Source organism: Haloarcula sp. K1 (genome assembly GCF_001647155.1).
Taxonomy (GTDB): domain Archaea; phylum Halobacteriota; class Halobacteria; order Halobacteriales; family Haloarculaceae; genus Haloarcula; species Haloarcula hispanica.
Genome location: NZ_LRHL01000043.1, coordinates 169903 through 279844 on the forward strand (window position 1 = coordinate 169903; position 109942 = coordinate 279844).

Annotated in this window: 120 protein-coding genes and 3 tRNA genes (2 of these 123 running past the window's edge); 65 read left to right on the forward strand and 58 right to left on the reverse strand. The window is 65.1% G+C overall.

The genetic code is table 11. The annotated features are described in order from the left end of the window. A protein-coding gene (locus AV929_RS14285) for a hypothetical protein (RefSeq protein ID WP_064288580.1) crosses the window boundary here: on the forward strand, window positions 1–199 show its final stretch. The gene continues 464 nt to the left of window position 1, outside the view; the window shows 199 of its 663 coding nt (coding positions 465–663); its start codon lies off the left edge, out of view; the stop codon is at window positions 197–199. Window positions 200–229: 30 nt separating this feature from the next. On the opposite strand, the gene AV929_RS14290 is transcribed toward AV929_RS14285, so the two are convergent. Genes AV929_RS14290 through AV929_RS14300 form a run of 3 tightly spaced genes read right to left on the reverse strand, consistent with a single transcriptional unit; the run spans window position 230 to window position 1604 of the window. Continuing rightward, window positions 230–814: an L-threonylcarbamoyladenylate synthase gene (locus tag AV929_RS14290; protein WP_064288581.1), complete on the reverse strand. Its 585-nt coding sequence runs from the start codon at window positions 812–814 to the stop codon at window positions 230–232. Window positions 815–816: 2 nt separating this feature from the next. Further along, on the reverse strand, window positions 817–1326 hold the full coding sequence (locus AV929_RS14295; protein WP_014041629.1) for a redoxin domain-containing protein: 510 nt from the start codon (window positions 1324–1326) through the stop codon (window positions 817–819). Continuing rightward, on the reverse strand, window positions 1326–1604 hold the full coding sequence (locus AV929_RS14300) for a glutathione S-transferase N-terminal domain-containing protein (protein WP_014041628.1): 279 nt from the start codon (window positions 1602–1604) through the stop codon (window positions 1326–1328). The genes AV929_RS14295 and AV929_RS14300 overlap by 1 nt, the downstream gene beginning before the upstream one ends. A 98-nt stretch (window positions 1605–1702) precedes the next feature. On the opposite strand from AV929_RS14300, the gene AV929_RS14305 reads away from it, so the two are divergent. Further along, window positions 1703–3091: a hemolysin family protein gene (locus AV929_RS14305; RefSeq protein ID WP_014041627.1), complete on the forward strand. Its 1389-nt coding sequence runs from the start codon at window positions 1703–1705 to the stop codon at window positions 3089–3091. 50 nt (window positions 3092–3141) lie between these two features. After that, a complete protein-coding gene (locus AV929_RS14310) occupies window positions 3142–3513 on the forward strand; it encodes a cupin domain-containing protein (protein ID WP_050037234.1) in 372 nt (123 codons plus the stop codon). A gap of 28 nt (window positions 3514–3541) precedes the next feature. Here the strand turns inward: AV929_RS14310 and AV929_RS14315 are convergent, their stop codons facing one another. Further along, window positions 3542–3754, reverse strand: coding sequence for a hypothetical protein (locus tag AV929_RS14315; RefSeq protein WP_050037233.1), 213 nt, complete (start codon window positions 3752–3754; stop codon window positions 3542–3544). Window positions 3755–3874: 120 nt separating this feature from the next. Here AV929_RS14315 and AV929_RS14320 point away from each other — a divergent pair, with 120 nt between their 5' ends. From AV929_RS14320 to AV929_RS14330, 3 genes are all read left to right on the forward strand, one after another. Then, on the forward strand, window positions 3875–4189 hold the full coding sequence (locus tag AV929_RS14320) for a hypothetical protein (protein WP_050007754.1): 315 nt from the start codon (window positions 3875–3877) through the stop codon (window positions 4187–4189). Window positions 4190–4219: 30 nt separating this feature from the next. Beyond that, on the forward strand, window positions 4220–4633 hold the full coding sequence (locus AV929_RS14325) for a polyketide cyclase (protein WP_050007750.1): 414 nt from the start codon (window positions 4220–4222) through the stop codon (window positions 4631–4633). Window positions 4634–4732: 99 nt separating this feature from the next. Further along, window positions 4733–4939, forward strand: coding sequence for a hypothetical protein (locus AV929_RS14330; RefSeq protein WP_014041623.1), 207 nt, complete (start codon window positions 4733–4735; stop codon window positions 4937–4939). Here AV929_RS14330 and AV929_RS14335 read toward each other — a convergent pair. Further along, window positions 4936–6222 carry a GTP-binding protein gene (locus AV929_RS14335; protein ID WP_064288582.1) on the reverse strand — a complete coding sequence of 429 codons (1287 nt, stop codon included), beginning with the start codon at window positions 6220–6222 and terminating at the stop codon, window positions 4936–4938. The two genes, AV929_RS14330 and AV929_RS14335, sit on opposite strands and share 4 nt — an antisense overlap. Window positions 6223–6367: 145 nt before the next feature. Here AV929_RS14335 and AV929_RS14340 point away from each other — a divergent pair, with 145 nt between their 5' ends. The 3 genes from AV929_RS14340 (at window position 6368) to AV929_RS14350 (ending at window position 9678) form a co-directional block, all read left to right on the forward strand. Then, complete coding sequence (locus AV929_RS14340) at window positions 6368–6664, forward strand: hypothetical protein (protein WP_004959670.1); 297 nt, start codon at window positions 6368–6370, stop codon at window positions 6662–6664. After that, the gene (locus AV929_RS14345; RefSeq protein WP_064288583.1) at window positions 6664–7638 is read left to right on the forward strand and encodes a TRC40/GET3/ArsA family transport-energizing ATPase; all 975 of its coding nucleotides are present in this window, start codon (window positions 6664–6666) and stop codon (window positions 7636–7638) included. The genes AV929_RS14340 and AV929_RS14345 overlap by 1 nt, the downstream gene beginning before the upstream one ends. 174 nt (window positions 7639–7812) lie before the next feature. Further along, window positions 7813–9678 carry a carbon starvation protein A gene (locus tag AV929_RS14350; protein WP_064288584.1) on the forward strand — a complete coding sequence of 622 codons (1866 nt, stop codon included), beginning with the start codon at window positions 7813–7815 and terminating at the stop codon, window positions 9676–9678. Window positions 9679–9733: 55 nt separating this feature from the next. On the opposite strand, the gene AV929_RS14355 is transcribed toward AV929_RS14350, so the two are convergent. Beyond that, complete coding sequence (locus tag AV929_RS14355) at window positions 9734–10417, reverse strand: hypothetical protein (protein WP_064288925.1); 684 nt, start codon at window positions 10415–10417, stop codon at window positions 9734–9736. 176 nt (window positions 10418–10593) lie between these two features. On the opposite strand from AV929_RS14355, the gene AV929_RS14360 reads away from it, so the two are divergent. Next, the gene (locus AV929_RS14360) at window positions 10594–10809 is read left to right on the forward strand and encodes a hypothetical protein (RefSeq protein ID WP_050007752.1); all 216 of its coding nucleotides are present in this window, start codon (window positions 10594–10596) and stop codon (window positions 10807–10809) included. 5 nt (window positions 10810–10814) lie between these two features. Here AV929_RS14360 and AV929_RS14365 read toward each other — a convergent pair whose 3' ends face one another. Then, a complete protein-coding gene (locus tag AV929_RS14365; RefSeq protein WP_050037228.1) occupies window positions 10815–12014 on the reverse strand; it encodes an inorganic phosphate transporter in 1200 nt (399 codons plus the stop codon). 126 nt (window positions 12015–12140) lie between these two features. Here AV929_RS14365 and AV929_RS14370 point away from each other — a divergent pair, with 126 nt between their 5' ends. Further along, a complete protein-coding gene (locus AV929_RS14370) occupies window positions 12141–12422 on the forward strand; it encodes a hypothetical protein (RefSeq protein WP_014041616.1) in 282 nt (93 codons plus the stop codon). 80 nt (window positions 12423–12502) lie between these two features. On the opposite strand, the gene AV929_RS14375 is transcribed toward AV929_RS14370, so the two are convergent. Further along, the gene (locus AV929_RS14375) at window positions 12503–13201 is read right to left on the reverse strand and encodes a DUF5828 family protein (protein WP_064288585.1); all 699 of its coding nucleotides are present in this window, start codon (window positions 13199–13201) and stop codon (window positions 12503–12505) included. A 258-nt stretch (window positions 13202–13459) separates the two neighbouring features. Here AV929_RS14375 and AV929_RS14380 point away from each other — a divergent pair, with 258 nt between their 5' ends. The 7 genes from AV929_RS14380 to AV929_RS14410 all read left to right on the forward strand — a co-directional run bounded on the left by AV929_RS14380 (window position 13460) and on the right by AV929_RS14410 (window position 20809). Continuing rightward, entirely contained in the window at window positions 13460–14152 is a 693-nt protein-coding gene (locus AV929_RS14380; protein WP_014041614.1) for a type 1 glutamine amidotransferase domain-containing protein, read from the forward strand. 199 nt (window positions 14153–14351) lie between these two features. Next, window positions 14352–15392: a TAXI family TRAP transporter solute-binding subunit gene (locus AV929_RS14385; protein WP_064288586.1), complete on the forward strand. Its 1041-nt coding sequence runs from the start codon at window positions 14352–14354 to the stop codon at window positions 15390–15392. Window positions 15393–15450: 58 nt separating this feature from the next. Next, entirely contained in the window at window positions 15451–15939 is a 489-nt protein-coding gene (locus AV929_RS14390; protein ID WP_023843457.1) for a DUF1850 domain-containing protein, read from the forward strand. Continuing rightward, window positions 15936–18758: a TRAP transporter fused permease subunit gene (locus tag AV929_RS14395; RefSeq protein ID WP_064288587.1), complete on the forward strand. Its 2823-nt coding sequence runs from the start codon at window positions 15936–15938 to the stop codon at window positions 18756–18758. The genes AV929_RS14390 and AV929_RS14395 overlap by 4 nt, the downstream gene beginning before the upstream one ends. A gap of 40 nt (window positions 18759–18798) precedes the next feature. Then, on the forward strand, window positions 18799–19476 hold the full coding sequence (gene upp, locus AV929_RS14400) for a uracil phosphoribosyltransferase (RefSeq protein ID WP_014041610.1): 678 nt from the start codon (window positions 18799–18801) through the stop codon (window positions 19474–19476). A 264-nt stretch (window positions 19477–19740) separates the two neighbouring features. After that, window positions 19741–20178 carry a DUF2391 family protein gene (locus AV929_RS14405; RefSeq protein ID WP_014041609.1) on the forward strand — a complete coding sequence of 146 codons (438 nt, stop codon included), beginning with the start codon at window positions 19741–19743 and terminating at the stop codon, window positions 20176–20178. A gap of 46 nt (window positions 20179–20224) precedes the next feature. Then, a complete protein-coding gene (locus tag AV929_RS14410) occupies window positions 20225–20809 on the forward strand; it encodes a hypothetical protein (RefSeq protein ID WP_008307296.1) in 585 nt (194 codons plus the stop codon). A gap of 469 nt (window positions 20810–21278) precedes the next feature. Here the strand turns inward: AV929_RS14410 and glmM (AV929_RS14415) are convergent, their stop codons facing one another. Beyond that, window positions 21279–22595: a phosphoglucosamine mutase gene (glmM, locus tag AV929_RS14415; protein ID WP_064288588.1), complete on the reverse strand. Its 1317-nt coding sequence runs from the start codon at window positions 22593–22595 to the stop codon at window positions 21279–21281. 83 nt (window positions 22596–22678) lie between these two features. Further along, window positions 22679–22855: a hypothetical protein gene (locus AV929_RS14420; RefSeq protein WP_228841576.1), complete on the reverse strand. Its 177-nt coding sequence runs from the start codon at window positions 22853–22855 to the stop codon at window positions 22679–22681. 58 nt (window positions 22856–22913) lie between these two features. Between AV929_RS14420 and rpiA the strand changes: the two genes are divergently transcribed. After that, the gene (rpiA, locus tag AV929_RS14425) at window positions 22914–23600 is read left to right on the forward strand and encodes a ribose-5-phosphate isomerase RpiA (protein WP_064288589.1); all 687 of its coding nucleotides are present in this window, start codon (window positions 22914–22916) and stop codon (window positions 23598–23600) included. A 47-nt stretch (window positions 23601–23647) separates the two neighbouring features. Here rpiA and AV929_RS14430 read toward each other — a convergent pair whose 3' ends face one another. Then, the gene (locus tag AV929_RS14430; protein WP_004517708.1) at window positions 23648–23815 is read right to left on the reverse strand and encodes a hypothetical protein; all 168 of its coding nucleotides are present in this window, start codon (window positions 23813–23815) and stop codon (window positions 23648–23650) included. Between the two features lie 288 nt (window positions 23816–24103). On the opposite strand from AV929_RS14430, the gene larB reads away from it, so the two are divergent. From larB to AV929_RS14445, 3 genes are all read left to right on the forward strand, one after another. Then, window positions 24104–24868, forward strand: coding sequence for a nickel pincer cofactor biosynthesis protein LarB (gene larB / locus AV929_RS14435; RefSeq protein ID WP_064288590.1), 765 nt, complete (start codon window positions 24104–24106; stop codon window positions 24866–24868). A 279-nt stretch (window positions 24869–25147) separates the two neighbouring features. Next, complete coding sequence (locus AV929_RS14440) at window positions 25148–25432, forward strand: GIY-YIG nuclease family protein (protein WP_050007393.1); 285 nt, start codon at window positions 25148–25150, stop codon at window positions 25430–25432. A gap of 138 nt (window positions 25433–25570) precedes the next feature. Then, window positions 25571–26968, forward strand: a complete 1398-nt coding sequence (locus AV929_RS14445; RefSeq protein ID WP_064288591.1) for a phosphoglucomutase/phosphomannomutase family protein — start codon at window positions 25571–25573, stop codon at window positions 26966–26968. A 2-nt stretch (window positions 26969–26970) separates the two neighbouring features. Here AV929_RS14445 and AV929_RS14450 read toward each other — a convergent pair whose 3' ends face one another. The 3 genes from AV929_RS14450 to AV929_RS14460 all read right to left on the reverse strand — a co-directional run bounded on the left by AV929_RS14450 (window position 26971) and on the right by AV929_RS14460 (window position 28243). Then, a complete protein-coding gene (locus AV929_RS14450; RefSeq protein WP_008307307.1) occupies window positions 26971–27546 on the reverse strand; it encodes an RDD family protein in 576 nt (191 codons plus the stop codon). 85 nt (window positions 27547–27631) lie between these two features. Then, window positions 27632–28015, reverse strand: a complete 384-nt coding sequence (locus tag AV929_RS14455; RefSeq protein ID WP_064288592.1) for a GNAT family N-acetyltransferase — start codon at window positions 28013–28015, stop codon at window positions 27632–27634. 27 nt (window positions 28016–28042) lie between these two features. Beyond that, a complete protein-coding gene (locus AV929_RS14460) occupies window positions 28043–28243 on the reverse strand; it encodes a ubiquitin-like small modifier protein 2 (RefSeq protein WP_064288593.1) in 201 nt (66 codons plus the stop codon). Window positions 28244–28321: 78 nt separating this feature from the next. On the opposite strand from AV929_RS14460, the gene AV929_RS14465 reads away from it, so the two are divergent. The 4 genes from AV929_RS14465 (at window position 28322) to AV929_RS14480 (ending at window position 33490) form a co-directional block, all read left to right on the forward strand. After that, window positions 28322–29299 (forward strand): replication factor C small subunit, encoded by a 978-nt coding sequence (locus AV929_RS14465; protein ID WP_044952085.1) that lies wholly within the window; start codon window positions 28322–28324, stop codon window positions 29297–29299. 92 nt (window positions 29300–29391) lie between these two features. Next, the gene (locus AV929_RS14470; RefSeq protein WP_008307313.1) at window positions 29392–30021 is read left to right on the forward strand and encodes an archaellin/type IV pilin N-terminal domain-containing protein; all 630 of its coding nucleotides are present in this window, start codon (window positions 29392–29394) and stop codon (window positions 30019–30021) included. Between the two features lie 64 nt (window positions 30022–30085). After that, window positions 30086–32869, forward strand: coding sequence for an alanine--tRNA ligase (gene alaS, locus AV929_RS14475; protein ID WP_064288594.1), 2784 nt, complete (start codon window positions 30086–30088; stop codon window positions 32867–32869). Between the two features lie 429 nt (window positions 32870–33298). Beyond that, window positions 33299–33490 (forward strand): hypothetical protein, encoded by a 192-nt coding sequence (locus tag AV929_RS14480; protein ID WP_050037219.1) that lies wholly within the window; start codon window positions 33299–33301, stop codon window positions 33488–33490. Window positions 33491–33507: 17 nt separating this feature from the next. On the opposite strand, the gene AV929_RS14485 is transcribed toward AV929_RS14480, so the two are convergent. Beyond that, window positions 33508–35370 carry a cation:proton antiporter gene (locus AV929_RS14485; protein WP_014041597.1) on the reverse strand — a complete coding sequence of 621 codons (1863 nt, stop codon included), beginning with the start codon at window positions 35368–35370 and terminating at the stop codon, window positions 33508–33510. 82 nt (window positions 35371–35452) lie between these two features. On the opposite strand from AV929_RS14485, the gene AV929_RS14490 reads away from it, so the two are divergent. The 5 genes from AV929_RS14490 (at window position 35453) to AV929_RS14510 (ending at window position 38435) form a co-directional block, all read left to right on the forward strand. Next, on the forward strand, window positions 35453–36214 hold the full coding sequence (locus AV929_RS14490) for an alpha/beta fold hydrolase (RefSeq protein WP_014041596.1): 762 nt from the start codon (window positions 35453–35455) through the stop codon (window positions 36212–36214). Window positions 36215–36272: 58 nt separating this feature from the next. Further along, window positions 36273–36860, forward strand: a complete 588-nt coding sequence (gene hisB, locus AV929_RS14495; RefSeq protein WP_014041595.1) for an imidazoleglycerol-phosphate dehydratase HisB — start codon at window positions 36273–36275, stop codon at window positions 36858–36860. A 75-nt stretch (window positions 36861–36935) separates the two neighbouring features. After that, window positions 36936–37439 carry an ACT domain-containing protein gene (locus AV929_RS14500; protein ID WP_014041594.1) on the forward strand — a complete coding sequence of 168 codons (504 nt, stop codon included), beginning with the start codon at window positions 36936–36938 and terminating at the stop codon, window positions 37437–37439. Beyond that, the gene (locus tag AV929_RS14505) at window positions 37439–37774 is read left to right on the forward strand and encodes a 2Fe-2S iron-sulfur cluster binding domain-containing protein (RefSeq protein WP_014041593.1); all 336 of its coding nucleotides are present in this window, start codon (window positions 37439–37441) and stop codon (window positions 37772–37774) included. Before AV929_RS14500 ends, AV929_RS14505 begins: the two co-directional genes overlap by 1 nt. A gap of 58 nt (window positions 37775–37832) precedes the next feature. Beyond that, window positions 37833–38435, forward strand: a complete 603-nt coding sequence (locus tag AV929_RS14510) for a YigZ family protein (RefSeq protein ID WP_014041592.1) — start codon at window positions 37833–37835, stop codon at window positions 38433–38435. 6 nt (window positions 38436–38441) lie between these two features. Here AV929_RS14510 and AV929_RS14515 read toward each other — a convergent pair whose 3' ends face one another. From AV929_RS14515 to mutL, 3 genes are all read right to left on the reverse strand, one after another. Next, the gene (locus AV929_RS14515) at window positions 38442–39527 is read right to left on the reverse strand and encodes an aminomethyltransferase family protein (RefSeq protein WP_050037216.1); all 1086 of its coding nucleotides are present in this window, start codon (window positions 39525–39527) and stop codon (window positions 38442–38444) included. A gap of 220 nt (window positions 39528–39747) precedes the next feature. Continuing rightward, window positions 39748–40692, reverse strand: a complete 945-nt coding sequence (locus AV929_RS14520) for a sugar kinase (protein ID WP_064288595.1) — start codon at window positions 40690–40692, stop codon at window positions 39748–39750. Between the two features lie 80 nt (window positions 40693–40772). Continuing rightward, complete coding sequence (gene mutL / locus AV929_RS14525) at window positions 40773–42923, reverse strand: DNA mismatch repair endonuclease MutL (RefSeq protein WP_064288596.1); 2151 nt, start codon at window positions 42921–42923, stop codon at window positions 40773–40775. Window positions 42924–43057: 134 nt separating this feature from the next. Here mutL and AV929_RS22425 point away from each other — a divergent pair, with 134 nt between their 5' ends. The 4 genes from AV929_RS22425 (at window position 43058) to AV929_RS14540 (ending at window position 45437) form a co-directional block, all read left to right on the forward strand. After that, window positions 43058–43201 (forward strand): hypothetical protein, encoded by a 144-nt coding sequence (locus AV929_RS22425; protein WP_004590504.1) that lies wholly within the window; start codon window positions 43058–43060, stop codon window positions 43199–43201. Between the two features lie 107 nt (window positions 43202–43308). Then, window positions 43309–44577 (forward strand): HAD family hydrolase, encoded by a 1269-nt coding sequence (locus tag AV929_RS14530; RefSeq protein WP_080510090.1) that lies wholly within the window; start codon window positions 43309–43311, stop codon window positions 44575–44577. An 89-nt stretch (window positions 44578–44666) separates the two neighbouring features. Then, complete coding sequence (locus AV929_RS14535) at window positions 44667–45173, forward strand: hypothetical protein (RefSeq protein ID WP_014041586.1); 507 nt, start codon at window positions 44667–44669, stop codon at window positions 45171–45173. Window positions 45174–45236: 63 nt separating this feature from the next. Then, entirely contained in the window at window positions 45237–45437 is a 201-nt protein-coding gene (locus AV929_RS14540; RefSeq protein WP_008307333.1) for a hypothetical protein, read from the forward strand. Between the two features lie 14 nt (window positions 45438–45451). On the opposite strand, the gene AV929_RS14545 is transcribed toward AV929_RS14540, so the two are convergent. The 9 genes from AV929_RS14545 to mutS all read right to left on the reverse strand — a co-directional run bounded on the left by AV929_RS14545 (window position 45452) and on the right by mutS (window position 55976). Then, window positions 45452–45901: a hypothetical protein gene (locus AV929_RS14545; RefSeq protein ID WP_014041585.1), complete on the reverse strand. Its 450-nt coding sequence runs from the start codon at window positions 45899–45901 to the stop codon at window positions 45452–45454. Window positions 45902–45971: 70 nt separating this feature from the next. Further along, window positions 45972–46283 carry a hypothetical protein gene (locus AV929_RS14550; protein WP_050037211.1) on the reverse strand — a complete coding sequence of 104 codons (312 nt, stop codon included), beginning with the start codon at window positions 46281–46283 and terminating at the stop codon, window positions 45972–45974. Between the two features lies 1 nt (window position 46284). Continuing rightward, complete coding sequence (locus AV929_RS14555; RefSeq protein ID WP_044952077.1) at window positions 46285–46656, reverse strand: helix-turn-helix domain-containing protein; 372 nt, start codon at window positions 46654–46656, stop codon at window positions 46285–46287. A gap of 364 nt (window positions 46657–47020) precedes the next feature. Then, complete coding sequence (locus AV929_RS14560; RefSeq protein ID WP_014041583.1) at window positions 47021–48205, reverse strand: sigma-E factor regulatory protein RseB domain-containing protein; 1185 nt, start codon at window positions 48203–48205, stop codon at window positions 47021–47023. Between the two features lie 61 nt (window positions 48206–48266). Beyond that, window positions 48267–49073, reverse strand: coding sequence for an outer membrane lipoprotein carrier protein LolA (locus AV929_RS14565; RefSeq protein WP_225306729.1), 807 nt, complete (start codon window positions 49071–49073; stop codon window positions 48267–48269). 141 nt (window positions 49074–49214) lie between these two features. Further along, window positions 49215–50060 (reverse strand): ABC transporter permease, encoded by an 846-nt coding sequence (locus AV929_RS14570; protein ID WP_014041581.1) that lies wholly within the window; start codon window positions 50058–50060, stop codon window positions 49215–49217. A 19-nt stretch (window positions 50061–50079) separates the two neighbouring features. After that, window positions 50080–51096, reverse strand: coding sequence for an ABC transporter ATP-binding protein (locus AV929_RS14575; protein ID WP_050037208.1), 1017 nt, complete (start codon window positions 51094–51096; stop codon window positions 50080–50082). Window positions 51097–51195: 99 nt separating this feature from the next. Next, window positions 51196–53136 (reverse strand): ATP-binding protein, encoded by a 1941-nt coding sequence (locus tag AV929_RS14580; protein WP_064288598.1) that lies wholly within the window; start codon window positions 53134–53136, stop codon window positions 51196–51198. 74 nt (window positions 53137–53210) lie between these two features. Further along, window positions 53211–55976 carry a DNA mismatch repair protein MutS gene (gene mutS / locus AV929_RS14585; RefSeq protein WP_064288599.1) on the reverse strand — a complete coding sequence of 922 codons (2766 nt, stop codon included), beginning with the start codon at window positions 55974–55976 and terminating at the stop codon, window positions 53211–53213. Window positions 55977–56081: 105 nt separating this feature from the next. On the opposite strand from mutS, the gene AV929_RS14590 reads away from it, so the two are divergent. Beyond that, entirely contained in the window at window positions 56082–56474 is a 393-nt protein-coding gene (locus AV929_RS14590) for a nuclear transport factor 2 family protein (RefSeq protein ID WP_064288600.1), read from the forward strand. Window positions 56475–56481: 7 nt separating this feature from the next. On the opposite strand, the gene AV929_RS14595 is transcribed toward AV929_RS14590, so the two are convergent. Next, window positions 56482–57084 carry a class I SAM-dependent methyltransferase gene (locus AV929_RS14595; RefSeq protein WP_064288601.1) on the reverse strand — a complete coding sequence of 201 codons (603 nt, stop codon included), beginning with the start codon at window positions 57082–57084 and terminating at the stop codon, window positions 56482–56484. 165 nt (window positions 57085–57249) lie between these two features. Between AV929_RS14595 and AV929_RS14600 the strand changes: the two genes are divergently transcribed. Further along, window positions 57250–60960 carry a glycoside hydrolase family 97 catalytic domain-containing protein gene (locus tag AV929_RS14600; protein WP_064288602.1) on the forward strand — a complete coding sequence of 1237 codons (3711 nt, stop codon included), beginning with the start codon at window positions 57250–57252 and terminating at the stop codon, window positions 60958–60960. Here AV929_RS14600 and hisA read toward each other — a convergent pair. Further along, the gene (hisA, locus tag AV929_RS14605; RefSeq protein ID WP_014041574.1) at window positions 60957–61691 is read right to left on the reverse strand and encodes a 1-(5-phosphoribosyl)-5-[(5-phosphoribosylamino)methylideneamino]imidazole-4-carboxamide isomerase; all 735 of its coding nucleotides are present in this window, start codon (window positions 61689–61691) and stop codon (window positions 60957–60959) included. The two genes, AV929_RS14600 and hisA, sit on opposite strands and share 4 nt — an antisense overlap. A gap of 110 nt (window positions 61692–61801) precedes the next feature. Between hisA and AV929_RS14610 the strand changes: the two genes are divergently transcribed. The 6 genes from AV929_RS14610 to AV929_RS14635 all read left to right on the forward strand — a co-directional run bounded on the left by AV929_RS14610 (window position 61802) and on the right by AV929_RS14635 (window position 67204). Continuing rightward, window positions 61802–62722, forward strand: a complete 921-nt coding sequence (locus AV929_RS14610) for a hypothetical protein (RefSeq protein ID WP_014041573.1) — start codon at window positions 61802–61804, stop codon at window positions 62720–62722. A gap of 69 nt (window positions 62723–62791) precedes the next feature. Beyond that, the gene (locus AV929_RS14615; protein ID WP_014041572.1) at window positions 62792–64000 is read left to right on the forward strand and encodes an inorganic phosphate transporter; all 1209 of its coding nucleotides are present in this window, start codon (window positions 62792–62794) and stop codon (window positions 63998–64000) included. A gap of 125 nt (window positions 64001–64125) precedes the next feature. Beyond that, window positions 64126–64515, forward strand: a complete 390-nt coding sequence (gene fer1, locus AV929_RS14620) for a ferredoxin Fer1 (RefSeq protein ID WP_004590522.1) — start codon at window positions 64126–64128, stop codon at window positions 64513–64515. A 102-nt stretch (window positions 64516–64617) separates the two neighbouring features. Continuing rightward, window positions 64618–65643 (forward strand): A24 family peptidase, encoded by a 1026-nt coding sequence (locus tag AV929_RS14625; protein ID WP_050037203.1) that lies wholly within the window; start codon window positions 64618–64620, stop codon window positions 65641–65643. Window positions 65644–65690: 47 nt separating this feature from the next. After that, complete coding sequence (gene hisI, locus AV929_RS14630; protein ID WP_008307361.1) at window positions 65691–66053, forward strand: phosphoribosyl-AMP cyclohydrolase; 363 nt, start codon at window positions 65691–65693, stop codon at window positions 66051–66053. Continuing rightward, window positions 66053–67204 carry a hypothetical protein gene (locus AV929_RS14635; RefSeq protein WP_064288603.1) on the forward strand — a complete coding sequence of 384 codons (1152 nt, stop codon included), beginning with the start codon at window positions 66053–66055 and terminating at the stop codon, window positions 67202–67204. Before hisI ends, AV929_RS14635 begins: the two co-directional genes overlap by 1 nt. On the opposite strand, the gene glmM (AV929_RS14640) is transcribed toward AV929_RS14635, so the two are convergent. Continuing rightward, on the reverse strand, window positions 67189–68568 hold the full coding sequence (gene glmM, locus AV929_RS14640) for a phosphoglucosamine mutase (RefSeq protein ID WP_064288604.1): 1380 nt from the start codon (window positions 68566–68568) through the stop codon (window positions 67189–67191). The genes AV929_RS14635 and glmM (AV929_RS14640) overlap by 16 nt on opposite strands. An 86-nt stretch (window positions 68569–68654) precedes the next feature. On the opposite strand from glmM (AV929_RS14640), the gene pyrE reads away from it, so the two are divergent. Both pyrE and AV929_RS14650 read left to right on the forward strand, forming a co-directional pair. Then, entirely contained in the window at window positions 68655–69206 is a 552-nt protein-coding gene (gene pyrE / locus AV929_RS14645; protein ID WP_014041567.1) for an orotate phosphoribosyltransferase, read from the forward strand. 86 nt (window positions 69207–69292) lie between these two features. Further along, window positions 69293–69541: a glutathione S-transferase N-terminal domain-containing protein gene (locus AV929_RS14650; RefSeq protein ID WP_014041566.1), complete on the forward strand. Its 249-nt coding sequence runs from the start codon at window positions 69293–69295 to the stop codon at window positions 69539–69541. A gap of 58 nt (window positions 69542–69599) precedes the next feature. Here AV929_RS14650 and AV929_RS14655 read toward each other — a convergent pair whose 3' ends face one another. Beyond that, a complete protein-coding gene (locus tag AV929_RS14655; protein WP_050037199.1) occupies window positions 69600–70568 on the reverse strand; it encodes a transcriptional regulator in 969 nt (322 codons plus the stop codon). A gap of 128 nt (window positions 70569–70696) precedes the next feature. On the opposite strand from AV929_RS14655, the gene AV929_RS14660 reads away from it, so the two are divergent. The 3 genes from AV929_RS14660 to AV929_RS14670 all read left to right on the forward strand — a co-directional run bounded on the left by AV929_RS14660 (window position 70697) and on the right by AV929_RS14670 (window position 72688). Continuing rightward, window positions 70697–71962: a tRNA(Ile)(2)-agmatinylcytidine synthase gene (locus tag AV929_RS14660; RefSeq protein ID WP_050037198.1), complete on the forward strand. Its 1266-nt coding sequence runs from the start codon at window positions 70697–70699 to the stop codon at window positions 71960–71962. A gap of 259 nt (window positions 71963–72221) precedes the next feature. Next, window positions 72222–72428, forward strand: a complete 207-nt coding sequence (locus AV929_RS14665) for a hypothetical protein (RefSeq protein ID WP_050007381.1) — start codon at window positions 72222–72224, stop codon at window positions 72426–72428. A gap of 32 nt (window positions 72429–72460) precedes the next feature. After that, on the forward strand, window positions 72461–72688 hold the full coding sequence (locus AV929_RS14670; RefSeq protein ID WP_225306728.1) for a hypothetical protein: 228 nt from the start codon (window positions 72461–72463) through the stop codon (window positions 72686–72688). A 1-nt stretch (window position 72689) separates the two neighbouring features. Here AV929_RS14670 and AV929_RS14675 read toward each other — a convergent pair whose 3' ends face one another. Together AV929_RS14675 and AV929_RS14680 are read right to left on the reverse strand one after the other, a co-directional pair. Beyond that, window positions 72690–73754, reverse strand: a complete 1065-nt coding sequence (locus tag AV929_RS14675) for a pyridoxal-phosphate dependent enzyme (protein ID WP_064288605.1) — start codon at window positions 73752–73754, stop codon at window positions 72690–72692. Window positions 73755–74037: 283 nt separating this feature from the next. Continuing rightward, window positions 74038–74994 carry a succinylglutamate desuccinylase/aspartoacylase family protein gene (locus AV929_RS14680; protein WP_050037195.1) on the reverse strand — a complete coding sequence of 319 codons (957 nt, stop codon included), beginning with the start codon at window positions 74992–74994 and terminating at the stop codon, window positions 74038–74040. A gap of 135 nt (window positions 74995–75129) precedes the next feature. Between AV929_RS14680 and AV929_RS14685 the strand changes: the two genes are divergently transcribed. Further along, on the forward strand, window positions 75130–75345 hold the full coding sequence (locus AV929_RS14685; RefSeq protein ID WP_044952071.1) for a hypothetical protein: 216 nt from the start codon (window positions 75130–75132) through the stop codon (window positions 75343–75345). Between the two features lie 7 nt (window positions 75346–75352). Here the strand turns inward: AV929_RS14685 and AV929_RS14690 are convergent, their stop codons facing one another. Beyond that, a complete protein-coding gene (locus tag AV929_RS14690; protein WP_044952068.1) occupies window positions 75353–76576 on the reverse strand; it encodes a potassium channel family protein in 1224 nt (407 codons plus the stop codon). Window positions 76577–76809: 233 nt separating this feature from the next. Here AV929_RS14690 and citZ point away from each other — a divergent pair, with 233 nt between their 5' ends. Continuing rightward, window positions 76810–77955: a citrate synthase gene (gene citZ, locus AV929_RS14695; protein ID WP_014041557.1), complete on the forward strand. Its 1146-nt coding sequence runs from the start codon at window positions 76810–76812 to the stop codon at window positions 77953–77955. Between the two features lie 367 nt (window positions 77956–78322). Here citZ and AV929_RS14700 read toward each other — a convergent pair whose 3' ends face one another. Further along, window positions 78323–79957, reverse strand: a complete 1635-nt coding sequence (locus AV929_RS14700; protein ID WP_014041556.1) for a TrkA family potassium uptake protein — start codon at window positions 79955–79957, stop codon at window positions 78323–78325. 285 nt (window positions 79958–80242) lie between these two features. Between AV929_RS14700 and ilvA the strand changes: the two genes are divergently transcribed. The 4 genes from ilvA to AV929_RS14720 all read left to right on the forward strand — a co-directional run bounded on the left by ilvA (window position 80243) and on the right by AV929_RS14720 (window position 83510). Continuing rightward, complete coding sequence (gene ilvA / locus AV929_RS14705) at window positions 80243–81454, forward strand: threonine ammonia-lyase (protein WP_014041555.1); 1212 nt, start codon at window positions 80243–80245, stop codon at window positions 81452–81454. 151 nt (window positions 81455–81605) lie between these two features. Continuing rightward, complete coding sequence (locus AV929_RS14710; protein ID WP_014041554.1) at window positions 81606–81809, forward strand: hypothetical protein; 204 nt, start codon at window positions 81606–81608, stop codon at window positions 81807–81809. A gap of 29 nt (window positions 81810–81838) precedes the next feature. After that, window positions 81839–81920, forward strand: a tRNA-Ser gene (locus tag AV929_RS14715). 111 nt (window positions 81921–82031) lie between these two features. Next, on the forward strand, window positions 82032–83510 hold the full coding sequence (locus AV929_RS14720; RefSeq protein WP_064288606.1) for a hypothetical protein: 1479 nt from the start codon (window positions 82032–82034) through the stop codon (window positions 83508–83510). Between the two features lie 30 nt (window positions 83511–83540). Here the strand turns inward: AV929_RS14720 and AV929_RS14725 are convergent, their stop codons facing one another. Together AV929_RS14725 and AV929_RS14730 are read right to left on the reverse strand one after the other, a co-directional pair. Then, a complete protein-coding gene (locus AV929_RS14725) occupies window positions 83541–83912 on the reverse strand; it encodes a VOC family protein (protein ID WP_050007380.1) in 372 nt (123 codons plus the stop codon). Window positions 83913–83971: 59 nt separating this feature from the next. Then, entirely contained in the window at window positions 83972–84850 is an 879-nt protein-coding gene (locus tag AV929_RS14730; RefSeq protein ID WP_064288607.1) for a PhzF family phenazine biosynthesis protein, read from the reverse strand. Between AV929_RS14730 and AV929_RS14735 the strand changes: the two genes are divergently transcribed. After that, a complete protein-coding gene (locus tag AV929_RS14735; protein ID WP_080510098.1) occupies window positions 84842–85570 on the forward strand; it encodes a DJ-1/PfpI family protein in 729 nt (242 codons plus the stop codon). The genes AV929_RS14730 and AV929_RS14735 overlap by 9 nt on opposite strands. A 9-nt stretch (window positions 85571–85579) precedes the next feature. Here the strand turns inward: AV929_RS14735 and AV929_RS14740 are convergent, their stop codons facing one another. Beyond that, window positions 85580–86653 carry a Gfo/Idh/MocA family protein gene (locus AV929_RS14740; protein WP_064288609.1) on the reverse strand — a complete coding sequence of 358 codons (1074 nt, stop codon included), beginning with the start codon at window positions 86651–86653 and terminating at the stop codon, window positions 85580–85582. A gap of 42 nt (window positions 86654–86695) precedes the next feature. Beyond that, window positions 86696–87631 carry a ribonuclease Z gene (gene rnz, locus AV929_RS14745; RefSeq protein ID WP_044952062.1) on the reverse strand — a complete coding sequence of 312 codons (936 nt, stop codon included), beginning with the start codon at window positions 87629–87631 and terminating at the stop codon, window positions 86696–86698. A gap of 369 nt (window positions 87632–88000) precedes the next feature. Here rnz and AV929_RS14750 point away from each other — a divergent pair, with 369 nt between their 5' ends. The 3 genes from AV929_RS14750 to AV929_RS14760 all read left to right on the forward strand — a co-directional run bounded on the left by AV929_RS14750 (window position 88001) and on the right by AV929_RS14760 (window position 90760). Beyond that, window positions 88001–89179: a hypothetical protein gene (locus AV929_RS14750; RefSeq protein WP_064288610.1), complete on the forward strand. Its 1179-nt coding sequence runs from the start codon at window positions 88001–88003 to the stop codon at window positions 89177–89179. A 57-nt stretch (window positions 89180–89236) separates the two neighbouring features. Continuing rightward, window positions 89237–89902: a TrkA family potassium uptake protein gene (locus tag AV929_RS14755; protein WP_050007497.1), complete on the forward strand. Its 666-nt coding sequence runs from the start codon at window positions 89237–89239 to the stop codon at window positions 89900–89902. A 381-nt stretch (window positions 89903–90283) separates the two neighbouring features. Further along, window positions 90284–90760 (forward strand): hypothetical protein, encoded by a 477-nt coding sequence (locus AV929_RS14760; RefSeq protein ID WP_014041544.1) that lies wholly within the window; start codon window positions 90284–90286, stop codon window positions 90758–90760. Window positions 90761–90776: 16 nt separating this feature from the next. Here the strand turns inward: AV929_RS14760 and AV929_RS14765 are convergent, their stop codons facing one another. From AV929_RS14765 to AV929_RS14805, 10 genes are all read right to left on the reverse strand, one after another. Further along, window positions 90777–92480 carry a HAMP domain-containing methyl-accepting chemotaxis protein gene (locus AV929_RS14765; RefSeq protein ID WP_064288611.1) on the reverse strand — a complete coding sequence of 568 codons (1704 nt, stop codon included), beginning with the start codon at window positions 92478–92480 and terminating at the stop codon, window positions 90777–90779. Between the two features lie 131 nt (window positions 92481–92611). After that, window positions 92612–93409 (reverse strand): SDR family oxidoreductase, encoded by a 798-nt coding sequence (locus tag AV929_RS14770; RefSeq protein ID WP_014041542.1) that lies wholly within the window; start codon window positions 93407–93409, stop codon window positions 92612–92614. Further along, window positions 93399–93521: a hypothetical protein gene (locus tag AV929_RS22815; RefSeq protein WP_255355555.1), complete on the reverse strand. Its 123-nt coding sequence runs from the start codon at window positions 93519–93521 to the stop codon at window positions 93399–93401. The genes AV929_RS14770 and AV929_RS22815 overlap by 11 nt, the downstream gene beginning before the upstream one ends. Continuing rightward, window positions 93511–94182, reverse strand: a complete 672-nt coding sequence (locus tag AV929_RS14775) for a non-canonical purine NTP pyrophosphatase (RefSeq protein WP_064288612.1) — start codon at window positions 94180–94182, stop codon at window positions 93511–93513. Before AV929_RS14775 ends, AV929_RS22815 begins: the two co-directional genes overlap by 11 nt. Before the next feature lie 65 nt (window positions 94183–94247). Continuing rightward, entirely contained in the window at window positions 94248–94523 is a 276-nt protein-coding gene (locus AV929_RS14780) for a DUF5808 domain-containing protein (RefSeq protein WP_004590574.1), read from the reverse strand. A 267-nt stretch (window positions 94524–94790) separates the two neighbouring features. After that, a complete protein-coding gene (locus tag AV929_RS14785) occupies window positions 94791–96452 on the reverse strand; it encodes a bifunctional N(6)-L-threonylcarbamoyladenine synthase/serine/threonine protein kinase (RefSeq protein WP_064288613.1) in 1662 nt (553 codons plus the stop codon). Window positions 96453–96461: 9 nt separating this feature from the next. Next, complete coding sequence (locus AV929_RS14790; RefSeq protein ID WP_004590578.1) at window positions 96462–96596, reverse strand: 30S ribosomal protein S27ae; 135 nt, start codon at window positions 96594–96596, stop codon at window positions 96462–96464. After that, on the reverse strand, window positions 96597–96905 hold the full coding sequence (locus tag AV929_RS14795) for a 30S ribosomal protein S24e (RefSeq protein WP_004516108.1): 309 nt from the start codon (window positions 96903–96905) through the stop codon (window positions 96597–96599). 194 nt (window positions 96906–97099) lie between these two features. Next, window positions 97100–98107, reverse strand: coding sequence for an AAA family ATPase (locus AV929_RS14800; RefSeq protein ID WP_064288614.1), 1008 nt, complete (start codon window positions 98105–98107; stop codon window positions 97100–97102). 735 nt (window positions 98108–98842) lie between these two features. Then, window positions 98843–98913, reverse strand: a tRNA-Gly gene (locus AV929_RS14805). Window positions 98914–99187: 274 nt separating this feature from the next. On the opposite strand from AV929_RS14805, the gene AV929_RS14810 reads away from it, so the two are divergent. After that, complete coding sequence (locus AV929_RS14810) at window positions 99188–100021, forward strand: NAD+ synthase (RefSeq protein WP_050037185.1); 834 nt, start codon at window positions 99188–99190, stop codon at window positions 100019–100021. A gap of 23 nt (window positions 100022–100044) precedes the next feature. On the opposite strand, the gene AV929_RS14815 is transcribed toward AV929_RS14810, so the two are convergent. Both AV929_RS14815 and AV929_RS14820 read right to left on the reverse strand, forming a co-directional pair. Continuing rightward, the gene (locus AV929_RS14815; RefSeq protein ID WP_064288615.1) at window positions 100045–100815 is read right to left on the reverse strand and encodes a DUF3105 domain-containing protein; all 771 of its coding nucleotides are present in this window, start codon (window positions 100813–100815) and stop codon (window positions 100045–100047) included. Between the two features lie 38 nt (window positions 100816–100853). Beyond that, window positions 100854–101528: an enoyl-CoA hydratase/isomerase family protein gene (locus tag AV929_RS14820; RefSeq protein ID WP_064288616.1), complete on the reverse strand. Its 675-nt coding sequence runs from the start codon at window positions 101526–101528 to the stop codon at window positions 100854–100856. Between the two features lie 60 nt (window positions 101529–101588). On the opposite strand from AV929_RS14820, the gene AV929_RS14825 reads away from it, so the two are divergent. From AV929_RS14825 to AV929_RS14845, 5 genes are all read left to right on the forward strand, one after another. Further along, window positions 101589–102245 carry a hypothetical protein gene (locus AV929_RS14825; RefSeq protein WP_014041535.1) on the forward strand — a complete coding sequence of 219 codons (657 nt, stop codon included), beginning with the start codon at window positions 101589–101591 and terminating at the stop codon, window positions 102243–102245. A 67-nt stretch (window positions 102246–102312) separates the two neighbouring features. After that, a tRNA-Thr gene (locus tag AV929_RS14830) sits at window positions 102313–102384 on the forward strand. A 304-nt stretch (window positions 102385–102688) separates the two neighbouring features. Continuing rightward, a complete protein-coding gene (locus AV929_RS14835; protein WP_230458902.1) occupies window positions 102689–102928 on the forward strand; it encodes a hypothetical protein in 240 nt (79 codons plus the stop codon). 74 nt (window positions 102929–103002) lie between these two features. Further along, a complete protein-coding gene (locus tag AV929_RS14840; protein ID WP_023843445.1) occupies window positions 103003–103242 on the forward strand; it encodes a hypothetical protein in 240 nt (79 codons plus the stop codon). Further along, window positions 103239–103514 (forward strand): hypothetical protein, encoded by a 276-nt coding sequence (locus AV929_RS14845; RefSeq protein WP_014041532.1) that lies wholly within the window; start codon window positions 103239–103241, stop codon window positions 103512–103514. The genes AV929_RS14840 and AV929_RS14845 overlap by 4 nt, the downstream gene beginning before the upstream one ends. A 57-nt stretch (window positions 103515–103571) precedes the next feature. Here AV929_RS14845 and AV929_RS14850 read toward each other — a convergent pair whose 3' ends face one another. The 7 genes from AV929_RS14850 to AV929_RS14875 form a co-directional block, all read right to left on the reverse strand. Continuing rightward, window positions 103572–104012, reverse strand: coding sequence for an acyl-CoA thioesterase (locus AV929_RS14850; RefSeq protein ID WP_014041531.1), 441 nt, complete (start codon window positions 104010–104012; stop codon window positions 103572–103574). Window positions 104013–104139: 127 nt separating this feature from the next. Then, the gene (locus AV929_RS14855; protein WP_004590591.1) at window positions 104140–104688 is read right to left on the reverse strand and encodes a KH domain-containing protein; all 549 of its coding nucleotides are present in this window, start codon (window positions 104686–104688) and stop codon (window positions 104140–104142) included. A gap of 95 nt (window positions 104689–104783) precedes the next feature. After that, window positions 104784–105824 carry a PAS domain-containing sensor histidine kinase gene (locus AV929_RS14860; RefSeq protein ID WP_044952056.1) on the reverse strand — a complete coding sequence of 347 codons (1041 nt, stop codon included), beginning with the start codon at window positions 105822–105824 and terminating at the stop codon, window positions 104784–104786. Between the two features lie 209 nt (window positions 105825–106033). After that, the gene (gene rio1 / locus AV929_RS14865) at window positions 106034–106969 is read right to left on the reverse strand and encodes a serine/threonine-protein kinase Rio1 (protein ID WP_014041528.1); all 936 of its coding nucleotides are present in this window, start codon (window positions 106967–106969) and stop codon (window positions 106034–106036) included. Between the two features lie 41 nt (window positions 106970–107010). After that, window positions 107011–107298: a translation initiation factor eIF-1A gene (gene eif1A, locus AV929_RS14870; RefSeq protein WP_004516096.1), complete on the reverse strand. Its 288-nt coding sequence runs from the start codon at window positions 107296–107298 to the stop codon at window positions 107011–107013. 120 nt (window positions 107299–107418) lie between these two features. After that, window positions 107419–107547 carry a hypothetical protein gene (locus AV929_RS22820; RefSeq protein ID WP_023843444.1) on the reverse strand — a complete coding sequence of 43 codons (129 nt, stop codon included), beginning with the start codon at window positions 107545–107547 and terminating at the stop codon, window positions 107419–107421. Next, window positions 107540–109063 (reverse strand): aldehyde dehydrogenase family protein, encoded by a 1524-nt coding sequence (locus AV929_RS14875; protein ID WP_064288617.1) that lies wholly within the window; start codon window positions 109061–109063, stop codon window positions 107540–107542. The genes AV929_RS22820 and AV929_RS14875 overlap by 8 nt, the downstream gene beginning before the upstream one ends. Before the next feature lie 188 nt (window positions 109064–109251). Here AV929_RS14875 and AV929_RS14880 point away from each other — a divergent pair, with 188 nt between their 5' ends. Beyond that, a protein-coding gene (locus tag AV929_RS14880; protein WP_014041526.1) for a helix-turn-helix domain-containing protein crosses the window boundary here: on the forward strand, window positions 109252–109942 show its 5' portion. Its footprint extends 26 nt past the window's final position; the window shows 691 of its 717 coding nt (coding positions 1–691); the start codon lies at window positions 109252–109254; its stop codon lies off the right edge, out of view.

Genomic DNA, 109942 nt, shown 5'->3' on the forward strand with positions numbered 1-109942 from the left:
CGAGTATCCGGCATACGGCGTCATCCGGCGCATCGAGGTGAACGCACGGCGGGCCGGCGTCTACCGTCGGGCGGTTCGGACTGCCGACAGCATCGACGGCCCGCCCGGACGGGTACACAACGACGCGAAGTGCGAGCCCTGTGAGTTCAGCGACGACTGCGGGGTGAAGACGCGGTCGCTACGGTCGATGCTACGATAGGGCAGATAATCGCCCGGACAGCGGTGAGTGTCAGCCTTGGGCTTCGAGCCACGACTTGACGGCGTCAGCGTGTGCGCCGCGGCGGTGTATCGTTCCGGTGTCGACGTTCACCACCGTCGAGCCGGTCCCGCCGTCGGTTTCGCCGGCGTCGAGCACGACGGCGGCGCGCTCCCGGATGGCGTCGAGGTCGTCGACGGAGCGGGCGCTTGGGTTGCCGGAGATGTTGGCGCTGGTGGCGGTTAGCGGCCCGGTCTCGGCGAGCAGTTCGAGCGCGAGGTCGTGGTCGGGGACCCGAACCCCGACGCGGTCCCGGCCGGCGACCAGCACGTCCGGCACTGCGTCGCGGCGCTCGACGACGACGGTGACCGGGCCGGGGAGGAACTCGCGCATGAACGCCAGTTCGCGGTCGCTTGGGTGCGTGTACTCGCGGGCGGACTCGACATCGGGGACGGCCATCGACACCGGCTTGTCGCGCTCGCGACCTTTCGCCTCGAACACACGCTCGACGGCATTAGCATTGAGCGCGTCCGCGCCGAGGCCGTACACCGTCTCCGTGGGATAGACGACCAGCTCTCCGTCGCGGACCGCTGCCGCGGCGTCGTCGACTGTCGCCATCGTTAGAGCTGGGCTTCGACGTCGTCGTAGTCGGGGAAGTCGGGCCACTCCTCGGCGACCCACGCGTACTCGACGGTCCGGTCGCTATCGAGGACGAACACCGACGGGCGCGGTTCCTCGATTCCGGCCATCCCGTCGAGGTCCATGTCGATGCCGTACTGCTGTGCGACGCCGTTGGCCGGGTCCGAGAACAGCCGGTAGTCCCCCTCGATTTCCCGCTCTTCGAGCAGCTGCTTGTGCTCGTAGGGCGTCGAGATGGAGACGCCGACGACGGTGGCCTGCTCGTGCCACGCACGGTCGCGTATCTCGTTCCAGATGTACGTCGCCGGGAACGCGCCGTCCATCGCGTGGAACACGAGGACGACCCGGTCGCTGTCGGCACACAGCGACGAGAGCGACTCGTCCTCCCAGAACTCGTCGTTGACGAGCGGGCGTGTGAAATCCGGCGCGGTGTCGCCCTCGTCGGGATGGTCAACCGGGTCGAGGTCGACGACATCGAAGTCGAGGTCCATCAGGCCACACCCCCTGCGGTCTCCTCACCCTCGCCGTAGGTCCGCTCCAGATACGCGACGATGTTCGCGCTCTCGGACATCGTGACGCCGGTGTTCTCGTCGACGATGGCCGGGACGGTCCGCTTGCCGGACAGTCGCTTGACCACGTCACGGTCGGCGTGCATCGGCTCGACGAACCGCGACTGGTAGTCGAGGTCGTAGGCGTCCAGCTTCCGGACGACGCGCTCACAGAACGGACACGCCTGCAACCGGTACAGCGTGATATCGGACTCGCTCATACTCTGTGGAGTGATACGCGTGAAAGCCGGGTAAGGGCTTCGCTGACAACCCCTTCATGACAAGCCTTAATCCGCACCCATTACAACTTCGACCGTTGATGGCCCTGGATCCACCTGCGCCGTTTGAGCTGTCTACAGCGATGTTGCAGGGCGTCGAAATCGTCGGCGTCCCAATACCAAAAGACGCGGTGCTCGTCGCTGGTATTGTCACGCTCGTCGCACTGGTCGTCCTCTCGGCGTTCTTCTCGTCCTCAGAAATTGCGATGTTCTCGCTGCCTGCACACCGGACGGAAGCGCTCGTCGAGGACGCTGTCCCGGGTGCGAAGACGCTCAAACAACTCAAATCAGACCCCCACCGCCTGCTGGTAACGATTCTCGTCGGCAACAACCTCGTCAATATCGCGATGTCTTCCATCGCTACTGGACTCCTTGCGATGTACGTCGATAGTCAGGGGCTGGCTGTCGCCATCGCGACGTTTGGCGTTACCGCCGTCGTTTTGCTGTTCGGCGAGAGCGCGCCAAAGAGCTACGCGGTGGAGAACACCGAATCGTGGGCGCTGCGCATCTCCAAACCGCTCAAGGCTGCCGAGAAGGTGCTGCTCCCGCTTATCCTGCTGTTCGACTACCTCACGCGCGTCGTCAACAAAATCACCGGGGGCCGCTCCGCCATCGAGACCTCCTACGTCACCCGCGAGGAGATACAGGACATCATCGAGACGGGCGAGCGCGAGGGCGTCCTCGACGAGGACGAACGCGAGATGCTCCAGCGCACGCTGCGGTTCAACGACACCATCGCCAAGGAAGTGATGACGCCGCGGCTGGACATGACTGCGGTCGCCAAGGAGGCTTCTGCCGAGGAAGCCCTGGAGACGTGCATCCAGAGCGGCCACGCCCGCATCCCCGTCTACGAGGGGAGCCTGGACAACGTCATCGGCGTCATCCACATCCGGGACCTCGTTCGGGACCTCAACTACGGCGAGGCGGTGGCCCGCAACATGGACCTCGAAGACCTCATCGAGCCGACCCTGCACGTCCCCGAGTCGAAGAACGTCGACGACCTGCTGACCGAGATGCGGGCCGAACGCCTGCACATGGTCATCGTCATCGACGAGTTCGGGACCACTGAGGGGCTGGTGACGATGGAGGACCTGACCGAGGAGATTGTCGGCGAGATACTCGAAGGCGAGGAGGAGGAACCCATCGAGTACGTCGACGACGACACAGTCACGGTCAAAGGCGAGGTCAACATCGAGGAGGTCAACGAGGCGCTGGACCTGGACCTGCCCGAAGGCGAGGAGTTCGAGACCATCGCCGGCTTCATCTTCAACCGGGCTGGCCGACTGGTCGAAGAGGGTGAGACCATCACCTACGACGGCGTCGAGATCCGCGTCGAACAGGTCGAAAACACGCGTATCATGAAAGCTCGCGTTGTCCGCCTCGAAACCGACGAAACCGAGTCGGTCGACGCCGAAGAGGTCACGGACTGAGCACTTGCGGGAGCAGTCGTTTTACGTCGGTCGCTGTTGACAGGGATGACATGGGTTATCACCACCTCGCAGTCGACGATATCGAGCCGACACCGGACCGACCCAGTGTCCAGCGCTCCATCAGTGACGCGGCCGGCCTCGAAAACGCGGCCGTGAACGTCTACGAGGTCGCCCCCGGCGAGGACATCCCGCTCGCGTACCACTACCACGACGACCAGGAAGAGCTGTTCTACGTCCTCTCGGGCACGCTCGCCGTCGAGACGCCGGAGCAGACCTACGAGGTCAGCGAAGACGAGGTGTTCGTCGTCGAACCGGACAGCCCCCAGCGAGCGCACAACCCCGAATCGGCGGCCGAACCGGTGCGGACGATCGTCGTCGGCGCGCCCGCGGTGGACGACGTACATCCCTACGACCCCGAGTAAGCCGAGCGTCGCGGTCGCTCTGCGAGGGCTACTGGAGCGTAATAGCGTAGGTCAGTGCGAACAGCAGTATCGCGCCGGTCGCGACGTTGATAGCCGTGAGTTCCGCCGCGCCGATGACGCTCAGCCCCCAGACAATAGTGGCCGCAAACACCGTCGAGAGCACGACGTTCATCGCGATGAGTACCCGCGGGTCACCCTGCGACCCGCTCGCCCCCTCCTCGAACCCGTTCGCGTCGCTCATGCCCACGAACACGGACGGGACGCCCCTTAGCTCTTTGGCAGTGCCCGGCGAGTTCGACACGCTCTAGCCGGCGGCGGCCGAGTCGCGCAACTAAACACGCTCGGCGCCCAAGACGGGCGTATGAACGTTCAAAACCGTCATGGGGACCCGGTCGACCCGGTCCCGTTTCTCGTCTGCACCATGACGGCGGTGATGCTGCTGTTCTCCGTCGGCCCGCTGTATGGCCTCGCGTACGGGCTGCCAGTGTGGGCCGGCCTGACCGTTGCCACAGCCGGGACCGTCGCTGTCGCCGCCGTCGCGTATCACCGGCTTGTCTGGACTGCGCCGCCGCCCTCGGTACAGATAGCCCCGGAACTCCGATTTCAGCGGCTCATCTACATCGGTCTCGGCTTCGCTGTCTTGCTGGTCGGCGTCTCCGCCCCGCTGGCCCTGTGATTTACTACCCCGGTGTGTCTGTGGACTGGTATGCGCGAGGTCGAACGCTCTCGGTTCGTGATGGCGCGGCCGCCGGCTGTCCACCGCACGCTCTCGCCGGAGGCGGTCGTCGCGGCGGAGGGGACGTTTACCGTAACGGCCGTCGAAGAGACAGACACGGGCACGCTCGTCACCGCGGCCGGGCCGGGGATGTCGGTGCCGCTACGCTTCGAGTCCCGGGAGGACGGCCTCCGGTACACTGCCGAGGGCGAGGTCGGCCCGTTCGACCATCTGGAGACCCAAGTCATCGTTACACCGGAGGAAAACGGGTCCCGCCTCACGATGCGGTCGACCGTCTCGCTGAACCTGCCGCTGCCCTTCGCCGACCGCATCGCCGCCTGGAAGCGCGGCAACGAGCTGGAGCGGGCCATCGAAGACCTGGCGGCGGACGTGCCCGGGGCGTGAATCGGCTGCAAAAGCACTGAACGTCACGATTGTCGCTGGTCGTGAGACGACTGCACACAACCACGGTACGTTTAGTAGCCGTAATTTCAATATACGATCATGAGCATCCTCGACAGCGTCAAGGAGGCACTCACGTCAGAGTCGGACGCGAAGTCCCGCCCCGACGACGGGTCCAAGGGGGCGTACTGGTGTGACGACTGCAGCGTTCGCATCAGAGACGTCGAACTGGAGGGCGAACCGGTCTGTCCGGACTGTGGCGAGGAGATGCGCTTCGAGCGTGCGGCCGGTCGTGACTGCGCCTGCTAAGGGCTCCGGATAACCGTCTCATCCCCCTGTTCTGACGGGAACGGACCCGTGAGCGACTCGCTGTCCGTCCATTCCTCGTCCGTCACCAGCGCGTCGTCGAGCGCCGTCCGAAGGGCGTCCTCGTCGTAGTCCGTCCCGATGAACACCAGCTCCGTCCGGCGGTCGCCGTGTTCGTCGTGCCAGTCGAGTTCCGGCCGGTTCGAGCGGTACATCTCCCGCTCGACTTCGGGGAGGCTCGCAATCCAGGGTCCCTGTGCCTCGGCCCGTATCGAAGGGCCGGCCTGGCCGATGACGACGCGGCGCTCGGTGCCCGCCAGCCAGACGGTCCCCTTCGAGCGGGCGACACCCGACGGGAGGTCCCGCAACGCGTCGGCGAGGCGGTCGGGGTGGAACGGCCGGCGGCGGCGGTAGGTGAAGGAAGTGACGCCGTACACCTCCTCGGGATGGTGGTGGCTGTCGTGTCCGTGGCCGCTGTCGCCCTCGTGGGTATCGGCTTCGTGGCTGTGGCTGTCTTCGCCGTGGCTATGCCCGGCTTCGGCCAGCGCCCGCTTCCAGCCCGGCAGGTCGTTGATTTCGTGCTGGTCGAACAGCCCGCGGTCGAACAGCCGGTCGGGGTCGACCTGTGAGAAGGTCGTTCGGATAGTCTCGGCGTCTGGCTGGAGCGCCCGCACCAATTCTTCGGCCTCGTCGAGTTCCGCGTCGGAGCAGAGGTCGGCCTTGTTCAGGAGGACGACGTTCGACAGTTCGACCTGTTCGACCATGAGATCAGAGAGGGGGCGGTCGGCGTCGTCGGCCGCTGCGCCGTCGCCATCTCCGTCGGCGTTCGCTTCCACAGTACCGCGACGCGCCGGCGTCTCGCCGGCGAATGCGTCGAGGAACAGTCGGGTATCCAGCACGGTCACGAGCGTGTCGACGCGGTACAGCGCGGCCACGCGCGATTCGGTAGTGAACAGCCGCGCGACGGGGGCCGGCTCGGAGATGCCAGAGGACTCGACGACCAGCGCGTCGAAGTCCCGATTGTTCGCCAGCCGGACGATTGCCGTTTCGAGATCGTCCTGCAGTTCACAGCAGATACAGCCGTTCGAAAGCTCCGCGACGCCGTCGTCGACGTCCAGTTCCGACCCCTCCGCGATGAGTTCGGCGTCGACGTTGACGGTTCCCATGTCGTTGACGAGGACGGCGATGTCGCGGTCGCCGGCCTCGGTCAGCAGGTGGTTCAGCAGTGTCGTCTTCCCGGCCCCGAGGCTTCCGGAGAGAATCGTGACGGGAATGGTGTCGCGCATACCTCCCGTTGTCGGCCGGCTCCCTTCAAATCGCGCCTCGTTTCCGGTAGCTGAACACGACCGTCGTCCCGCTACGGCGCATGGGCGGTGGTGACGGGTAACTGCGACAGCTTTTACTCTGTGCCTCTCGCACACACGACCCACGATGGAACTGGCCGACCGAATCGAGCGCTTTCGCCGGACGCTGCGGGAGTGGGCCCGCGGCCTGTACCACGGCATGATAACGCACCCGGCCTACGAGAAAATCGAGAAGGAGGCCGAGGACATCGAGGACGCGTTCATGCTGGCCTGTTTCCCCGACGCCTTCGGCATCCCGTCGCCGGTGTCGTACTACACCGCCGAACTGCTGCCGTACCTCGAAGACACCTTCGAGGCCTGGGAGCGACGGCTGTGGGACCGGGGGTCCTACATCGAACGCAAGGGCCAGCAGTACCACTTCTGATGGAACCGTTCGTCTTCTTCGGCGGCAAGGGCGGGGTCGGCAAGACCACCGTCTCCTGTGCCTACGGCGTCAAATCCGCACGGTCGGGCCTCGACACGCTCGTCGTCTCGACGGACCCGGCCCACTCGGTGACCGACGTGTTCGACCAGCCCTTCAGCGACGACCCCGAGTCCGTCGAGGGCATCGACGGCCTCGACGCGATGGAGATCGATCCCGAAACCGAAACCCAGCGCCACCTCGACGGCATCCGTAACGACCTCTCCGAGCAGGTGTCGGCAGCGATGGTCAACGAAATCAACCAGCAGCTAGAGATGGCCCACCAGACGCCGGGGGCCTACGAGTCGGCGCTGTTCGACCGCTTCGTCGACGTGATGCGCAACGCCGACCCGTACGACCGGGTCGTCTTCGACACGTCGCCGACCGGCAGCACGCTCCGACTGCTCGGCCTGCCGGAGTTCCTCGAGGGGTGGATCGACCGGCTGATGCACAAACGCGAGAAGAGCATCGACCTCTTCGAGAAGGCCGCAATCGGCAGCAACGAGCCCCGGCGCGTGATGGACGGCGACCCGGTGCTTGCCCGCCTGCAGGACCGCAAGGAGTTCTTCGAGTTCGCCGGTGGCGCGCTTCAGGCCGACGCCGCCTTCTTCCTCGTGCTCAACCCCGACCAGCTCTCGGTTAACGAGACGCGGCGCGCAATCGTCGAGATGCGAGAGCGCGACCTCTCGGTTCGCGGCCTCGTCGCGAACAAACTCACGCCCGAACCGGAGCCCCACGAAGACGGCCGCGGGGCCCGGTATCTCCGGGACCGGGTCGCGACTGAAAGCGAGCGACTGCAGGAGGTCCGAGAGACGCTCGACCCGCCGCTGGTCGCGGAAATCACGACCCGCACGGCGGAGGTGAAAGGCGACCTGCTCGACGATGTCGCCGCCGAATTCGACGTCGAGACGGACGCCGAGGCACCGACGTTCGTCTGAGCTACCGGCCGCCGCTCATGTGCGGGCCGCGCATAACCGATAAGTAATCAGATATTAGATTTTTCGTTGATAGTCGAAGCCGTGTGACCGAGCGGGTTCTGACGGATTTGAGATATATAAGAAAAATATAATAACTATTAATAGCTTGATGTTGGTTACCATTCATGCACATACATGACACAGGTAATCTGGATCGTCCTGGCAGTACTGGTGACGTTCAGCGTGGGGTACCTGGGGTATTCGAAGTACCTCGCGCGGTTCCTCGAACTCGACAACGACAACGAGACACCGGCACACAAGTACGAAGACGGGCAGGAATACGTCCCGTCGAAGAAACCGGTGTTGCTGGGTCACCACTACTCCAGTATCGCAGGTGGGGCACCGATTGTCGGACCGATTACTGCGGGGGCCATCTGGGGGTGGGTTCCCGCACTACTGTGGATCGCTATCGGCAACCCACTGATGGGTAGCGTCCACGACTTCGTCTCGCTGTCGGGCTCGCTCCGACACGAGGGGAAGTCCATCGGCTACATCGTCGGTGAGTACGTCGGCGAGGGCGGGAAGAACATGCTGCTGTGGTTCGCGTTCCTGACGATTATCCTCGTCGTTGCAGTGTTCGCGCTGGTGGTCGGGATCGTGTTCAACGCCTACCCCGAGGTGGTGACGGCGTCGCTAGTCTACATTGCCCTCGCGCTGGCGTTCGGCGTGTACCTCTACCAGCTCAACGGGCCGTTCATCCCCGGAACAGTCCTGTTCGTCGCAGGCGTTTTCGCCGGCGTCTTCGCTGGGATTCAGTTCCCGATTGCCCTGTTCGAGCCGACGGCCGAACGGACCGCGGAGATGTCCGTCATCGTGTTGCTCGGCGGGAGCGGTTCCTGGGTGCCTGGCGCGAGCGCACTGGGCGGCAACACTGCGGCGTGGATACCGGTCATCATGGCCTACGCCGCCGTCGCCAGCGCGCTCCCGGTGTGGGTGTTGCTCCAGCCGCGTGACTACCTCTCCTCGTTCCTGCTGTACACCGGTGTCGGCGGCGCGCTGCTCGCCATTATCGTCGGGACCATCCTCGGCTCGTCGAGCCAGCCGCTGGTCATCGACAGCTCGCTGGGTGCCTTCAACGGCTTCTGGGGCGTCGAGGGTGCGGGTCTGTACCCGCTGTTCCCGCTGCTTTTCATTACCATCGCCTGTGGAACCATCAGCGGCTTCCACTCGCTGGTCTCCTCCGGGACGACGGCGAAGCAACTCGATAAGGAGACCGACGCCCGCCTGATCGGCTACGGCGGGATGCTCGGTGAGGGGCTGCTCGCGGCCGTCGCGCTGTCGACGCTCGCGGTCGCCGGCTTCCCCGACCCTGCGGGCGGTATTGGCGCGGCGCTGCCGAACTTCGCGACGGGTGGTGGCATCATCCTGACGAGCCTCGGCCTCCCACAGTCCTTCGGCGCGCCGTTCATGGCGCTCGTTCTCGTGAGCTTCCTGCTTACGTCTACTGACACGGCTGTCCGGCTCGGCCGCTACATGATGGAAGAGATCGTCGGTCTGCCGGCCGGCCAGACATCGACTGGCCTCGACGTGGGCGGTGGCATCCGTTCGACGCTGGGCGAACTCGGCCGCGGTCGGTACACGAACCCGATCATCCAGTGTGGCCTCGCGTACGTGATGGTCATCTCCGGCCAGTGGGTCGTCCTGTGGGCGCTGTTCGGCGGTGCGAACCAGCTGCTGGCCGCGCTCGCACTGCTGACCGCGACGGTCTGGCTGGCTAACTGGGACAAGAGCAAACAGCTGTACTCCACGGGCGTACCGATGGCCGTCATGGTGGCGATAACCGTGCTCGGCCTCGGCTGGCTCGCGTTCTACCAGAACATCTACCAGACGATTATCGTGGGCGGTGCGAGCGGTGTGCAACTGTTCGCAACGATTATCCAGACGCTTCTGGCACTGACCCTCATCGGCCTCGCTCTGGCGCTGGTCAAGAAGGGGTACGACAACATCAGCACCGTCCGCGAGAGCTACGGCGGCGGTGCCGTCGAACCGAGCGACGACTGACGCAACCGATCTCTTCTCCGTTTTTTCGGCGCTGACAGCGACTGCTACCCGAGCGTCATTTCCAGAACCGCTTGGCGAGCCGCGAGAGAACTCCTTCCTCGGGCTGGGTCACGTCCTCCCAGAGGACGAACGCCTCGACCACATCGGCGGCCTCGCCGGCGACGGCTTCCTGCTCGTCCGGAACGACGACGCCAAGGTTGACCTCGTAGTGGCCGTAGTAGCCGTATTTCAACAGCGTGCGCTCGCGCTGGCCATCGACGAACGACCGGACTTCCTCGGGCAGTTCGTCGGCGACGAGGACGAACGTGAAGTCGGTGCGGTAGTGCTCCTCGTTCGGCGTGACCCGTTTGTCGGCCAGGTCGTGGCCGAGTTCGACCAGCCGCTTCAGTTCGCCGACCGTCGGCCGGTCGACGCGGCGGGCGTAGAGGAACTCCTCTGATTCGTGGTCGCCGTAGGACAGCGCCGGGTGGAAGAACTGTTTCTGATTGAGGATCCGCATCTCGCCGTAGAGGTCCCAGCGCTCGCCGCGGAGCCGGTGGTCCCGCTCCAGCGTGTAGTTGTACATCAGGCGGTCGCTCACCCGGTCGAAGTACGGGTCGTCCGTCCAGTGTGGGACCTCCTCGATGATTTCGTCGGGCAGCTCCGATTTCGGGACCGCCCCAGTGACGGGGTCCTCCCAGTCGTCCGCACCGTAATTCGGGGGCCCTTTGACTGACCCGGACTCGGAGTCTTCGCTCATCGTATCGAGTCGCGTGGGCATTCAGTTCGCACCGGTCCCATGCCGCGGTAGCTCATACCATGCCGATACCGTGTCGGAGTCTTAAGCGCGTCGGTCAGTCGACGGTCGTTCACGGGCCGTACACGACCGCCGCGGCAGGTTTTTTACGCTGGCTTCCGAAATAATCACTAACAATCATGGCGAAAGACACCGAGGCCTGCGGCCGCTGCTCGATGACCGTCGTCGTCGACGCTGTCGACGAAACTGCGGACGAACAGCCCCACGACCCCTTCGGCGACGACCGCATCGAAGTCGACCAGCGGGACATCGAGCGCGTCTCGCCCGAGGCCTGGATGGGCCGGCTCTCGACCAGGGTGAACGAGGCCGTGAGTCGCTACGTCTGGGGTCGCTGACCGGGTCAGAGGAGTGCGTCGATAATCCAGAAGAGGCCGTAGCTCAGCCCGAACGCCAGCGCGAGCGACCCGATCCAGGCCAGCACTGTCTTGCCCATCTTCTCACGACTGACTTCGCCGCCGCCGGCGGCCGCGCCGGAGCCGACGATGGCGGAGACGATGATCTCGTTGAACGACACTGGAATGCCGAAGAAGACGGCCGCCTGCGCGATGATGAAACTCGGAATCAACGCGCCGATGGAGCGTCGCGGGCCGAGCGAGGAGTAGTCCTGTGCCAGCGCTTTGATCATCCGCGGCGCGCCCGTCCAGGACCCGATGAGGAGGCCGAGTCCGCCGAACAGCAGGACCCCGGTGATGGGAATGGCCGCCGTCGGCCCCTCGCCGAGCAGGGGGACCAGCGGCCCCAGCGCCAGGCCGACCTGGCTCCCGCCGGCGGAGAAGGCCACCAGCCCACCCATCACCAGCAAGAAGTGCCGCTGCCCGGCGGCTGCGTCCGCTCTGATGTCCAGGTACAGCAGTCCCCCGGCAAGCACCCCGGCAAGGAGCGATACGACGACCATCGACGGAAATATTGGCGTCCCAGCCGCTCGTGCGACGGCGCGGGCGACCGACGCCTGCCCGCTGCCCGGCGCGAGGAGCACGAACTCGATGTTCGCCAGAATCACACCGACCAGCCCGCCCAGCAGCGGTACGAGCCGTTCCTCGGTCGTGGCCTCGTGTCGGAGCGACCACGCCGTCCCGAAGGCGATGCCGCCGCCGACGAAGGGCGTCAGGACCCACAGCGAGACGATTTCGAGGTACTTGGCCGTCGCCGGCTGGCCGCCCATCGCCAGTCCGACGCCGACCACCGCACCGGTGACGGTGAACGCCGTCGCGATGGGGTACCCAGTGAAAATCCCGATGGCGACCAGCACCGCCGCGGTGATGAGGGCGACGATGGCGGCGATAGCCGAGAGGCCGCCGCCGCTCGGGAACAGAACGAGTTCGCTCCCGACAGCCTCCGTGACGTTGGCCCCCTGCAGGACCGCGCCGGCCAGCCCGAGGATGCCGACGAAAAACCCGGCCCGCATCACCGAAATCGCGTTCGCTCCGACGGCCGGCGCGAACGGAGTGGACCCGGACGACCCGGCACCGATAGCCCAGGCCATGAACAGACTCGCGGCTGACGCGACAACAAGCGTCGCAATCGTACTCGTCGCGACCATCTGTCACGGCGTTTGCCCCGGCCTGCAATGAGCCTACCGTTCGCGCGCCTTCGCGAGGCCGACTGCCGACACCGACGCGGTCGTCACGGGCAAACGTTCAGGTGCCAGCGCGTGGTTCGGTCCCGTATGTCCGCCACTGAAGAGACTGTTCGCGTCTGGCTGGTCGAACGAACCTACTCCGACGACGAACAGAACCTCATCATCCTCACGTACGCGACGCCCGACGGCGAACAGTACTTCCGCAAGGAGCGCGCTTTGACCTCGTTTTCAGATGTGCGGGAGACGACGGCCGCCGTCGACGCCGACCCGGACAACCTCGGCTCCGTCGAGGACGAGGACCTTCGGGCGCAGTACGCGGCCGAAGCGACGCGGATGGCCGAGAAACACGACCCCGACGACGCTATCTGACCGTCTGTGTGGCCACGCTTGCGCTTCGTTCGTTTTCGCCTCTCGGACCCAAAACCGGTGCCGCTCGCCCGGCGGCGAGCTCAGTTCGTCTTCGCATCGGTCTCCTCGCCCGGCTCTGTCGCATCCACACCTTCGGCAGCCTCCACAGCTTCGGTGACCTTCTCGGTGTCGACGTGCCAGCGGTCGACGGCCTGCTCGAAGTCGGCGAGCTTGTTGGAGACGCGCATCTTCAGGTCGTCGTCGTTGACGTTGACCTCGAAGACGTACTCGGGGCGGTCGCCGTCGCCGACGCGGCGGAGGTTCGCGCTGATGAGGTCGTTGTCGAAGTAGTAGGGCGCGATCTGTGTCATCACGTTGCGGTAGACGGTGTCCTCGACCTTCCGCAGGGCCTTCCGGCTGGCGGAGTCGGCCGCGCGGGCCACGTAGTCGACGGACTCGCTCCATCGCTCCATCGCCTCGTCCGGTTCGTCGAGGTTTTCGTAGGACTCGCTGAGCTTTTCCCCGGCGGTCTGGAGGTCCTCATCGGGGCCTTTCCCCGCTTGCTCTCCTTTGCCTTCGTTGACGCTCGCCTGGTCGGCGGTTTTCTCGTTGACGTCCTCGTCCAGTCGCTCGTGGCTTTTCGGTCGCCACTCGTCGAACTCACTGAGGGCGTCGTTGTCGACATCCTCGTCCGAAGCGATGTCTTTCAGCGCCTGCGTGATGCGCTCGCCGTGCTCGACGATGTCGACCCAGCCGCCCTTCGTCTTGAATCCTGAAACGCTCTCTTCGATGTCTGCCATGGTATAATAGATCGGTCTATGACAGCCGCGGGACCTGCTGCAGTGGGCTGTCCATCTGTACACAGCGGATTGCTGCTCAGTAGGGTTAAACGTTTCCGCCATGGCGGTAGACATGATACTTACCCGCCCTACTCCTCCCCAGCCCTCGACATCGGCACGCAGACGGCGTGCTGCCACTGCATAGCGACCCGCCCGCTCGGCCCGCTTCGCTCAACACCGAACGGCTGCTTATAAGGATTGCACGCGAATGGTAGTTTGATGTCATCCGCACTATTCGTCGTAAGCGAACACGGGTACTGGGGCGAAGAATGTATCGAGCCGCTGACAACACTCTCGGACGCCGGTCTGGATATCACGGTGGCGACACCGACCGGCGAGCCGCCAGTGCTTGACGAGCGCTCCGTCGACCCGGAAGAAGTCGGCGAGGACCTCTCAGAGCACGTTCGGGAGGTCCACGAGACCGATGAGCGCCTGAACAACCCGATTCCGCTGGCCCAGGCTGACGCCGAGGACTACGACACCGTCGTGTTCCCCGGCGGCCACGGCGCGGAGTGGGATATCACGCAGGACGTCCACGCCCGCGAACTGCTGCGCGAGAGCGTCGCCGGCGACGACGGCAAGGCGCTCGTCGTCTGTCACACGGTCGGGATTCTGGCGTTCACCAGAAACGCTGACGGCGAGTTCCTCGCCGACGGCCGCTCGGTCACCGGCTTCCCGAACGCCTGGGAGGAAGGCATCGTCGACGAGAACGACCTGCTCCCCGACGGCCGGAAGCTCCCGTACTGGGTCGAAGACGAAGTGAAGGCTGTCGGCGCTGACTGGGACGCCGAACTCGACGCCGACACCAGCGTCACGGTCGACGGCGACCTCATCACGGCTCGTGGCCCGCCGTCGTCGGCTGCGGCCGCCCGGACGCTCCTCGACGAACTCGGTATCGAGACGTCCGCGTAACGGGGTCCGGAACGTCAGCTACTGACACACGTCAAAGAATCCGAATTTCTCCGAACAAAGGACATCTCGCCCGGTCGAGTTATCCCGTCCGGTCGTCGTCCCCGAGAATACGTTGTCATACGGTATCGCACGATATAGTCAAATAACGACTGTGTACTAGCTAACCTTCTTGAAGGCCCCGTGCAACGTAGACATACGTATGACTAACAACTCCACGCGCAGGCGGTTCCTCAAGACAGCAGGCGTTGCAGGTGTCGCAGCACTCGCCGGTTGTGGCGGCGACGGTGGCGACGGCGGGTCGACCGAAGGCGATGGCGAGATGACTGACGGCGACGGTGGGACGACTGAGGGCGACGACATGACCGAAGGCGACGGCGGTGACACGGAGACACGCCTCTCGTGGCACGCCGGTGGGACCGGTGGGACCTACTTCCCGCTCTCGAACGAGTTCAAGACGGTCGTCGAGGACAACACGGACTTCACGCTGAACGTCCAGTCGACCGGTGCAAGCGTCGAAAACGTCGGCAGCCTCGCCAACGGCGACGCCGACTTCGCGCTCATCCAGAACGATATCGCCTCGTTCGCAAAGAACGGCACTGGCATCGATGCGTTCCAGGACAACGCCATCGAGAACCTCCGCGGCGTTGCGACCCTGTACCCCGAAACGATCACAGTCGTCACCCTCGCGGACACGGGCATCACGCAGCTCTCCGACCTCGAAGGCGCGACCATCAACACCGGCGACCTCGGGAGCGGGACCCAGGTCAACGCGCTCCAGATTCTGGAGTCTGTCGGCATCTCTGACTTCACCGAGCAGAACGCCTCGTTCTCCCAGGCCGCCGACCAGCTCCGGAACGGCGACATCGACGCCGCGTTCGTCGTCGGTGGCTGGCCGGTCGGCGCTATCGAGGACCTCGCGAACACAAACGACCTCGTCATTGTCCCGATCTCCGGCGACAACCGCGACGCGGCCAAGGAAGACGCCTCGTGGTTCGCTAACGACACTATCCCTGCCGGCACCTACACCGGCGTCGACGAGGCTGTCGAAACAATCGCTGTGCAGGCGATGATTGCGACGAACGCCGAACAGCCCGAATCGACGGTTGAATCCGTCACCGCGGCTATCTTCGACAACGTCGACGACCTCTCGATCAAGACGGACTTCATCAGCAAGGACTCCGCACAGGACGGGATGTCCATCGAACTCCACCCCGGTGCGGCGACCTACTTCGACGCGTAACGCCGACTGACGCCATCCGTATCGTTCACTACCCGTCTTCTACTACCCAGCAACCGGAATGAGACGACGATACGTCGCCACCGCGGTGCTCGTTTCCCTCCTCCTCATCGGGACTGTAGCGGCGCTACCCGGCGGCCGTGCACTGGTCGTTGCGGACGCCGAGACCGGCGAACAGTATCTTACGGTCCCAGTCGAGGACGGAACGACTGTCGCGCTGGAATACATGCATAGCGTCGAAAAAACGCGTGTCTACGACGAGTACACGGTCCGTGGCGACCATCTCGAAATGACCCGCATGGAGTTCGAATCGTTCGGCTGGGGGCTCCCGAGCGGGGCCAACGTCACCCGCGAAGACGGGGTGTACGTCTTCGACCCACCGGGCAACTACACGCGTGTGACAGTCTCTCCCGGTGATGTTGCAGGGCATAAACTTCACGTCGGAGCCGAAACCTACGATTTGGTAGCCCGCACCAACGGCCGCTCGGTCCATCTCTACGTGACTCAGCGTTCGGCGTTCGGTGCTGCGAAAGACCAGCTCAACACATGACTGACGACACACGACCTGACGACGGCGGGGAGGCCGTATCGGACGAGGAAGTCGACGAAGTACTGCAGGAGATTGAGCGAAAACGCTCGCTCAGGGGCTGGGCGCTCGTCCTCGTCGCGCTCATCGGTATCTCCTTTTCGGTGTTTCAGATGTGGCTCGCGGCGAAAGGGTTCGTCCTCTCGCTCTCGCTTCCGGGTGTTGTCGGCGACCCGGACCAAGCCACCGAGGTCGTGTTCGCGTCGCTGCAACTGCTCCAGATAAACGCCGTCCACGTCTCCTTCGGCCTCATTCTGACGTTCCTGCTCTATCCCGGCAGCACCGGCGACGGTCCGCTCTCCCGGCGCTGTATCGCGCTCGGGTCGCTGGTCGACGAGAAACTCGGCGCGGAGCATCCGGTATCTCGTGTCGTCCACGCTATCGGCGATGCGCTCGCCTGGGCGTTTCTGGACGCCGAAATGGACCGCGTGACGCCCTCTGATTTCGTCTTCATCGCGCTGTCGGTGCTGTCGGCCGCGTACTTCGTTACTGACTTCGACGAGATTCAGCGGATGCGTGCGCTGGGACTTGAACGCGGCCGACCGATTCAGGAAGTGTTCACCTTCCTAGAGCCGATGGCGGGGCTTCTCGGGCCGCTCGCCGATACCTCCTACGCGTTCGTGCTCGGCGCGGTCGGCGTCCTGCTCGTCCTCGAAGCGACCCGCCGGGCCATCAGCCTCTGGCTGATGGTCATCGTCGCGGCGTTCATAGTCTACGCCCGCTTTGGCGTCCTCATTCCACAGGACGCCGCCTACGTCGGCGTGCTCTCCATCCCGGAACTGTCCTGGCCGTCTATCATCCAGAACCTCTGGTACAACACGGAAAACGGGGTGTTCGGGATTCCGGTCACCGTCTCTGTGCAGTTCATCTACATCTTCATCCTCTTTGGCGCGTTCCTCGAGATGTCCGGCGCGGGGAAGTGGTTCATCGACCTCGCGTACGGCGCAACGGGGACACGAAAGGGCGGCCCGGCGAAGGCATCCATTCTCGCCAGCGGATTTATGGGAACCATCTCCGGGTCTTCGATTGCGAACACGGTGACGACCGGTGCGTTCACGATTCCGCTGATGAAGCGGTCGGGCTACTCGCCGGAGTTCTCCGGCGGCGTGGAGGCCTCTGCCTCCTCGGGCGGCCAGATTCTCCCTCCGGTGATGGGGGCCGCCGCGTTCCTCATCGTCCAGTACACGGCGACGCCGTTCGCCGACGTCATCGTCGTCGCGACGATTCCCGCCATCGTCTTCTTCTTCGGGGTCTGGGTGATGGTCCACTTCGAGGCGGTCAAGGAGGACATCGGTGGCCTCGACTCTTCGGAACTGGTGAACATCCGTAGCCACCTCCGGAGCGGATGGTTCTACCTCGTCCCGCTCGTTCTTTTGCTGTACTACCTCATCATCGAGCGGCTGTCTGTCGCCCGCTCGGCGTGGTTTACGCTCATCGCAATCGGAGCCCTCATCGCACTTGTGGCGGCCTACAGCGATGAGACGCGGGCCCGACTCGGCATTACACTTGCGTCCCTCTTCGGGCTGACGACGCTCACGCAGTACTTCACTGGGCAAGGCATTTTCGGATACCTGTTCAATCGGTTCGTACAGGCCACTACGGCATTCCCGCCGCTGTTCAACCGCATCGATGGCCTCGTCGCGGCAGACCTGGCAGCGGAAGGGGCGCTTGCACTGCCCGGCCCACAACCGCTTGGTGCCGCGTTTTCCGCGGCGCTCGGCAATGTCGGCACGTTGATCATCCTCGCCGGCGTCCTGACGCTGATTACCCGGCCCAGACTCGACTCGCCGCTGCTGTCGTTCGACAATGCCGTCGACGATGCCGCCGAAACGACGTCCGATGCTATCGGCCGTCCAGAGTTGGCTTCGAACGGACTGTACAAGCTCGGTGTTTTCCTCGGGAAATCTATGGAGAGCGGGGCCAGAACCGCCGTTCCAGTCGTTATCGCCGTCGCCGCTGCCGGCATCATCCCGGGTGTCATCAGCGTCTCCGGCCTCGGTCCGAACCTCGTCTCGCTCATCACGGCTGTCGCCGGCGGGTCGCTCGTCTTGCTGTTGCTCGTCACCGCGTTCTCGTCGATTATCCTCGGGATGGGGATGCCGACGACGGTGACCTACATCATCCTCGTCTCTCTGCTCGCGCCGGCGCTGACCGAGTTCGGCGTTCCGCTGCTCGCGGCGCATCTGTTTATCCTCTACTTCGGCGTCATCGCCGACATCACGCCGCCGGTCGCGGTGGCCGCCTACGCTGCCTCGGGCGTCGCGAAGTCCGATGCCTTCGAGACCGGTATCGAGGCGTTCTCGCTGTCGCTCAACAAGGCCATCGTCCCGTTCGCGTTCATCGTCACGCCGGGCATCATCCTGTTGCGGCGCAACCCTGACGCTGCCACCCTCGACATCGGGGACAAATACCGGGTCGTCGGGACCGCGGACCTCCTCGATGTCGGCTACGCGATCCCCGAGATTCTCATCCCCGTGATCGGCGTCTTCCTCGGCGTCGTCGCACTGGCCGCGACAGTCATCGGGTTCGCGTACGCGCCGGTCTCCCGTGGCGAGCGGGCAGCGTTCGCGTTCAGTTCGCTCCTGTTGATGGCTCCTGCGCTCGCTGTGTCCGGGGTGTACGACCTCCTCGGACTCGTCGGCATCGCCGGCGGCGAGATGACGGTCCTGCTCGACGTTGTACTCCGCGGCGTCGGCCTCGCCCTGTTCCTCTTCCTCATGGCGAAGAACCGCCAGCGCGGCGGTGACCCTGCGGTACGGTCCGGCACGGCTGAGCCGGCGTGAGTGAGAACCGTTTAACCCATCGGGGGTCAACGGGCACGATATGCCAATCGAACAGCGCGGCGACGCCTCCGTCGTCACGCACGCGCTGGCGCGAGATGAACTGACACGGATACGAAACGTCGAGACCGAACAGGTCGCGTTCCGGAAGGGACTGGTCCGTCTCGGCCGCATCTGTGGCTACGAGATCATCGACGGTCGGATGGAGACCGAGTACACGGAGGTCCAGACGCCGCTGACTACGATGATGGGCGAACGCGTCAAGGGACTCGATGACGTGGTCATCGTCAACGTCCTTCGTGCGGCGACGCCGTTCGTCGAGGGACTGCTCAAGGCGTTCCCCCGCGCCAGGCAGGGCGTCATTTCTGCCAGCCGCGACGAGGAAGCCGGGATGAACGACGACGGCGAGTTCCCCATCTCGGTCGACTACGTCAAACTGCCCGAAATCACCGAGGATGACACCGTCATCATCGCGGACCCGATGCTTGCGACCGGGTCGACGATGACGACGGTGCTCGACTACATCACCTCAGAGAAGACCGAACCGGAGAACCTGCTCGTTCTGGCTGCGGTTTCCGCGCCGGAGGGTATCGTCCGCGTCTCGGAGTCCCAGTCGGACGCAGACATCATCAGCGTCGCTATCGACGACGAACTCGACGAGGACGGGTTCATCGTTCCGGGACTCGGCGACGCCGGTGACCGGGCTTTCCGGACGACGTAAGCGGTCGCGGCCCGCTCGACCTATCGGTTGAGGGACGAAACGTTTTTATCTGTGGCCCGAATCAGCCGATGATGTCGCGATTTTCCGTCTGTACCCAGCTGCTGTACCCCCTTCCTTCACATGGAAACCGACAGACGGCAGCGTAATTTTGGTCCAGTTGAAACGAGAGTGACGGCCGTGAACCGCCCCGCGGTGACCGGGCGTGGCTCCTGTCGGACGGTACTGGACCGGGAGGCTTTCGTACTGACGGCACGGCAACCCCGTATGGTTCGACGACGATACCGCGTTGCGGACACTGCCCAGCAGCTCGTCGGGGGGTTCCTGCTCGCGGGGCCGTTCGTCGTGACTGAGGAGGTGTGGGTGCTGGCCGAGAATATGTCCTGGTATCACGCGGTAGTCGTCGTCGGTATCGTGTTCGCTATCGGCTACGGGGCGCTGTACAAGGCCGACGCCGGCCGAGACATCGACACCGAGGCGGAGGTGGCCGGTATTCCAGTCCGGTTCGTCTCGCTGATGATTGTAGCGTTCGGTTCGGTCGCCATCCTCGCGACAGCTTTGACCGCCCCGGACACGTTTCTCGTCGACGGCGGGATTCTGGCGGACCCGACGCCGATGGCCGTCACTCTGACGACCCTGAAGGCGATCATCGTCGGTGCGATTTTCAGCGTCGTCGGGGCTGCGACGGCGGACAGCGTGTTCTGACCGCGACCCGCACACTTAATTGGGTGCCACTCTCCTTGATGTGCATATGGAGTATACGCTGGCTATCGACAACGCACCGGAAACCGTTCCGGGTGGCACAGGGGTACTGCTCCTGCATCCGAGTACCGGCGAGACGGACCGACTCGACACGGATTTCCTCGCAACCGACACGGATTCGATGCTCGTCATCTCGACCCGGACCACCGCCCGAGAGGTCAAGCAGAAACTGGAGTACTACGAGGTTGACGAGTCGAAGGCGACCATCCTCGACACGCTGTCGGTCGAACGCGGCTATACCCGTCGCCGCTCCGAGGGGGTTCGGTACGTTTCTGCCCCGGACGACCTGTCCGGCATCGTCTCGGAGACCGAGACGTTCTTGCAGGAACACGACGGGAAACTCCGCGTAACGTTCGACTCCCTGACGGAACTCATCTACTACGCCGACGAGGACGGCGCGCTCTCGGCCGTCGAAGACATCCTCGACCTGCTTGCGGAGTACGACGCTGTCGGGATGTTCCACCTCGCCGACGAGGTCCACGACGAGGAGACGGTCGCGGCGTTCCGGGAACTCTTCGACGGTGTCATCGAACTGTCCGAGGACGGAACCATTACCAGTTCCTTCGAGGAGTAACCGGACACGCGCTCCTGAATCCGCCGCTCCTTCGATGAAATTGTGGCAGCCGGCCGACACTACTTCGCCCATCGAACACCCCGATGGCGTCCCTCCCTCTCGAATGAAACGGTGTTTTCACCCGGCAGCGACGCCAACACCCCGTATGCCAACTCTTACCAGACCAACAACAATTAAGAGGGTATGACCCACATACAGGGTTGTATGCCGGAATGCCAGAACTGCGGTAATTTTGTAACGGCTGACTACGCGCGTGTGTTCACGCCGAACGGGGTCGAAAAGCCCAGGGTCTGTCCGCAGTGCGAGGACAAGATTCGCGACGGGGCAGACGTCCGTGAGGCCCGGTCCACACGTCGCGGATAGAACCGGTCAGGAACTGCCGCCCTGTGACCTGACGGTTGCGGGGACGTTTTCCTCGCCGGCTGCACTCGCTACCAACCGCTGTTTTACTGCACAGGCGTTTCAGGGGCTATGCTAATGCATCTGTCAGGCGTGTCCGTGCCTCCTCGAACACCGCGTCAGCACGGTCCGCGTCACGGGCTTCGGCGGTGATCCGAACGAGCGGCTGGGTCCCGCTGGCCCGCAGGAGGAACCACGCGTCGCCGAGGTCGACCCGGACCCCGTCGAGCGTCGTCACGTCGTCGTAGGCGTCAGTCACCGTCTCTCGAACGCGGTCCATCACCGTTTCCTTCTGAGCGGTTTCGACGCTGTCCCGGCGGATGGGGTACTCCGGCACATCGGCGGCGCGGTCGCCCAGCGGGCGCTCGCTGTCCAGCGTTGCGGCGGTACAGGCCGCCAGCGGCCCGTCCGGACACAGCGTTCGCTCGGGCCAGATCCACGCGCCGCTCGGCTCGCCGCCGAAAGCGACCCCGTCCTCGCTCGCGGCCTCGGCGACATACACGTCCCCGACCGGGGTGTACTCGACGGCCACGTCGATATCGCTGAGGTGGTCCTCGACGGCGAGGCTCGTATCAACCGGGACGGCGACCCGCTCGCCCGGTGACGCCGCAGTACGGGCGAACACGGCCAGCAACACGTCGCCCGAGAGGAAGGTCCCGTCGGCCGAAACCGCCCGCATCCGGTCGGCGTCGCCGTCGTGTGCGATCCCGAGGTCGGCGTCTGATTCGGCCACTAGCGTCGCCAGTGACTCGCAGTTCTCGGCTTTCGGCTCCGAGGGCCGACCCGGGAACGCGCCGTCGGGCTGACCGTTGAGCGTCTCGACGGAACAGCCCAGTTCGGTGAGGGCGTCGACGCTGACCCGGCCCGCGCCGTTGCCCAGATCGACGACGACGTGGCTGTCGAGGTCCAGTTCGCCGATTTCCGCGACCAGCGCCTTGACGTGGCGCTGGCTGGCATCCCGGGACTCGATGTCGCCGCTCTCGTCCCACGCCGCTGGCTGGAACGCATCCTCGTCCAGTCGCTGTTCAATCGTCTCCCGCAGGTCCGCGTCGAAGGCTTGCCCGCTGGGCTGCCAGAGCTTGATACCGTTGTCCTGGGGCGGGTTGTGGCTCGCCGTCACTGCAACCCCGGCGTCGGCGTCCTGCCACGCCACCGCCCGTCCGATAGTCGGCGTCGCCGCACCGCCGAGGTCGACCACGTCGACGCCGCTCTCTCGGAGCCCGGCCACCAGCGCCGCCTGCAGGTACTCGCCGCTCGCTCGCGGGTCCCGGCCCACGACCACCCGCTCGCAGTCGATGCCAAGCGCCCGCCCCACCGAAAGCGCCACCTCGGCTGTGACTGTCTCGCCGACGGGACCCCGAATCCCGCTCGTTCCGAACTGTGTCATTACTGCTCTCTGGGGCGGGCCGCCCCTAAAATCCATCCGGCATCGGACAGGTACTTCGGGACGGTAGTGCCGATGCCGTTCCGCTACTGTGTCGGCGCCCACTCGCAGGCCGTCCCGGTCGTCAGCCCCGCTTCGTCGATGTGAGCCGAGAGGCAGCCGTAGTTGCAGAACTGCGTTGTCGGCTTCCCGTCGGGTGTCTCGCTGATGTAGACGGGGTCGTGGGCCTCGACGGAACAGCCGCAGTACGTGCAGTCGGCCATACTGACGCTTGCGGCCGGGAGAACAAACGTTTTGTCCGCGTCTGTCGACCCACCGCACATGAAACAGGGCGGCTCTGACGCGGCGAAACAGGCAGCGGGGGAATCGGCGGCCGAGGCAGTTGAGGACGGCATGGCCGTCGGCCTTGGCACGGGGTCGACAGCGGCCCACGCTATCCGCGCTATCGGGCGAGCGGTCGACGCCGGACTCGATGTCGTCGGCGTCCCGACGTCATTTCAGTCCCGTCAGCTGGCCCGGGACTGTGGCATCCCGCTGGCGGACCTCGACGACGTGTCGGTCGACCTCGCTATCGACGGGGCCGACGAGGTGGCCGGCGGCAACCTCATCAAAGGTGGCGGAGCAGCCCACGCTCGGGAGAAGATCGTCGACGCGAGCGCTGACCGCTTCCTCGTCATCGCCGACCCGACCAAAGAGGCCGAGTCGCTCTCGGTGCCGGTGCCGGTCGAGGTACTTCCGATGGCCCGCCCGACGGTCGCCGAAGCAGTCGATGATCTAGGTGGCGACCCGACACTTCGCCGTGCAGAGCGCAAGGACGGCCCCGTCGTCACCGACAACGGGAACCTCGTGCTCGACTGTGACTTCGGTCCCATCGACGACCCCGCCGCACTCGCCAGCGACCTCGCCGCACTCCCCGGCGTCGTCGAGCACGGGCTGTTCGTTGACATGGCCGACGAAATCCACGTCGGCACTACTGACGGCGTCACCGTCCGAGCGCTATCGGAATAGCTGTCGCTGATCGGCGTGCGCCAAAAAATACGCTGCTTGAAACGACCTTACAGGTCGCGCGGCTGGACCGTCTTCCGGTCGTTCTCGTCAGCTCGTCGGGCTGCGTCCTGGAGCAGCTCTTCGACTTCCTCGTCGAGTGCGTCGTAGAAGTCGGACGCTACGTTCATGTCGTTGAGCTCTTCCTTAACGGCGGCTTTGACGATTAGGTCTGCCATACAGACGAGGTATCGACGGGGGTTACTTATATACTTTCTCCAATTAGTTCGCTCTCGACCCTATTACCGGCAGTTTGAGGCATTATACGACACATAACCCCTTATAAATCCGCATTTGTGTCCTCTGTAATCCATCAGAATCCGTGCTTTCGGCTGTGCTAGACGGCTATTGTTGCGTTACTCCGGCCGAGCGTCGCTCACGCGCGCTCGCACAGGTCGGCCCTGAAACGGGCGATACGTTCGCCTCGGACCGACGGATAGGAGTGGCCGTATCACTGAATGGGTCCTATGCGCGACATACTCGATTCGGTTGCGGCGGGTGACCTCTCCCCGGTAGAGGCCGAGGCGGCGCTTGCGGGCTACGCGACCAGCGGGGCCGGTCGGTTCGACGCCGCCCGGGAGGACCGTGCCGGTGTTCCCGAGGCTGTCCTTGCAGATGGGAAGACGCCGGCGGAAGTAGCGGAGCTTGCGGTGACAGCTATCGAAACGACGGACCGGGCTATCGTGACGCGACTCGACACGGCAACTGCGACGACCGTTCGGGAGCGGTTGGACGAAACCGCCCCGGACGCGACAGTTCGATGGGACGACCGCTCGAACTGGCTGGTAGCGACGACGCCCGCCTTTGAGCGCCCGTCGCTGGACGCGTCAGTCGGCATCGTCACGGCCGGGACCTCCGACGCCGTTCCGGCCGGTGAGGCCGCGCTCATCGCCGAGGAGATGGGCGCGACCGTGACCCGTATCGACGACGTCGGCGTCGCGAGCCTCGCCCGGACGATAGACGCGGTCGATAGGTTCCGGGACCATGACGTGCTCATCGTTGCGGCGGGCCGCGAAGGCGCGCTCCCGACGGTCATCGCCGGGCTCGTGGACGTGCCGGTCATCGGATTGCCCGTCTCGACCGGCTACGGCCACGGCGGCGAGGGCGAGGCGGCCCTCTCGGGGCTGCTCCAGTCCTGTACCGCCCTCTCCGTTGTGAACATCGACGCCGGCTTCACCGCCGGGACGCAGGCCGGCCTAATTGCCAGACAGCTCGACGATGCACGGACGTAGATATCTACGCCAACTGCAGACATACCCAAGTATTTGGGTAAAGAGCTATGGGAACAACGCGCGTACGCGTATACGTCGGCGGTGGTGTCGCCGACGAACACGATGCCTGAATGTGATCATTGCGGCGCGCACGTCTCAGACCAGTTCGCCCGAGTGTTCGCGGACGAACGCGGACACATCCGGGCGTGTCCGAACTGCTCGGCGAACGCTGGCATTGCCGAGGTATCGAGAGAGCGCGCCCAACAAGTGTGAGGCCCGCTGGGCCACCAGCATCGTGCGATGACTACCGCGCGGAGCCCTTACCACGTGTACGTCCTCCGTTGTAGCGACAACACCTTTTACACCGGCTATACGACCGATGTGGAGCGCCGCGTCCGCGAACACGACGCCGGCGACGGCGCGAAGTACACGCGCGGCCGAACCCCGGTCGAACTGATCCACGTCGAGTCGTTCGACTCACAGTCCGAAGCGATGAGCCGTGAGTACGAGATCAAGCAGTACACCAGAGCAAAGAAGGAACGACTCGTCGAATCCAGCGACGCCGAAGCGGACTTCGATATCTGAACCGCTATCGATACAACTGAAGAATTAGCAGCGCTACCGCCTCAGATGCCGAGGCTCACCTCTTCCCGTCGGTAGCCGTGAAGTGACAGTTTTGCGATGGGGCGTGATTTTTTGTCGAGGGGCTGAGAACCGCGAGATATGGACAACGACGCGGATGTCGACGCAGGTGCGATCGCCTTCGGGACGGACGGCTGGCGGGCGACGCTGGACGTGTTCACGAAGCCGCGGGTCCGGATGGTGGGACAGGCCGTCGCCACCACCCTGCAGGAACGCGGGGCGACCGGGACCGTCGCCATCGGATACGACGCCCGCGAGACCTCGCCCGGGTTCGCTGACGAACTCGCACACGTCCTGCGCGCGAACGGCTTCGACGTGCTCTTGCCGGACCGGGACACGCCGACGCCGATTGTCGCCTGGACGGTGAAAGACCGCGACCTCGCAGGGGCGCTCCAGATTACGGCCAGCCACAATCCCCCGGAGTACAACGGCGTGAAGTTCATTCCCGGCGACGGGTCGCCGGCGCTGCCGGACTGGACGGCCGCCTTCGAGGAGAACCTCGCCGTGCTCGACCCGCTGCCCGAGGACGAGTGGGGCGAGCGAACGGAGGAGGACCTGATCGGGCCGTACCACGAGCACGCGCTGTCGTTCGTCGACGCCGACCTCGACGGCCTGCCGGTCGCCTACGACGCGCTGTACGGGAGCGGCCGCGGCGTCACCGACGCCCTCCTCGCCGACGCCGGCGCTGACGTGACCCGACTCAACTGCGAACAGGACCCCGACTTTGGCGGCGGGTCGCCCGAACCGTCGGCGGAGAACGCCGAGGGGCTCGTCGGCGAAGTCAGCGACGGCGACGCCACGCTGGGAATCATCAACGACGGCGACGCCGACCGCATCGGCGTCGTCACACCCGAGCGGGGCTATCTGGACCCGAACCTGTTTTTCGCCACGATGTACGACTTTCTGCTCGAAACTGGCTCGGGCGACGTGGTTCGGACGGTCTCGACCTCTAGCATCGTCGACCGCGTCGCCGAGGCCCACGGCCAGAACGTCCACGAGGTCGCCGTCGGCTTCAAGTGGGTCGCCGAGGCGATGGCCGAGCACGACGCGCTGTTCGGCGGCGAGGAGTCCGGCGGTTTCGGCCTGCCGGACCATCTGCGGAACAAGGACGGTGTGTTGGTGGCGCTGGTCGCCGCCGCCGCCGAACGCGAGGAACCGCTGGACGCCCGCGTCGACCGTCTGTTGGACGAACACGGCGAAATCCACCAGAACCGAATCAGCGTCGACTGCCCGGACGACCGCAAGGAACCAGTCCTCGAAGACCTCGAAGTCGCGCTGCCCGAGACGCTGGCGGGAGTCGCTGTCGACGGCATCAACACCGTCGACGGGTTCAAAATCCGGCTCGAAGACGGGACGTGGGTGCTGGTCCGCCCGTCCGGAACGGAGCCGAAACTCCGCGTCTACGCCGAGGCGTCGAGTGCGGAGCGCGTCGAGGACCTGTTAGAGGCGGGTCGGGACCTGGTCGAGCCGCTGGTCTGACCTCACTTGGTTGTGCTGACGACGTACGTGCCGGCCACGCGGTCACCGAGGCGCTGTGCGTCGTCGCTCACGAACATGACGGCCGCTTCGACGAGGAGCCAACCGGCCATGAGAACGAGCGCGAAGACGAACCCGAATCCGCCGAGAATACCACCGAGCAGGAGCATGATTGGGAACGGGGCGAGCAGTACCGCCGTTCGGAGCAGGCGGTCACGCTGGCTCGGCGGCGACCCGGTCTCGTCGACGACCGCGACGTTCTGGGACCGCTTCCCGACTGTCTCGTTGGTCTCGGCGTAGTAGCCGAAGTAGTAGACGAGTACCGCGCCGATGGCGAGCCAGAGGGCGAAGTTGACGACGATACCCAGAAGCCCCGCAGCCATCACCGATCCACCGCCCATCGCGCCCGGACTCTCGGGTGAGGCGGCGGCCATCGCGCCGACCGAGAGAACCGTGTTGAGAACGAATGTGACGAGCCACAGCCCGAACGCGACGGCGCTCAGGATGGCGAAATCGATGAGGTATGCGACGACGCGGTCGCCCCGCGCTTCGACCGCGTTTTCAGAGACAGTTGCTGACATCGTTTTAAAACCATTCTCGAAACTATTTAAAAAATGTTACGACGGCGTGTCAACTGTTTCCACCCTCTTTGCGCACTTGCGGCCACTACTCACGCTCACCACGAAAACGGTCGGCTTCGTCGGCGAGCGGCGTCACGTCGAATCCCAGCGCCTCGTAGAACGGCCGAACGTCAGCGTCGAACTCGGCGGTGACACAATCTCGCCGGTCGAGCGCGGCCTCGACGAGCGCCGTCCCGATACCCTGCCCGCGACGACGCCGACGGACAGCGACGGCCTCGATGTGAGTGTCGTCGAGTACGAGTGCGCCGAGAACGCGCTCAGCCGCCGGGTCATCGTCGGACACTGCGACGAGCGTACCGTCGTCTTCAGCACCCGCCCGAACGGTTTCCACGGCTATCGAGAGGACCGCTCCGTCGAGGACGTTCATCACCGCCGGCACTTCGTCGGCGGTCGCTGTGCGGACGTGCATATCTGCTAGAGGCCGCTGCTTGGCGGTTCAGCCGCCTTTGATGAGCCTGACGACCTGAACGTGGTCGTGCTCGACGGGCTGATCCGTCGGAACGTGCTCGCCGTCGACGAGGACCGACACCTCGTGGGGGCTCAGGTCGACCGGCGAAAGCAGGTCGGCGTAGGTCGCATCCGCGTCCACCTCCAGTTCGTGGGTGTCCTCGCCGGCGATCTCGACGGTGACGTACATACACCGACTACTCCGCCGACGCACCTGAGACTGTCGACTCTCGCGGGGTTTAAGACCGGCCCACGCTTCCCATCGTCCATGAGTGAGGCCGAGTCCGAGTCGCGGGCGGGACGCGAGGAGGTCTGGATCGAGAAGTACCGCCCGCAGACGCTCGACGACGTGATGGGCCACGAGAACATCGTCGGGCGACTCAAAAGCTACGTCTCGCGCAACGACCTGAGCCACATGCTGTTTTCCGGCCCCGCGGGGACGGGGAAGACGACGTGTGCGACGGCTATCGCCCGTGAACTGTACGGCGAGGACTGGCGCGAGCACTTCCTCGAACTGAACGCCTCCGACGAGCGCGGTATCGACGTGGTCCGGGACCGAATCAAGAACTTCGCCCGAACGAGCTTCGGCGGCGTCGAGTACCGCATCATCTTCCTCGACGAGGCCGACGCGCTGACTAGCGACGCCCAGTCGGCGCTGCGCCGGACGATGGAGCAGTTCTCGAACAACGTCCGCTTTATCCTCTCGTGTAACTACTCCAGCCAGATCATCGATCCGATCCAGTCCCGTTGTGCCGTCTTCCGCTTCTCGCCGCTGGCCGACGACGCCGTCGCCGAGGAAATCCGAAACATCGCCGCCGAAGAGGACATCGAACTGACCGAGGACGGACTGGACGCGCTCGTCTACGCCGCCGACGGGGATATGCGGAAAGCCATCAACGGCCTGCAGGCCGCGTCGGTCAGCGGCGACACGGTCGACGAGTCGGCGGTGTACGCGATCACCTCGACGGCCCGCCCGGAAGAGATCCGGACGATGGTCCAGTCGGCGCTGGACGGCGACTTCACCGCCTCGCGGGCGACCCTCGATAGACTGCTGACCGAGGAAGGCATCGCTGGCGGTGACATCATCGACCAACTCCACCGCTCAATCTGGGAGTTCGATATCGACGACGAAGCGGCAGTCCGAGTGCTCGAACGCATCGGCGAAACCGACTACCGGATCACCCGCGGTGCGAACGAGCGCGTGCAACTCGAAGCGATGCTGGCCTCGCTCGCCCAGGGCGAGTAAGGCCGTACTACCGCTACGATCCGGTTTTTCACACCTGATAACTGGCGGGTGAGATTTATGATGAAAGGAAAGTAAGAGTATCAACAACTGAAATGCAACGTTTACGACCATCTACGGAGGGGACGGGTGAGGACCGCGGTCAGGTCGGGATCGGGACGCTCATCGTGTTTATCGCGATGGTGCTGGTCGCGGCAATCGCGGCGGGCGTGCTTATCAATACTGCGGGGTTCCTGCAGAGTTCCGCCCAGGCGACGGGCCAGCAATCCAGTGATTCGACGACCAACCGCATTCAGGTTGTGGGGATTACCGGGGACCACTTCACCGACAACAGCGAGATCGGCGTGGTTGACATCGTCGTCAGGCGGGCACCGGGGGCAGGCAACGTCGACCTTGACAAGACGACCGTCCAGTGGATCGGTCCGAGCGGGTCGTACTACCAGCTCGCGGCTGGCGGCGCAGACGGCAACCCCGATGGGCGGTTCGCTATCTCTACCGTGCAGGACAATGACGGCTCCCAGCCGGTGCTGAACGACGTTGAAGACCGGTTCAGAATCACGCTCGACCTGGGGACCGATAATTCCGTTGGCGCTGAGCCATTCGGTGAGGAACTGCCCGAAGGAGAGACTGCGACGCTCCGCATTACCTCGCCAGCCGGCGGGATGACGACCGAGGAAGTCGTCGCGCCGAAGACGCTCTCCGGGGAATCCTCTGTCACGCTCTGACGGCCAGGGATACCGCCGGCCCCTTCGGAACAGTTTTAGGCGAACGTGGGCCAACTGAACACCAATGAGCGACCTCGACGAGGCCTACCAACTCGACTACTTCGAAGAGGAAGGCTTCCACCGCCAGGAGTGTGCCTCCTGTGGCGACATGTTCTGGTCCCGTGTCGAGCGCGAGACCTGCGGCGAGCCGCCGTGTGCGGAGTACGACTTCATCGACAACCCCGGGTTCGACGAGTCCCACTCGCTGACGGAGATGCGCGAGGCGTTCCTCTCTTTCTTCGAGGACCGTGACCACGAGCGCATCGACCCGTACCCGGTGGCGGCCAACCGCTGGCGCGACGACGTGTTGTTGACCCAGGCGTCGATTTACGACTTCCAGCCGCTGGTCACCTCGGGGACGACGCCGCCGCCGGCGAACCCGCTGTGCATCAGCCAGCCCTGCATCCGGATGCAGGACATCGACAACGTCGGGAAGACGGGCCGGCACACGATGGCCTTCGAGATGATGGCCCACCACGCGTTCAACGCGCGCGAGGACATCGAAGACCCCGAGCAGTACGCCTACGAGGGCGAGGTGTACTGGAAAGACGAGACGGTCCGGTACTGCGACGAACTGTTCGAGGAGATGGGCGCGAACTTAGACGAGATCGTCTACATCGAGGACCCGTGGGTCGGCGGCGGCAACGCCGGCCCGGCCATCGAGGTCATCTACCGCGGGGCCGAACTCGCCACGCTCGTCTTCATGTCCATGGAGCAGGACCCAGAGGGCGAGTACGAGATGAAAGACGGCAACCGGTACTCGCCGATGGACACCTACATCGTCGACACCGGCTACGGGCTCGAACGCTGGACCTGGATGAGCCAGGGGACACCGACGGTGTACGAGGCCGTCTATCCCGACATGATCGCCTTCCTCAAGGACAACGCCGGCATCGAACTCACCGAGGAGGAGGAACGCATCGTCCACGAGGCCGCGAAGCTCGCGGGCCGGATGGACATCGACGAGGCCGAGGACATCGAAGCCGAGCGCGATACCATCGCCGCCGAGGTCGGCGTCGAGGTCGCGGAGATGCGGGACCTGATGGCACCGCTCGAGGACATCTACGCCATCGCCGACCACTGCCGAACGCTCGCGTACATGCTCGGCGACGGCATCGTCCCCTCGAACGTCGGCACGGGCTATCTGGCACGGATGGTGCTGCGCCGGACGAAGCGACTGGTCGACGGCGTCGGCGTCGACGCGCCGCTGGACGAACTCGTCGACATGCAGGCCGAGCGGCTGGGCTACGAGAACCGCGACACCATCCGCGACATCGTCCGCACCGAGGTCGAGAAGTACCGCGAGACGCTGGACCGCGGTGGCCGGCGCGTCCGCCAGTTGGCCGACGAGTACGCCGAAAAGGGCGAGCCGATCCCGACCGAGGAACTGGTCGAACTGTACGACTCCCACGGGATTCAGCCGGACATGGTCGAGGAAATCGCCGCCGAGAAAGGCGTCGCGGTCGACGTGCCCGACGACTTCTACGCGGTCGTCGCCCAGCGACACGGCGGCGACGACACCGCCACCGAGGAATCACAGACGCCCTACGAGGACCGGCTCGAAGAACTGCCCGAGACCGACCGGCTCTACTACGAAGACCAGCAGCGGACCGAGTTCGAGGCCGTCGTGCTTGAGGTGTTCGACCGCGACGACGACAACTACGACGTGGTGCTCGACCAGACCATGTTCTACCCCGAAGGCGGCGGCCAGCCGCCGGACGAGGGGACGCTGTCGACCGACGACGTCTCCGCCGAGGTGACCGACGTCCAGCAGTACGGCGACGTCATCGTCCACACCTGCGACGACGACCCCGGCAAGGGCGAGTTCGTCCGCGGACAGGTCAATGCGAGCCGCCGACAGCGCCTGATGCAACACCACACCGCGACCCACATCGTCATCCACAGCGCCCGGCAGGTGCTCGGCGAGCACGTCAGACAGGCCGGTGCCCAGAAGGGCACTGACTCCGCCCGCATCGACATCCGCCACTACGAGTCGGTGAGCCGCGAGGAGGTCAAGGAGATCGAACGCCTCGCCAACGACATCATACAGGACAACATCGCCGTCTCCCAGGAGTGGCCCGACCGCAACGAGGCCGAGGAGCGCCACGGCTTCGACCTCTACCAGGGCGGCATCCCGGCCGGCGAGCAGATCCGGCTCATCACCGTCGGCGACGACGTGCAGGCCTGCGGTGGCACCCACGTCGCCCGAACCGGTGACATCGGGGCTGTCAAGCTCCTGAACACCGAGCGGATTCAGGACGGCGTCATCCGCCTGACCTTCGCCGCGGGCAACGCGGCCATCGAGGCCACCCAGCGCACCGAAGACGCGCTCACCGAAGCCGCGGATATCCTTGACGTTGCGCCCGATGCCGTCCCGGAGACTGCCGAGCGGTTCTTCGACGAGTGGAAGGCCCGCGGTAAGGAGATCGAACAGCTCAAGGAACAGCTCGCCGAGGCCCGCGCCAGCGGCGGCGGCGACAGCGAGGAAGTTGACGTGGGCGAGGCGACCGCCGTCGTCCAGCGCATCGACGCCGACATGGACGAACTTCGCGCGCAAGCGAACGCTATCGTCGAACAGGGCAACATCGCGGTGCTCGGGTCGGGCCTCGACGGCGCGCAGTTCGTCGTCTCCGTGCCCGACGGCGTCGATGTCGACGCCGGTGAGGTTGTCGGCGAACTCGCCGGTCGCGTCGGCGGCGGCGGCGGCGGCCCACCGGACTTCGCACAGGGCGGCGGCCCAGACGCGGACGCGCTGGACGAGGCGCTTGAGGACGCACCTGAGATACTGCGAACTGTGGCGAACGTCTGAGACGGGCTGCTGCATCATTTCCGCATCGACCACCTGCGGACGGCGACTATCACGGGAACCAGGGACGGCGTCCGCCTGAACCGTCCCCGTTCTTTCTCGCCGCTGGTTCCGTTCTACGCTCGGTTACCTCGGACAGTTGTCCGATTAAGACTCGATATTCTGCCCGAACGGTCCGAATACGCTCAAGAGATACAATTACATTTAGTTGTATTAGGTGTACCTGGATGAGTTTCCAAAAGTATTTTTAGCAACTGCCCATCTATAGCAGATATGAGCGGAGAACGTGACATCGCACACATTCGGACTCACACCGAGTACGTTCGGTCACAACGGACGTGTCGGCGATGTGGGACCAGTGTCCCCGCTGCTAGCGGCCGTACTACCGATGAACTGTGTGAAAACTGCAGTGCCACCCGTGCTACCTGACCCATGAGTACGACCACGACGCCCCCGTCGGACACTGACCTCGACGAAGCGCCGGAGTTCGAACTGGACTGCCTGTACGACGACCCCGAGAACCCCTCGGAGCTGACGATTTTCCCCTCGGACCGCCAGCAGTCCGTGACAGAGTGGGTTACCGCGGACCGTTCGGCGACCGTCTCGCTCGACGAACTGCGCTGAGCGGTACGTGCTGCCCGCTATTCGCCCTGACACAGCCGTCTGGCGTCCCGCATCGCCTCGTTGGTCTCGCAGACGAGCGTCAGGTGATCGCCGCTTGCAAGGCGGAAATCGCTGTCGGGGACTCTGTCTGTTCCGTTACGGCTTACCATTGCGACCAGACAGCCGTTCGGAAGCTTCTCCGCGGTTTCCTCTATGGTCCGGTCGACCAGTGAGTCGTTGCTGAGTTCGACTTCCAGTACGTCCCCTGTTCGGCCGGAGTCCGACAGCCAGTGGGCCAGCGCTGGTCGCTCGACCGCGTCGTCGATTGCGTCGGCGACGGCGAAGCCGGCGGATATCGTCTCGACGTCAAGGTCCTCGAAGGCCTCGACGTTGTCCGGCTGGTTCGCTCTGGCGACCACGGTGTCGACGTCGAACCGGGTCGTCGCCAGCTGTGCCACGAGCAAATTCACGTCGTCGTCTGCGGTCGCAGCGACGACAACGGACGCCCGGTTCGCCCCTGCTTCTTCGAGGACGTGCGCGTTCGTCGCGTCCCCGTGGACGACGCGATGGCCGTCGGCCCGCGTCCGCTCGACCGTGTCCTCGTCGCTGTCGATGAGGACGACCTCCTCGCCGCGTGATTCGTATCGTACTGCCAGTTCCCGGCCGACGCGACCGCCACCGACGATGAGTGTTTGCATGGGAAGGATGTCGAGCGCTTGCGCGAAGTGACGGGCCAGCCCGCCTTGAAACATGACGGTCGCGAAGATGACGAGAAAGACAGTCCCGACGAGGACCGTCGCAGCATCCGGGTTCTCGGGACGCAGTTCGATGGCGAACAGCGTGGCGACGCTGGCTGGGACGATACCGCGCGGCCCCATCGCGCCGACGAACATCCGCTCTCGAACTGTCAGTCGGCCACCCAGCGTCGAGAGGAACACGCCGAGCGGGCGGACGAGCGTGACGACGACGATGACGACGACGAGTCCGCCGATCCCGAGTGCACGCAGGTCACCGAGCGATAGCTGGGCGGCCAACACGATGAAGACGAACGAGAGGACAAACAGCGTGATACCGCCCTTGAACTCGGCGATCTCCTCTTCGTGGGGGAGGTCGGCGTTCCCCAGTACGATACCGGCAACGGCGGCGGCCGCGATGCCGGCCTCCGAGAGCCATATGCTTCCCAGCGCGTACGCCAGCAGCGCTGCGGTCAGGACCACCGCCCGGGCGTTTTGCATGGCGTTGTCCGCCGAAAGGTGCCACCGCTGGAGCAGGAGTGCGATACCGCCGCCGACGGCGATACCGACGATGTGGCCCACGACCAGCCGGGCGACGAACGCCTCGACGACGACTACCGGCGAGGACTGGCTCGCGATGACGAACTCGAACGTCGCCACCGCGAGGATGGCTGCGGTCACGTCGTTGATGATGCCCTCTGTCTCCAGGGCGGCGGCGACCCGGTCCCTGACCGGGACCACTTGCATGATCGGCGTGATGACCGTCGGCCCGGTGGCGATCAGCAGGCTCCCGACGAGGACGGCGACTGGCCACGTCGTCCCGAACACGACCTTGACGGCGACGGCGGTTCCGACGAGCGAGACGAACGCGCCGATTGTCACCAGTCCAAGCGCCTCCCTGGACGCTTCACGGACTCGCTCGACGGTAAGGTGGAACGCCCCCTCGAAGACGATGATACCGACGCTGAGGCCGACGATAGCCTGCAGCCCGGCCTGTCCGAATATCGCGGGGTCGACGAGGTCGAGGGCCTGCGGGCCGACGAAGACGCCGGCGACCAGCAGGAACGCGACGCTCGGGATCTGGAGCCAGTCGGCGACCAGTTGCGCGGCGACACCCAGACTCACGACCAACACGACAGCGCCGATAAGTGATGCTGCTCCTGACACGGGACTGGCGGCCCTTCGACAGCCAGCGCTAAAGACCTACTCACCGAAAGAGACACACCACCGGCGAAGGAACCGACAGCCAATGCCGACCGCACGCAACCGCGACGTGTCCCTCTACTACGAAGCCGACGGCGACGGCCCCACCGTCGTGTTCATCAACGACGTGGGGTACGGGGCGTGGCTCTGGGGCTGGCACTACGACGCCGTCGCCGGTCCCTACGAGACGGTGGTGTGGGACCTCCGCGGAACCGGCCGGTCGGACGCGCCGGGGGGACCGTACGACGTGGGAACGCTGGCTGCTGACCTCGAAGCCGTGCTGGCCGACCACGGCGTCGGGAGCGCCCACCTCGTCGGGGCCGGCCTCGGCGGCATGGTCGCGCTCGAATACGCCCACCAGTACAACCGCGCCCGTTCGCTGACGCTGTACTGTACGGTGGGATCTGGCGATGCGGTGGATCGGGCGGAACTGGAGGCGCTCGCGCTGGACGCCCCATCGTCGCTTGCAGGAGCGTTTTCGCCGGCATTCCGCGAACACGACCCGGACCTCATGGAGCGGATCGCAGGCTGGCGCGCTGACGAGGACGCTACTGGCGCGGCCCGCGACGCGCAGGCCAACGCAATGACGGCTTTCGACCCGCCGCCGCTGTACGAGATTACCCAGCCCGCCGAGGTGTACTACGGGCTGGACGACCCCGTCGTGTCGCCGGACGCCGCGCAGTCGCTGGCGGCCGACCTGCCCCGCGGGACCGGCGAGGCCGTCGAGGGTCGCCACTGCTGTTTCGTCGAACACGCGCCGGCGGTGACCGACCGATTGCTGGCGCTACTGGACGAGCAGACAGAGTAACTATTGGACCGGGTGGCCGGACGCAATCCACAAATACGCGGCCTGATAGGTGATACGTATGACCGACCGGACGGCGGCCGTCACGCGGACCACGGCCGAGACGGACATCGAGGTCACGCTCGACGTCGACGGCGACGGCGACAGCACCATCGATACCGGCATCGGCTTCTTCGACCACATGCTCGACTCCTTTTCCACCCACGGGCTGTTCGACCTGACCGTGCAGTGCGACGGCGATCTAGACATCGACGACCATCACACCGTCGAGGACGTCGCCATCACGCTCGGCGAGGCGTTCACCGAGGCGCTGGACGACAAGCGCGGCATCCGCCGGTTCGCCGACCGCAAGGTCCCGCTGGACGAGGCCGTCGCGAGCGTCGTCGTCGACATCTCCGGCCGGCCGTACTTCGCGTTCGACGGTGACTTTTCGCAGGGTTCGGTCGGCGGGATGACCAGCCACATGGCGAAGCATTTCTGTCGCTCGCTGTCGATGAACGCCGGGCTGACGCTGCACTGCGGCGTCGAGGGCGAGAACGCCCACCACGAAATCGAGGCGCTGTTCAAGGGGCTGGCACGAGCACTCGACGACGCGACCCGCATCGACGAGCGCCGCTCCGACGTGGCGAGCACGAAAGGCGAGCTGTAGTCGACGGCGGTGCGAAGCCGTCGCCGTTTCGGCTGCTGGCGGCACCGATTAGTGGCCCCACGTCCACCACTCCGTATGTTCGACGAGATTATGCAGAAATTCGAGGACTCCCCGGGCCAGCAGGATGTCATCCGTTTGCTGCTGGAGCGAGGGTTCTCCGTCAACGAGGACGGCCGCGTCGTCTCGGGCGGCATCGAGATCCCGAACACGGGCATCGCCCGCGAGGCCGGCGTCGACCGGCGCGTGGTCAACGCCACGACGGACGCGATTCTCGACGACGACGACCTGCGGCGCATCTTCCGCAACATCTCCTCCGTGCCGAGCCTGCTCGATCTCGCCCCGGTGCTCGATCTGCACGCAGTGACTGTCACCGTCCGCGCCGCCGACGAGTCCGGCATCGTCTCGACGGTCACGTCGGCTATCGCCGACCACGGCATCTCTATCCGCCAGGTCCTGAGCGAAGACCCCGAGTTCACCGACGAACCGAAACTGTACGTCATCACTGACGAGGAACTGCCCGGCGACCTCATCAACGAAATCCGTCGCCTGGCGTTCGTCCGGACCATCGAACTGGCCTGATGCCGGCGACGCTCACCGTCGAGACGCCCGGAGGGGAAACCCACGAACTCACCGCCGAACGCGGGGCCGTCCTCCGGGACGTGCTTCTCGATGCCGACCTCTCGCCACACGGTCGCTACGCGAAACGGGTCAACTGCGGCGGCCGCGGCATCTGTGCCACCTGCGGCGTCCGTCTCGCTGAGCCGCCCGACCCCGACCACTGGCACGACGACCTCGCCGACCGGTTTAGCTATCCCCGGCTCTCCTGTCAGCTCCGGGTTCGGGACGGAATGAGAGTCGAACTGCTTGACAAGCGGGTCTGGGGGTCGCGGCAACCGGACGGCAGGACGGACTGACTCACTGCTGGGAGCGCGAACGACAAACGCTATTCCGCCGCCGGGCCTACGCCGGGCCGTGACGGACAGCTACCTGACCGTTCCGGGCCGCGGCGAGGCGCGCTTCGAAGTGCGCGGCTCGGAGTTCATCGGCCACGTCGCGCCGGCGGCGACCGTCGAAGCCGCCGAGGCGTTCGTCGACGCCGTCAGCGAGGAGTACGCTGACGCGACCCACAACGTCCCCGCCTACCGCGTGCGATCCGATCCCTTTCGGGAGTATTCGAGCGACGACGGCGAACCGAGCGGCAGCGCCGGCGACCCCGCGCTGAACGTTCTCCAGCAACGCGATATCGAGAACGCCGTCGCCGTCGTCACGCGCTACTACGGCGGGACGAACCTCGGCGTCGGCGGCCTCGCCAGTGCCTACTCCAGAGCGGTGAAAGAGGGCGTTGACGACGCAGGCGTGGTCGAGGAGGTGCCCCACGAGCAGTTCACCGTAACCGTCGCCTACGACGACTCCGGCAGCGTTCGGAGCCTGCTTGAATCAGCAGGCGTCGAGTTTGCAGCTGACTACGAGGCCGAAGTCGTCTTCGAGGTTCGGGTGCCTACGGCTGAGGGGAGCGACCTGCGGGACCGAATCCGGAGCGCGACCAGCGGGCGGGCGGCTATCGAACTGGCGTGACCCCCGCTACTCGTAGGTCGGCAACCGCGCCGACTGCGCCGAGCCGTCGATAAAGGGCAGGTCGACCTGCTGTGCGCTGACCGGTTCACCGTCGATGCGGATGGTCAGCGCGTCTTCGGGCCGTTCCCAACTGAGATTCGCCAGCGCAATCGGGGCTTCCCGCATCGGGCTCTGGCCGGCACGGGTCACGTCGCCGACGTGCTCGTCGCCGGCGAACACTGCGGCACCGGACTCGGGGCATTCCTCGACGGCGAGGCCGACCAGACGTTGCGTGGGGTGGCCGCGGTTCTCGATTCGCGAGACGACCTCCTGACCGACGTAACAGCCCTTCTCGAAGTCCAGGGCGTTCCGCAGGCCAAGGTCGTTCGGGAGCGCGCCCTCGATTTCGGTGTCGAACAGCGGCGTCCCGGCCTCTAACGTCAGCGTCTCCCAGGTCCGGTAGCCGAAGGGGACGGCGTTGAGCCCCCGGTTGACCAGCGTGTCGAAGACAGCCTCGGCGTCGTCAGCGCTACAGACCACGTCGTAGCTCTCCTCGCCGGCGAGGTTGTCCGTCCGGATGACGGAGACGCCGGCGTCGCCGAGTTCGCCCCGCTCGAAGGTCAGCGGCGCGGGCGGGGTCCCGGTCTGGTGGAGAACGCTGGCGATTTTCTCTGTCGCTTTCGGCCCGTGGACGCCGAAGACGGCGAAGTCGTCGGTTGCCTCCTCGAACTCGACGTCCTGAATGAACGTCTTGTCCGCCCACTCTGCGGCAAGGTCCTCGGCTTTCTGGGGCGGTGTGAACACGAGCAGGCGCTCGCCGGCGTTGTACACGTACATGTCCGTGTCGACGCGGCCGTCGGGGTCGAGCAGGAGCGCGTAACAGCCCGCGCCGTCATCGTCTGGCACGCGGTTCGAGACGGCGTTGTCGACGTAGTCGACGCGGTCCTCGCCGGTGACGACGATGACGCCGTAGCCGTACTCCATCGCCCCGACGACGTTCCGAACTGCGCGGTGGGTCCGCTCCGGTCGCCCGTAGTTGTCGACGACGCGCCGACCACCGACCTCCCTGAATGTCGCTCCGTGGGCCTCGTGAACGGACTCGAGAACAGTCATTGTACGGGCATGCGGCCCTCGTGGGGAAAAACGTCCCGTTAGCGCCGTCGGTGTGTGCGGGAAGGGGCTACAAGCCGTGCGGCCATCGTCACGGCGGCGGTGACGCGCTGACCGCTGCCGTCTGTCGCGTCCACGGTCTAATTGTCACCGCGTCACGGCGGACGTCCCTGGCTAATAGCGGAGTAAACAGAGATCGGTACGGCCGGCCGGTACGTGCCACCTACGGCCGTCTGGACTGCTGTGAATCGACGAGGCGCTCAACTTCGGACGGTTCGAGCGGTGTCAACGGTCCAGACAGTGTCCGGGAGAGGGCTGCTGCTGCGACACCGTGGAGCAGCGCTTCGTCCGTGTCAGCGCCGGCGGCCAGTTGCTGGAGCGTCGCGCCGATGAAGGCCTCGTGTTGTCCCGATTCGTCGACCGCGGTCGTCTCGATGGCATCTTGCTCGTGTACGACGCCGTCGTGGTAGGCCACCGCGCCGTACTCGCTCCGTGTGAGAATGACGCGGGTGAGTTCGTACTCCGTCGCGAGCGTGTGAGCGACTTCGCGCGGACTCCCAGTCGTGTCAAACACCGCGGAAACCTGCTCTTCGGCGGCAAAGAGAGTATCGACGGCCGGTAGCAGGTCTGCAAGCGCGTCGCGGGCGTCCTCGGCGTCCCATAGCCCCGGATGGAAATCGAGATCGAATGCTCGCATTCCTGCGGCCGCTCTGAGTAACGCCCCCGTCGTGTCGGCGGCTGTGTCAGAAAGTGAGAGGGTTGCGCCAGAGGTGAACACCACGTCCGCGTTCTGTATCTCGCCCATCGGAAGTTCACCGGGTGTCAGCGTCGCCATCGCGGTGTTACCGCGGTCCTGTAGCAGCCGCTCGGCACGGGGCGGGTCGGCGTCCTCGTGGAACGTGAGCCCTTGCCGGCCGGTACTCGGGTCGGCCCAGACAACCTCTGTCTCCAGCCCGAACTCGTGGAGTTCCGCGACGACGCGCCGTCCGAGCGGTGTGTCCGGGACCTTCGAGAGCCACCGTGCGTCAGCCCCAAGTCGGCCGGCCGTCGCTGCAACGCCGCTCGCGGTCCCATCGACGCGAATCGACGCCTCACGGGCCGTTTCGAACCGCTGTCCGTCTGGGGGTGCAAATCTGAGAGCGGTCTCGCCGAACGTTACGAGTGACATACCGCGTGCATCGGGAGACGGAGGTTTAGTTCAATCGGCTGTATCGATTGCTGTGTCGGGGGACGGGCCGGAATCTCTCGTTACCGCCGCCGACCGCCGTGTCCGGGGTAATCCCGCTCGAACCGGTCTTCGAGTTCCTGCCGGTCGATGTGGATGACCGTCGGCCGTCCGTGGGGACACGCGTAGGGGTTCTCACAGTCGTCCAGTGCGGCGAGTAGCTCCCGGACGGAGCCCTCGGTCAGCGACGTGTTCCCGGTCACGGAGGGGTAACACGCCAGGTCGCCGAGCAGTTCGTCCGCCGCCGCTTCGACCGTCGCTGCCGCTTCGTCGTCGCCGGCGACGAACGCGCCCAGTACGTCCCTGACGATGTCCGGGCCGGCCGCATCGGCGATGACGCCCGGAAGGGTCCGGACCTCGACGCTTCGCTCACCCGTGCGCGCCGTGTGGAACCCCAGACTCGCCAGCGCGTCGCTGCGCCGGTCGAACACCTCGGCCTCGCGCGCGGTTAGTTCCAGTTCGACAGGGTTAGCAAGTGCCTGTGTCGTCGTTTCGCCCTCGAACTTGGCCTTCAGCCGTTCGTAGTTGACCCGCTCGTCCGCCGCGTGCTGGTCGACCAGCACGAGGCCGTCGTCCGTCTCCGCGACGACGTAGGTGTCGGCTAACTGTCCGAGAATCCGCATCGAGGGCAGCGACTCGTGGGTCGCTTCCGGGTCGTCGCCGAGGCGCGCCTGCTCCTGCCCGCCGGTGAACTTCCGCCCCTCGCTCTCCGTGGCTGTCCGTCCCGCCGCGGACGCGTCACGGCGCTCACCATTGCTATTTCCACTCGAAACACTACCCTCTGGATCGCGCACCCCGGATTCGCCCGACGCATCGTCCGTTGGGCCGGTCGCGGAGGCCCGTTTCGTGTCGGCTGATTGAATGGATTGGGCTGTGCCGGAGGACTGGCTACCCGCTGTCTCGGTCTGCGTGCTGTCCGGTCGGTCTGTGGGCTCGGTATCCGGCTCCTGTGCTGTTGCATCAGCGCTGCCCGTTGCGGTGGTATCCGTCCGTCCCGGCGTTGCTGCTTCGTCTCCGGTGTCCCGGCCGTCCGGACTCGACCGCTCGTGCTCGCTGTCGTTCGCCCCGTCTGACGCCGGCGTTATCTCGGTCTGCTCGGGTGCCGACCGGCCACGCGGTGCTGTCGAGCGCAGTAGCCCTTCCCGCAACAACGCGTCCTCGACGGCAGTCTGGACCTGCTCGCGAACACCCTCGTCGTCGGCGAAGCGGACCTCCATTTTGCGGGGATGGACGTTCACGTCCACGTCGCCCGCGGGCACGTCCAGAAAGAGGACGGCGAAGGGGTAGCGGTCCGGCGCGATCTGGGTCCCGTAGGCGTCGACGACGGCGTCGCGAACGGTACCGGCCCGGACATAGCGGCCGTTGACGTACGTCGAGAGGTACTCGCGGCCGGCGCGGTTCGTCTCGGGGTGCGAGACGAGGCCGTGGACGCCGTCGAGCGGCCCGTCAGGGAAACTATCACTCTCGTCGCCATCCGCGTTCGCTTCCGAACCTGCTCCGACCGAGATCATCGACTCGGCGACTTCCCGGCCGTAGACGGACATCACCGTCTCGCGCAGGTCGCCTTGGCCGGTCGTCGAAAACGTTTCGCGGTCGCCGTGGGTCAGCGAGACGGCCACGTCCGGGTTAGCCAGCGCGTAACTGGCGACGACGGTGTTGACGTGTGCGAACTCTGTCGACTCCTGTTTGAGGTACTTCCGGCGGGCCGGGACGTTGTAGAAGAGGTCTTCGACCGCTATCGTCGTCCCCTCCGGACAGCCGGCGGGGCCGACCGACGTGACATCGCCGCCTTCGAGAACGAGTTCCGTCCCAACGTCGCCGCCGCGCGGTCTGGTCCGGATCGTCAGCCGCGACACTGCCCCGATTGCGTGCAGGGCCTCGCCGCGGAACCCGAGCGTTCCCACGCCGCCCTCCAGGTCTGCGATATCGCGAATCTTCGAGGTGGTGTGTTTCTCGACGGCCGTCTCGACGGCCTCGCGGTCCATCCCGACGCCGTCGTCCGTGACGCGAATCCCGTCGGTTCCGCCGGCTTCGACGACGACCTCGACCCGGGTCGCGTCGGCGTCGATGGCGTTCTCGACCAGCTCTTTGACGACGGAGGCCGGTCGCTCGACCACCTCGCCGGCCGCGATGCGTTCGACGGTCCGGTCGTCGAGTCGCTGGATATCGGTCATACGTGCCTCCGCATGTGATTGCCACCGGCTAACGGGCGAAGCGACTTGATACTGTCTGCCTTCGCCGTGCCTATCAGCATTGTCATGAAAATAGTTAACACAAAACAGTCCTGAACCTCCCATGGTGACGACCTATGTGCCACCACAGAGAACGCTCCTGGACCGAAGCGACGGCGGACGACGAGGCAACTGACGAGGACGAGGAGGAACTCCCATCCTTCCTCAACGAGGAGGCGACCGAAACCGAGGTGCTGACCGACGGCGGCGACGAGGCGTAGCAGCGGCACACCTTCGATGCGGTGTTGGCAAACCAGCCATTTTTGTCGTGTGTGAGTATCGCAAACCCGATAGCTAAAGTACGCTCGCCGTTAGTCGCCACTATCCTGTGGATATCGACATGGAACAATACGACCAACTCTACCGTCTGTATAAGAGCGTAGACACGACGACGCTGCGTGGCTATCAGGAGTTCGTCGACCTGTTTCCTCCGCTCAGCTCGACTGTCGCCCTGGAACAGTGGGAAACCGCCAGTGACCGCCTTGACGCTCTCAAATCCGACATCACTGACGAGTTTCCCGGGACCGGCGAGACCTATGCGGAAATCGCGGCTCGGCTGACCCGCGACGAGGCCTTTACCGCGCTCGACCTCTACTCGAAGTACGACCGGTCGGTGAACGTGCTCGTGCTGGACGTCGACGAGACGCTCCGGTCGGCCGGTGACACCGACAACGAAATCCCCCGTGACACGCTGTATCTCCTGACGCAGTTCCACGAAGCGGGCGTCCCTATCGTCGTCTGTACCGGCCAGACGCTGGAGAACGTCAAGGGGTTCATGATACAGGGGCTTGGCAACGATCTCGTCTCCTCCGGCCAGATGAGCATCGTCTACGAGTCCGGTAACGGCGTGTTCACGCCCAAACACGGCGAGGACACCAAGCGACTGCTCTACGAACGCCTCGACGAAGCGGTCGTGGACGTGTTCGAGACCGTCCGGCGGCGAGTCCTCTCGGAGGCCCCCGACGCCGTCGGCAAGCGCTGTCACCTCCAGGGCAACGAGTTCAACGTCACGCTGAAACCCAACGCCGAGGTCGGCAGCGACAACGCCGTCGAAATCATCGACGAGTCGCTGCGGTACCTCTGTGGCCTCGTTGGCGACGCTATCGCCACACAGGTCGACGCCGAAGTCGACGACCCCGCAGGCTACGCGCGGGCCTACTTCAGCCGCGACCCGGAGATTCTGGACGTGCTGGCGGCGGGCGGCCTGTCGACCGACGCCGACATCGACGACGCGCCCGAGGCGTTCCGCGACATCCTCGAACGCGTCGACCTGGGCTACTACGAGGGCGACGCGGCCGAACTCGTGAGCCTCGAACTGGACAAGTCCGCCGGCGTCGAGGAGGCCTTCGACGTGCTCGGCATCGACGACCCGTTCGCGCTCGTGATGGGCGACAGCAAGAGCGACCTGCGAGTGATGCGCTGGGTCGACGAGAACGACGCCGGCATCGCCGCCGCGCCCGCGCATTCCTCGCCCGACGTGCTCGACCACGTCAGTTCGAGGGACGACCTGGTGTACGAGGCCGGCGACGCTAGCACGGTGTTGCGGACTATCTACGGTATTAGCCTCGTTGAGCAACTGGACGAGCAGGGCGAGTGAGCCGACGCCCCATCTGTTGCTGTGGTTCGTTCCCGATTCGGACGTGCGTCTCACCCAACAGTTAGGCGTCGGCCGACCGAACTGCTACCATGAGTCTCGATACCGTGTTCGGGCAGGTGCCGGACCCGCAGTCGTACTCCTTCCCGGACTACTCGCTCCCGCAGGGCGACCCCGTCAAACCCATCGCGCTGACCGACGACGAACTGACGGCGCTGCTCGACCTGTACGACGCGTTCAGTGGGGTGGACCCGACGGGGATGGACTCGAACCCGTTCCTGCGGGCGACGAGCGAGTTCCTCCAGCAGACGCTCGGTGCGCCGCTCACTCGGCCCGACGAGCAACTGAACGACGATATTGCCGGTCTGCTCAACGACTTTTCGGACGATCTGGGCGGGCAGTCGATGGGCGTCGTCGACGCGACGCCGGCCCACCACCGGACGCTGTACTTCTTCCTGACCAGTTGCAAGGCGTACCACACCGCGCCGCACCTGCAGTTCGACCCCGACCTGGCCGCCGTCGAGACGCTGTATGCCGTCTACGAGCGCGTCACCGAGCAGGCGTTCTACCTCAAGCGGCCCAAGAGCGTCCTGGAGTGACTGCCAGGTGTGCCCGGCTGACGCTCCGGTCCGTTTATCGGGGAGCGAGCTAAACTGCCGCTAATGACAGCTGACCAGCCCGAGATTCCGGTCGTATGCGAGGAGTGCGGGACGCGGACATCGGTCGCCTTCGAGGACGTCGAGGACGCCGTCGCGCGCCACAACGAGCAGCTCCACGACGGTGAGCCGGTCGCCGAGGTCGACCCCGATGTGCTGGAAGAACTCGCCGACCGCCTGGCGAAGGACATCGGCCTGCTGGAGTAGTCAGTCGTCCGGCGTCACTCGTCCAGCGGCAGCCGCTCGTAGGCCTCACGGTCAGCGCCGGCGGCGAGCGCCCGCGGCCGCAGCCGGCAGACGTTCTTGACGGTTCGTGGGCCGAGCACGCGGGGCGAGACGAACCGCGGTCGCCCCGGCTCGGTTCCGGGACCGTCGCCCAGCGCGAGCACCGCGTCGTTGAGGTCCGCAAGTGGAATACACGCCAGGTCGCCGTTCGCCGATTCGAACTGGACGTGGGTCGTGTCGCCGGGCATCGCCGCCGCCTCTAACAGGTCGAACACAGCGATGCCGGTGTACTCCCGTTCGATCCGGTCGCCGGAGGCACACTCGAACGCGACTGGGCCGCGGACGACATCGAAGGGGAGCGTTTCGGGTGCAACGTCCCAGGGGAGCAATACCGGGTCAGCCCCGTCGATGCGGACCGTCGGCCGTCCCCCCGCAGTTTGCGCCATACGTATCCTTTCCCCCTGAGACCCTTCAGCGGTTCGGGACGGCCGTGATTCGCCACACACATTCCGACTCTCACTCCCGGGAGTGGAGCGAGTACGCGATAAAGAGGACGCCGACGAACTGGAAGGCGCGAGTGACGAGTGTCAGCGGTTGCTGGAACTGGCTGTCGAGCAGGCCCTGGCGAAGGAGGACCGACCCGGTGAACGCGACGACGAAGGCCACCGCCGTGAGGCAGAACAGCCCGACTGAGAGGTACTGCATCGCGCGGCTGTTGTGCCGGCGATACCCCCGGTAGGCCTGGTAGCCGACGTATCCACCCAGTACTGTCGAGCCGAACGCCAGGGCGGTGATGAGCCAGTCCATCAGCGTCTCGATGGCGACCATATCAGAGATTCTCCCACATTTTTGTGAATCGGTCCGCGGTGTCCTGTTCATCCTGTCCCGGGAACGCCGGCGGTTCGGTCCGCTCGATCTCGGTTTCGAAGTCACCGTCAGCAAGCGCCAGCGAGAACTCCGAGAGCGTGGCAGCGAACACGCTGTAGTCGTTGCCGCCCGTTTCTATCTGGGTCTGTTCCTCTATGAGGCCGTACTCCTGAAGCCACTCGACCCGTCTGTACACGGTCGGTTGTGACATCTCACACTGGTCGGCGAGCTGTTTCGCGGACATGGGTTTGACACTCGTTGCTGCGAGGATGTCCCGGGCGTACTCGTCACTGAGCAGGTCGAGGATGTCGCCCACGGCCGGGTCCTCACTCACGTACTGGACCAACGTCCCGTCCCCGAATAAAAGGTCCCGTCAGTTTCCGAGTCAGAAGTCAGCCGCGTCGGAGAAGGGCGCAGTGTCAGCGGAGACCGGTGGGGTCAGGGCACCGCCCTTGGGCGAAGGTGGGGCGAGGTAGGGGGACCAGTTCGCGGGCGGCCTGGCCCACATTCCCCCCAGGGTGGCGGCCCTGGGGAACCATAGGGCAGTATGGTGGACAGACAGCGGCTATTGCCGGAGGGCGCTGGTGGCACGGTGTTGTCAGGGCCGCTGCACTCGAATTGAGGAGCGGTTCCATAATATAACGTGCAGTCGAACTTCTGGCCCAGAAAACGGCGGCTTGATATGCCAGCGAGGGTGCTCACTCGCCGCCGGGACAGCCGATTGACTGGCCGACCGTGACGAGTCGGTCCGCGGACACGCCCTCACCGCGAACGGTGTATCGGTAGCGCTCACAGCTCCACGAAACTGAGGTTGTCAGTCCGTAGCTGACCTGTGCCGGTTGCCCGTCGATTGTCACCGCTCCGCTGGCGCTGTCCCTGTTAGCGGGCCGGTCGTATTTGCCGACAGTGATGAGACTGGTCCGGTTCATGTAGCGGAGGCCGACGCTGTGGATCCGCCCCCGCGTCTGCGTCGCGTAGGTCAGTTCGTACCCCGGCGGGATGTCGGGCTCCGGAACCTGGATCTCGGTGTCGGCTTCGAGCGCACCGACCGACTCGTAGGTCTGTCTTTCGGGCGTCTCTGGGACAGTGACAGTCGTGTTGTCGGGGAAGTTGGGGGTAAACACGTCCTCGGACACACCGGTGTCGTAGGTGACGCTCGTGTGCGTCGTCGTCACGACTGTTCGCTCACCGTCGGCTGTCCACGCAGTGCGCTTTTTCACCGGGAAGAACTGCTCTGTGTCCACCCAGACCGTCTGCTCGTAGGCCGCTGTGTCGTCTTTCGGTGCCACATGAATGACGTAGGCGTCACGCCCGTCGATTGATTCAGTACCGCGATAACTGACGCTCATCGAGCCAGCAGAGACGGTCGGCCGCTGCTCGCTGCGGGGAACGACGGGCAACGGCTCAACCGACGGTGAGTCGGTCGTCGTGTCGGTTGTCGTCTCCATGTTGAGATTCGCAAACAGACGCTGCAGCCGCTCACCCTGGTCTGAATCGGTTTTGCTGAGAGAGATGCGTGTCGCCTTCGCGCGGCGCTGGTCGTACAGCCACAGCATCGACCCGTTCGACACTCGGCGGTCGTATCGCTCGACGGTGCTGTTGACGACCACCAGCCGTTTCTTCTGGGTCCCCGGCCGGAGCGCGGCGTCGTAGGTCGTCCGGCTCGCAACTGTCCCGTTCCGGGTGATCGTCGTCGTCTGTGTCGCGTTCACACCGTCTATCGACTGGTAGCGTTGTTGTACGTCCGCGTCGATCTGGGGCTGATCAGCGGTTCCGGTACTCGCGAACGCAAGCGACCAGATCGCAACAGCCAGTACACCAACGACGACGACCGTCGCGACGGTGAGGACCAGTCGTTCCGATGTGAGGTGTCGAGTGGCCATATATCAGGTTACCGGGTGTGGGGAACTGCCCGACTGCGTTCGGTCTGTCTGAACGACAATATTATGTAGCACATAACTGGCAGCGCAGGTAAAACCTCCTATCTGATGGTTCCGGAACGCTGACTGCTGTGTCGTCCGGGAAGTCGGGGGCAAACTCGTCATGGGGAACTCCGGTGTCGTACGTGACGTTCGCATACCTCGTCGTCACGACTGTGTGCTTCTCGTCTGCCGTCCAGGCAGTCCGCTGCTTGGCCGGGAAAAACCGCTGTGTGTCGACCCAGACGGTTTGCTCGTATGCTTTTGTCCCGTTTCTCGGCGTCACATGGACGACGTACGCTTCGCGGCCGTCAACCGGCTCTGTGCCCCGGTAGCTGACGGTCATCCCCTCGGTTGAGTTGACCGGCCATCGCTCGCCTCGAGGGACAACGGGGAGTGGTTCAACTGACCGGGGGTCCGCTGTCGACTCGTCGAGTTTTGTGAAGAGGCGCTGTAGCCGCTCACCTCTGTCGGACTCAGTCTCGGAGAGGGGTATTCGTGTTGCCCTTCCACGACTGTCGTTGTACAGCCACAGCGTCGACCCGTCCGAGAGACGCACGTCATTCGCCTGTGACGTACTGTTGACGAGTACGAGCCGTTTCTTCTGGGTCCCCGGTTGGAGCGTCGCGTCGTAGGTTGTTCTGCTCGTAACTGTCCCGTTCTGTGAGACTATCGTCGTCTGGGTCGCGCTGACACCGTCTATCGACTCGTAGCGTTGCTGTACGTCCCTGTCGATCTGGGGTTGGTCGGCGGCGCCGTCACTCGCGAACACGAGCGACCACGTCGCAACAGCCAGCACACCAACGACGACCACTGTCGCAATGGTGGGCACCAGCCGTTCCGATGAGAGATATCGAGTGACCATTTGTGGGGTGCAGGGCAGAGGACCGCCCGACGCTGTGTGCGTAGCCCGAGCGAGAGTGTTACCTATCACATAACCGGCACCTCAAGTAAAACCTCCTGTCTACCGAAGTCAGTAGTCGCCGAGTACGCCGAGTCGTCTGGCCCGACGGGTCGTGTACTGGAACACGACGTACCCCAGCAGGACGTAGCCGACCGGGACGCCGACGAGGAGCCCCAAGTCGATGGCCGAGAACTGCCAGAGTCGGGTCCCGTCGACCATCGCCCGCTGGAGGAGCGCGCTCCCGTGGGCCAGCGGCAGCACCCGCGTCCAGCCGAGTTCGAACACGGGCGCGGAGATGAGGATAATGAACCCGAACTGGAGCAGATTGAGCCAGTTCCCGATGCGCTTGTACAGCACCGCGACGCCGCCGGCAGCGAATCCCAGACCAAGCACCGAGGCGATGGTCAACGACGCGACGACGACGACGGTAAGGACGTTCAACTGGAGCGTCGTCCCGGTAATCGCAAGCATCACCGCCAGCACCACTGTCGAGGTGATGAACGTCCGGACGACTTTCGCGACACCCTTGCAGAACGCGACCGGCGCGAAGCCAAACGGCGTCATGACGTGCCGTTCGAGCGTGCCCCACTGGGCCTCGCTCCCGATGTCGTTCGAGATGGACTGGTACGCGCCGACGGAAAGCGACCACAGGAAGTAGCCGACGATGATGCCCTCGATGGAGTCGGTTATCGCCTGTCCCGCGAGCATCCGGCCGCCGTAGAACAGTAGGCCGAAGAAAAACACCGAGATGACGATACCGCCGACGGCGTTGGCCGGATAGCGGACGAAGATGAGGTACTCGCGGTACAGCACCGCCCGCGCGAGGTCGAGATAGCCCGCCTGCATGGCGGCTCTGACAGCCTGGGCACTGGTCCCATCACTGTCCTCTGTGCGCGTGTCGGCGCTCGCGGTCATCGTCTCGTCTCCGCCACTCTCATCGTTTCTGCCCCGTGATTTCGACGAACACGTCCTCCAGACCCGGTTCGACCGTGCCGACGGTGGCAAGCGTCACATCGTGGTCGCGACACAGCGCAAGCAGGCGGTAGAACCCGTCGCTATCGGTCGCTACCTCGACGCGCCGGCCCCGTTCGACGCTCGTCACGTCGACCACCTCGAAGCGCTCCCGGACGGTCGCAAGCAGGTCGTCGGTGATGTCCGGACTGGTGACGGCGAACGCGTTCGCGGTGAACTGGTCGAGGACGGCCGCCACGCTGTCGTCTGCGATGATCTCTCCCTCGTTCATGATGATGACCCGGTCGCAGACGTCCTCGATGACGTCCATGTCGTGGCTGCTGACGACAGCCGTGAGGTCGCGCTCGTCGACGATGCGGCGCAGTTCCCGACGCAGCGTCAGCGAGCTTTCGACGTCGAGTCCCAGCGTCGGTTCGTCGAGAAACACCAGATCGGACTCGCTGGCCAGCACACTCGCCAGCGACACCTTCTGTTTCATCCCGCGGGAGAGGTCCCGGACCGACTCGTCGGCCTTCTCCAGGAGGTCGAGTTTCTCCAGTAGCCGCTCGTGACGGTCGGCGACGGCATCCGGCTTGACGCCCTTGATGGTCGAGAAATAGCGCAGGTTCTCCCGGACAGTCAGCCGCCAGTAGTCGTTTCGCGCCCCTTCGAGCATCCCGTCGACGTGGCGGTAGGCTGCCCGCGGTTTCTCGCTCATGTCGATACCCTGTATCCGAACACTTCCGGAATCAGGCAACACCAGCCCGAGAATCGATTTTATCGTCGTTGTCTTGCCCGCCCCGTTGGGTCCCAGCAGGCCGACAACGGTGCCTTGCTCGATGCGAAACGACACGTCGTCGACGGCCGTCACCGCGTCTGCACCGCTGCCGAACTGCTTTGACAACCCCTCCACGGCGAGTGCAGGCGTCGCTCCGTCCCGCGGCGCAGCCGACTGCTCGGCGGTCTGCGAGTCCCGCTGGGAAGGGCGCTGGGATGACATTACCCATACTGAGGGCTTCAGAACCAAAAGGTCAGTCACGTCCCGCAGTGGGCCTGCCGCAGATGTCGCTGGCCCGCACTTGGCGACTGGCCTGTCTGCTCAGGCAGGTTCGAGCCCTGTCACCTCGAACCGCGCGCCGCCGGCCTCGCTCTCGGTGGCTGTGACCGTCCACCCGTGAACCTCGGCGATCCGCTGGACGATTTTGAGCCCGAACCCGGTCCCGTTCTCGCCGGTCGAGTAGCCCCCCTCGAACACCTGTTCGCGGTCCTCCGATGGAATGCCCGGCCCGTCGTCGGCGACGTAGAAACCGTGCCGATCCGTGTCTTCGACTGTCCCGACCCGCACAGTTAGGTTCTCCTCGTCGTGTTCCGCGGTGCGGTCGGACGGTGCCTGAGCGCGCGTGGATCCGTGTTCCACGCTGTTCCGGAGGAGGTTCGACACCAGCCGGCGGAGTTTCGCCGTATCAGCCCGGATCTGACGGTCGGCCTCGACGACGAGCGTCGCCCGGTCCCCCTCGACGGTCTGCCAGCACTCCTCGGCGATGTTTGCGAGCGTGACGGATTCGAGGTCGGTCGCCGTTTCGCCGGCGCGTGCGAAGGTGAGGAGGTCGTCTATCAGCGCTCGCATTCGCTCGTGGGCACGCGACACCTCGTCGAGATAGTCGCTGTCGCGTTCTGTTCTGGCCAGTTCCAGATTCCCCTCCGCGACTGTCAATGGGTTTCGGAGGTCGTGGCTGACGATACTGGTGAACTCGTCGAGGCGCTCGTTCTTTCGCTCCAGTTGCCGTTCGTACGCCCTGCGCTGGGAGATGTCCCGCCCGATACCCACGGTCCCGGCGACCGCTCCATCAGCGTCTGTCAACCGGGTGCCGGCAAACTCGTACGGAATCCGCTCTCCATCGGCAGTCAGAATCTCGGCTTCGAGAGTTACTCGGCCGGTGGTTCGCGTCTCGTCTATCGCTGCTTCGACTGCCCCGTGCTCGTCATCGGGGAAGAAGTCAGCGACAGCCATATCGCCGATTTCGTCGTCGCTGTATCCCGTGACTTCGGGGATGCGCTCGTTCCACCGCCGAAGGCTGCCGTCCGTGCCGATGACGTAGAACAGGTCGTCGAGCGTATCCAGCGCCTGGTCGATGAACTCGCGTTCCTCGCGGAGCTGGCGATCACGGTCGAGACGGTTAAGCGCCGCCGTCGCGTGGACCGAGAGCGTCCGTGCGAGTGTGACGTCCGTGTCGTCGAACGCACTGACCTCGCTCGACCCGATGAGGAGGACGCCGTGGTCCCCGAGCGGAAGGATGAGCTCGCTGCGGATATCCGTCTCCGGGTTGTACCGGTCCGGGCTCGACGTGATATCGTCGTGGACCCGGGCCTCGCCGGTTTCGAAAGCTTGCCACGCGAGCGCTTCTCCGGCCTCGAACACTGGGGGCGTGCCGATGAGCGCTTCGACCTGTTCGGTCCAGGCGACTGGATACAGGCTGTCGCCGTCGGCGAAGTGGACGCCATTGGCTGGCATATTGAGGATGGTTCTGGCGGTGTCCACTGTGACTTGGGCAACCGCATCCTCAGTCGTGGCTCGCATGAACGCCCTGGCGGTGGAGTGTAGCTCCTCGATAGCGCGCTCGCGTCGCGTGCTCTGTGCGTGTTCGATGTTGTCGGCTGTCCGTTCGACGGCGCCGACGACGGTGTGTGCGAGCCGTGCGTACGGCTCGGCGCCGCCGTCGACCCGGAGATACTCGGTGACACCGGCGGAAATCGCGTCGCTGGCGGCTGCTTCGCTCCCCTCGCTGGTGAACAGGACGAACGGCAGGTCCGGCGCTCGCTTGCGGACCGCGTCGAGGAACTCGACGCCGGTCTGCTCCGGCAGGTCGTAGCCGGCGATGACACAGTCGAACGTACCCTCATCGAGTCGCTTGAGGCCGTCGGCAACGTTCGTCTCCGTCTCGACCGTGATACCACAGTGCGCCTGTTTCAGCGCACCTGTGGCCGCTTCGACGACAGCCGGGTCGTCGTCGACGTGGAGAACGTAAATCCGGTCGCTCATTGCCTTCTAGCAGTGACAACTCCCGTATACACCTTCCGCCGTGAATATCTTCGCTGAAAATCGGGCGCTGTCTGCTACTCGTCGTCCAGTTCGGCCTGCCACTCCTGTACTTTCGCCATCAGTTCGACCGGCGGCGTCTCGTTGACATCCAGTTCTGTTAGTTCCGAGAGGACGGCCTCGGTCTCAGAATCGAGCGACGCTGCCCTCTCGTCGCCTTCGGGGCCTTCAGCTGCGGCCTCGCCGGGCGCGTGTTCGGGGTCACCGTCGGTCGCAACCGGCTCAGCCGTGGAACCGGCTGCTGCGTCCCCGGACTGGACCGCGCCGTCCCTGAACTGCCCCGAATCCAGGTCGAAGACGGCCTGTGTCGTTCCGCCGTCATTCTGCTCGCTGCCGCGAATCTCGATAGCCTTGTCGTCGCGCAGTCGGTCGAGCACCGCCTGTGAGCGGTCGACGACTGGCTCGGGGACGCCGGCAAGGTCGGCGACGTGGACGCCGTAGGAGCGGTCGGTCGGGCCGTCCCGGACCGTTCGGAGGAACGTCACGTCGCCGTCGCTGCCCGCAGACCGGGGCTCGCCGTCGACCGCGACGTGGACGTTTTCGACGGCCGGTAGCTCCTCGCCCAGCGCCGTCAGTTCGTGGTAGTGGGTGGCAAACAGCGTCTTGGACTGAATGGAATTGACGATGTACTCCGTCGCCGCCCAGGCGATAGAGATGCCGTCGAAGGTAGCGGTTCCGCGACCCACCTCGTCCAGAATCACCAGCGACTCGTCGGTGGCCGAGTGGAGAATATTGGATAGCTCCTGCATCTCGACCATGAACGTCGAGCGGCCCTGCGCGAGTTCGTCCAGCGCGCCGACGCGGGTGAAGATGCCGTCCACCAGACCGACTGTCGCCGACCGCGCTGGCACGAAACTGCCCACCTGGGCAAGCAGCGTGATGAGCGCCGCCTGGCGCATATACGTCGACTTCCCGCTCATGTTCGGCCCGGTGACGATGAGGAACTGTCGGTCGTCGTCCATGTAGAGATCGTTCGGGACGAACTCGGTGGTCTGTTCGACGACCGGATGACGGCCGGCCTCGATGGATAGTTCGTTGCCGTCGACGACCGCCGGCCGGGTCCAGTCGTTCTCGACGGCATGGACCGCCAGTGACGCGAATGCGTCCAGTTCCGCCAGCGTCCGGCCCACGTCCTGCAGTAGCGTCGCGTGCTCAGCCACGCGCGCCCGGAGCCGCTGGAAGTGCTCGTACTCCATGTCGTGGCGGCGCTCCTCCAAGCGCAGCACGTCCCGCTCTTTCTCGTCGAGTTCGGGTGTCGTGTACCGCTTCGAGTTTTTCAGCGTCTTGATGTGCTGGTACTCCTCGGGGACGGCGTCGGTCTCGCTCTTGCCGACCTGGATGTAGTAGCCGTCGGTCTTGTTCCGGTCGACAGAGAGGTGGGTGATGCCGGTCCGCTCCTTCTCGCGGTCCGGCAGCGTCTCCAGCCACTCCAGCGCGGCCTCGTGCTCGTCGATGATCTCGTCGAGGTCGTCGTCGTACCCCCGTTTGAACAGTCCGCCCTGCCGGATCGTTCCCGGCGGGTCAGCGACCAGTGCGCTGTCGAGGTCCGCGGCCAGCGCGTCGGCCGCCTCGCGGTCGGCCCCGTCAAGCGCGTCGGCAAGCGGCGACTCGGCCAGCCGCTCGGTCTCGGTCACGGCGTCGGCGACCCGTCCGAGCAGCGCCAGCGTTTCCTGAACTGCTCGCAGGTCCCGCGCGTCGGCGCTCCCCGACGTGGCCCGCGCCGCCAGCCGTTCGAGGTCGTAGGCGTCCGACAGCGTCTCTCGAATCCGCTCGCGGGCCATCGCCGCCTCCGACAGCGCCGCCACGCAGGCCTGCCGGCGCTGGAGTTCGGTCCGGTTTCGCCGGGGCCGCTGGAGCCACTGCTGGAGCAGTCGCCCGCCGGCGGCCGTGACCGTGTGGTCGATAGTGTCGAACAGCGACCCCGAACTGTCGCCCTGCATGGTCTCTGTGAGTTCGAGGTTCCGCTGGGTCGTCGCGTCGAGGTCGACGTGGTCGCGCTCGCCGTAGGCCTGCAGCCGCGTGACGGCCGCCAGCGTGCCGACCCCGGTGTCCTCGACGTAGGACAGCACCGCGCCGGCGGCCTGGACCGCCACGCTCTGCTCGCCGATACCGACGCTATCGACCGTCTCGCTCCCGAACTGCTCGCGGACGGTGTGGCGCGCCCGGCCCGGCTCGAACGACGCCGAGTCGTGCAGCGTCAGCGCCGCGTCCGTCCGCTCGCGCAGGCGGTCCAGAAACGCGTCGTCGTTCCGGAGCTCCGGGCCGGGAAGAATCTCGGCCGGCCCGAACGTGTACAGCTCTGTCAGCGCCTCGCCCGCGTCGGCGTCGTCGAGCTGTGTGACCTGAAACTGGCCCGTGGTCACGTCCGTCGCCGCGATACCGTAGGTGTCACCGCCGTCCCGGCTGGCCTCCCGAACCACCGCGGCGAGGTACTGCGCCGACTCGTCGCCGGTCTCTAGATGCGTTCCGGGCGTAACGACCCGCGTTATTTCGCGAGCGTGGCCGTTCTCGGTCTCGTGCTGGTCGGCGATGGCGACCCGGTAGCCCCGCTCGACCAGCGCGGAGACGTACGGCGTCAGGTCGTCGACCGGAACCCCTGCCATCGGATACGACGAGCCATGCGAGGACTTCTGGCTCACCTTCAGGTCGAGTTCGTCGGCGACGATTTCGGCGTCCTCGTCGAAAAACTCGTAGAAGTCGCCACACTGCATCGCCAGCAGGTCCGCGTCGGTCCCCTCCTTGAGCGTGAGGAACTCCCCGACGATTCCCGTCGCCTCTGTCATACACGTCCGTGTGGCCGTCCCGGGCGTAAGGATTGCGGGTCGGGAGAGCGTGTTCGCGGCCGCCGGGCGTGGCCAGTGAAGGGGCCACAGGCCGTAGGGCCGAGTATGAACGCAGCAGAGACTATCGCGGCCTACTACGCCGCGCTCCGGGCCGACGAGCCGCTCGGCCCCTTTTTCGCCGATGACGCAGACCGCTCGGTGGTCAAGTTCGGCATCTCTGAACAACTGGTCGGAACCGGCGCTATCGGAACAGGACTACGGGAACAGACCGAGACGACGGCCGACTGGACTGTCGAGAGCCATGCGCTCCGGGTGACAGAACGCGAGGGCTACGCGTGGTTCAGCGACGCCGTCGACCTGTGCTGGACCGACACCGAGGGCACGGTCCGCCACGAGTACGACACGCGCTGGAGCGGGACCCTCGAAGCTACCGGCGAGGCGCGCGAGTGGCAGTTCGTCGGCATGCACGTCAGCACGGCCGACGACCTAGGGGAGTAGGCGGTCGCTAATCGCCGTCAAGCGTGGCGAAGACGAACTCGCTATCGCTCCCGAGGGGGTCCGTCGCGGTGACCGTCTCCGTCTCGGTGAAACCAGCGTCGGCCAACTGGTCGAGCGTCGCCCGCCGACCCGGTGCCGAGAAGAACATCGACCCGCCCATCCAGCCGCGCCGGACGGTTTCGAACTGGCCGCTCGGCAGTGTCATCAACACGGTACCGCCCGGTCGGAGCACGCGAGCGAACTCACGGTAGACCGTCGGGTGCTGGTCCTGCGGGACGTGGAAGACGGCGTGGTAGGCCGTGACTGCGTCAACGCCGTCGGTCGCAACCGGGAGCGCCGTCATGTCACCCTGCACGAGCCGGCTGTCCGGTACTGTCTCGGCGGCGAGGTTCAGACCCGCACGCGAGAAGTCCAGACCGACGCTGTTCGGCGGGAGGTTCGCAAGCGTCCGCGCGCCGTCACCACAGCCTACGTCGAGAACTGTCGGCGCTCCGGGGAGCCGTTCGAGCAGGTCGTCGAGCAGGGCTGCGTCCGACCCGGTCGGGTCGCGCCGCTCGGCGTAGGTCTCGGAGACACTGTCCCACGCGTGGCGCACCTCGTTGCGGTCCATGTCTACACTATGTGTGCAAGCCGGATAGGCGTTCAGCTACCTCTCCACAGTCACCTCCCTATTTCGACTCCAACACGATATTCCGATGGTGTTCACTGATTCATTGACCAACTGGTATGCAATCTAGGTGAACTTTTATTACTTATCCGCGGGAGGAACGACTCGATGTTTGAAGAAGAATCACAGCCCAAATCTAACCCGAGCCGAAGACAGTTCCTCGGTGGGGTCGGTTCGCTGCTGGCCGCGTCGGCGTTCTCGGTCTCCGTCTCCGACGACGCTGCCGCACAGGTGACAGACGGCGACGACTCGGCCACACAGACTATCTCGTCACCTAACGGGGCAGTAACACTCACTGTCGATGTCAGCGACGGTGTGGCAACATACGAGGTCGCACACGACGGGACGACGCTAATCGAGGACTCGGAACTGGGCTTCGAGTTCCGGAATCAGGACCCGTTCCGTTCGGGTCTGGCCGTCACCGGGAGCGAGCGAACCGAGATCGATACGTCCTGGACACCAGTATGGGACCGTTACGACGAAATCACCGAGCGGTACACGGAACTCCGGCTGGGGGTCGCGGAGTCGACCGGGGCGGAGCGGTTCGGGACGCTCGTCTTCCGGGTGTTCGACGACGGCGTCGGCTTCCGATTCATCTTCGGGGAGCCCTTCGGCGACCAGTTCGTCGTCACATCCGAGCGGACCGAGTACAATTTCGCCGGGGACTACACCTCGTGGTGGATTCCCAACGACTACAACAACTTCGAGGTGGAGTACGAGGAGACGCCGCTGAGCGAGGTGGCCGGCGAACTCGACGGCACTGGCTTCGACGGCGTCCACACGCCGATGACGATGCGAACCGACGACGGCCGTCACCTCGCCGTCCACGAGGCCGACCTCACGGACTACGCCTCGCTCGCGCTCACACCGCCGGACGCCGGTGACACGACCTTCCAATCGACGCTCGCGCCGCTGCCCGACGGGACCAAGGTGTCGGCGTCGGCCCCGCACGTCACCCCATGGCGAACAGTTCAGGTGGGGACCAGCGCCGGCGACCTCGTCGAGTCGAATCTGGTGGTGAACCTCAACGAAGACTACGACGAGGCGGTGTTCACGCAGGGCGTCGACTGGATAGAGCCCCAGAAGTTCATCGGCGTCTGGTGGCTGATGATAACCGGCCGCGCCGACTGGGAGTACACCGGGGAGACCTCCGGCAACCACGGCGCACAGACCGGCCGCGCCACGCAGTACATGGACTTCGCCAGCGAGCACGACATCCCCGGTGTCCTCGTCGAGGGCTGGAACGAGGGGTGGTCGAGCTATCCGGGCGATGGCAGTGGATTCGATTTCTCGACACCGTATCCGGACTTCGATCTGGCGGAAGTGACCGACTACGGCGCGAGCCTCGACCCGCCGACCCAGATGACGATGCACAACGAGACGGCCGGGGACTTCCGGAACTACGAATCACAGCTCGAAGAGGCATTTTCGTTGTACGATGACCTCGGAATCCGGACCATCAAGAACGGCTACGTCTCCGACAGCGGTGACCTTGCGGGCGAGAGTTACAGCCACCACAACCAGATACTGGTCAACCACCACACGCTGGTCGCCGAGACGGCGGCGGCCAATCGACAGATGCTCGATATACACGAGCCGATTCACCCGACCGGCCGCCGGCGGACCTACCCGAACCTGATGACCCGCGAGGGGGTCAAAGGCCAGGAGTACGACTCCTTCGGCGACGTGAGCCCCGAACACCACGTCACCTTCCCGTTCACGCGGATGCTGGGCGGGCCGGTCGAGTACACGCCGGGCATCTTCGACATGGACTCGGGGTCGGGCGGCATCGAGACCACGCGCGCCAAGCAACTGGCGATGTACCCGACGTACTTCAGCGGCCTCCAGATGGCCGCCGACCTACCCAGTTCCTATCTGGCCGACCAGCCGCCGACGGCCGCCGTCGGCGAAGTCGCCCAGGCCGAGTGGGGCGACATCGAGGGCTTCTCGACGGCCGCCCGCTGGGCCAACGCTCAGGGCGAGCAGTACGTCGCCATCGACCCCAACAGCGCCGCGCCCGGTGCGACCGTCTCCTGGACCGTCGAGGACGCCGACGAGGGCGAGTACGACGTTCACTTCCGGTACGCCAGCGACGCCGAGGAGAACGCCATCGGCGCGGACACCGACCGGACTGCGTCGGTGCTTGTCAACGGCTCCGCGGCCGGCCAGGTCACGTTCCCGCCCACGGAGTACTGGGACGTCTGGGAGAGCGTCTCGACGACCGTCTCGCTGTCCGGCGACGAGGACGAAATCGCCCTCTCGCTGACCGCCGAGGACACCGGGGGCCTCAACCTCGACGCCGTCGCCGTCACCGACACCGGCGCGCCGATGCCCGACCCCGAGACAGCTCCCATCCGCGGCGAGACCGTCGAGGCGTTCCAGTTTATCGAGGACGTGCCCGCCGCGGGCTGGGACGACACGCGCGTCATCGACGCCGAGATCGGCGATTACATGGTCACGGCACGGCAGAAAGGCGAGGAATGGTATCTCGGCGCGATGACTGACGGGGGCGGCCGCGCCATCGACGTACCCCTGTCGTTCCTCTCGCCCGCTTCGGATAGCAACGGACAGGGGCCGGGGAACGACAACGGCGAGAAGAACGGGACGAACGAAGCCAGCGGCAACGGTACCGGCCCTAACGGCCCGAAGTACGTCGCCGAAATCTATTCCGACGGCATCGACGCGGCCTACGACGAGAACCTGACCGACGTTCGCGTCGACGAGGCCGTCGTCACACCGGGGACGACCCTGCTCGCGTCGATGGTCGGCAGCGGCGGGACGGCTGTCCGCTTCCGGCGCGCAACAGGTCAGGATATCAACGACCTGCCGGCGTACGAGCGGCCAGCACAGGACTTCGACGTCACCATCGGCGACGAGGTGTTCATCCAAGAACCGTTCATCCGGGCCACTGGGCGCAACGACGGGGCGTTCATCGGCGGGACCACGGTGACGCTCCGCGTCGACGGCGAGGCCGTCGGGACGGAGAACGTCCGCTTCCCGCCCAACACAAGCGACGCCACCTACGAGTTCGGCTACAGCATCGACGCGGCCGGCGACTACGACGTGTCAGTCGCGCTCCCGGACGGCACGACGCTCGCCAGCGGAACGGTGACGGTCAAGCCGCCGGCGACGGTGGCCGAACTCGCCGACCCGTCCGGCGACGACACCGGCCCAGGTGCGTACACGTATCCGACCAGCGGTGACTTCGAGGACGGCGCGTTCGACCTGGAGTCGCTGACGGTCGAACAGACACCGAGCCTCCATCGCTTCACCTTCAAGGTGGCGACTCTCTACAACGCTTTCGGCAGTAGCCGCGGCTTCTCGCCGCAGTGGTTCGTCCTCTGGCTGCGCGACCCGAGCGCTGACAGCGGGTCGACGACCAGCCTCGACGACCTCGGCGCGACCGTCGACTTCGAGGCCCCGTGGCAGTACCGCATCGAAATCAGCGGCTTCTCAAAGAGCGCGGTCGACGCCAGCGGTGCGACGCTGACCGACGCCGACGGGGACGCGGTCTCCCTCGGCGAGACCGTCGACGTGGACGCGGGGACAGTCACGCTCAGCCTCGACCGCGAGGCCGTCGGCGGCGCGGACGCGGCGGACCTCGAAGTCGTCGCGATGGTGCAGTCGGAGGACCGCGGGTCGCTCCGGCCAGTCGCCGAAGAAGCCGGGGGCTACGTCTTCGGCGGTGCCAAGCCCGGTGCAGTCGAGAACGCACCGCGAATTATGGACCTGACGACACCGGAGAGCGTCAGTCAGGCCGACGCGCTGGCCTACAGTGCCGACTCGCGGGCGACGCTGCCGTTCGTCCCGCTCGATTAATCCTCGGCGAGCGCGTCAATCGCCGCGTCGAGCGTGAACTGCCCCTCGTAGAGCGCGCTCCCGACGACGACGGCGGCGGCCCCGGCCGACCGAAGCGCGAGCACGTCGTCGATGGTTGCCACGCCGCCGCTGGCGACGACGGGGATGTCGACGCTGTCGACCAGTCGGCGAACCGGGTCGGTCCGAACCCCCTCGAGCTGCCCCTCGACATCCACGTCGGTGAAGAGGATGCCGCCGGCCCCGAGGTCGGCGTACCGCTCGGCGGCGTCGGCGGGGTCCAGACCAGTGCCTTCGGTCCATCCGGAGACGACCACCTCGCCGTCCTTCGCGTCGAGGCTCACGAGCACACTACCGGGGTGTTCGTCGCTGATTTCGCGGACGATCTCCGGCGTTTCGACGGCCGCCGTGCCGAGGATGACGCGGTCAAGCCCGCGGTCGAGCAGCGAGACGGCGTCCTCGGCGGTTCGGATGCCGCCGCCGAGTTGCACGTCCACGTCGGCTCCCACCGCGTCGAGGACGGCGTCGATGGCCGCCGCGTTCCGTCGCTCGCCCTCGAACGCGCCGTCGAGGTCGACGAGATGGAGCGTCCGCGCGCCGGCGTCGACCCACCGCTGTGCGGCCTCGACCGGATCGCCGTAGGTTTTTTCGGTGCCGCGTTCGCCGCCGACCAGCTGGACCACCTGTCCGTCCTGCATGTCGACCGCGGGGACGACCTCGAATTCGGGGTACATGGCCGGTGGTCCGGCGGCGGCCGTCGAAAGCGTGTCGGTCCACCGTGTACGGACGGCTGTCTGCACAAATTCACCCCCATCCTTTTACGGCGTGATGGGAAAGGTCCGACATGGTTACTGCTACACTCGTCCTCACACCGCTCGCCCGTCGGCTCGAAGCGATCATGTTCGGGCCGTACGAGCGCGAGTACCAGCTCTTCGAACAGGCCGTGATGGTCGTCGCCGTCGGCCTGGCGCTGGCCTGGGGGCTGGCCGCGTTCGGTGTTCTCCCGCTCGGTGCCGGCACGGTGTCGGTGCTTGCGACCGCCGCCAGTGTCGCCATCTCGGCGTTCGTCGTCGTCGGCTTGCTACAGTTCCTCGTCCTCGCGAACGTCCTCGAACGGACGAACGAGGACGTCGCCACGAAGGCCGCTGAACTCGAAGAGGCCGCCGAGCAACTGGAAACGACAGCCGAGGAACTGGAGACGACCGCCGACGAGGTCGAAAACGCGGCCGAGACTGTCGACGAGGCCGCCGAAGATGTCGAACAGACCGCGGACGAAGTCGAGCAGACGGCCGGCGAGGTCGAGCAGACAGCGGACGAAGTGGAGGAGACCGTCGACGAGGTCGAGCAGACCGCGGACGAAGTCGAGCGGACGGCCGACGAAGTCGAACAGACTGCGACCGAGACCGGCGACGAGGACGCCGCCGAGAAGGTGACCGAGGTCAAGGACAAGACGACCCAAGTCAAGGACAAGACGACCGAAGTGAAAGACAAGACGACCCAAGTCAAGGACAAGGCGACGGAAGCGAAAGACAGGACGACCGAAGTGAAAGACAAGACCACGGAGGTCAAAGACAAGACCAGCGATGCGAAGCAGACCGCCGAATCGGTCACCGACGAGGTCGAAGCGGCCAAGGAAACGGCGAACGAAGTCGAGGAGACCGCGGCGGAGGTCGAGGAGACGATGCCGGCCGACGACGAGCACCTCGCTGACGAGGGTGGCAAGTCTGACACCGACGACGGTGGCTCGGACGAGCGGTCGTCGTAGCGGCGGTCGCCGTCGCTTGGCACATTACCCGTTCGGTACGTTTTAACCCAGTGAGGGACTGGCACCTGTATGGTCGAAGTTCTCTTTGCCCTCGGTGTTCTGGTGGCTATCTTCGTCGGGTTCAATATCGGGGGCTCTTCGACGGGTGTCGCGTTCGGGCCTGCAGTCGGGTCAGATACGCTTTCGAAACTGTCCGCGGCGGCCCTGATGACCATCTTCGCGCTGGCTGGGGGACTCATCGTCGGCCCGGAAGTCGTCGAAAGCCTCGGGAGTGACCTCGTCGAGACCGCCTTCTCCCCGCTCATCAGCATTGTCGTGCTGTTTTTCATCGGCGTCGCGCTGTTTCTCTCGAACGTGGTCGGCGTCCCGGCGTCGACCTCGATGACGGCTGTCGGCGCTATCGCCGGTCTCGGCCTCGCTCGCGGGACGCTAAACGCCGCCCTGATGCTCGAAATCGTCTCGTGGTGGCTCGTCTCCCCGATCATCGCCTTCTGGGTCAGCGGGGTCATCGGCCGGTACTTCTACCCGCGCCTCGTCGAGTGGTTCGCTGTCTCCCAGAGCGAGGGGTCGCTACTGGATTTCGACCGGTCCGGTTCGATTCCACGGCCGTCACTTGGGGAGAACACGACACCGCGTGAGTTCGTCGGGACCGTCGTCGTCATCGGTATCGGCTGTTACATGGCCTTCTCGGCGGGCGCGTCGAACGTTGCCAACGCCGTCGCCCCCCTCGTGGGGAACGGCTCGCTAGATATGTACCCGGCTATCCTGCTCGGCGGTGGCGCTATCGGCCTCGGTGCCTTTACCATCGCCCGTCGAACGATGGACACGGTCGGCAACGACCTGACCGACCTCCCGCTGGTCGCCGCCATCGTGGTTGCGGCAGTTGCCTCCACCATCGTCACCTTCCTCTCCGCGCTGGGTATCCCGGCGAGTTTCGTCATCATCGCCACGATGAGCATCGTCGGGCTCGGCTGGGGCCGTGCAACGCGAACGACGAGCCTCTCCGACACTGTGCAGGGCGAGACGCCCGTCGCGTCTGTCGGTGCGCTGACCACCGACGCGGAAGCCGCGGATGCGCCGACTGTCGGCGGGAAAAAGGGGACGCCGAAGCCGGCCGAGACCGAACCCATCGGCGAGGAATCGCGGGAGGACATCCCGTCGGCGTCGGACCTGTTCGAACCCGGGACCACCGCCAGAGTGATTTTCCTTCAGAACATCGTCCCCTCGATCGCGACGCTCGCGGCGTATCTGGTATTCAAGTTTTTGCCGATTGCCTGAGCGGTGATCGGTCCCGAACAGCTGTCGTCGGTTTCCGACGAATCCCCGCGTTGTCCCTCATTATTTTGCACGGCCTAAAACCGAAGGGCAAAGTCTAACAGGGCGGGGTTCGAACCAATCAGGTGATGCCCACGGTAGAGTACCTTAACTACGAAGTAGTGGACGATAACGGCTGGGACATGTACGACGACGACGTCTTCGCAGAGGCGTCAGATATGGACCTCGACGGTGAGGACTACGGGTCCCTCGAGGTGAACGAAGGCGAGTACATCCTGGAAGCCGCCGAGGCGCAGGGCTACGACTGGCCCTTCTCGTGTCGCGCCGGTGCCTGTGCGAACTGTGCCGCCATCGTTCTCGAAGGCGACATCGACATGGACATGCAGCAGATCCTCAGCGACGAGGAAGTCGAAGACAAAAACGTTCGCCTGACCTGTATCGGCAGCCCGGACGCCGACGAGGTCAAGATCGTCTACAACGCCAAGCACCTCGACTACCTGCAGAACCGCGTCATCTAACGCGGCTCCTGCAGCGCACTACACTTTCTTCTTCCAGCAGCGACTGCCTTCGACAGCCGTCGTATCGGAACCATTAGGGGCACCCCTGTATTGCGTATAGCCGTGCTCGGGTCGATACCGGACCTGCTTCGGCTGGTCGCCGTCCCGGTGTTCGGGTGGGCGGCCTACCGCGACGTGAAAACCCGCCGGGTGCCCAACCGGACCTGGACCCCGCTTGCCGTGCTGGCGGTCGTGCTCCTGCTGTGGGACGCCTACACCGTCTGGGCCGGCCCGACAGCGGTCGGCCAGCGGCTGTTCTTCATCAGAGTCGCGATCAGTCTCGGCTTCGTCGTTCCGCTGTCGTACGGTTTCTGGCTCATCGGCGGGTTCGGCGGGGCCGACGCGAAGGCGTTCATGCTCGTCGCCGTCCTCTTTCCCGTCTATCCGGTGTACTACCTGCCAATGCCAAGCGTCGCGCTCCCGCTCCAGCAGAGCGCTATCGGCGTGTTCTCGCTGACGATCCTCTCGAACACCGTGCTTGCTGGCATCGTCTACCCGCTTGCCGTCGCTGCCGGGAACCTCGCCCGTGGTCGTTTTTCGCTGGCGATGTTCATCGGGCGGCCCGTCGCCGCCGCCAACGTCACCGAGGAGTACGGCCGCCTGCTCGAATCCCCCGACGGCTTCGACCGCGGCGGCCTCGACCTCGACGCCCTCCGGATGTACCTCCAGTGGCGCGGCTGCTCGCTTGCTGACATCCGTGCCGATCCCGAGCAGCATCGGCTGCCGACCTCCATCCCGGCGGTCCCGAACGACCCCGGCGACGGTTCCCTGGCGACCGACGGCGGCGACCCGGTGGCCGACGACGTGGACGAGCCGGCAAACCGTGACGCCGGGGCCGATGAGACCGACCGTCCCGACCACATCGACGATCCGTGGGGTGCAGAGCAGTTCTTAGACGACATCGACCACTCCGCCTACGGCACGTCGCCGGCCCAGCTCCGTGACGGACTGGACGTGCTCGCCGAACAGGACGAGGTGTGGATTTCGCCCGGGATTCCGTTCCTCGTCCCGATGTTCGCCGGACTTGTCGTCTCGCTCACCTACGGCGACGTGCTGTTCTCGCTGTTGCAGGCTGTTGGGCTCGCGTGACCCCCGGTAGCAGAAGACCTATTTTTCGGACACGCCTCCGCCCGAGTATGACCGAGGTCGACCTCGCGTTCGACGAGCAGGAGTACATCCCCGCTGTCGCACAGGACGCCGACACCGGCGAGGTACTCATGCTCGCCTACGTCACCGAGGAAGCGCTGCGGAAGACCCGAGAGACGGGGGAGGCCCACTACTACTCGCGGAGCCGCGACGAACTCTGGCACAAGGGCGGGACGAGTGGCCACACGCAGGCCGTCGAAGAGGTGCGGGTCGACTGCGACGGGGACGCGCTGCTGTACGTCGTCGACCAGACCGGCGGGGCGTGCCACACCGGCTACGAGTCCTGTTTCCACCGGACTGTCGACGGCGAGACGGTCGGTGAGCAAGTGTTTGACCCGGACGACGTCTACTGATGGCGCGATCCGATACTGAGATCGAAAGCAGTGCAGGAACCCCCGACGCCGTCGAGAACCTCGAACAGGCCGCCGAGGCGCACGACCGAGCGCAGACGCGTGTCGAGGAGGTCGGTGCCGACGCGTTGCGTGACTGCCGTGACATCTACAGCGAGCTGTGGAACCTGCTAGACAGCTACGACGGCCGGGCGACCGGCGGCGGCGACTTCGAGGCGTTCATGGAGTTTCAGGGCCGGGTCGGGACGCTGACCGACGATCTCCCCGAGGATCTGCCCGAGCGCGATACCTTCGAAGAAATCGACGATTTCCTCCAGCAGCGGCGACTCACCGAGGGCGATTTCGAGCAGGCCCGCGAGATGTTGTCGCCCATCGGCGACCTCGTCGGGCGACTCGACGAACTCGACGACGCACGCGAGCAGTACAAGAAAGCCCGGACCGAGGCGAACCGTCGACGCGACGAACTGAGCGACCGCATCGACGACCTGGAACGCCTCCAGCGTCTCGGCGACGCCGATCTCGATGCCCCGGTCGAGCATCTCCGTGACCCCATCGAGCGCTACAACGACGCCGTCTCCGAGGCGTTCACCGAGTTTCGCCGCAATACGCCGGCTAAGGACGCGCTGGCAGTTATCGACCGGGCGGACGCGTACCCGCTGGTCGAGTTCCGGTCCCCACCTGCGGAACTGCTGACCTACGTCCGCGAGCACGACGCCGGCCGGGAGCCGATTCCGAAACTACTGGAGTACGCTGACTACTCCGCCTCGAAGCTGGACCACTACGTCGACGACGCCGCGGCGCTCCGGAGCGCCGTCGCCACCCGGCAGACGTATCTCCGGCGACTCGACGCCGAGCCGGTGCGGATCGACTGGCCGCCGCCGTCGGCCGACGCCCTGCCGTGGTATTGCCGAGAGTACCGCTCGGTCGTCGCCCGGTTCGCCGACGAGTCAGTCGTCGCGGCGCTACGGGAGGTACGTGGACTCGCGGAGCGGGATGACTACGAGCGGCTTCGCGAGAGCGCTGTCGCTCGGGCAGACCTCACAGAATCCGAGCGTGAACGGCTGGCAAGCGGTGCTGTCGAGCAGGAACTATCGACCGCCCGCGAGGCCAGGGCAGCTATCGACGACGCGCTGGAGACTTATTCGCCGCTGTAAGTGTCAGCCTGCTGGGTTGCTCGCCTCACCATCGTTTCGGCCAGCTCTTCGGCGCGGTCGAGCGTGCGCGCTTCGGCGTAGACCCGGACGACGGGCTCCGTGCCGGACGGTCGGGCGAGCACCCAACCGTCGCCGTAGTCGAGGCGATAGCCGTCCGTCGTGTCGAGGTCGGCCGTCGCGTCGTTCGCGTGGGCCTCGATGCCTTCGAGCATCGCCTCGCGCTCCGCTTCGGTCTCGTATTCGAGGTTCCGCCGGACGTTGTAGTAGTCGTCGTAGTCCGCAGCGACCTCGCTCGCGGGCCGCTCGGCGACGAGTTCGAGGAACTTCGCGGCGGTGAACGCGCCGTCTCTGGCGATGCGGTAGTCCGGAAAGAGGATGCCGCCGTTGCCTTCGCCGGCGATGGCGACGTGCATGCCCTCGTCCTGCAGCTTGCGGATGCGGCTGACGATGTACGTCGAGCCGATGGGGGTAAGCGAGAGGGTCGCGCCGGCGTCCTCGACGACGTCGACCAGCCGCTGGGAGGCGTTGACCGCCGAGACGACGCCGTCGCCCGACTCGATTTTCGCCGCCGCGAGCGCGGCCAGTGCGGCGTCACCTTCGATATGGGTTCCGGTCTCGTCGACGAACATCCCGCGGTCGGCGTCGCCGTCGTGGGCGAATCCGAGGTCGGCGTCGGTCGCGCGGACGAACGCCCGGAGGTCTCCGAGGTTCTCGGTGACGGGTTCGGGGTCGCGGCCGGGGAAGTGGCCGTCGGGCTGGGTGTTGACAGTGTGGACCTCACAGCCGAGTTCGCGGAACAGGTCGGGGCTCGTCAGCGAGCCAGCGCCGTGGCCGGGGTCGACGACGACAGTGAGGTCGGCGTCGGCGATGCGGTCGCGGTCGACGGCAGACAGCACCTGCTCGCGGTAGCGGCGGCGAGCGCTGGCGATGGCGGTGTCGGACCCGACTGTCTCCCAGTCCGCGTAGGTCGGGGTGTCGTCCCGGAGGGACTGCTCGACGTGGTCGAGCGTGTCCCGCGTCAGTTCGACGCCGTCCGCGCCGATGAGCTTCACGCCGTTGTACGCGGCCGGATTGTGACTCGCGGTAATCATCACGCCCGGGACCGACTCACGCTCGCAGTAGGCCTGCAACCCCGGTGTCGGCACGACGCCGAGGCGGTCGACGTCGAACCCGACGGCCGTCAGCCCGCTTGTCGCGGCGTTGATAAACGTCCGCCCGGTCGTCCGCGTATCCCGGGCGATCGCGACGCGGTCGTGGTCGTCACGCCAGACGTCCCCGGCGGCCTGTGCAACCCGAAGGACGTACCGCGGTGTCAGCTCATCGCCCGCGACACCTCGGACGCCACTCGACCCGAACACTTGCATTCGAGCGAGTGTCTGATGCGGAGGGGCTTAGGAATGTCGCTGTCCGAATTCAACAGTCATTAGCCCCGTGACCGTGCAGTGAGCGTATGGCAAACGACGACCTCATCGCGGCGCTGCGGGACGCCGACGCCGTCAAGTTCGGGGAGTTCGAGCTCTCCCACGGCGGCACGTCGAACTACTACGTCGACAAGTACGTCTTCGAGACCAACCCCGACTGTCTGGACCGCATCGCCGAGGCCTTCGCCGAGCGCATCGCCGAGTGGGACACGGACGCCACGCTCGCCGGCGTCGCCCTCGGCGCAGTCCCGCTGGTCGCGGTCACCAGTGTCGAGACGGGCATTCCCTACGTCATCGCCCGCAAGCAGGCAAAGGAGTACGGCACGGGCAACCGAATCGAAGGGGATCTGGCCGACGGCGAGGAGGTCATCATCCTCGAAGACATCGCGACGACCGGCCAGAGCGCGGTCGACGCCGCCGAGGCGCTCCGCGAGGCCGGCGCTATCGTCAACCGCGTGCTCGTCGTCGTCGACCGCGAGGAGGGGGCCAGCGAGAACCTCGCCGACCACGACCTCGAACTGTCCTCGCTCGTGACTGCCTCTGACCTGCTCGCCGACGCACCCGACGATATCGACGTATAGCGCTGGTCGGAACGCTCTCGGCCCTGCACGAGACGAGCACACCACCGATGTGTTCTTGACGCTGGCTCGCCTACCCACGAGTGCAAATGGCTAATCTCGAACTCTACGAACTCGAAGGCTGTCCGTACTGTGCGAAGGTAATCAAGAAACTCGACGAGCTGGGCCTCGACTACGAATCCCACATGGTCCCGCGGTCCCACGGCGATCGGACCGAAGTGAAGGAGGTTTCGGGCCAGACGGGCGTTCCCGTCCTCGTCGACGAGGACAACGGCGTCGACGGGATGCCTGAATCCGACGACATCGTCGAGTACCTCGAAGAAACGTACGGGCAGTAGACTCGGCGCTTACGGTAGTTCTCGTTTTTATGTGACAGCGAAGACTGAGAGCGCCCGCTCAGGCCACTTCCTCGGGTTCCTCGCCGCGCTCCATAATGAGGTCGCGCAGGTCGATGGCGTCCTCGATGTTTTCCATCTCCTCTTTCTCGATGAGCGCGGTCCCCTCGACGGACTCCCGTCGGAGTTCGTCGACGACGTACACCGAACGGGTCCGGGTCACCTCGCCGACCGAGGACATGATACGGGCCCGCTTCTCGGCCGTCTCGGTGAACGCCGAGTGACCGGCAAGGACCTGCCCGTGCTCGTCGTCGCTCTCGTTGACGCTCTTGAACGGCGCGCGGTCCGTCGGGTGGACTTCGAAGCCGATACGAGTGAATACCGTCACAATCGGCTCGTCTTCCGGTGCGACGGCGGGGTCGTCCGGTGTCGGCTCGTCGTCACGGACTTCCTCGGCGCCGTCGAGGACGCTCACCGGCGAGGTCAGCGGCGCGTCGAACAGGTCCTCCAGTTCGGCGGCCACCTCGACGGAAGCGTCCATTCCGTCCTCGTATTTCGAGACCGTCCGTCGGGAGACGCCAAGTTCCTTCGCCAGACGGCCGAGCGACCAGTCGCGGTCCTCGCGCACGTCGGCGAGAATCTCGGAATCGATGTTGACGTAGAGTCCGCCCGGAGCGGCGTAGATGAGCGGTGGGACCTCCTCGACGAACAGGTCCATCGCGGTGTCGGGCGACAGCACGGGGACGCCGTGCCGGAAGTAGACGACGCCGGGTTTCAGTTCCTCGTCACGGGTCCGGAGTCCGACTACGATCGGTGTAGCATTCAGGTACGTGCCCAGTCGCCGCATCTCGCCCCCGGTCTGTGCGTCGAAGGCGTCGATGTTGCCCAGTATCTTCAGGAGCAACACGTCCTCACCGCGACGGGCAGCGATGTCGAAACTCTTCGGACGAATCGCACAGCGGTCGCTGACGAGGAAGCCAGCGTCTTCGAGCATCGCCATGACGTTTTCCACCAGCGCCGACCGTGACATAGTACTCTGTACCTCTACTGAGTCTAGCCCGCTCACCCATTATATGCATTGCGCCGTTCGTTGACCTCTCAGGCTCCTACCGACAGCGTGACGAAAGGGGTTTGACCGTTTCGGGGCTACAGGCGCTTGTGACTGTCGTCGGCCTCGATGATACGGACTCGCGCGAGCGGGGGATGTGTACGACCTACGCCGCCGCCAGCCTCGCGGAGTCGATACACGACGCCGGGGGGACCGTCGAGCGACTGCTCCTCGTCCGACTGAACCCCGCCGTTGAGCACAAGACCCGCGGGAACGCGGCGCTGGCAGTGCATACGGACCTCGACGCCGACACGGCGCTTGAACTGGCCGGGGACGTGCTCGACATGGCCGAGACCGACGACCCCCGGACCAACCCCGGCGCTATCGTCGCGGACTGCGACCCCGAAGACGTCCCACCGCAGGTCGCAACGTTCGCCTGCGAGACAATCCAGTCGATACAGGACCCGATGGCCGCGACGACGCTAGCTGACGTGGTCGGGTTCGCCCGCTGTCAGCGGGGCAACGGCCGCGGGCTCGTCGGCGCGCTCGCGGCGGTCGGGGCCTGGGCCGCGCTGTCGGACTGGACCTACGAACACATCGCCTACCGGGAGCGAGACCGGTGGGGCACTGAGCGGGCGGTCGACGGCGAGAGCGTCCGCGACGTAGCGGCCGAGTACTACCCCGACGTGTGGGACACTGTCGACCGTGCATCGGGCTATCCTGTCTGCGTTCCCCGGACGCCGTGTCCGATTCTCTACGGGATCCGCGGCGACGACCCCGACGCCTGCCGCGCCGTTGCCGACGCGATCGACAGCGAACCCATCGCCCGGCGAGCGACGTTCGTGACGAACCAAGGGACGGACGTTCATCTACAGGACGCCGCTGTCGACGCGGTCACGGCTGACAGCGCCTACCGCGTCACCGGCGACGTGGTCGACGCCCCCGAAACGCGGGAGGGCGGGCATGTGTTCGTTACGCTCGAGGGCGACGATACGACCCTCGACTGTGCGGCCTTCGAGCCGACAAAGGGCTTTCGCGACCGGGTCCGCTCGCTCAGGGTGGGCGACCGAATCACCGCCTGTGGCGAAGTGACTGACGGCACGCTCAAACTGGAGAAGTTCGCGGTCCGGGAACTCGTTCGGACGGAACCCGTCACGCCGGACTGCCCGGACTGTGGGCGGTCGATGAAATCCGCCGGCCGGAACCAGGGCTATCGGTGTCGGGACTGCGGGACCAGCGCCGACGGCAAGGTCGAGCAGTCAATCGAGCGGGGACTGGAACGCGGCTGGTACGAAGTGCCGCCGGTTGCACGCCGCCACATCGCGAAGCCGCTGGTCCGTGGCGGGTTCGACGCGCCCACTCACCCGTCCCGCTGAGACCGATTAGCGTCGCGGTGTACCGGTCTCTCTCGACCTCGGGGACGACATTATCCGGAAATCAGATCCGACAATTCGAATGCGGTGTGACATCGTCGCGTAAACATCCCACCCGACAATCAATCGTGGCCCTGGTCCTGTCTTCTATCTGGTTCGAACCGGCTACCGTCGAGTAAGCACCACGAATATTCCGGTAATACGGGGATATACCTCGATTTAGACTACGGATAACAATATTGATATACCGTTATGTGCGGCCATGAGCACCGAAGGGGCAGACACCCACCGGCGAAATACGACGGACGGCATGGCCGCCGAGAAGCTATTGACTGTCGAACACGAGCCGGCTGCGGGCGGCGGCCAGCGCTCGATCCTGTATCCGCCCGGCAGCACGCCCTCCGAACTGGAAGGGAACTGGCTGGCCGTTTCGTCGGACTTTCTCGTTCCGCTTGACGACGTTCAGTAGCCCTTACGCCCGATAACCGACAGGTAACAATAATGATACCTGTCGTGAACCGAGACATGGACTCCGATACCCGGTCGACGAGTGCGGTGACGGCAGCGGCTGACGCTGACGAGGGAACGCTACCTGCCGTGGTACGCTCCCGTCCCGACGGCAGTGAGCGACTCATCTGCTACGCGCCGGATGTCGACACGACAGACGTAGAGGACCAGTGGCTCTCCGTCGATGCCGACTTTCCGGTCTCGACACTGCTGATGCGGTAGGTTAGTCGTTCCGTCCGGTCAACGCAACAACCACGTCGTCACCGTCCTGGAGTTCTCCCCGCTCTCTGAACTGAGGGAGCGCAGCCGTCGCCGTCGCACACGTCGGCTCGACGTGAAACCCTGCCCCACTGAGTCGGTCGCGCTCTCGCTCGGTTGCCGCCGCGGAGACGGCGACGGCGGCACCGCCGGTTTCGTCGATGGCGTGTCGTACTTGCTGGGCACGCGGCGGGTCGCGGATGTGGATCCCGTCAGCGAGGTCGTTGGCAGCAGCGTCGTCCGGTGTACTGCCCTCCTCGTCGGCGATGGGACTGTACCCGACCGCTTGCGTCCCCAGTATACGCGGGATAGCGTCCGTCCATCCAGCTTGCTCCAGTGCCCGGAACCCGCGGTAGAGGCCGAGAAACAGCGTCCCGTGACCGAGCGGTGTGACGACGGCGTCCGGCACGCTCCAGTTTCGCTGGGCGGCGATTTCGTAGGCGGCCGTCGCCGTCCCGGCGAAGAACGCGGGGTTCCAGGCGTGACTGGCGTACCAGCCCGCCCCACTCTCGACGGCGTCGATACAGGCCGTGGTTACGGACTCTCTACTCCCCTCGACCGGGACCACGTCGGCTCCGGTCCGTTCGATGCGGCGAACCTTCGCTTCCTTCGCGCTCGCCGGGACGTATATCTCCGCGTCCAGGCCCGCCCGTGCCGCGTAGGACGCGACTGCCAGCCCGGCGTTGCCCGAGGAGTCTTCGAGCACGCGGTCGGCTCCGACTCCGAGCGCTTCGGCGATGACCGTCGCCGCGCCGCGGTCCTTGAAACTCCCCGTCGGGTGGAGATACTCCAGTTTGAACGTGGCGTCCCACCCGGGCGCGTCGACCAGCGGCGTCCAGCCCTCGCCTAAACTGACCCGTTCGTCCATGGGGAGGAAGTCAGCGAAGTCCCAGACGCCGCTGGTTCGCGAGAACTGCGCCGGTCGGCTGTCGGGCAGGGGCTGGCTGGCGTAATCAAGCGGAGCCCCGCAGGAACACCGCCAGGGTTCCTCACGGGGGTACTCCCGGTCGCAGACGCTACAGGTGCGCATGGTCCCACTCGGATGCGGACGGTCCAAAAGCTGGCGGCGTCTCCGGCCGCGGTAGTCGGTGCCTGTGGCTGGGCTGGCGGAGCGCACGGAGCGATGGCCGGGCGGCCGCTCCGTCGGCCGCCCCGGGGAAAGGCAGGTCAGCAAGCGAGCATACGCGGCGCGAAGCGCCGCGTTTCACGGGACCGAGCGTAGCGAGGTCCCGCGTTTTCCCCACGTTTTTGCGAGGGGGGTGCCCACAGGCCGCACCGCGGCCGAGGACACCCTCCGAAGTAAAAAGTGGTTGTTAGTAGGTGTCGACGTTCGTCCCGACCGAGCAGACGTACTCGCCGGTCGCGACCTGCGGGAGTCGACGGGCACGCCAGAACACGCCGCTGGAGTCGGCGGTGATTTCGGCCTTCGGCTCGCCGAACACGTCGGTCACCTCGAACAGCGTCTCGCCGCGGGCGACGCGGTCGCCGAGGTCGGGCTTGAGGTCGATGAGGCCGCCGACGGGGGAGCCGTACTGTTCGAATCCGGAGGCGCGGGTCTGGGGGCGCGTGTCATGGTGGCCATCGAGGAAGCCGTAGTAGTGCAGGACGTTGAAGACACCGTCGACGCCCCGCTGGATGGACTGTTCATCCCAGCCGACACAGCCGCCGAGTTCGGGGTCGATTGTCGGCACGCCCTCGTCGGGGGCGGCGCGAGCCAACTGCCCGTCGGGGCCTTTCTGGTCGAGGATGTAGCCACAGCCGAACACTTTCGCGAGTTCGAGACACTCCTCGTGGAGGCGGTGGCGGGTGCCACACCGGACCCGTACCTCGTCGATCATCCGCGAGGTCGACCCCTGGTGTAGGTCGAGCACGTAGTCGGCGCTGATGGCGGCGTTGAACGTCGCCGCGGCGATGCGCTCGCTCGACGTCCCCGTTTTGTCGCCCGGATACGCCCGATTCATCTTCGTGTCGTCGATCGGGTTGCGGTGCTCGGCGACCTGGAACGCGTGGTAGTTGACGACGCCACAGACTAGAATCGTTCCGGACAGCTCTGCTGGGTCGAGCTGCGGGAGTGTTCGCTGGATGACGCCGACGCCGTTCAACTCGTCGCCGTCGCTGGCCGCCTGTATGTAGAGGGTCCGCCCGTCGTCGACACCGTTGACGACGGCGACCGGTAGCCCGAACGTCGACCCGTCGCGGGTCTCACCGACCTCCAGCCGCCCCGTGTCTTTCTCACCGGGGGCGGCGGTCGCCGTACCGAAAGTAACCATTGTTCCCACGTTTGCCTTGGGAGCCTTTACTGGTTCGGATTTCGCCAGCAGTTGCGCCGGACCGACGGCATCTTGGGGCCGCCACCCCTATCGACAGGTGTGTCCCAGTCCGAGCCACAGAGCGGGAAAGCGGCGATGGTCGCGGCGCTGAACGTGCCACGGAACGCGAAAATCGGCTTCGTACTCGCCGGCCTGTTCACGGCGGGGCTGTTCGCCCTGTTCGTCCTGCCGGGGACCCAGCGCCCGATGGGGTTCTACGTGGCGCTGGGGTTCGTTCTCGCGACGTCGCTGGGCGGTCTGCTGACGGCGCTGTTTACGGCCGTGTCTGCTGTGCGACTCGCAAGACAGTAGCAGAACGCTATTTTCCCTCGGCCAGTTCTGTAAGCCGACCGCCGCCGGTTCGAGTCCCCTTCGCGATGAGCACGTCGCCCGTCTGAATCTGCGTTTCCGGGCCCGGCGAAACGACCCAGTCGCCGCCCTCGCGCCCGGTCCGTTCACTCTCCCCGGCCCCGCGACGTATCGCGATGATCCGCATACCCGTCGCCGTCTTGACCGCCGCGTCGCCGATGGTCGTCCCAGCGAGGTCGCTGTCGGGGTACACCGCCGTCCGGACGATGACCTCGTCGGACTCCTGCACGGCCTCGGCGACGACCGGATGGGTCGACAGTCCCCGCAGAACCCCCTCGCTCATCTCCAGCGCGGCGTCGGAGATAACCTCCGTCGAACGGGCCAGGTGGACGAGGCCTCGCAGCGACACGGGGTCGTCGATGTCGGCGGCGGCCCGGAGCGTCCAGGCCTCGAACCGGGACTGGAGCGCGTCGACCTCGGCTTCGAGTTCGACGACCTCCTCGGCGACCTCCGTGCTGTCGAACAGCACCGCGCCGTAGGCCAGGTCGACCGCCAGTTCGCCCATGTCTTTCATCAGGACGATGGAGTCGACGGCGCGTTCGAGGTCCCGGACGCCTCCCTCCGGCGGTTCCGGCGGCTCGTACACGTCGCCGGTCGCGTCCTGATACACCTCGGCGATGCCGGCCTCTGGCCCCCGGAACAGCACCACGTCGTCCGCTTCGAGGCGCGTCTCCCGGTCGGGGTTGAGCAGCCAGTTCCCCTGCCGGCGGATCGCCAGCGCGCGGACGCCGGTCTCGGTTTCGAGGTTCAGGCTCCCCAGCGTCTCATTGGCTAGCCGAGAGTCCGAACCGATTGTCGCCCGCACGAGCGTCTCGACGGCTTCGGGCAGGGCCGCCCGCATCGTGTCTGGCAGGCCGATATCCTCTAGCACTATTTTGGCGATGTCGCCGGCCGCGTCGCTGATCTTCTCGGCGGCCCCGACCATCCCCAGGACGGGGGCCAGCGACTCCGCGTCCGCCGTCGACCGGCAGGCCATCAGGAGGCTCATGCGTGCGCGCAACTGGAGCACGTCCATCTTTTCCTCTAACTCCAGCACCTCCGCGGCCACGTCGTCGCTACCCAGCAGGACAGCCGAGTACGAGAGGTCGATGAGCAACTCGGCGGTGTCTTTCATCTCGGCCAGCACCTGCTTGACGCTGACCGGTTCGTACTCGACCGTCCCTGTCGGGTCCATGGCCGTCGATTCGATGGCCCCGAGCAAAAACGTTCCTCACTGTGTGGAGAGATAGCGCGCCCCGCTGTCAGCCACGACTGGCCGTTTGCATACCAGTGTGGGTGCTACGTTGGGGTATCGACCCAAATAGACCGGTAATCAGATGGACAGTCGTCCAATAACTGTTCCTGACATTGTGCCACACACGCTCGGAAAGAAAATGTTTTTCCCGGAAGGTAGGGAACTGATTGCGTATGTCCGACGACCTCAAGAAGGGACTCGAGGGTGTCATCGTCGCCGAGTCCGAACTCAGCGTTATCGACGGCGACGCTGGCAAACTCGTGTATCGGGGGTACACCATCGAGGACCTTGCGAAGGGTGCCAGCTACGAAGAGGTGCTGTACCTGCTCTGGCACGGCCACCTGCCGAACCGGGACGAACTCTCCGAGTTCAAGCAGGCGATGGTGGACGCGCGCGGCGTGGACGACGACGTCATCTCGACCGTGCGACAACTCGCCGAAGCGGACGAGAACCCGATGGCAGCGCTCCGGACTGCGGTGTCGATGCTCTCGGCGTTCGACCCTGCGCCCGAGGACGCCGAACCGACCGACGAGACGGTCAATCTTGAAACTGGACGGCGAATCACGGCCAAGATCCCGACCATCATCGCGGCGTTCACCCGTATCCGCGACGGCAAGGAACCCGTCGCACCTCGCGACGACCTCGACCACGCCGCGAACTTCCTGTACATGCTCAACGGCGAGGAGCCCGACGACGTGCTCGCCGACGTGTTCGACCAGGCGCTCGTCCTCCACGCCGACCACGGCCTCAACGCCTCGACGTTCTCGGCTATCACGACGGCGTCGACGCTGTCGGACGTTCACAGCGCGGTCACTTCCGCCATCGGGACCCTGAAGGGGCCGCTCCACGGTGGGGCCAATCAGGACGTTATGGAGATGCTAAAGGAGGTCGACGACGCCGAATCCGACCCGCTGGACTGGGTCAAGAACGCCCTCGACGAGGGCCGCCGCGTCTCCGGCTTCGGCCACCGCGTCTACAACGTCAAGGACCCGCGCGCGAAGATTCTCGGCGAGCGCTCGAAGGAACTCGGCGAGGCCGCCGGGACGCTCAAGTGGTACGAGATGTCCACCACTATCGAGGACTACCTCATGGAAGAGAAGGGGCTGGCCCCGAACGTCGACTTCTACTCGGCGTCGACGTACTACCAGATGGGCATCCCCATCGACATCTACACCCCCATCTTCGCGATGTCCCGCGTCGGCGGCTGGGTCGCCCACGTCTTCGAGTACATCGAGGATAACCGTCTGATCCGACCGCGTGCCCGCTACGTCGGCAAGAACCCCGACGAGACGGAGTTCGTGCCGCTGGACGAGCGGTAAGGCGCTCCCGCTGTCAGTCGTCCGTAGCCTGTCACTACCGCGTGGCCGTGAGCGCGTTTCATCGCGCGAACCGGGGAAGGGCAGGGCGGCCAGCGTCCAGCGGCGACGCCGCCGGTTCTCGGAATCGGCCCAAGATGCATCTCCTGTCGAGTCTCTCCAATATCGAACTCTGCGGTAACGGACGCGTAGCGACTGTCCGCGAACGAAGTGAGCGGTTCACCGAACGCGAGCATAGCGAGCGTTCGGCCTTTTTCGCCACCGAAAGACTCGCGAGGCTCGTCTTTCGAGCCTTGCTTTGCTCCGCTCAGCAAGACCACGTTTTTGCGCCGAGCGGTGCGTGAAGCGCACCCGAGGCGGAAAAAGGTGGTTAGCCAAACGTCGATTTGAACCGCGTCACGCCGTCGTCGGTGCCGGCGATGACGAGCTTGTCAGTCGGTTCGATAGTCACGCCAGGACCGAGGTCAGTGATGACTGCACCGTCGCGTTCGATGGCGACGACCGTACAGCCCGTCCGTGAGCGGACATCGGCCTCGCCGATCGTCGTATTCCCGAGACCGTTAGCGGCGACGCGGATGACCTCGACTTGCTGGTCCATCGAGATGACGTCCTCGTCTTCGAGGATCGTGGAGGCGAGCATCCGGCCGCTGACCGTCGACAGCGCGAGGACGTAGTCAGCGCCCGCCCGGTACATCTTCTGGACGTTCTCGCTTTCCTCGGCGCGGGCAATGATTTCGACGTCCGGGTTGAGGTCACGGATGACCAGCGTCGCGAACTCGGTGTCGGTGTCCTCCGATAGGGCGAGAATAACCGTTCTGGCTGCGCCGACGCCAGCGTGTCGCAGGTCGTCTGGCTCCGTGGCGTCGCCGACGACATCGACGCCGGGCTCGTCGGTCTGATCGAGCACTGTGTGCGGCACCCCGGCGTTCGTGAGCGCCGCCGTGATCGTCTGGCCGACCTCGCCGGCACCGATGATGACAGTCTCCCCGCGGCGGAAGCCGTGTACGCTAGAAAGCGTCATCTCCTTGAGCTGTTCCAGCTGACGTTCGGTCCCCGAGACCAGCAGGACAGTACTGCCGTCGAGTTCGGCGTCGGGGTCGGGCGGACTCACGAACTGGCCACGGAACCACGCGCCGATGACGTTGACGCCGGTCTCCTCGCGGATGCCGCTGTCGGCCAGCGTCGTTCCGACGAGGTCGCTCCCACGGTGGATCGGCAGTTCGGCGATGTCGAAGTCCTCACCGATTTCTATTGAGTCCCCGAGCGTCGTCGAGACGCCGGTCGTGACCTTGCTCGCGAGGCTCTCACCGAGCAGTCCACGCGGCGACAGGACGGCGTCGGCGCCGGCGAGGTCGTGGTACTTCGCCCGGTCGGGCTCCTTGACGACACTGACGGTCTGGACGGACTCGTCGACTTCACGGGCGGTGAGGATGATACTGGTGTTCACCTGGTCGGACGCGTCGGCCACGACCGCGCGGGCGGACGACAGATGGGCTCGCTCGAGCCCGTCGACGGACTGCGGGTCGGCGTGGATGACGTAGTACCCGTCTTCGTAGAGGTCGTTGGCCCGGTTCCGGTCCGGCTCGACGATGACGTAGTCGACGTCCCAGGTGTCGAGTTCGGTGACGAGTGTCTCACCGCGGGGGGAGAACTGACAGATGACGACGTGGTCGCTGAGTCCGTTTTCGACCGTATTCGGGGCTTTCGTCTCCATTGCCTCCTCGAACAGCGGAAACAGCAACACCGGTAATGCGAGGAAGATGAGCACGACGCCGGTGATGTCCATCACGATGATGAGTAGTAACATCTCCGTGCTCTGCCAGTCCCCATCCGAGCCGTAGCCAGTCGTAGTAAACGTCTCTACGACGATTTGCAGCGATTTCAGGAACGTGCGCGGCTCGTTCTCGAAGGCCGACATCCCGTAGTCGTAGGCCAGCGCATAGGCTAGGATGATGCCAACGAGGCCGAGAACGTACAGCGCTGTTCGTCGCTGCCAGGTATCCATCTACTACGTTCTGGGATACCGAGTGTAAAACAGTTCTGTCCGGCTAGTCGACGGCCCTCTCAGGAAACGAGCGCCAGGGAGAGTTTCTCACCCGGCCGTTGTCCCGCACTTTCACTTTCACCGCGCTACGACGGGATTTAAGTTAATCGCGTTCCTTCTCCCGCGTGCAGTCACACGCTCCCCCTTTCCGTTTCAGGACACTACCCGAGCAGTCGTGGCTATGGCGGCCGTCGATGCCGCATGGTCGGCCGACAGTATAACATGGTCCGGTGAATAGCCACTCCCATGCTCTCATTTGAGGACGTCCTCGCGGCACAGGACACCGTCTCTGAAACGGCCAGGCACACACCGCTCGATTACTCGCACACGTTTTCGGCGATGACAGGCGCGGATATCCATCTCAAGCTCGAACTGTTCCAGCGCACGGGGTCGTTCAAGATACGGGGTGCGACCAACCGCATCGCATCGCTCTCGGACGCTGAACGGGAAGCCGGTGTCGTCACGGCGAGCGCCGGCAACCACGCTCAGGGAGTTGCACTGGCCGCCACGCGAATCGGCGTCGACTCGAAAATCGTGATGCCGGAACGAGCACCAGTCTCGAAGGTGAAGGCGACCCGGAGCTACGGCGGCAACGTGGTCCTCCACGGCCGGGACTACGACGCGGCCGCCGAACACGCCCACGAACTCGAGCGCGAGGAGGGCCGGACCTACGTCCACGCTTTCGACGACGAGAAAGTGATGGCGGGGCAGGGGACCATCGGACTGGAAATCTACGAGGACCTCCCCGGTGTGGACACGGTCGTCGTTCCAATCGGCGGCGGCGGGCTCATCAGCGGCATCGCCACGGCGCTCAAAGGTAAGGACGAAAGCATCCGCGTCATCGGCGTCCAGGCCGAGGGAGCGTCCAGCGTGGCCGAATCCCTGGAGAAGGGGCACCGTATCGAACGTGACAGCGTCGAGACCATTGCCGACGGCATTGCCACTCGTACCACCGGCGAAAAGACGTTCGAGGTCATCAGCGAACGCGTCGACGAGGTCGTGACGGTGTCGGACTCCGAAATCGCTGTTGCCCTGACGACGCTGTTAGAGCGCTCAAAAACACTCGCCGAGGGCGCGGGTGCCGTCGCGCTGGCCGCCGTCATGGAGGAGAAGTTCGATTTCGAGGACGACGAGACGATTGTCCCCGCGCTGTGTGGCGGGAACATCGACCTGAACATGTTGACTAACGTCATCATGCGCGGCCTCGTCGAGACCGGCCGCTATCTCAAGATCCGGACTGTCCTTCAGGACCGCCCCGGCGCGCTAGAGGAACTCGTCGAGGTCCTCTCGCGCGAGCAGGTCAACATCTATGGCATCGAGCACGACCGGACCAGTCGCGACGTGGCGATGAGTTCGGCCGAGGTCGAACTGGATCTGGAGACCCGCGGCCACGACCACGTCGACGAACTCATCGACGCGCTCACCGACGAGGGGTACGAGGTCGACGTGCTCGTCTGACTGGGTCTCGCCCCCCGAGCCAGAGCGCGCCGAGAGAACTGTTCTCGACTGATTTCGGCGGGGTTTTAGCCGCGGCGGCCACCGCTTCGTGTATGCGACGGCTCGCACGGACAGTACCTGCCGATACAACAGCACGGAACGGAGGGCGCTGATGGACCCGCGAACGAAGGCCAGCCTCCTGTGGGGCGTCGTCGGGGGCCTCGCGTTTCTGGTTCTCGTTCAGGGTTACGAACTGCTGGCCGGGACGCCGGTGTCGATATCAGCCAAAGCCGGCGTCGCCGTAGCCGTCGGTATCGGGGCGACGCTGGCCTCTTACCGCATGCAGCCCCGGCTGTTCGGAAACGAAAGCCCTTAATCGCCCGCCCTCGCACTCTCGAAATACGTGCCAGGATGGCCGAACGGTAAGGCGCACGCCTGGAAAGCGTGTTCCCTTTCGGGATTCTGGGTTCAAATCCCAGTCCTGGCGTTTTCTGTGACTGACTGCGAGTGAGGAGCGACAGCGCCTGTCACATTGCTGTTCCGCCTGCCAGTGCAACCACCGCACCGTTTTCCCGCCCACAGCCCTGATACTCGGTCGATGGTCGAACAGCGTGACGGCGACGAGATAGACCTGCTGGACTCCTCTATTCGGACGACCAGCGGGGCGCTGTTCTCGACGACGCTGTTCGTTCTCAGCGGTATCGTCTACGCGTTCGTCACATCGCCTGGAGCGACTGGGACGTATTTCTTCGTCAGTATCTCGGTCTCGCTCATCCTTCGTCCGATCCGGGGCATCAGCCAGACGCTGCAGAAAGTCGGCAGCGAACGGGGCGAAGCTGTCGGCCCGTATTTCGGCCTGGCAGTGCTATTCACCCTCGGCTATCTCCTCGTCGCCGGTGGGGCTGTGGCCGCGCTGGCCGGCGTCATCGTCCGCAATACCGTGGTGTCCCCGGGACTGCTCGCGCCTGTCGGTCTGTACGCCCTTGCGGTTGCACTGTCGATGATCGCGACGAGTCTGGTCGGTGCCATCGGCTACCCGAGCGTACAGACGTGGCTTAACGGCGTCCAGAGCGCTATCCAGCTCATTATCCTGCTGGCGCTGGCCCCGACACTGACGACCGCCGGCGACCTGCTGCTCGTCGTGGCCGGGGTTCGGCTGGCGGTGCTCGTTCCCGTGACCGTCGCGCTGGGCGTCGTCCCGACGCTGCCGGACCGACACGCCGTCGAGCGCGCGTGGAACTTTGCCAGGTGGAGCGTCCCGGACCAGGTGCTGGACCGTCTGTCGTACAATATGCCGGTGTACGTGCTGGGCGTCGTCGCGACGCCGGCGGCTGTTGGGATCTACGAGGCCGCCGACCGGTTCGCTGACTTCGGCGCGACGATTTCCTGGCGGCTCTCCTCCCCGCTGCTCACGAAGGTCAGCGGGGACTCCTCCGCCGGTGACACGCAACTCGCGTACCTCGACGGGGCGGTCACCGGCGGGACGGGCGTCACCTTCGTCGTTTTCGGCTACCTGTTGGCCGCACACGACGTGGTTGCGCGGATCGCTTTCGCCGGCTCGGAGGGTGTCTTCTCGACGACCGTCCTGCTCGTCGGCGGCGTGAACATCCTCCGTGGCTTCTGGACGCTCACGTCACACGCCATGGAGGGTATCGGGAAACCGAGCGTGAGCTTCCGCACGAAGCTCTACGGACTGGCGTTCAGCGTTCCAGTGCCCACGATCTTCGGGGCGGAGTTCGGGGCGGTCGCCGGGGCCGCCGGGTACGGCGTCATGAATCTGGTCGTCTTCGGGTACGTCATCTACTATTCTCGGGCCGTCTTCGGCCGGATTCCGCTCGAACCCAAGGTTGCGGCGTATCTCGCTGTCGGCCTCGGAGTCTCGTTCGCACTCACGACCGGTGCGGTCGCCGGCCTCACGCGCGCTGGCCTCTCCCCGGTAATCGTTGCCAGCGCGGCCGCTGTGACGTGCCTCGTCGGCTTCGGCGGCTTCCTCGCTGCGGTGTCCGAACCGGCTCGACTCGTCGCCACCCGGACGGCAGCGCTATGGCGCGGTCGGGTTCGCTCCCTGCTTGGGTGAGCACTGCTCGTTCGCTGCGGACGTCGCCGCTCAGAGCCAGCGGTAGAACTCCAGTGTGTACCCTTCGGGGTCCTCGACGAAGGCGGCGAAGGCCTCTGCAGCGTCGACTTCAGTCGGTTCCAGCACCGGCGCAGCGCCGGCGTCGATAGCTGCCTCGAAGGTCGCCTCGACATCGTCGACGGTGAACGCGATGTGGTCCACGTCGGCGCGGTTCGGCGCGACCGGGGTGGTTCGGTCGGGGTCGTGGCGCAGTTGCAAGTCTCCGTCGCCGTCCCGGCCGAGATAGACGTTCTCCACGCCGTCTAGCGTGAACCGATTCGTCTCCTCGAAGCCCAGCGCCTCGTAGAAATCCATCGTGCGGTCGAGGTCTGAGACGCAGATAGCGGTGTGTGCGAGGTCCATGCCGCGGCGTTGTGGACGGGGCGAAATGAGTGTGCCGGAAACCCGGCTGTCACGGCCACTTAGAGCAGGTCGCCGCGAGCGACGGGGACGACGCTGCCGCCGACCCGGACGCTGATGTCCTCGCCGCTGCCGTCAGTTGAGAGATGCAACAGCGACGGTCGCCCCATCTCGTAGCCCTGCTCGACACGGGCCTCGACGGCAGGGCTCCCGAGCATCTCGTGGCGGGCGAGATACGCGGCCAGGCAGCCGTTCGAGGAGCCGGTCGCGGGGTCCTCCGGCACGTTGTAGAACGGCGCGAACACGCGGACGGCGAGGTCGTTATCGGCGCTTCGCGGCTCTCGACAGACCGCCAGGACGTTCTTCGCGTCTCGGTCGCCGGTCACGGCGTCGTAGGCGTCGCGGTCCAGGTCGATGGCTTCCAGCGCGTCGCGGTCGGCCACCGGGACGACAATCGTCGCCAGCCCCGTGGAGACGATTTCGACCGGCCAGTCGTGGTCCAGTCGGTCAGCCGGCAGGCCGAGAACGGCGGCGAGGTCCTCGTGGGCCAACTGCTCGCCGAACTCGGGGGCCTGCTGTGTCATCCACAGGATCTCGCGGCCGTCGCGCTCTCGCACTTCGACCGGGACCTCGCCAACAGGCAAGTCCAGCGTCACCGTTTCGGGATTTCCGTCGGCCAGATGATCCCGGATGACCTGGACCGTACCGAGCGTCGGGTGGCCGGCGAAGGGTATCTCGGCCGCCGGAGTGAAGATGCGGACCGGCCACGCGCCGTCGGTCGGTTCGCCGGTGACGAACGTCGTCTCGGAGTAATCCATCTCGGCGGCGATGGCCTGCATCTCGTCCTCGTGCAGGTCGCCGGCGTCGGTCACGACGGCGAGTTGGTTCCCGGCGTATCGCTCCCGGGCGAACACGTCGACGATGTGAAACGGATGGGACATACCTGTTCGCTCGGCGTCGCTCCCAAAGAACACTCCGGATGCCTGTCGGATGGTACCGAGTCGCTTGAAGCCACCGGGCTATTTCTCGCCGTCAGCCGTATCGAGGGCATGGACACTGTTGCAATCGCCTGCTTCGACGGGTTCGACGAACTGGACGCCATCGGCCCCTACGAGGTGTTCGAGAATGCAGCGCGCTTTGGCGCGGCCTGGGACGTAACGCTTCGCTCGGTGCGCGACTCGGACACGGTCACTGCGAGCCACGGGCTTCGAGTCGAACCGGACGGATTGCTCGCCGACGTGACCCCGGACCTGCTCGTCGTCGCTGGCGGCGGGTGGAACGACCGAAGCGAGGCCGGCGTCTGGACGGAGACCGAACGCGGCGACCTGCCCGACGCCGTCGCGGCGGCACACGACCGCGGTGCGACTGTTGCCGGCGTCTGTACCGGCGGGATGGTGCTCTCTCGGGCCGGCCTGCTCGATGGCCGGCCAGCGGTGACACATGGCGGCGCAATCGAGGACCTGCGGGCGACCGACGCGACGGTTGTCGACGCCCGGGTCGTCGACGACGATGACGTTCTGACCTGTGGCGGCGTCACGTCCGGGCTGGACCTCGCCGTCCACCTCGTCGAACGCGAGTGGGGCGCGGACGTGGCCGCCGCTGTCTGTGAGGAGATGGAATACGAGCCCTGCGGCGAGGTCTTCCGCGGCGAATCGGCGTAAAACGCGGAATCAGGCGTTCGCGCGGGCGTCGTCGAGCAGCGCCTGCACGTCGACGGCCTCGCCGGTTTCACTGCTCTCGATGGCGGCGAAGACGATGGCCATCGACTGGAGGACGCTGTCGACATTCGTCGGCATCGGGTCGCCGCCGTCGATCCAGTCGCAGAACTGCTCGATGAGCCAGGCGTTTTTCCAGTGGGGCCGCTCTGCCAGCGGCACCGTCTCGCCGTCGCCCTTGCCGATGCTCTCGAAGTTCCCGGTGTCGTACGCGTCGGCGTGGAACCGCTCGACATCGCGGCGGTCGAGGAGGACCGTCTGGTCCGAGCACTCGGCGCGGAACTGCTCGTGGCCCCAGCCGTTCAGTGTCGTTGCGTTGGCGTAACTGCCCTCGTACTGGGCGCGGGTGCCATCGGCGAAATGCAGCGTCACGAGGCCGCTGCAGTCACCGTCGTAGTCGGCCTCCTCGGGCGTCCACGTCTCGGCGTACACCCGCTCGCAGGGCGAATCGGCCAGCGACGCGAGGATGTCGAGGTGGTGGATTGCGCCGTCGAGCAGGAGCATGTTCTCCATTTCGTAGACGTAGTCGGCGTAGAAACCTCGCTCGCGGACGTTGCCCGTGTACCGAGCCGTCAGATAATCGATGTCGCCGGCCTCCTCAACGGCCCGGCGGAACGTCGTCTTGTCCCGGTCGAACCGGTGGCTCATCGTGATCCCCATCTTCTTGCCGGCCTTCTCCACCTTCTCGGCCACCCGGACCGACGCCTCCAGTGTGTCGGCAATCGGCTTCTCCGAGATGATATGCAGGTCGTGGGCGAGCGCCGTCTCCACGACGGCCTCGTGGGTCGACGGCGGCGTCACGATAGAACAGATGTCGGCCGGCCGCTCCGAGAGCGCGGTTTCGAGGTCGGTGTAGCACTCCTCGGGCGACAGTCCGAGTTCTTGCTCTGCCAGCTCGTGTCGTTCCGGGTCGGTGTCGACCGCGGCGACGACCTCGATTCGGTCGTCGTGAACGTTCGGCGGAATCGCGTCTGTCGCCCAGGTGGACCCCTGGCCCCCCAGACCGACGTGGACTAATCTGTGTGTCATGGCTTCGTTATCGCTTCGAGGAATAAATGCTGCACTATCTCATCAGTACTCGTCTGCGTCCGGGAACTCGACACGGCGCTCCATCCCGTCTTCGGCGAGCACGACCTCGCCGTCGAACGCGTCCCGGGCTTCGTCGACTAGCTCGTCGGCGCTCGCGGCGTAGCGGGTCGAAATATGGGTCAGTGCCAGCGTCGACGCGCCGGCCTGCCGCGCCACGTCGGCGGCTTCCCGGGCGGTTGAGTGCGCCGTCGCCTTCGCTCGCTCTTTCCGGTCCTCGGCGAAGGTAGCGTCGTGGACGAGGAGGTCTGCGTCCTCGCTCGCTTCGATGACGCTCTCTGTCGGCAGCGTGTCGCCGGTGTAGACGAACCGCCGGCCGGGACGGGCTGGACCGACGACGGCCTCCGGCTGGATAGTTTCACCATCGTGTTCGACGGCCTCGCCGCGGTGGAGCTTGGAGTACTTCGGCCCTGGCGGGATACCGAACTCCTCTTCGGCTTTCTCCCGGTCGAACTTCCCCTTCCGGTCGTCCTCATCGAGGACGTAGCCGACGCTAGCACACCGGTGTTCGGTTTCGATGGCGCGGATCTCGTACTCCGACCGGTCGAGGACTACGTCTCCGGCCGACACCTCGTTGATGCGGACGGGAAACGAGGGTGTCGTCCCGTTGGCCTGGATGAGCTGTTTGATGTTCCCGCGCGTGCCCGCCGGCGTGTGGATGGCGATGGCGCGCTCCCGTTCGTTGAAATCCCACGTCTGGAGCAGCCCCGGAATCCCGAGGACGTGGTCGCCGTGGAGATGCGTGACGAACAGGTGGTCGATAGCGAAGCCGGTGCCGTAGCGCATCATCTGCCGCTGTGTGCCCTCGCCGCAGTCGAAGAGCAGGTAGTCGCCGTCGCGATTGACGAAGATGCTGCTCGTGTTGCGCTGGGTCGTCGGCACGGCCCCACTCGTCCCGAGAAACGTCACGCGCATAGTCATCGAATCCTCTACTGTCGACGGGTAAACCGGTGTCGAAAGGGTGTCGTCACAGGAGCGGTAGCACTCTTCGTCTTGTCACTGCGCCGCTCGTTTGTGTGTCGGGATGTGACATGGCTGTTTCTACTGACCGGTAATGGCGGCTGCTTTCCGGCGTCACACACTGTCTCGCGCGCTTCTCCGTCGAGACCTTAACCACCAGCAAAACAATTTAACACTGAGTAAGTGTCGCTCAGTCTCACTTTCCCGAGCCGGCAGTAACAGATGACGGCTTAGCAGGTTATTATGTCCTATTGAACTGTCTCGCCAGTTTATGTGTACCTCACCCGTTGCATCGTTCGCATTGCCTTCCGATCACCGCAGAACCGCATCATGATACGCACACGCACACTCGCCGTTTTCGCTGCGCTACTCGTCGTCGGCGGCCTCACCGCACAGGTCGGGGCTGTACCGGGCGTGACAGCGCAACAGGAATCGCCGTCAGAACAAGCCGGGAACACAGGCGTCGCAGTCGATTCCCTGACCGCCCCGGAGAGCGTCGCACCGAACTCGACTGCTGACGTGGCCGCGACGGTCACGAACAACGAGAACACTACAGTGACTGAATCCGTGGCGTTCCGGTTCGACGGGGCTGTCGTCGACCGGACGCTCGTCACGCTTGAGCCCAACGAGACCACCACAGTCCAGTTCTCAGCGGACACGACCGGCGTCGCGCCCGGTGACTACCGCCACGGTGTCTTCACCAGCGACGACGGGCAGGTCGCTTCAGTTACCGTCTCTGAATCGTTCACCCTGGAGAGCCTCGACGCACCGACGAACGCTACCGCCGGTGACAACATCACTGTCGACGCGACCGTCGCCAACCCGAACGACTTCAACACGACACAGGCCGTCGAGTTCCGACTGGGTGGCCAGCCGCTGGCCTCCGAGTCTGTGACCCTCGACGCGAACGAATCCACTGACGTGACGTTCACCGTTGACACGACCGGCGTCGAGCCGGATACGTACACTCATAGCGTCTTCACGCGCGACGACGGTGCGTTCGCCGAGATCACTATCGACTCGGCCGTCGATGTGCCCGAAGAGCCGACTGAAGACGAGACTGAAGAGCCGCCGGCGAACGAGACTGAAGAGCCGCCGGCGAACGAAACTGAAGAGCCGCCCGCGAACGAAACCGAGGAGCCGCCCGCGAACGAAACCGAAGAGCCGCCAGCGAACGAAACTGAAGAACCACCAGCGGACGAAACTGAAGAACCGGCTGAGAACGAAACCGAAGAACCACCAGCGGACGAAACCGAGGAGCCGCCCGCGAACGAAACCGAAGAACCACCAGCGGACGAAACTGAAGAACCGACCGAAGGCGAAACGGAAGAGCCGCCCGCGAACGAGACTGAGGAGCCGACCGAAGGCGAAACGGAGGAGCCGCCAGTAGACGAGACTGAAGAGCCGCCAGCAGACGAGACCGAAGACGGAACCGAGGAGACTGACGAAAGCGACGAGACTGACGAAACGGACAACGCGACCGAAGAAGCCGCGACGACAGAAGGCTAACGCGCGCCACCCTGTCATCCGTTCACATTTTTAATGGTGGCCGTCGTACCGTCGTCCATGAAGTTCGTTATCGTTGGCTATGGCCGCGTCGGCATCCGGACCGCACGGATTCTGCAGAGCGAGGGTCACGAGGTTGTTATCGTCGACAACGACCCCGTAAAGGTCGAACGGGCCATCGAGACCGGGTTCGAGACTATCCAGGGTGACGGCAACGAGGAGAGCGTCCTCATCGACGCCGGCATCGAAACCGCGGACGCTATCGGCGGCCTCACGGGCGACCTGAACACGAACTTCACCGCCTGTATGATCGGCAAGGAGTTCGGCTGTCGGACCGTTCTGCGGATCGACGCCGACTACCGCGAGGAGATATACGAGAAGTACGCCGCCGACGTGGACGAGATCATCTATCCCGAGCGGCTGGGCGCGGCCGGCGCGAAGACGGCACTGCTGGGCGGTGACTTCAACGTCCTCGCAGACCTGACCGAACAGCTCTCGGTCGCGAGTATCCGCATTCCCGACGACTCGCCGTTCGTCGGGAAACGGGTCGTCGAGGTGGAACTACCAGGAGACGCACACATCTACGCACACGGCAAAGACCACGAACCGATGACGATTCCGCTCCCACAGACGGAAATCGAACCCGGCGACAGTGTCGCGATCATGGCCGACCCCGGTGGACTGGACGATATTCGGGCGACGCTCCGGGGCGACGCGTCAGCCTGAGATTCCGGGACCGCATCCCGCGTTGTCGTCTCTTTTTCAGGACGATAGCGCTTGCTGTCTGCGGCGAAAGCCGGGGGGAGTAGAATATGAAAGGGAGGATCGCGGTGTCCGGGCGCGCCTGGGGAGGATAGGATGGCACACAGTGGCACCGACATCCACTGGAGCCGTGGAAGCGCGCCCGTACCGGGTGGAATGCTACCGGTAGACATAAATGCCCGTCAGACAGGCGGCCGACGGACGACAGACGGCACGGCTTTTTGCCCGTTCAGCTACTGCTTCCTGCTATGACCTGGGCGACGTTGTTCGAACGTGCGGCGGACCACCAGACCACGGTCGACGCTGTCCGTGTGGCCCTCGACGAGCACCGGGCGGAGGACGACGATGCGTGAGCCGTCGCCGGCGCGTGTCGTCGCCGACGCCGACGTCCTCGCCGCCGATCTGCTGTGTGGACCAGACAGCGATGCCCGTGCCGCTATCGACCACATCCGCCGGCACTCGTGGGTCACGCTCGTCGCGAGTGACCACCTGCTAGACGATGCCGCTGCCGTTATCGCCGACCTCGCCGACGACGACCTGGCGGCCGATTGGCGGGCGCGGATCGAACCCGACTGTGACATCGTCGAGCACCCGGTCGGCGACCAGCCCGCGCTGGCATCGGCCTATCGGGGCGGCGCACAGCACCTCCTCTCCTACGATGACGACCTGCGGAGCGCCCGGACCAGCGCGTCGCTCAACCGTCATCTGTCCCTGAGTGTCAGACCACCGGACGCCTTCGCGCGCCTGTTCGACCCGGAGTCACTATACCCAGTCGTCGAGGACGGCGAGTATCCCGGTCCGGACCGTGACCCACGCGCGTAGCCGGTAATTTCGCTGCTTAGTCGTCAGCCGTCGTTACGGTGGTTGTGGCGCCTGCTCCCGACGGCCCGGCTGCGTCCTCGGCAACGTCGAATTCTGCAAGCACCTCACGCAACTCGTCGGTCTGGGCTGCCATCTCCTGTACCTCGGTGGTCACTTCGGTAATCGTCGCGGTCTGTTCCTCGGTCGCGGCGGCGACAGCCTCGGACTCCTCGTTGGTCTGCTCGCTCACTGTCGCGACTTCGTCGACCATATCGACGACCTCCTGCGTGGTCTCTGCCTGTTCGGAGGTAGCTCCTGATATCTCCTGAATCGAATCGTTGACCTCGCCGAGCACGTCGACGATGTCCTCGAAGTCCCGGAGCGCCGACTCGATGGTTGCGGCGCTGTCGGTCACCTGCTGGTTCGTCGCTTCCACGTCGCTGACGGTTTCGCTGGCCTCGTGCTGGACCGCCTCGATGCGGTCCGATACGTCCGTTGCAGCGTCACGGGTCTCTTCGGCGAGCGTCTTCACCTCGTCGGCGACGACGGCGAACCCGTCACCGCTTCCGTCCGCGCGGGCCGCCTCGATGGAGGCGTTCAGCGCGAGCATATTGGTCTGCTCGGCGATGTCCGTGATGACCTCGACGACGTCGTCAATCTCGCTGATCTGGTCGACCAGACTCTCGACCGCAACGGCGATGTCGTCGATACGGGCCTCCATTTCGTCGAGTTCATCGATAGCTTGCTCGGCGTCCGCGCGCCCCTCTCGGCCTCGCTGTGTCGCCTGCTCGGCGGTCCCGGCGGCGCTTTCGGCGGTCGCGGCGATCTCTTCGACGGTGGCAGACAGCCTGTTCATCTCCGAGGCGACGTCGTCGTGGCGCGACGCCTGCTGACTGGCTCCCGCCGAGATCTCCTGAACCGACCGGGAAATCTCGTCGCTCGCATCGTCGATCTCTTCGACGCTCCGGGTGACGTGATCGCTCGTCTCGTCGACGTCCTCTGCGAACGCGGCGACGGTGGCAACCGTCTCCCCCAGCGTCGTCACGAGGTCGTTGTAGTTCTGGACAACGGCGTCGAACTGCTCGTCGTCGGCCTCGAAGTCCTCGTCGATAGTGGCCGTCAGGTCCCCGTCTTTCGCCCGTTCGGCGGCGTCACCGAAGGCGACGACGAGGTCGTTCAACGCCTGGGAGCGCCGTTCGAGGTCGCTGGTCATCGTCTTGAGTTCGGTGGTGTAGTCGTCCATACTGGCGGCCATCTTCTCCAACGACTCTCCGAAAGCTCCGGGGACATCCTCGTCGAGGACGTCGGCGTCGAACTCCTGTCGGGAGAGCGCGTCGGCCTGTCGGGACACCGTCAGAAGGTAGGATTGCATCGACCGAAACGACGAGAGCAGTTCGGCGACCTCGTCGTCCCGCTCGCTCTCGGGCAGTTCCACGTCGAGCTCGCCGGACGCGATGTGGTCCGCACCCGCGGCCATGGCTGTGATTGGCTCGACGAAGTCCTCGCGGGTGATGAACACCGTGTTGGCGAACGCGACGATAGCGCCAGCGAGCAATACACCGGTGACGACGAACCGGACGGTCCCGCTGGCGACGAGAGAGACGACTGCCAGCGCGACCGAGGCGGCAAACTGTAGACCGACGGCCGCGAGCACCTTCCGCTCGACGGAGCCGGAGACGCCGAAGAGGTCCAGTGATTCGCGTATCACCGCTTTGTACTGTCCGACGGGGTCTGTGAGCATACGCACCCTTTTCTTACAGTGTTTAATAATGTTCCAGTCTAATTCTCGGATATTGAAAAGAAATCAGTGGACGTAGGCCCGGTAATAAGCGACACAAGCCCAGGGCCGATAGCGTTCTCGTACTTGATTCTCTACCGGCCTCGATTGACCAGCGCTGCAACGCGCCGGACGACACAGCGCGGCGTCACCCTGACCAGCCGGTCGATAAGCCGCATCGACCGCCGCGGAATCACGACTGTCTCGCCAGCGGCGGCCCCTTCGTAGGCCGCCGTTGCGACTGCTTCGGGCGTATTCGAGGCGACAGACCCAACCATCGAGTCCGCCATCCCGGCTCGTTCCTGAAACTCTGTGTCGACCGGGCCGGGACAGACGACCGTCACATCGACCGGAGTCTCACGGAGTTCCTCGGCCAACGCCTCGCTGAAGCTGTTGATGTACGCTTTGCTCGCGTAGTAGCCAGCGAGATTCGGTCCCGGCTGGAACCCGGCGACTGAACCCACGTTGATAACCGCGCCGCCGTCGTCGAACTCGTCGAGGAATAGCCGCGTCAGTTCGACCGGGAGCATGACGTTCAGCCGCAACTGCGTCCGCTCGGCGTCGAGATCGCTTTCCGCGAACGGGCCGTAGGTCCCCACGCCGACGTTGTTGACGAGGACACCGATGTCCAGCTCGCGGTCCAGCACCTCCTCGTACAGGGCTTCGGCGGCCGCCGCGTGGTCGAGGTCCATTACAATCGGTGTCGCCGTGACGCCCCTCGTTTCGAGGGCCGCGGCCAGCCGCTCCAGTTTCCGCTCGCTCCGGGCGACCAGCACCACGTCGTGCCCGCGTGCGGCGAACTCCTGTGCCAGCGATTTGCCGATGCCCGCCGACGCACCGGTTATCAGGGCGGTGCCGCCGGTCCCGACGACCGGCACGTCGCTACCGCTCACCGTACCACTCCGCGACCGGTGTCGCTTCGGGTTCCAGCGCCGTCGGTCCCTCGTCGCTGGAACTTCCGAGGGATGGGCCCCATCCCTCGACGGACGGTTCGCTACCGCTCACCGTACCACTCCGCGAACTTCGCCAACGCCCGGCCGCGGTGGGAGATCGCGTTCTTCTGCTCGGTGCTCATCTCCGCGAACGTCGTTCCGTCGTGCTCGAAGATCGGGTCGAAGCCGAACCCGCCCTCGCCGCGCGGCGCGACGATTTCACCGTTCACGCGCCCCTCGAACAGCTTTACCGGGACTGTCTCGCTGCTCCTCCCCGCGCTCCCGTCATGGACCTGTTCGTCCGTCGTCGCCGCGCCGCGGTCGTCGGCCGCTAGGTCCTGTCCGCGCCGGTCCTCGCGGTCGATCCCGCCCGGATCAGGCGTCGCCTCGAACCCTTCGCCGTCGCAGTAGGCGATGACCGTCTTGAACGCCGCGCCGCGGTCGTCCTCCGGCTCGGTCATGCGCCAGACGCGCTCTACGCCGACGGTGTCCTCGACGTAGGAGGAGTACGGCCCGGGGAACCCGTCGAAGGCGTCGATGAACAGTCCTGCGTCGTCGACGATGACCGGTCCGTCAGCCGCTCGGTAGGCCGCCCGCGCCCCCTCGGCCGCGACCGTTTTCAGGTCGTCTGCCTGGACTTCCGGGTAATCGAAGTCGAACTGTTCGACCTCGTCGTCGAGATACTCGGTCGCCTCCCGGACCTTCCCGGGGTTGGTCGTGACAAAATTGAGCATACCGGCACACAGCGACCGGCGATAAAAGAGCCGTCGAAACTCCGCAACCGCCCAACCAATCCGTCTCAGTCGACGACGACTTCGACAGGTTCGTCCTCGCTCTCGGATTCGAACTCCTCGCTGCTGCCGCCGCGTTCGAGATACAGCATCACGCCGGCGACCGCCAGCACGACCCACGAGCGCCAGTTCGCCAGGTTCAGCGTGTAGCCGATGCCGAACGGCTTCTCCACCAGCATGTCATCGCCCGGCTTCCAATAGGCCGACACCAACCGCTTGAGGCTCGGTCGTTCGAAGTTGTACGGCACGCCGAACAACGTTCCCGACTGGGGTTTTTCTGCCATACCGATTCCTATTCGGGCCGAGGTTAAACCATTTGTCCACCACCTTTTTCGACGGGGGCATCGCGCTCGCTCCCGGCGAGCGCTCAACCCCCGTCCAAAAACGTCCTCAGAAGTCGGAGACTTCTGATGGGCTGCACAAGAGCTTCGCTCTTGTGAACGTGGGCGAAAAAGGCGCGAATCGCGGAGCGATTCGCGTGAAACCGCGGCCGAAGGCCGCGGTATGCTTGCTCCGCCGACCGCAACTCAGCACCGCCCTTGGTTCCTATCCTACTGATACCGGCCCCGACCCTCGATGTCGTCGAGGCTGGCGAACACCGTGTCGGCGTGGTCGCTCTCGGTCCGGTAGGCGTCCTCGGCAGCCGACAGCAGCGTCTCGGGATCGTCCGCGGTCCCGGCGAGCGACTGGGCGAGGACGTGGAGGTCCATCGCGTGGTCCTCGGCCTCCTGCGTGTAGTAGCCGAGGCCGAAGTCGATCAGGAACGTCTGGTCCCCCTGTCCGTCCCAGCTGCCGACCCGGACGTTTCGCGTCGTCGGGTCTCCGTGGACGAAGCCGGCGTCGTGGATGCGAGCGAGCCATCGGCCCACGTCTGTAACGCGTGACTCGGACAGCCCCTCGCGCAGGTCAGCATCGCCCACGCGCTGGAAAACGATACGAGATTCCTGCGGGTCCACGTCACGGACAAGCGGCGTCGGGACGCCGTTGCGCCGGGCTTCGCTGGTGAGTCGGGCCTCCTGTCTGGTGCGTTCGATTCGCAGGCGCTCGTCGAGCGTCGGATGGCGGTAGCTGCGGGGCACGCGCTCCTTGATGACGCGATCACCGTCGAAGCGGACGGTCGCCTCCGCGCCCTGGACTTCGTCGTCCGCCGCCCGATAGCTGTCCACCGACTCTTCGGTCCCGCGCCAGGTGACGGTCACCTCGTCGGGCCGGAAGTTCGAGTCAATCTGTGAGTCTTCGATAGCGATGGTGTCGCCGGCCGCGTACATCTTCGCGCCGAGTATGGCTATCATCCCCGCGTTGTCCCGCAGGAAGCGATTTTCGGGGGCGTAAAACGTTGCGCCGCGTTGCTCGCACATCTCGCCGAGCATCCGCTGGAGACGGTCGTTCTGGCCGACGCCGCCGCCAAGCACCAGCTCGTCAGCGCCGGTCAGCGACAGCGCCCGCTCGGAGACTTCCGTCAGCATCGCGAAGATGGTCTCCTCCATCCCGCGGCAGACATCGTCGACCGGAACGCCGTCGTCGACGGCCTGCTTGGCGGCGCTCATGATGCCCGAGAACGAGAAGTCCATCCCCTTGACGACGTAGGGCAGTTCGTGGTACTCGCCGTCGCGGGCGTGCTGTTCGACCTTCGGCCCGCCCGGGTGCGACCAGCCGATGTGTCGCGTGAACTTGTCGATAGCGTTGCCGACGCCGGTGTCCATCGTCTCGCCCAGCACGCGGTACCGGCCGTTGCGGTAGCCCAGGATGTGGGCGTTCGCGCCGGAGGCGTTCAGACACACCGGCGAATCGAAGCCCGAGCGATGGCGGCCCACTTCGAGGTGGGCGACCATGTGGTTCACGCTGACCAGCGGCACGTCGAACCGTTGGGCGACCGCCCGAGCGGCTGTGGCGACGATGCGAAGACAGGGGCCGAGTCCCGGGCCACGAGCGAAGGCGACGGCGTCAATCGGCGCGCTGTCGTCTCCGTCCCCGTTCGTACCGCCAGCGGCCGCCCGCTCGTGTGCGTGCTCGATGGCCGTCTCGACGACGGTCGGGATGGCTTCGCCCATGTGCTCGGCGGCCTCGCGCGGGTGGATGCCGCCGCTGTCTGGCGCGTATGCGTCCGTCTCGATGAAAACGTGGTCGTCGTCAGTTACCTGCGCTGGGTCCGGCGTCTCGAACACCGAAGCACTGGCTGCCCAGGCGGTACCTTCGATACCCAGAATACGCATCGGGCGGCCTTACTTCCACTCGGTGTAGCCGCACTTGCCGCAGTGCTGGCGGTCCTCGTGCTCGGCGAGGACGGTGTCACCGCACCGGGGACAGGTCTCGCGGTCGAGTTCGCCGTCGTCGCTGTAGTACTCGTTGTGTGGCATCTATGCTTCCTCCGCTTCCTCTTCGCCGTCGGCGACGATCTTGTTGCGTTCGAGCATGTGGTCCTGCTCGACGTCGCGAGCGTACTCGGGGTTGTCGTAGACCTTCGCGTAGCCGACCGTCTTCCGCATGCCGAACTTGGTGTCGAGCTTGTGGATGACGACTTCTTCGGCATCCTTGTTCAGCGTGGCCGCAAGAGAGTCGCGGACAGAGAGACGGGAGGGGGTGGCTTCGTCGTGGACGACCTCGAACCGGACGTCCGTGCGGTGCAACATGGGATTCTCGTCTTCTTCGATGATGTCGATATCCATGGTTCGTTGTCCGTATCTACCCGCCGAAGCGCGTAAAAGGATTTCGAAGCGGTTGACGCCGCCTCGGCGGCTGAGCGTCCGCGATTCCGTGTCACCGAGCCGTACCGTGATTCGGCGAGGAACGGGAACGCGCTGTAGCGGCACGCTCCGACCGTTACAGTCCTGATAAAGCGATAGCGGCTGGACGCCGACCCTTACTGCTCGCCCAGCTGTGCGAGGAGGTGTGAGAGATGAATTCGCTCGTTGGCCGCGTCGACGAGCGCCATATCCGTCTCCCCGGCCATGGTGTGAATTTCGGCCAGTCGATCGCCGGAGTAGCGTGACCGGGCCACCGCCAGTATGTCGTCGAGGATGTCGGACGCGCCATACCCCTCGTCGACGAGCAGGTCGTCGAGCGTCGACCGCGCGTCGGTAAAGCGCCCGTCTTCGGCCGCGTCGATCATCTGCTCGACCTGGTCGTCGGCTTCGACGGCGTTCAGCGTCTCGAACGCGGCGTCCATCGTCACCTCGCCCTCGGCTTCGGCGGTCGTCTGGGCGGCCAGCACTGCTGTCCGGAGGTCACCCTCAGCGTAGCCGGCGACGTACTCGATGCCGTCGTCGTCGTGGTCGACGCCCTCCGCGGTGACGATGTCCTCCAGTACGGACGCCGTCTCCTCGTGAGTCGGTTCGCGCATCACGACCGGGAAACACCGCGAGCGGATCGGCGGGATAACGGCCGAGGGCTGGCGCGTCGCGATGACGAACTGCGTCGCCTCGTAGTACTGCTCCATCACCCGACGGAGCGCCTGCTGGAAGTCTTCGCGCATCCCCTCGGCGTTGTCCAGCAGAATGGTCTTGTAGCTGCCCGACACCGGCGAGTAGCTGGCGGACTCCTTGAGGACGTGGTTGATGAGGTCGGCCTTCGAGGATTCGCGGCGGCGTTTACTATCGATGAACGACGCGAACCGCGGATCGTTCGAGACCTCTTTTTTCGTCATGTCGAACACGTCCGCCATGTTGAGTTCCGTGAAGTCCGCGTCGGGGTTCTCGTGGACCTCCCGGGCAAAGGCTCGGACAGCGGCCGTCTTCCCGCTCCCTTTCGGCCCGTGGACCAGGAGGTTCATCGGCTCCTCGATGGCTCCTTGCAGGTGTTCGCGGGCCTTCGGCTGGCGGATATCCGACAACTCCGGGGCGTGTGTCTCCGTCCACAGCGGCGCGTCCATCTGTTGGCACTGGGTATGCCCGGCCCCGACAAGTATCCCGCGGTCCGCGGGCTCACGCTATCCGCTGGTACCAATGGTGCAATCGCGGCGCGTTCAGTGACGCCGCTCACGACCGCAACCCAATAGCGACCGACACACCGGCACCGGTGGTCCCCGGCCCTCGCTTACGAGAGCAGACTGTCCGCGACTGGCTGCCATCCACATTCCACGCACTCGAACTCCGCGTCGGCTGTTTTTATCACCGGCTCATGGCATTGCTTACATTCCAGTAGGGGATTGTGGGGCCGAGTGGCTGGTCGAGGCATGCGTTAACATATTACATGTTATTCTCATATAACCATTCATTCTACGTACCTAGAACCATGCCGCTACGACCGGCGGAGTTCGAACCGCACGCTGTTTGCGAGGCTCGATCTCCGACTGTGGTTGGAGTTCATGGATTGCTCGCAGCAAAACCCGCCGGCCGGGAGTGAGCGAACGCGACGCGTTCGCGAACATCGGGCGGCAAACGACCGCAGGGAGTGCGCCGGCCGGGAATTGAACCCGATTGCGAGACTCACTCCGTTCGCCTCGCGTGATTCAATTCCCTGTGGACTGCATTTACTGCTCGCGAATTGTTCGCATCAAAATGCGCCGGCCGGGAATTGAACCCGATTGCGAGACTCACTCCGTTCGCCTCGCGTGATTCAATTCCCGTGGACTGCATTTGCTGCTCGCGACTTGCTCGCAGCAAAATGCGCCGGCCGGGAATTGAACCCGGGCTATTGCCTTGGGAAGGCAATGTCCTACCACTGGACCACCGGCGCTCGTTGCACTCGCGCCGAGCATTGCGGTTCCGTTGGAACCGCATAACACCGGCGCGCATCGTTCACTACGTTCACTCGCGCGCCGAGGCTCGCAAATCCGTCGGATTTGCTCACCACCGGCGCACTTCGGTAGACTGCAGGTCGGTCGGACCTGCGAACCCCGTATCGAACTGTCAACAGCGACCGCACTTGAACGTAGCGTTTCGACTGGACGGTCGTCCGAAAATATCGCGCCGATGGATGGGTATTAGTTCCGCCCGGCCAACTAGTAGATATGGCAACAGCGGACTCCGTCGTACGGGCCAACGACCCGATCGACCTGACGTTCTCCGAGGCTGAACTGGACGCCCACCGCGACCATATCACGTCGTTCATCGAGGACCAGGTCGACGCTGCCGGTGTCGACACCGTGGTGCTGGGGCTCTCTGGCGGCATCGACAGCACACTCGTCTCACACCTGGCTGTCGAGGCGCTTGGCCGCGACGCTGTCCACGGCCTCGTGATGCCCAGCGAGGTCAACCGCGCGGACAACATGAGTGACGCCGAGCGCGTGGCCAACGACCTGCTCGGCATCGAGTACGACGTTATCGAAATCAACCCGCTGGTCGACGCATTCCTCGACGCCTATCCCGACGCCGAGGGCGACCAGCTCGCCGTCGGCAATCTCCGGGTTCGCTGTCGGGCGGTGCTGAACTATCTCGTCGGTAACCACGAGCAGGCGCTGGTCCTGGGCACCGGGAACCGGAGCGAAGCACTGGTCGGCTACTACACGAAGTACGGCGACGGCGCGGTCGACTGCCATCCTATCGCGGCGCTGTACAAACAGCAGGTCCGGCAGCTGGCGAAACACGTCGGCGTCCCGGACGACCTCGCCGAAAAGACCGCCAGCGCCGAGATGTGGGCCGGCCAGACCGACGCCGACGAGATGGGGATGGACTACGACACGCTCGACTCTATCCTCGCCCTGCATATCGACGGCGGCGTCCCGGCGGCTGCGACGGCCGACCGGCTTGGTGTCCCGCTCGATGTCGTCGAGACTGTCCGCGAGATGTACGAATCGAGCGCCCACAAGCGGGCGATGCCGCCGGGTGCGGACCCGCTGTACTGAGGCCTGTTCCTTCGACTTAGTCGTTAACGGACCGGGTTCTCCGGGCCGCGACCCAGATACTCCGAGAGGAACGCGTGGACGGTCTCGGCGTCGTAGCTGTCCATCGTTAGCTCGTGCCGCCACGCCGTCACGACGTAGGTCGCCCGCGGGTCGTCGTTGGGGTTCGGAACAGCGATGACGCTCCGCCAGGTGCCGGTGTGGGTGCTGGAGAACTCCCGAAGGCTCTCTCTGGCTTCTGGGGAAATTGAATCGGGGTCGTAGTAGACGATGACCGCGCCGTGTTCGAGCGTGTGGACGAGCGAACCGAGCAGCGGCGTCGCCTCGTAGAAGCCTGCATCGACTGTCGAAGCGTAGTGCGTCCCGGAGAGTGGCGGGACCCGCTGGTAGTCGATAGCACTGCCTTCTTCGACGTGGGTGGTCCCTCTGTCCGGGAACTGCTTGACGCCGGCCAGTCGGTCGCTGTCGCCGGTGTCGTCCAGTGACGACGCTTCGACCCCGGAGGCCTCGACTGCCGACAGCGGCTGTGCGCCCGCCGTCCCGACGAGGTCCGCGTTGCTGCCGCCGTCGCTGCCACTCAGCTGAGTCGCGTACACTGTGAGTCCGATAGCGAACACCACGACGATGCCGATGATGAGTGGACCCATCGGAAGGGTCCCGTCGTCCTCGCCCTCAGTGTGTTCCTCGACGCGCCGATGGTCGATAGCCCCCAGTTCGCCGTCGTGGGCGTCGGCGAGATGGTCAAGGTAGGCGTCGTCGCCGTCGAACGATTCCCCGCAGTACTCACAGTCGACCATTGGCGGTCCGTATGCGAGGCGTCGTCTTGTACCCTTTCCTACTCAGTCTTCGCGTTGAGGTCGGCGAAGGCCTGCTGCTCGCGGCGCTCCTGTGTTTCCCTGTCTGCATCGTCTCGCATCCGTGCTTTCAGCACTCGAAGCGCGTCCGCGTCGACGGCTGCTATCTCTTCAGCGACAGCCCGAGGCTCCGCAGTCACCCGTGAGACCAGCCCCATCTGCAGCGCCGTCTCGGCGTCAAGCGTTCGGCCAGAGAGCGCGATGTCGAGCGCGTCGCCGGTCCCGACGATGTCGGGGAGCCGCGCTGTCCCGCCCCAGGCCCCGAACAGGCCGAGTTTGACCCCCGTTTCCGCGAAGGTCGCGCCGGGCGTCGCCACCCGGATATCGCAGGCCAGCGCCAGTTCGACGCCGCCGCCCCGCGCCGCGCCGTCGATACCGGCGACGACGGCCCCGTCGTAGGATTCGAGCGTCCGAGCGACCCGCTGACCCAGCGCCGCGAACGCCTCGGCGCTCTCCGAATCGAGGGCCTTGACCTCGTCGAGGTCCGCGCCGGCGCAGAACGCCTCGCCAGCGCCGTGGAGATACAGCACTGGCTCGGTCGCTGACTCGACTGCTGTTTCGAGGTCACGTAGCGCCATGCTGGTGAGCGCGTTGCGCTGGTCGGGCCGGTCGAGCGTCAGGGTCCGGATACCATCGCCGCTCGTGGTCTGTACCATGCCTGCTGTGACTCTGCGGTTTCCAAAGGTCTTTGCCCTTCCCGTCGCTAGACCCTCATAATGGAGGAAGTGGCGGCAGTTCGCCGAGCGGCGTTGGCGGCAGTCGACGATGTCGAGCCTGACCGGCTTCACGAGCGGATCGCCGCTCGCCTGGACGACGCGTCGCTTGCGCCCGGCGTCCTGGCGCTCGTCAGCGCGGGCGCAACCAGCGACCCACCGGTCGACCTGGCCGACGGCGTCGCCGACCGAGCCGCCGGCGTTCAACTCATCTACGAGGGACTTTCGCTCACTCGCCAACTGGCCCACGACGACCCTTGGGTCAACGGCGACCGCGACGCGGCCGACCTGGATATCCTCATCGCGGACATCCTCGTCTCGCGTGGCTTCTACCTGCTCGCCAGGACCGAGGCCGCCGACGCCGCCGTCTCCGTCGTCCGTTCGTTCGGCCACGACCAGACAGTCCGTCAGACGACCAACGACGACAGTCTCGACGCCGCGCTCGAAACTGACATTCTGGAACTCGCCGTGGTCGCCGGCGTCACCGCCGCCGGCATCCGACCCACACCGACGCTCCGCGAGTACGCGACTGAACTGGCCGTTGACGGCCTCCCGTCGAACGCCAAATTGCTCGGTGAGGAGGTTGCCGACGCGCTCCGGGCCCGCGCGGGGGCCGAACAGCCATCCGGCGACGGGACCGAGGCCGCCGCCGACCACTGATACTAATCGACACACCGGCCCTGAATCGAAACGACTTTAGACAATTGCCGGATACACATTGATGCGTGCCTGGGTAGCTTAGCGGTAAAGCGCGTCCTTGGTAAGGACGAGACCCCGGATTCAAATTCCGGCCTAGGCTTTTTCCAAGCGACTGACCCAGAGCGCCAGCGATGGGTCCGGAGCGCGTGAAACGCCGGATCCGGAATTTGAATCCCTGCCAGTCGCAGCGCCGACCAGCGTGAGGGCGACCGTCCTGCTCCGGTTCACATTCCGGCAGAGGCTTTCTACAACGAATTAACTGTCCAGAGCGACGGACTCCGTGATCAGGTGAGGCAATAGTGGCAGTTGCAAGCCCGAAATTGTACCGAAGCGTGGAATCCCGAAACCTTCAGTTCTGCTGACTGCTTGCAAAGGGATATACCGCTGTAGGCCCAACATTGCATGTGGGTACCACACACGACGAGACGGCAGAGGCGGTATCGCAAGCCGAGAACGGCCGCGCCATGGGGCCCGCCGCGCTGGCGTCCGTCGCGTCCGTTGCCCTGGCGCTGTACTTCTACTACGTCTGCGGCGACAAACAGCGGGGTCAGTTCATCGGTCTCTGGCCTGCGACCATCCTCGGACTCGCCGCGTATCTCAGACTCGGCGAAATCAAACGGCTTCTCCGAGAGGGCGCTGACTGAACAGGAACTGACGCCGGATTCCGCCGTGGTATCGAGTTACAACCAGCCGTCCGACCAGCCACCACCATCGACACATGCGCTCAACCCTCGCCCAGACCATCACACGCCTTGACCTTGACACCCGAATCCAGTACGGACTGATGCTCCTCTTCGGAGGACTCTGCCTGCTAGCGGCGGCCGCCCCGCTTGGCCCCCTCACGAAGGCCGTCGTCGTCTCCGCGCTGTTCGGATTCACCGGCGGGCTCTGGGTGTCACACCTCGTGCAGATCATTCAACGGGCCGCGGAAACGGCACAGCCCGAGGCCGAGCAATGACTGAAGATGTCACCGAGGACTCGCCACAGACATCCGGCTTCCTCGCCGGGCTCGAGTTTCTCACCGGTGAGGACCCCAGCGCAGGCTCGTTCCTGCTGGTCGTTGGGATGGTCACCTGCGTCTTCATCGCCGCGTTCCAGTTCATGCTGACCCCCCCGATTTCGACACTGCTTACGGGGCTCGTTCTGGTCATCGCCGTTATCAGCTTCATACTGGGCGCGGTGCTGGATATGCTCAATTACTTCGACACGCCGCGGAGCCCGTCACATTGAGCCTGGCGCACGGAAGCCATCCCGCTAACACCGCCCTCTAGTGGCAGTTCCTGTCGGCTACCGCTGCGGTTCTTCTGCGAGCGCCGTTTCCCGTAGTCGCTTGCATGCCTCGCTTTCGGCCGTCAGTTCGGGCACAGGCGTGGGCGTGCCGTCGTCGACGGCGACGAAGGTGGCGTAGGCGCTCGTCGTCTCCTCCGTTTCGCCCGTGTGGGGGTCCTCGCGGGCGACTTCGATGCGAACCCGGACGCTGGTTCGGCCCGTCGCGTAGGCGTATGACTCGATGAGTGCGGTGTCACCGATGGGTATCGGGCGCTCGAAGTCGACGCGAGACATCTGCGCGGTCACGCAGGACTCTCTGGCGGCCCGCATGGCCGACATCGCCCCGATTTCGTCCATCCACTTCATCACGATGCCCCCGTGGGCACTGTTGTAGTTGTTAGCGTGGGTCGGCTGGACGCGCTCACGGTTGACGATATGGGTATCGGCGATAGTCGGCATACCGTCTCGTAGAGCGTGTCCCGGGAAAACGGTGTGGTGCGCGGCTGACGGGATTCAGCAGTGACGGCGTGCATTCATACTGGTGCCGTGGCTCGCAACCGCCAGACAAACAGCTCCGGTGCCGGACTTATCCGGTGAACTGGTGGTATTCGAGGCCTTTGTGTTTCATCTCGTTGTGCTTGCGTTCGAGGAACGAGTAGACGGAGCCATGCGGTGCACCGTCCAGAATCATCTCGGCGGCCTCCCGGACGGCGTCGACCTGCTCCGGGCCGCCGATGATGCCCAGCGTCGAGCCGTAAATGACCACGGCCGCGCCGGAGAGTTCCTGCATGAGTTCCCGCGTCCGGCCGCCCTCACCGATGAGACGGCCCTTCTGGCGGCGGAAGTCGTTCTTGTTGCGGGAGGCGGCCTCGATGTCGATGAGTTCGAACATCATCATGTCGTCCTCAAGCAGTGCCAGCGCGTCGTCGGGCGCGAACCCGCGGCCGATGGCCTTCACGATGTCGGGGCCTTTCAGCGCCGTCACGGGGTCGCCGACGGACTCGACTTTCACCGTGCCGTCCTCGGAATCGATATCCAACCGGACCTCTGCGCGCTCCTCGATTTCGCGCATGGTCTCACCTCCCTCGCCGATCAGCACACCGATACGGTCCTGCGGAATCTTCACGTGTTGCATAAGTATACTACCCCGTAGGAGGTTCTGCCTGTTTAAAACTTCGGCAGTCGCGTGACTGACAAGTGCCGGGCGGCCGTCCGCCGGCAGAACCCGCTTCAGTCCAGAAACTCGACGCCGGTGATTTCGAACCGCGCGCCGCCCGTGTCGCTGTCGGTGACGAGGATGTCCCAGCCGTGTGCGCCCGCGATGGTCCGGACGATCGAGAGCCCGTAGCCGCTGCCGTCTTCGGCAGTCGTGAAGCCGTGGTCGAACACGTCGTCTTTGATGTCTACCGGGATGCCGGGGCCGTCGTCCTCGACGTAGAAGCCGTGGTCCAGCGGGCCGACGCGGACGATAACGGCGCCGTCGCCGTGTCGGATGCTGTTCTGAAAGAGGTTCTCGAACAGTTCGATGAGACGGTCGGCGTCGGCGCTCACCGAGCCAACATGGTCGTAGTGGAGCGTGGCTCGTTCGGTTGTGCCGCCGGCCCCTTCCCAAGCGGTGTCGACAACGTCCTTGACGTTCGTCGTTTCCGGGTCGGTGACGACGTTGCCCTGCTTGGCGACAGAGAGCAAATCGTCGACGAGGCGGGCCATCCTGTCGCTCGTCTCTTCGAGCGCGTCGAGGTGTTCCTCGTCACCGGTTTCGCGGGCCAGATCCACTCGTGAGGAGATGACACTGAGTGGGCTCCGCAGATCGTGGGCGAGGATATCCGTGAACTCCTTGAGCCGGTCGTTCTGGCGTTCGAGCATCTTGTCGTACTGGTGTTTCTCGGTCGTGTCCTGGCTGACTGCGACGAACCCCTCGGGGTCCCCATCCCCGAGCGGCGAGAGCGAGAGTGTCGCCCAGAACACCGTCTTATCAGCCTGCCGGTGCCAGTGCTGTGTCTCTATGGGGCCGTCTGCCGCCTCGGTCAGCAGTGCGTCAACGGTCGTCTCCATTTCTTCGGGGTCGGCAAACAGCATGTCGACGTGGTGGCCGACCGTCGCGTCCCGGTCGTAGCCGTACAGCGTCGCTGCCGGGTCGGGCCAGGTCGTGATGGTGCCACTAGCATCGAGCATGAACACCGCATGCGAGGACAGTCCTTCGATGAGGCGCTCAGACACCGAGTCGTCGTCGCGCGCTGACTGCTGATCCGAGCTGTCTGTAGTGTCCATCAGCCGCACCTACCCTGGACAGGCCAGCGATAGTTCACACGGAACAGGGACCACTGTGACAGGTAAGCCATATAGATGTATACAGTAACTAACATATTACGCACTGTGGTTTTCACAGCAAACGCGAGTTGTTATGAACCGGGTAACAGCGGCGCTGTCGGTCGGTTCGTGTGTGAGAACCTGCAGACATGACTGGCAATGGCGACCACTCACTCCTCGTCACGACGGTCCGCCGGCGTCCCCTGCGGGACAGCGTCGTCGTCGCTCCCCGGGGCGGTATCGTCCTTGTCTTTCGGGGTCGCGTACTCCCGGACGTACGCGAGCAGATCCTCGGGGGTGGCGTCGACGCCCTGTCTGGCGAAGAAGTTCGCGACGTTGCGGCAGTCCCGTTCGAGGAAATCGTCGGCGTTGGGGTGGTGGATGGTCACTGCCTGCCCCAGGTCGATGATGTACAGTTGGCCCTCGTGGAAGACGATGTTGTACTCCGAGAGGTCGCCGTGGACGAGGCCGGCGTCGTACAGCCGCCGGGTGTACTCCTTGACGACCTCGTAGGCCGTCTCCGGGTTCTCGATGTGGACCTCGCTGAGACGTTTGCTGCGGCCCTCCTCGGTCCCCAGATACTCCATCACGAGGACGTTCCGCTCGACGGCGATGGGCTCCGGCGTCCGAACGCCGGCCCGCCGTGCGCGCTTGAGGTTCGACGACTCCTTGCGGACCCACGCGGTGACAACCTTCTTTTTGTCCGAGCCGATGCCCTCGAATCGGGGGTCGCCGTCGAGATAGCTCCGCATGTCCTTGAAATCGGAGGCGTTGATGCGGTACACCTTGACGGCGACCTCTGTATCGCCGGACAGCGCTGTGTAGACGTTGGCCTCTTTGCCGGTCGAGATCGGCCCGCCGAAAGCGTCGATGTGGCCGTCCTGAACGAGCTTGTACAGCGCGCCGTAGGTGGCGTCGTCGAAGACGCTGGCCTCGACTTTGAATTGGTCGGCGTCCTTGATGCGCTCGCGGAACTCGCTGAACTCGCGGTCCCGCTTGCGGGCGATGCGGTCGGCTTCCGTGTCGGAGACGTCGACCTCTTCCCACTCGTCGCCCGGTGAGTCGACGTCGTCCGTATCGAGCAGGCCGAACTGCCCCTCGGTCACGCTTTTGCCTCCGTCGAGCCCGCAGCCAGATACATATCAGGCTACTCCTGAATGTGGCCCTCCTCGCGCAGTTGGTCGGCGTCCTGTTTCTCATAGCGCCATGTGATGTCGGCTTTCTCGTCTTGCCAGTCCCAGGGTTCGACGAGGACCACGTCGTCTTCGCGTATCCAGATCCGCTTTTGCATCTTGCCCGGAATCCGGGCTGTGCGTTCGACGCCGTCCATACAGCGTACCTTGACGCGGTTCGCGCCAAGCATGTCCATGACGACGGCGAACACCTCGTCTTCTTCCGGCATCCGCAGGTTCTTTCTGCTGTCGTTGTCGCTCATAGACGGTACTTCGACGGGGAGAGGTTTAAGGTTTGGAAAAGTTGGACCGAGAACCCGGTCCGTGGCCCCCGTGACGGTGTGGGACAGACGCTGGGGCCGTAGAAAAGCGATGTCGTCGCGTCAGTCAGCGCCGAGACAGCCGACCCACGAGCAGTCGGTACAGGTTTCGATGCCTTTCGCCGTCGTCGTCTCCCCGCGACAGCGCGGGCAGATGGAGCCGATCTCCGGCGGCTGGACGGACTTACTCATCGGTGATGATGTCCGCCGACAGCCCCTGTGCCATCTCGATGTCCTTGGAGTTGTTCAGCGTCCAGGCGGTGCGCTCGGTGACGGCCTCGATGACCTCGCGGCCGCTCGGGAGGCCGTTGCCGGACTTCTTGACGCCGCCGAATGGCAGGTGGACCTCCGCGCCGATACACGGGAGGTTGCCGTAGGCGAGGCCGATTTCGGCTTCGTCGCGGAACTGGTTGATCTGGCGGTAGTCCTCGGAGATGATGGCCCCGGCGAGGCCGTAGTCGACGCTGTTGTGCATCTCCAGTGCGCGGTCGAAGTCACCCGAGTACTCAAGCAGCGCGACGTGGGGACCGAACACTTCCTCGTTGATACAGCGCAGGTCCTCGTCGTAGTCGATCTCGTAGACGAACGGGCCGACCCAGTGGCCCTCCTCGTGACCCTCGGGAATCTCTTCGGCACCGAGGTCGGCGCGGTCGACGAGCACGTTCGCGCCCTCCTCGCGAGCGAGGTCGTTGTAGCGTTTGAACTTCTCGACCTGGTCTCGCTCGATGAGCGGCCCCATGAAGGTGTCTTCCTCCAGCGGGTCGCCGACGGCGATGTCCGCGGCGATGTCGACGAACCGCTCCTTGAATTCGTCATAGAGGTCCTCGTGGACGATGAGCCGCTCCGAGGAGACACAGCGCTGGCCGGTCGTCTTGAAGCTGGACATCACGGCCGAGTGGACGGCGATATCGAGATCGGCTTCCTCCGTGACGATGACGGCGTTCTTTCCGCCCATCTCGCAGGCGGCGATCTTGCCGGGTTCGCCGCCGACCTTGGAGGCGATTTTGTGGCCGACTTCGGCGCTGCCCGTAAAGAGGACCGTCTCGACGCGGTCGTCCTCGACGATGGCGTTGCCGGCGTCGCCGTAGCCCTGCACGAGGTTGAACACGCCGTCCGGGATGCCCGAGTCCTCGAACATCTCGGCGATGATGTGGGCACACCACGGGGTCTGCTCGGCGGGCTTCCAGACGACGGTGTTGCCCTCGACCAGCGTCACTGCGAGGTGCCAGAACGGGATTGCGACCGGGAAGTTCCACGGGGTGATACAGCCGACGACCCCCTTCGGCTTGCGCCGCATATAGGCGTCCTTGCTGGCGATCTCGGACGGTACCACGTCGCCGTGGGGGTGGCGGGCGTTGCCGGCGGCCCACTCGACCATGTGCCAGGACTCGGTCACGTCGGCCAGCCCCTCGCTGATCTCCTTGCCACACTCCATGGTGACGATTTCGCCGAGTTCCTCGTGGCGGTCACGCAGCTCGTGGTAGATGTCCCAGAGGTACTCTGCGCGGTCGATGTGCGAGAGCGAGCGCCACTCGTCGTAGGCGTCTTCTGCCGCGGCCAGCGCGCGGTCGACGTCGGCCTCGGTTCCGCGGTGGAACGAGGCGAGCGCCTCGCCGGTAGCCGGGTTCTGACTTGTGAACGTTTCCTCGCCGGTGCCTGTCGTCCATTCACCGTCGATGTAGTGTCGCCGTGAGTCGTCTGTACTCATGGTAGGTACTGTACGCGTCCCCCACCAATATGTTCCACCGTCCATGGTCAGGGGTCGGCAATAACCTGATATATCCTCTACAATCCGGCATTATCTCCCATGGTCGGTGTTCCCCTTATGAACCGCACCTTTATCTGCGTCCATATCGTGACTGTCTTTAGCACCCCTTCATACGGAGGGCGCCCAGTATGAGTGAAGCACAATCAGAACACGGGGGACTCCAGCTCACCCTGAGCATCTGGCATCCTGACTGCTGGACCCTCGAAGTCACCGATCAGACCGCGGCTGGCCTGTTGGCTCACGGCGTGTACAACACCCAGAACGGCAGCGTGAAGGGCCTGTTCACGGCGTACGCAGACAGTATTAACGACGTCGAGGATCTCATCGACGCGACCCGTGATTCGTCGCTGACCGACTCCGTGCTGGAGTTACGCGAGCGCCACGGCGCGACTGGCACGTCCTCGTCGCCGGGGAACACGACCCGCGAGCTGTTCGTCGAGTACGACCCGGACAACACCATTAGCGACAGCCTTCTCTCGCGGGGGTTCATCCACAACGACCCGGTTCGCGTCCGCCACGGCCGCGAGCACTGGCCGGTGTTTTTCCCGGACTCCCGCGACGAGGCCGAGTCGCTCCTCGACGAGATCCGCGAGGAACAGTCGGCCGATATCGAAGTGACTCGAATCACGTCCGCCGGCGGCGGCAATCCGCAGCAACTCCGGCGGATGGACAGACTCTCGGACAGCCAGCGCGAGGCGTTCGAACTCGCCAGACAGGAGGACTACTACGCGTGGCCGCGGGGCATCTCGACGCGCGAACTCGCGTCGAAACTCGGCGTTTCGAAGACGACGCTGCTCGAACATCTCCGGAAAGCAGAAG

Excerpts from the sequence above, each read along its gene's own strand:
- AV929_RS14440 (WP_050007393.1), top strand. The coding sequence starts at position 25,148 with ATGACTACCGCGCGGAGCCCTTACCACGTGTACGTCCTCCGTTGTAGC.
- rpiA (WP_064288589.1), top strand. The coding sequence starts at position 22,914 with ATGAAACAGGGCGGCTCTGACGCGGCGAAACAGGCAGCGGGGGAATCG.
- AV929_RS14595 (WP_064288601.1), bottom strand. The coding sequence starts at position 57,084 with ATGGACCGCAACGAGGTGCGCCACGCGTGGGACAGTGTCTCCGAGACC.
- AV929_RS14325 (WP_050007750.1), top strand. The coding sequence starts at position 4,220 with ATGCGCGAGGTCGAACGCTCTCGGTTCGTGATGGCGCGGCCGCCGGCT.
- AV929_RS14450 (WP_008307307.1), bottom strand. The coding sequence starts at position 27,546 with ATGTCAGCAACTGTCTCTGAAAACGCGGTCGAAGCGCGGGGCGACCGC.
- AV929_RS14500 (WP_014041594.1), top strand. The coding sequence starts at position 36,936 with ATGTTCGACGAGATTATGCAGAAATTCGAGGACTCCCCGGGCCAGCAG.
- AV929_RS14760 (WP_014041544.1), top strand. The coding sequence starts at position 90,284 with ATGCGTGAGCCGTCGCCGGCGCGTGTCGTCGCCGACGCCGACGTCCTC.
- AV929_RS14820 (WP_064288616.1), bottom strand. The coding sequence starts at position 101,528 with ATGGTACAGACCACGAGCGGCGATGGTATCCGGACCCTGACGCTCGAC.
- mutL (WP_064288596.1), bottom strand. The coding sequence starts at position 42,923 with ATGACCGATATCCAGCGACTCGACGACCGGACCGTCGAACGCATCGCG.
- AV929_RS14535 (WP_014041586.1), top strand. The coding sequence starts at position 44,667 with ATGAGTCTCGATACCGTGTTCGGGCAGGTGCCGGACCCGCAGTCGTAC.
- AV929_RS14600 (WP_064288602.1), top strand. The coding sequence starts at position 57,250 with ATGTTTGAAGAAGAATCACAGCCCAAATCTAACCCGAGCCGAAGACAG.
- AV929_RS14650 (WP_014041566.1), top strand. The coding sequence starts at position 69,293 with ATGGCTAATCTCGAACTCTACGAACTCGAAGGCTGTCCGTACTGTGCG.
- AV929_RS14735 (WP_080510098.1), top strand. The coding sequence starts at position 84,842 with ATGGGACATACCTGTTCGCTCGGCGTCGCTCCCAAAGAACACTCCGGA.
- AV929_RS14380 (WP_014041614.1), top strand. The coding sequence starts at position 13,460 with ATGTCATCCGCACTATTCGTCGTAAGCGAACACGGGTACTGGGGCGAA.
- AV929_RS14480 (WP_050037219.1), top strand. The coding sequence starts at position 33,299 with ATGAGTACGACCACGACGCCCCCGTCGGACACTGACCTCGACGAAGCG.
- mutS (WP_064288599.1), bottom strand. The coding sequence starts at position 55,976 with ATGACAGAGGCGACGGGAATCGTCGGGGAGTTCCTCACGCTCAAGGAG.
- AV929_RS22820 (WP_023843444.1), bottom strand. The coding sequence starts at position 107,547 with ATGAGTAAGTCCGTCCAGCCGCCGGAGATCGGCTCCATCTGCCCGCGC.
- AV929_RS14330 (WP_014041623.1), top strand. The coding sequence starts at position 4,733 with ATGAGCATCCTCGACAGCGTCAAGGAGGCACTCACGTCAGAGTCGGAC.
- AV929_RS14430 (WP_004517708.1), bottom strand. The coding sequence starts at position 23,815 with ATGGCAGACCTAATCGTCAAAGCCGCCGTTAAGGAAGAGCTCAACGAC.
- upp (WP_014041610.1), top strand. The coding sequence starts at position 18,799 with ATGCCAATCGAACAGCGCGGCGACGCCTCCGTCGTCACGCACGCGCTG.
- AV929_RS14570 (WP_014041581.1), bottom strand. The coding sequence starts at position 50,060 with ATGACCGCGAGCGCCGACACGCGCACAGAGGACAGTGATGGGACCAGT.
- AV929_RS14300 (WP_014041628.1), bottom strand. The coding sequence starts at position 1,604 with ATGAGCGAGTCCGATATCACGCTGTACCGGTTGCAGGCGTGTCCGTTC.
- AV929_RS14390 (WP_023843457.1), top strand. The coding sequence starts at position 15,451 with ATGAGACGACGATACGTCGCCACCGCGGTGCTCGTTTCCCTCCTCCTC.
- AV929_RS22425 (WP_004590504.1), top strand. The coding sequence starts at position 43,058 with ATGTGCCACCACAGAGAACGCTCCTGGACCGAAGCGACGGCGGACGAC.
- AV929_RS14765 (WP_064288611.1), bottom strand. The coding sequence starts at position 92,480 with ATGCTCACAGACCCCGTCGGACAGTACAAAGCGGTGATACGCGAATCA.
- AV929_RS14545 (WP_014041585.1), bottom strand. The coding sequence starts at position 45,901 with ATGGCGCAAACTGCGGGGGGACGGCCGACGGTCCGCATCGACGGGGCT.
- AV929_RS14675 (WP_064288605.1), bottom strand. The coding sequence starts at position 73,754 with ATGCGCACCTGTAGCGTCTGCGACCGGGAGTACCCCCGTGAGGAACCC.
- AV929_RS14685 (WP_044952071.1), top strand. The coding sequence starts at position 75,130 with ATGGTCGCGGCGCTGAACGTGCCACGGAACGCGAAAATCGGCTTCGTA.
- hisA (WP_014041574.1), bottom strand. The coding sequence starts at position 61,691 with ATGTACCCCGAATTCGAGGTCGTCCCCGCGGTCGACATGCAGGACGGA.
- pyrE (WP_014041567.1), top strand. The coding sequence starts at position 68,655 with ATGGCAAACGACGACCTCATCGCGGCGCTGCGGGACGCCGACGCCGTC.
- glmM (WP_064288588.1), bottom strand. The coding sequence starts at position 22,595 with ATGACACAGTTCGGAACGAGCGGGATTCGGGGTCCCGTCGGCGAGACA.
- AV929_RS14615 (WP_014041572.1), top strand. The coding sequence starts at position 62,792 with ATGGTCGAAGTTCTCTTTGCCCTCGGTGTTCTGGTGGCTATCTTCGTC.
- AV929_RS14635 (WP_064288603.1), top strand. The coding sequence starts at position 66,053 with ATGGCGCGATCCGATACTGAGATCGAAAGCAGTGCAGGAACCCCCGAC.
- AV929_RS14370 (WP_014041616.1), top strand. The coding sequence starts at position 12,141 with ATGTCCGCCACTGAAGAGACTGTTCGCGTCTGGCTGGTCGAACGAACC.
- AV929_RS14365 (WP_050037228.1), bottom strand. The coding sequence starts at position 12,014 with ATGGTCGCGACGAGTACGATTGCGACGCTTGTTGTCGCGTCAGCCGCG.
- AV929_RS14680 (WP_050037195.1), bottom strand. The coding sequence starts at position 74,994 with ATGGTTACTTTCGGTACGGCGACCGCCGCCCCCGGTGAGAAAGACACG.
- AV929_RS14580 (WP_064288598.1), bottom strand. The coding sequence starts at position 53,136 with ATGAGCGACCGGATTTACGTTCTCCACGTCGACGACGACCCGGCTGTC.
- AV929_RS14755 (WP_050007497.1), top strand. The coding sequence starts at position 89,237 with ATGAAGTTCGTTATCGTTGGCTATGGCCGCGTCGGCATCCGGACCGCA.
- AV929_RS14800 (WP_064288614.1), bottom strand. The coding sequence starts at position 98,107 with ATGGACGCGCCGCTGTGGACGGAGACACACGCCCCGGAGTTGTCGGAT.
- AV929_RS14850 (WP_014041531.1), bottom strand. The coding sequence starts at position 104,012 with ATGCCGACTATCGCCGATACCCATATCGTCAACCGTGAGCGCGTCCAG.
- AV929_RS14575 (WP_050037208.1), bottom strand. The coding sequence starts at position 51,096 with ATGTCATCCCAGCGCCCTTCCCAGCGGGACTCGCAGACCGCCGAGCAG.
- AV929_RS14860 (WP_044952056.1), bottom strand. The coding sequence starts at position 105,824 with ATGGACACTACAGACAGCTCGGATCAGCAGTCAGCGCGCGACGACGAC.
- AV929_RS14490 (WP_014041596.1), top strand. The coding sequence starts at position 35,453 with ATGCCGACCGCACGCAACCGCGACGTGTCCCTCTACTACGAAGCCGAC.
- AV929_RS14505 (WP_014041593.1), top strand. The coding sequence starts at position 37,439 with ATGCCGGCGACGCTCACCGTCGAGACGCCCGGAGGGGAAACCCACGAA.
- AV929_RS14655 (WP_050037199.1), bottom strand. The coding sequence starts at position 70,568 with ATGTCACGGTCGGCGCTGGTGGAAAACGTCATGGCGATGCTCGAAGAC.
- fer1 (WP_004590522.1), top strand. The coding sequence starts at position 64,126 with ATGCCCACGGTAGAGTACCTTAACTACGAAGTAGTGGACGATAACGGC.
- AV929_RS14780 (WP_004590574.1), bottom strand. The coding sequence starts at position 94,523 with ATGGCAGAAAAACCCCAGTCGGGAACGTTGTTCGGCGTGCCGTACAAC.
- AV929_RS14355 (WP_064288925.1), bottom strand. The coding sequence starts at position 10,417 with ATGAGCGAAGACTCCGAGTCCGGGTCAGTCAAAGGGCCCCCGAATTAC.
- AV929_RS14420 (WP_228841576.1), bottom strand. The coding sequence starts at position 22,855 with ATGGCCGACTGCACGTACTGCGGCTGTTCCGTCGAGGCCCACGACCCC.
- AV929_RS14410 (WP_008307296.1), top strand. The coding sequence starts at position 20,225 with ATGGAGTATACGCTGGCTATCGACAACGCACCGGAAACCGTTCCGGGT.
- AV929_RS14540 (WP_008307333.1), top strand. The coding sequence starts at position 45,237 with ATGACAGCTGACCAGCCCGAGATTCCGGTCGTATGCGAGGAGTGCGGG.
- AV929_RS14730 (WP_064288607.1), bottom strand. The coding sequence starts at position 84,850 with ATGTCCCATCCGTTTCACATCGTCGACGTGTTCGCCCGGGAGCGATAC.
- AV929_RS14845 (WP_014041532.1), top strand. The coding sequence starts at position 103,239 with ATGACTGAAGATGTCACCGAGGACTCGCCACAGACATCCGGCTTCCTC.
- AV929_RS14395 (WP_064288587.1), top strand. The coding sequence starts at position 15,936 with ATGACTGACGACACACGACCTGACGACGGCGGGGAGGCCGTATCGGAC.
- AV929_RS14795 (WP_004516108.1), bottom strand. The coding sequence starts at position 96,905 with ATGGATATCGACATCATCGAAGAAGACGAGAATCCCATGTTGCACCGC.
- AV929_RS14375 (WP_064288585.1), bottom strand. The coding sequence starts at position 13,201 with ATGGCAGACATCGAAGAGAGCGTTTCAGGATTCAAGACGAAGGGCGGC.
- AV929_RS14560 (WP_014041583.1), bottom strand. The coding sequence starts at position 48,205 with ATGGCCACTCGACACCTCACATCGGAACGACTGGTCCTCACCGTCGCG.
- AV929_RS14320 (WP_050007754.1), top strand. The coding sequence starts at position 3,875 with ATGAACGTTCAAAACCGTCATGGGGACCCGGTCGACCCGGTCCCGTTT.
- AV929_RS14290 (WP_064288581.1), bottom strand. The coding sequence starts at position 814 with ATGGCGACAGTCGACGACGCCGCGGCAGCGGTCCGCGACGGAGAGCTG.
- AV929_RS14345 (WP_064288583.1), top strand. The coding sequence starts at position 6,664 with ATGGAACCGTTCGTCTTCTTCGGCGGCAAGGGCGGGGTCGGCAAGACC.
- AV929_RS14665 (WP_050007381.1), top strand. The coding sequence starts at position 72,222 with ATGAGCACCGAAGGGGCAGACACCCACCGGCGAAATACGACGGACGGC.
- AV929_RS14700 (WP_014041556.1), bottom strand. The coding sequence starts at position 79,957 with ATGGATACCTGGCAGCGACGAACAGCGCTGTACGTTCTCGGCCTCGTT.
- AV929_RS14725 (WP_050007380.1), bottom strand. The coding sequence starts at position 83,912 with ATGGACCTCGCACACACCGCTATCTGCGTCTCAGACCTCGACCGCACG.
- AV929_RS14740 (WP_064288609.1), bottom strand. The coding sequence starts at position 86,653 with ATGACACACAGATTAGTCCACGTCGGTCTGGGGGGCCAGGGGTCCACC.
- AV929_RS14710 (WP_014041554.1), top strand. The coding sequence starts at position 81,606 with ATGGACCCGCGAACGAAGGCCAGCCTCCTGTGGGGCGTCGTCGGGGGC.
- AV929_RS14875 (WP_064288617.1), bottom strand. The coding sequence starts at position 109,063 with ATGAGTACAGACGACTCACGGCGACACTACATCGACGGTGAATGGACG.
- citZ (WP_014041557.1), top strand. The coding sequence starts at position 76,810 with ATGTCCGACGACCTCAAGAAGGGACTCGAGGGTGTCATCGTCGCCGAG.
- AV929_RS14310 (WP_050037234.1), top strand. The coding sequence starts at position 3,142 with ATGGGTTATCACCACCTCGCAGTCGACGATATCGAGCCGACACCGGAC.
- AV929_RS14335 (WP_064288582.1), bottom strand. The coding sequence starts at position 6,222 with ATGCGCGACACCATTCCCGTCACGATTCTCTCCGGAAGCCTCGGGGCC.
- AV929_RS14520 (WP_064288595.1), bottom strand. The coding sequence starts at position 40,692 with ATGTCACTCGTAACGTTCGGCGAGACCGCTCTCAGATTTGCACCCCCA.
- AV929_RS14775 (WP_064288612.1), bottom strand. The coding sequence starts at position 94,182 with ATGCTCAATTTTGTCACGACCAACCCCGGGAAGGTCCGGGAGGCGACC.
- AV929_RS14810 (WP_050037185.1), top strand. The coding sequence starts at position 99,188 with ATGGCAACAGCGGACTCCGTCGTACGGGCCAACGACCCGATCGACCTG.
- AV929_RS14610 (WP_014041573.1), top strand. The coding sequence starts at position 61,802 with ATGGTTACTGCTACACTCGTCCTCACACCGCTCGCCCGTCGGCTCGAA.
- larB (WP_064288590.1), top strand. The coding sequence starts at position 24,104 with ATGCGCGACATACTCGATTCGGTTGCGGCGGGTGACCTCTCCCCGGTA.
- hisB (WP_014041595.1), top strand. The coding sequence starts at position 36,273 with ATGACCGACCGGACGGCGGCCGTCACGCGGACCACGGCCGAGACGGAC.
- AV929_RS14305 (WP_014041627.1), top strand. The coding sequence starts at position 1,703 with ATGGCCCTGGATCCACCTGCGCCGTTTGAGCTGTCTACAGCGATGTTG.
- AV929_RS14515 (WP_050037216.1), bottom strand. The coding sequence starts at position 39,527 with ATGACTGTTCTCGAGTCCGTTCACGAGGCCCACGGAGCGACATTCAGG.
- eif1A (WP_004516096.1), bottom strand. The coding sequence starts at position 107,298 with ATGAGCGACAACGACAGCAGAAAGAACCTGCGGATGCCGGAAGAAGAC.
- AV929_RS14840 (WP_023843445.1), top strand. The coding sequence starts at position 103,003 with ATGCGCTCAACCCTCGCCCAGACCATCACACGCCTTGACCTTGACACC.
- AV929_RS14720 (WP_064288606.1), top strand. The coding sequence starts at position 82,032 with ATGGTCGAACAGCGTGACGGCGACGAGATAGACCTGCTGGACTCCTCT.
- AV929_RS14855 (WP_004590591.1), bottom strand. The coding sequence starts at position 104,688 with ATGCAACACGTGAAGATTCCGCAGGACCGTATCGGTGTGCTGATCGGC.
- AV929_RS14590 (WP_064288600.1), top strand. The coding sequence starts at position 56,082 with ATGAACGCAGCAGAGACTATCGCGGCCTACTACGCCGCGCTCCGGGCC.
- AV929_RS14350 (WP_064288584.1), top strand. The coding sequence starts at position 7,813 with ATGACACAGGTAATCTGGATCGTCCTGGCAGTACTGGTGACGTTCAGC.
- AV929_RS14470 (WP_008307313.1), top strand. The coding sequence starts at position 29,392 with ATGCAACGTTTACGACCATCTACGGAGGGGACGGGTGAGGACCGCGGT.
- ilvA (WP_014041555.1), top strand. The coding sequence starts at position 80,243 with ATGCTCTCATTTGAGGACGTCCTCGCGGCACAGGACACCGTCTCTGAA.
- AV929_RS14460 (WP_064288593.1), bottom strand. The coding sequence starts at position 28,243 with ATGTACGTCACCGTCGAGATCGCCGGCGAGGACACCCACGAACTGGAG.
- AV929_RS14445 (WP_064288591.1), top strand. The coding sequence starts at position 25,571 with ATGGACAACGACGCGGATGTCGACGCAGGTGCGATCGCCTTCGGGACG.
- AV929_RS14785 (WP_064288613.1), bottom strand. The coding sequence starts at position 96,452 with ATGCGTATTCTGGGTATCGAAGGTACCGCCTGGGCAGCCAGTGCTTCG.
- AV929_RS14455 (WP_064288592.1), bottom strand. The coding sequence starts at position 28,015 with ATGCACGTCCGCACAGCGACCGCCGACGAAGTGCCGGCGGTGATGAAC.
- AV929_RS14295 (WP_014041629.1), bottom strand. The coding sequence starts at position 1,326 with ATGGACCTCGACTTCGATGTCGTCGACCTCGACCCGGTTGACCATCCC.
- alaS (WP_064288594.1), top strand. The coding sequence starts at position 30,086 with ATGAGCGACCTCGACGAGGCCTACCAACTCGACTACTTCGAAGAGGAA.
- AV929_RS14825 (WP_014041535.1), top strand. The coding sequence starts at position 101,589 with ATGGAGGAAGTGGCGGCAGTTCGCCGAGCGGCGTTGGCGGCAGTCGAC.
- AV929_RS14465 (WP_044952085.1), top strand. The coding sequence starts at position 28,322 with ATGAGTGAGGCCGAGTCCGAGTCGCGGGCGGGACGCGAGGAGGTCTGG.
- AV929_RS14550 (WP_050037211.1), bottom strand. The coding sequence starts at position 46,283 with ATGGTCGCCATCGAGACGCTGATGGACTGGCTCATCACCGCCCTGGCG.
- AV929_RS14690 (WP_044952068.1), bottom strand. The coding sequence starts at position 76,576 with ATGGACCCGACAGGGACGGTCGAGTACGAACCGGTCAGCGTCAAGCAG.
- rnz (WP_044952062.1), bottom strand. The coding sequence starts at position 87,631 with ATGACTATGCGCGTGACGTTTCTCGGGACGAGTGGGGCCGTGCCGACG.
- AV929_RS14815 (WP_064288615.1), bottom strand. The coding sequence starts at position 100,815 with ATGGTCGACTGTGAGTACTGCGGGGAATCGTTCGACGGCGACGACGCC.
- hisI (WP_008307361.1), top strand. The coding sequence starts at position 65,691 with ATGACCGAGGTCGACCTCGCGTTCGACGAGCAGGAGTACATCCCCGCT.
- AV929_RS14670 (WP_225306728.1), top strand. The coding sequence starts at position 72,461 with ATGATACCTGTCGTGAACCGAGACATGGACTCCGATACCCGGTCGACG.
- AV929_RS14385 (WP_064288586.1), top strand. The coding sequence starts at position 14,352 with ATGACTAACAACTCCACGCGCAGGCGGTTCCTCAAGACAGCAGGCGTT.
- AV929_RS14340 (WP_004959670.1), top strand. The coding sequence starts at position 6,368 with ATGGAACTGGCCGACCGAATCGAGCGCTTTCGCCGGACGCTGCGGGAG.
- AV929_RS14405 (WP_014041609.1), top strand. The coding sequence starts at position 19,741 with ATGGTTCGACGACGATACCGCGTTGCGGACACTGCCCAGCAGCTCGTC.
- AV929_RS14360 (WP_050007752.1), top strand. The coding sequence starts at position 10,594 with ATGGCGAAAGACACCGAGGCCTGCGGCCGCTGCTCGATGACCGTCGTC.
- glmM (WP_064288604.1), bottom strand. The coding sequence starts at position 68,568 with ATGCAAGTGTTCGGGTCGAGTGGCGTCCGAGGTGTCGCGGGCGATGAG.
- AV929_RS14750 (WP_064288610.1), top strand. The coding sequence starts at position 88,001 with ATGATACGCACACGCACACTCGCCGTTTTCGCTGCGCTACTCGTCGTC.
- AV929_RS14315 (WP_050037233.1), bottom strand. The coding sequence starts at position 3,754 with ATGAGCGACGCGAACGGGTTCGAGGAGGGGGCGAGCGGGTCGCAGGGT.
- AV929_RS14790 (WP_004590578.1), bottom strand. The coding sequence starts at position 96,596 with ATGCCACACAACGAGTACTACAGCGACGACGGCGAACTCGACCGCGAG.